Annotated in this window: 83 protein-coding genes, 5 tRNA genes and 1 pseudogene (2 of these 89 cut by a window edge); 42 read left to right on the forward strand and 47 right to left on the reverse strand. The window is 55.8% G+C overall.

Translation table 11 applies throughout. The features are described from left to right. Positions 1 to 63, forward strand: partial view of a PGPGW domain-containing protein gene (locus KFE13_RS12315; protein ID WP_260703416.1) — the 3' end only. Its footprint begins 222 nt before the window's first position; only the last 63 of its 285 coding nucleotides appear in the window; the start codon falls outside the window, past its left edge; it ends in the stop codon at positions 61 to 63. Here the strand turns inward: KFE13_RS12315 and KFE13_RS12320 are convergent. Next, positions 60 to 875, reverse strand: coding sequence for a CHAD domain-containing protein (locus KFE13_RS12320; protein ID WP_260703417.1), 816 nt, complete (start codon positions 873 to 875; stop codon positions 60 to 62). The two genes, KFE13_RS12315 and KFE13_RS12320, sit on opposite strands and share 4 nt — an antisense overlap. A gap of 160 nt (positions 876 to 1,035) precedes the next feature. Here KFE13_RS12320 and KFE13_RS12325 point away from each other — a divergent pair, with 160 nt between their 5' ends. Continuing rightward, positions 1,036 to 3,030 carry an amidohydrolase family protein gene (locus tag KFE13_RS12325; protein ID WP_260703418.1) on the forward strand — a complete coding sequence of 665 codons (1,995 nt, stop codon included), beginning with the start codon at positions 1,036 to 1,038 and terminating at the stop codon, positions 3,028 to 3,030. Positions 3,031 to 3,091: 61 nt separating this feature from the next. Further along, complete coding sequence (locus tag KFE13_RS12330) at positions 3,092 to 3,748, forward strand: hypothetical protein (protein WP_260703419.1); 657 nt, start codon at positions 3,092 to 3,094, stop codon at positions 3,746 to 3,748. A 276-nt stretch (positions 3,749 to 4,024) separates the two neighbouring features. Here KFE13_RS12330 and KFE13_RS12335 read toward each other — a convergent pair whose 3' ends face one another. The 6 genes from KFE13_RS12335 to gyrA form a co-directional block, all read right to left on the reverse strand. Next, entirely contained in the window at positions 4,025 to 4,495 is a 471-nt protein-coding gene (locus KFE13_RS12335; protein ID WP_260703420.1) for a hypothetical protein, read from the reverse strand. A 36-nt stretch (positions 4,496 to 4,531) separates the two neighbouring features. Further along, positions 4,532 to 4,909 (reverse strand): hypothetical protein, encoded by a 378-nt coding sequence (locus tag KFE13_RS12340; protein WP_260703421.1) that lies wholly within the window; start codon positions 4,907 to 4,909, stop codon positions 4,532 to 4,534. Positions 4,910 to 5,017: 108 nt separating this feature from the next. After that, positions 5,018 to 5,560, reverse strand: a complete 543-nt coding sequence (locus KFE13_RS12345) for a hypothetical protein (RefSeq protein WP_260703422.1) — start codon at positions 5,558 to 5,560, stop codon at positions 5,018 to 5,020. Continuing rightward, positions 5,508 to 5,897 carry a hypothetical protein gene (locus tag KFE13_RS12350; RefSeq protein WP_260703423.1) on the reverse strand — a complete coding sequence of 130 codons (390 nt, stop codon included), beginning with the start codon at positions 5,895 to 5,897 and terminating at the stop codon, positions 5,508 to 5,510. The genes KFE13_RS12345 and KFE13_RS12350 overlap by 53 nt, the downstream gene beginning before the upstream one ends. Next, positions 5,851 to 6,882 (reverse strand): hypothetical protein, encoded by a 1,032-nt coding sequence (locus KFE13_RS12355; RefSeq protein WP_260703424.1) that lies wholly within the window; start codon positions 6,880 to 6,882, stop codon positions 5,851 to 5,853. The genes KFE13_RS12350 and KFE13_RS12355 overlap by 47 nt, the downstream gene beginning before the upstream one ends. A gap of 95 nt (positions 6,883 to 6,977) precedes the next feature. Next, a complete protein-coding gene (gene gyrA, locus KFE13_RS12360) occupies positions 6,978 to 9,878 on the reverse strand; it encodes a DNA gyrase subunit A (RefSeq protein ID WP_260703425.1) in 2,901 nt (966 codons plus the stop codon). Positions 9,879 to 10,375: 497 nt separating this feature from the next. Between gyrA and KFE13_RS12365 the strand changes: the two genes are divergently transcribed. Then, positions 10,376 to 13,732 carry a carboxypeptidase regulatory-like domain-containing protein gene (locus tag KFE13_RS12365; RefSeq protein WP_260703426.1) on the forward strand — a complete coding sequence of 1,119 codons (3,357 nt, stop codon included), beginning with the start codon at positions 10,376 to 10,378 and terminating at the stop codon, positions 13,730 to 13,732. 92 nt (positions 13,733 to 13,824) lie between these two features. Here KFE13_RS12365 and KFE13_RS18615 read toward each other — a convergent pair whose 3' ends face one another. Beyond that, positions 13,825 to 17,478, reverse strand: a complete 3,654-nt coding sequence (locus tag KFE13_RS18615) for an Ig-like domain repeat protein (RefSeq protein ID WP_313900644.1) — start codon at positions 17,476 to 17,478, stop codon at positions 13,825 to 13,827. 524 nt (positions 17,479 to 18,002) lie between these two features. Between KFE13_RS18615 and KFE13_RS12390 the strand changes: the two genes are divergently transcribed. Next, positions 18,003 to 20,579 carry a TonB-dependent siderophore receptor gene (locus KFE13_RS12390; RefSeq protein WP_260703427.1) on the forward strand — a complete coding sequence of 859 codons (2,577 nt, stop codon included), beginning with the start codon at positions 18,003 to 18,005 and terminating at the stop codon, positions 20,577 to 20,579. 81 nt (positions 20,580 to 20,660) lie between these two features. Beyond that, entirely contained in the window at positions 20,661 to 21,341 is a 681-nt protein-coding gene (locus KFE13_RS12395) for a Fe2+-dependent dioxygenase (protein WP_260703428.1), read from the forward strand. 21 nt (positions 21,342 to 21,362) lie between these two features. Here the strand turns inward: KFE13_RS12395 and KFE13_RS12400 are convergent, their stop codons facing one another. Continuing rightward, positions 21,363 to 24,017 (reverse strand): PAS domain-containing protein, encoded by a 2,655-nt coding sequence (locus KFE13_RS12400; RefSeq protein ID WP_260703429.1) that lies wholly within the window; start codon positions 24,015 to 24,017, stop codon positions 21,363 to 21,365. 56 nt (positions 24,018 to 24,073) lie between these two features. Next, on the reverse strand, positions 24,074 to 24,775 hold the full coding sequence (locus KFE13_RS12405; RefSeq protein ID WP_260703430.1) for a YceH family protein: 702 nt from the start codon (positions 24,773 to 24,775) through the stop codon (positions 24,074 to 24,076). Positions 24,776 to 24,963: 188 nt separating this feature from the next. On the opposite strand from KFE13_RS12405, the gene KFE13_RS12410 reads away from it, so the two are divergent. From KFE13_RS12410 to KFE13_RS12430, 5 genes are all read left to right on the forward strand, one after another. After that, on the forward strand, positions 24,964 to 25,635 hold the full coding sequence (locus KFE13_RS12410; protein ID WP_260703431.1) for a DUF882 domain-containing protein: 672 nt from the start codon (positions 24,964 to 24,966) through the stop codon (positions 25,633 to 25,635). Between the two features lie 254 nt (positions 25,636 to 25,889). Then, on the forward strand, positions 25,890 to 27,608 hold the full coding sequence (locus tag KFE13_RS12415; RefSeq protein ID WP_260703432.1) for a hypothetical protein: 1,719 nt from the start codon (positions 25,890 to 25,892) through the stop codon (positions 27,606 to 27,608). Positions 27,609 to 27,680: 72 nt separating this feature from the next. After that, positions 27,681 to 28,226, forward strand: a complete 546-nt coding sequence (locus KFE13_RS12420) for a hypothetical protein (RefSeq protein WP_260703433.1) — start codon at positions 27,681 to 27,683, stop codon at positions 28,224 to 28,226. 42 nt (positions 28,227 to 28,268) lie between these two features. Beyond that, complete coding sequence (locus KFE13_RS12425) at positions 28,269 to 29,039, forward strand: hypothetical protein (RefSeq protein ID WP_260703434.1); 771 nt, start codon at positions 28,269 to 28,271, stop codon at positions 29,037 to 29,039. An 81-nt stretch (positions 29,040 to 29,120) separates the two neighbouring features. Further along, a complete protein-coding gene (locus KFE13_RS12430) occupies positions 29,121 to 29,903 on the forward strand; it encodes a dienelactone hydrolase family protein (protein ID WP_260703435.1) in 783 nt (260 codons plus the stop codon). A 58-nt stretch (positions 29,904 to 29,961) separates the two neighbouring features. Here KFE13_RS12430 and KFE13_RS12435 read toward each other — a convergent pair whose 3' ends face one another. The 3 genes from KFE13_RS12435 to KFE13_RS12445 form a co-directional block, all read right to left on the reverse strand. Continuing rightward, complete coding sequence (locus tag KFE13_RS12435; protein WP_260703436.1) at positions 29,962 to 32,055, reverse strand: radical SAM protein; 2,094 nt, start codon at positions 32,053 to 32,055, stop codon at positions 29,962 to 29,964. Positions 32,056 to 32,334: 279 nt separating this feature from the next. Then, on the reverse strand, positions 32,335 to 33,252 hold the full coding sequence (locus tag KFE13_RS12440) for a hypothetical protein (protein WP_260703437.1): 918 nt from the start codon (positions 33,250 to 33,252) through the stop codon (positions 32,335 to 32,337). Between the two features lie 49 nt (positions 33,253 to 33,301). Next, positions 33,302 to 34,111: a hypothetical protein gene (locus KFE13_RS12445; RefSeq protein ID WP_260703438.1), complete on the reverse strand. Its 810-nt coding sequence runs from the start codon at positions 34,109 to 34,111 to the stop codon at positions 33,302 to 33,304. A gap of 242 nt (positions 34,112 to 34,353) precedes the next feature. On the opposite strand from KFE13_RS12445, the gene KFE13_RS12450 reads away from it, so the two are divergent. Together KFE13_RS12450 and KFE13_RS12455 are read left to right on the forward strand one after the other, a co-directional pair. Further along, positions 34,354 to 34,599 (forward strand): hypothetical protein, encoded by a 246-nt coding sequence (locus tag KFE13_RS12450; protein ID WP_260703439.1) that lies wholly within the window; start codon positions 34,354 to 34,356, stop codon positions 34,597 to 34,599. Then, positions 34,596 to 35,390 carry a septal ring lytic transglycosylase RlpA family protein gene (locus KFE13_RS12455; RefSeq protein ID WP_260703440.1) on the forward strand — a complete coding sequence of 265 codons (795 nt, stop codon included), beginning with the start codon at positions 34,596 to 34,598 and terminating at the stop codon, positions 35,388 to 35,390. The genes KFE13_RS12450 and KFE13_RS12455 overlap by 4 nt, the downstream gene beginning before the upstream one ends. Here KFE13_RS12455 and KFE13_RS12460 read toward each other — a convergent pair whose 3' ends face one another. From KFE13_RS12460 to KFE13_RS12470, 3 genes are read right to left on the reverse strand one after another with little or no spacing between them, the layout of a single operon-like run. After that, the gene (locus KFE13_RS12460; protein ID WP_260703441.1) at positions 35,391 to 35,891 is read right to left on the reverse strand and encodes a hypothetical protein; all 501 of its coding nucleotides are present in this window, start codon (positions 35,889 to 35,891) and stop codon (positions 35,391 to 35,393) included. It lies immediately after the preceding gene. A 20-nt stretch (positions 35,892 to 35,911) separates the two neighbouring features. Continuing rightward, positions 35,912 to 37,582: a metallopeptidase TldD-related protein gene (locus tag KFE13_RS12465; protein WP_260703442.1), complete on the reverse strand. Its 1,671-nt coding sequence runs from the start codon at positions 37,580 to 37,582 to the stop codon at positions 35,912 to 35,914. Continuing rightward, a complete protein-coding gene (locus KFE13_RS12470) occupies positions 37,582 to 39,321 on the reverse strand; it encodes a TldD/PmbA family protein (protein WP_260703443.1) in 1,740 nt (579 codons plus the stop codon). The genes KFE13_RS12465 and KFE13_RS12470 overlap by 1 nt, the downstream gene beginning before the upstream one ends. Before the next feature lie 225 nt (positions 39,322 to 39,546). Here KFE13_RS12470 and KFE13_RS12475 point away from each other — a divergent pair, with 225 nt between their 5' ends. Further along, on the forward strand, positions 39,547 to 40,881 hold the full coding sequence (locus KFE13_RS12475) for a M48 family metallopeptidase (RefSeq protein ID WP_260703444.1): 1,335 nt from the start codon (positions 39,547 to 39,549) through the stop codon (positions 40,879 to 40,881). 8 nt (positions 40,882 to 40,889) lie between these two features. Further along, a complete protein-coding gene (locus KFE13_RS12480; RefSeq protein ID WP_260703445.1) occupies positions 40,890 to 41,261 on the forward strand; it encodes a histidine triad nucleotide-binding protein in 372 nt (123 codons plus the stop codon). Positions 41,262 to 41,315: 54 nt separating this feature from the next. Here KFE13_RS12480 and KFE13_RS12485 read toward each other — a convergent pair whose 3' ends face one another. Next, positions 41,316 to 42,371, reverse strand: coding sequence for a response regulator (locus KFE13_RS12485; protein ID WP_260703446.1), 1,056 nt, complete (start codon positions 42,369 to 42,371; stop codon positions 41,316 to 41,318). A 1,046-nt stretch (positions 42,372 to 43,417) separates the two neighbouring features. Here KFE13_RS12485 and KFE13_RS12490 point away from each other — a divergent pair. After that, positions 43,418 to 44,116 (forward strand): OmpH family outer membrane protein, encoded by a 699-nt coding sequence (locus KFE13_RS12490; RefSeq protein WP_260703447.1) that lies wholly within the window; start codon positions 43,418 to 43,420, stop codon positions 44,114 to 44,116. A 346-nt stretch (positions 44,117 to 44,462) separates the two neighbouring features. On the opposite strand, the gene lepA is transcribed toward KFE13_RS12490, so the two are convergent. Further along, positions 44,463 to 46,265, reverse strand: a complete 1,803-nt coding sequence (gene lepA / locus KFE13_RS12495) for a translation elongation factor 4 (protein ID WP_260703448.1) — start codon at positions 46,263 to 46,265, stop codon at positions 44,463 to 44,465. Positions 46,266 to 46,440: 175 nt separating this feature from the next. On the opposite strand from lepA, the gene KFE13_RS12500 reads away from it, so the two are divergent. Together KFE13_RS12500 and KFE13_RS12505 are read left to right on the forward strand one after the other, a co-directional pair. Beyond that, positions 46,441 to 48,378 carry a lytic transglycosylase domain-containing protein gene (locus KFE13_RS12500; protein ID WP_260703449.1) on the forward strand — a complete coding sequence of 646 codons (1,938 nt, stop codon included), beginning with the start codon at positions 46,441 to 46,443 and terminating at the stop codon, positions 48,376 to 48,378. A gap of 186 nt (positions 48,379 to 48,564) precedes the next feature. Beyond that, on the forward strand, positions 48,565 to 49,233 hold the full coding sequence (locus tag KFE13_RS12505; protein WP_260703450.1) for a hypothetical protein: 669 nt from the start codon (positions 48,565 to 48,567) through the stop codon (positions 49,231 to 49,233). Between the two features lie 91 nt (positions 49,234 to 49,324). On the opposite strand, the gene KFE13_RS12510 is transcribed toward KFE13_RS12505, so the two are convergent. From KFE13_RS12510 to KFE13_RS12535, 6 genes are all read right to left on the reverse strand, one after another. Beyond that, positions 49,325 to 49,867 (reverse strand): peroxiredoxin, encoded by a 543-nt coding sequence (locus tag KFE13_RS12510; protein WP_260703451.1) that lies wholly within the window; start codon positions 49,865 to 49,867, stop codon positions 49,325 to 49,327. Positions 49,868 to 50,005: 138 nt separating this feature from the next. Beyond that, complete coding sequence (locus KFE13_RS12515) at positions 50,006 to 50,887, reverse strand: LpxI family protein (protein ID WP_390891563.1); 882 nt, start codon at positions 50,885 to 50,887, stop codon at positions 50,006 to 50,008. 9 nt (positions 50,888 to 50,896) lie between these two features. Continuing rightward, positions 50,897 to 52,036, reverse strand: coding sequence for a Gfo/Idh/MocA family protein (locus KFE13_RS12520; protein ID WP_260703453.1), 1,140 nt, complete (start codon positions 52,034 to 52,036; stop codon positions 50,897 to 50,899). A 6-nt stretch (positions 52,037 to 52,042) separates the two neighbouring features. Beyond that, a complete protein-coding gene (gene lpxA / locus KFE13_RS12525; protein ID WP_260703454.1) occupies positions 52,043 to 52,828 on the reverse strand; it encodes an acyl-ACP--UDP-N-acetylglucosamine O-acyltransferase in 786 nt (261 codons plus the stop codon). A 6-nt stretch (positions 52,829 to 52,834) separates the two neighbouring features. After that, entirely contained in the window at positions 52,835 to 53,353 is a 519-nt protein-coding gene (gene fabZ / locus KFE13_RS12530) for a 3-hydroxyacyl-ACP dehydratase FabZ (protein ID WP_260703455.1), read from the reverse strand. A gap of 57 nt (positions 53,354 to 53,410) precedes the next feature. After that, a complete protein-coding gene (locus tag KFE13_RS12535) occupies positions 53,411 to 54,259 on the reverse strand; it encodes a hypothetical protein (RefSeq protein ID WP_260703456.1) in 849 nt (282 codons plus the stop codon). 251 nt (positions 54,260 to 54,510) lie between these two features. Between KFE13_RS12535 and KFE13_RS12540 the strand changes: the two genes are divergently transcribed. Further along, positions 54,511 to 54,891, forward strand: a complete 381-nt coding sequence (locus tag KFE13_RS12540) for a DoxX family protein (protein WP_260703457.1) — start codon at positions 54,511 to 54,513, stop codon at positions 54,889 to 54,891. A gap of 4 nt (positions 54,892 to 54,895) precedes the next feature. Here KFE13_RS12540 and KFE13_RS12545 read toward each other — a convergent pair whose 3' ends face one another. Together KFE13_RS12545 and KFE13_RS12550 are read right to left on the reverse strand one after the other, a co-directional pair. Next, positions 54,896 to 55,309 (reverse strand): MmcQ/YjbR family DNA-binding protein, encoded by a 414-nt coding sequence (locus KFE13_RS12545; protein ID WP_260703458.1) that lies wholly within the window; start codon positions 55,307 to 55,309, stop codon positions 54,896 to 54,898. A 37-nt stretch (positions 55,310 to 55,346) separates the two neighbouring features. After that, complete coding sequence (locus tag KFE13_RS12550) at positions 55,347 to 55,757, reverse strand: DUF3253 domain-containing protein (protein WP_260703459.1); 411 nt, start codon at positions 55,755 to 55,757, stop codon at positions 55,347 to 55,349. A 42-nt stretch (positions 55,758 to 55,799) separates the two neighbouring features. Between KFE13_RS12550 and tyrS the strand changes: the two genes are divergently transcribed. The 4 genes from tyrS (at position 55,800) to KFE13_RS12570 (ending at position 61,138) form a co-directional block, all read left to right on the forward strand. Then, positions 55,800 to 57,062: a tyrosine--tRNA ligase gene (gene tyrS, locus KFE13_RS12555; protein WP_260703460.1), complete on the forward strand. Its 1,263-nt coding sequence runs from the start codon at positions 55,800 to 55,802 to the stop codon at positions 57,060 to 57,062. 412 nt (positions 57,063 to 57,474) lie between these two features. Then, positions 57,475 to 58,314, forward strand: a complete 840-nt coding sequence (locus KFE13_RS12560) for a hypothetical protein (RefSeq protein ID WP_260703461.1) — start codon at positions 57,475 to 57,477, stop codon at positions 58,312 to 58,314. A gap of 31 nt (positions 58,315 to 58,345) precedes the next feature. Further along, entirely contained in the window at positions 58,346 to 61,009 is a 2,664-nt protein-coding gene (locus KFE13_RS12565) for a ribonuclease R family protein (protein WP_260703462.1), read from the forward strand. 53 nt (positions 61,010 to 61,062) lie between these two features. Beyond that, positions 61,063 to 61,138: transfer RNA gene (locus KFE13_RS12570), tRNA-Thr, on the forward strand. 20 nt (positions 61,139 to 61,158) lie between these two features. On the opposite strand, the gene KFE13_RS12575 is transcribed toward KFE13_RS12570, so the two are convergent. Beyond that, positions 61,159 to 62,199 carry a zinc-dependent alcohol dehydrogenase gene (locus tag KFE13_RS12575; protein ID WP_260703463.1) on the reverse strand — a complete coding sequence of 347 codons (1,041 nt, stop codon included), beginning with the start codon at positions 62,197 to 62,199 and terminating at the stop codon, positions 61,159 to 61,161. 195 nt (positions 62,200 to 62,394) lie between these two features. On the opposite strand from KFE13_RS12575, the gene KFE13_RS12580 reads away from it, so the two are divergent. Further along, positions 62,395 to 63,348 (forward strand): tetratricopeptide repeat protein, encoded by a 954-nt coding sequence (locus KFE13_RS12580; protein WP_260703464.1) that lies wholly within the window; start codon positions 62,395 to 62,397, stop codon positions 63,346 to 63,348. 103 nt (positions 63,349 to 63,451) lie between these two features. On the opposite strand, the gene KFE13_RS12585 is transcribed toward KFE13_RS12580, so the two are convergent. After that, positions 63,452 to 64,618, reverse strand: coding sequence for an acyl-CoA dehydrogenase (locus tag KFE13_RS12585; RefSeq protein WP_260703465.1), 1,167 nt, complete (start codon positions 64,616 to 64,618; stop codon positions 63,452 to 63,454). A gap of 127 nt (positions 64,619 to 64,745) precedes the next feature. On the opposite strand from KFE13_RS12585, the gene KFE13_RS12590 reads away from it, so the two are divergent. The 3 genes from KFE13_RS12590 to KFE13_RS12600 all read left to right on the forward strand — a co-directional run bounded on the left by KFE13_RS12590 (position 64,746) and on the right by KFE13_RS12600 (position 67,852). Next, positions 64,746 to 65,984 carry an MFS transporter gene (locus KFE13_RS12590; protein ID WP_260703466.1) on the forward strand — a complete coding sequence of 413 codons (1,239 nt, stop codon included), beginning with the start codon at positions 64,746 to 64,748 and terminating at the stop codon, positions 65,982 to 65,984. A gap of 102 nt (positions 65,985 to 66,086) precedes the next feature. Beyond that, the gene (locus KFE13_RS12595) at positions 66,087 to 67,202 is read left to right on the forward strand and encodes an NAD(P)/FAD-dependent oxidoreductase (RefSeq protein WP_390891564.1); all 1,116 of its coding nucleotides are present in this window, start codon (positions 66,087 to 66,089) and stop codon (positions 67,200 to 67,202) included. Positions 67,203 to 67,282: 80 nt separating this feature from the next. Next, positions 67,283 to 67,852 carry a YceI family protein gene (locus tag KFE13_RS12600; RefSeq protein ID WP_260703468.1) on the forward strand — a complete coding sequence of 190 codons (570 nt, stop codon included), beginning with the start codon at positions 67,283 to 67,285 and terminating at the stop codon, positions 67,850 to 67,852. A 42-nt stretch (positions 67,853 to 67,894) separates the two neighbouring features. Here the strand turns inward: KFE13_RS12600 and KFE13_RS12605 are convergent. The 5 genes from KFE13_RS12605 to KFE13_RS12625 all read right to left on the reverse strand — a co-directional run bounded on the left by KFE13_RS12605 (position 67,895) and on the right by KFE13_RS12625 (position 70,686). Beyond that, positions 67,895 to 67,971 (reverse strand) — tRNA-Arg (locus KFE13_RS12605). Positions 67,972 to 68,070: 99 nt separating this feature from the next. Next, positions 68,071 to 68,661 (reverse strand): hypothetical protein, encoded by a 591-nt coding sequence (locus KFE13_RS12610; protein ID WP_260703469.1) that lies wholly within the window; start codon positions 68,659 to 68,661, stop codon positions 68,071 to 68,073. Positions 68,662 to 68,733: 72 nt separating this feature from the next. After that, positions 68,734 to 69,777 (reverse strand): YheT family hydrolase, encoded by a 1,044-nt coding sequence (locus KFE13_RS12615; protein WP_260703470.1) that lies wholly within the window; start codon positions 69,775 to 69,777, stop codon positions 68,734 to 68,736. Further along, complete coding sequence (locus KFE13_RS12620) at positions 69,777 to 70,574, reverse strand: DUF72 domain-containing protein (protein WP_260703471.1); 798 nt, start codon at positions 70,572 to 70,574, stop codon at positions 69,777 to 69,779. The genes KFE13_RS12615 and KFE13_RS12620 overlap by 1 nt, the downstream gene beginning before the upstream one ends. Positions 70,575 to 70,611: 37 nt before the next feature. Beyond that, a tRNA-His gene (locus KFE13_RS12625) sits at positions 70,612 to 70,686 on the reverse strand. Positions 70,687 to 70,754: 68 nt separating this feature from the next. Between KFE13_RS12625 and KFE13_RS12630 the strand changes: the two genes are divergently transcribed. Together KFE13_RS12630 and KFE13_RS12635 are read left to right on the forward strand one after the other, a co-directional pair. Further along, on the forward strand, positions 70,755 to 71,294 hold the full coding sequence (locus KFE13_RS12630) for a DUF4112 domain-containing protein (protein WP_260703472.1): 540 nt from the start codon (positions 70,755 to 70,757) through the stop codon (positions 71,292 to 71,294). A gap of 27 nt (positions 71,295 to 71,321) precedes the next feature. Beyond that, a tRNA-Pro gene (locus tag KFE13_RS12635) sits at positions 71,322 to 71,398 on the forward strand. 464 nt (positions 71,399 to 71,862) lie between these two features. On the opposite strand, the gene KFE13_RS12640 is transcribed toward KFE13_RS12635, so the two are convergent. From KFE13_RS12640 to KFE13_RS12660, 5 genes and pseudogenes are all read right to left on the reverse strand, one after another. Then, positions 71,863 to 72,444, reverse strand: a complete 582-nt coding sequence (locus KFE13_RS12640) for a recombinase family protein (protein WP_313900696.1) — start codon at positions 72,442 to 72,444, stop codon at positions 71,863 to 71,865. Then, positions 72,433 to 72,819: pseudogene (locus tag KFE13_RS12645) on the reverse strand (recombinase family protein); the annotation flags it as partial. The gene KFE13_RS12640 and the pseudogene KFE13_RS12645, both read right to left, overlap by 12 nt. A gap of 525 nt (positions 72,820 to 73,344) precedes the next feature. Beyond that, on the reverse strand, positions 73,345 to 73,758 hold the full coding sequence (locus KFE13_RS12650; RefSeq protein ID WP_260703473.1) for a hypothetical protein: 414 nt from the start codon (positions 73,756 to 73,758) through the stop codon (positions 73,345 to 73,347). A gap of 9 nt (positions 73,759 to 73,767) precedes the next feature. Continuing rightward, complete coding sequence (locus KFE13_RS12655) at positions 73,768 to 78,531, reverse strand: RHS repeat domain-containing protein (RefSeq protein WP_260703474.1); 4,764 nt, start codon at positions 78,529 to 78,531, stop codon at positions 73,768 to 73,770. Then, positions 78,494 to 79,342, reverse strand: coding sequence for a LolA-like protein (locus KFE13_RS12660; protein ID WP_260703475.1), 849 nt, complete (start codon positions 79,340 to 79,342; stop codon positions 78,494 to 78,496). The genes KFE13_RS12655 and KFE13_RS12660 overlap by 38 nt, the downstream gene beginning before the upstream one ends. 710 nt (positions 79,343 to 80,052) lie before the next feature. Between KFE13_RS12660 and KFE13_RS12665 the strand changes: the two genes are divergently transcribed. Both KFE13_RS12665 and KFE13_RS12670 read left to right on the forward strand, forming a co-directional pair. Next, positions 80,053 to 87,306, forward strand: a complete 7,254-nt coding sequence (locus KFE13_RS12665) for a beta strand repeat-containing protein (protein WP_260703476.1) — start codon at positions 80,053 to 80,055, stop codon at positions 87,304 to 87,306. 11 nt (positions 87,307 to 87,317) lie between these two features. Beyond that, on the forward strand, positions 87,318 to 87,899 hold the full coding sequence (locus tag KFE13_RS12670) for a porin family protein (RefSeq protein WP_260703477.1): 582 nt from the start codon (positions 87,318 to 87,320) through the stop codon (positions 87,897 to 87,899). Between the two features lie 15 nt (positions 87,900 to 87,914). Here the strand turns inward: KFE13_RS12670 and hemG are convergent, their stop codons facing one another. The 5 genes from hemG to purS form a co-directional block, all read right to left on the reverse strand. Continuing rightward, the gene (hemG, locus tag KFE13_RS12675) at positions 87,915 to 89,330 is read right to left on the reverse strand and encodes a protoporphyrinogen oxidase (RefSeq protein ID WP_260703478.1); all 1,416 of its coding nucleotides are present in this window, start codon (positions 89,328 to 89,330) and stop codon (positions 87,915 to 87,917) included. Between the two features lie 46 nt (positions 89,331 to 89,376). Continuing rightward, complete coding sequence (gene hemH / locus KFE13_RS12680; RefSeq protein ID WP_260703479.1) at positions 89,377 to 90,390, reverse strand: ferrochelatase; 1,014 nt, start codon at positions 90,388 to 90,390, stop codon at positions 89,377 to 89,379. Continuing rightward, entirely contained in the window at positions 90,387 to 91,499 is a 1,113-nt protein-coding gene (gene hemE / locus KFE13_RS12685; protein WP_390891566.1) for a uroporphyrinogen decarboxylase, read from the reverse strand. The genes hemH and hemE overlap by 4 nt, the downstream gene beginning before the upstream one ends. Before the next feature lie 51 nt (positions 91,500 to 91,550). Continuing rightward, a complete protein-coding gene (locus KFE13_RS12690; RefSeq protein WP_260703480.1) occupies positions 91,551 to 92,189 on the reverse strand; it encodes a hypothetical protein in 639 nt (212 codons plus the stop codon). A gap of 174 nt (positions 92,190 to 92,363) precedes the next feature. Further along, positions 92,364 to 92,606 (reverse strand): phosphoribosylformylglycinamidine synthase subunit PurS, encoded by a 243-nt coding sequence (gene purS, locus KFE13_RS12695; protein WP_260703481.1) that lies wholly within the window; start codon positions 92,604 to 92,606, stop codon positions 92,364 to 92,366. Between the two features lie 126 nt (positions 92,607 to 92,732). On the opposite strand from purS, the gene KFE13_RS12700 reads away from it, so the two are divergent. From KFE13_RS12700 to KFE13_RS12720, 5 genes are all read left to right on the forward strand, one after another. Further along, positions 92,733 to 93,290: an inorganic diphosphatase gene (locus tag KFE13_RS12700; RefSeq protein ID WP_260703482.1), complete on the forward strand. Its 558-nt coding sequence runs from the start codon at positions 92,733 to 92,735 to the stop codon at positions 93,288 to 93,290. Positions 93,291 to 93,407: 117 nt separating this feature from the next. After that, positions 93,408 to 93,500, forward strand: a tRNA-Ser gene (locus KFE13_RS12705). Positions 93,501 to 94,027: 527 nt separating this feature from the next. Beyond that, positions 94,028 to 94,930, forward strand: coding sequence for a sugar phosphate isomerase/epimerase family protein (locus KFE13_RS12710; RefSeq protein WP_260703483.1), 903 nt, complete (start codon positions 94,028 to 94,030; stop codon positions 94,928 to 94,930). Between the two features lie 103 nt (positions 94,931 to 95,033). Beyond that, a complete protein-coding gene (locus tag KFE13_RS12715; RefSeq protein WP_260703484.1) occupies positions 95,034 to 96,122 on the forward strand; it encodes a c-type cytochrome in 1,089 nt (362 codons plus the stop codon). Next, positions 96,119 to 97,717 carry an acido-empty-quinoprotein group A gene (locus KFE13_RS12720; protein WP_260703485.1) on the forward strand — a complete coding sequence of 533 codons (1,599 nt, stop codon included), beginning with the start codon at positions 96,119 to 96,121 and terminating at the stop codon, positions 97,715 to 97,717. The genes KFE13_RS12715 and KFE13_RS12720 overlap by 4 nt, the downstream gene beginning before the upstream one ends. A gap of 62 nt (positions 97,718 to 97,779) precedes the next feature. Here the strand turns inward: KFE13_RS12720 and KFE13_RS12725 are convergent, their stop codons facing one another. After that, positions 97,780 to 99,141, reverse strand: coding sequence for an alkaline phosphatase family protein (locus tag KFE13_RS12725; protein WP_260703486.1), 1,362 nt, complete (start codon positions 99,139 to 99,141; stop codon positions 97,780 to 97,782). 65 nt (positions 99,142 to 99,206) lie between these two features. Continuing rightward, a complete protein-coding gene (locus KFE13_RS12730) occupies positions 99,207 to 102,596 on the reverse strand; it encodes a TonB-dependent receptor (protein WP_260703487.1) in 3,390 nt (1,129 codons plus the stop codon). Between the two features lie 380 nt (positions 102,597 to 102,976). On the opposite strand from KFE13_RS12730, the gene KFE13_RS12735 reads away from it, so the two are divergent. The 5 genes from KFE13_RS12735 to KFE13_RS12755 all read left to right on the forward strand — a co-directional run bounded on the left by KFE13_RS12735 (position 102,977) and on the right by KFE13_RS12755 (position 109,754). Next, complete coding sequence (locus tag KFE13_RS12735) at positions 102,977 to 104,323, forward strand: hypothetical protein (RefSeq protein ID WP_260703488.1); 1,347 nt, start codon at positions 102,977 to 102,979, stop codon at positions 104,321 to 104,323. 552 nt (positions 104,324 to 104,875) lie between these two features. After that, positions 104,876 to 106,237 (forward strand): TolC family protein, encoded by a 1,362-nt coding sequence (locus KFE13_RS12740; RefSeq protein WP_260703489.1) that lies wholly within the window; start codon positions 104,876 to 104,878, stop codon positions 106,235 to 106,237. Continuing rightward, entirely contained in the window at positions 106,234 to 106,491 is a 258-nt protein-coding gene (locus KFE13_RS12745; RefSeq protein WP_260703490.1) for a YtcA family lipoprotein, read from the forward strand. Before KFE13_RS12740 ends, KFE13_RS12745 begins: the two co-directional genes overlap by 4 nt. A 10-nt stretch (positions 106,492 to 106,501) precedes the next feature. Continuing rightward, on the forward strand, positions 106,502 to 107,698 hold the full coding sequence (locus KFE13_RS12750) for a biotin/lipoyl-binding protein (RefSeq protein ID WP_260703491.1): 1,197 nt from the start codon (positions 106,502 to 106,504) through the stop codon (positions 107,696 to 107,698). Between the two features lie 4 nt (positions 107,699 to 107,702). Beyond that, entirely contained in the window at positions 107,703 to 109,754 is a 2,052-nt protein-coding gene (locus tag KFE13_RS12755; protein WP_260703492.1) for an FUSC family protein, read from the forward strand. Between the two features lie 179 nt (positions 109,755 to 109,933). On the opposite strand, the gene KFE13_RS12760 is transcribed toward KFE13_RS12755, so the two are convergent. Beyond that, positions 109,934 to 113,140, reverse strand: a complete 3,207-nt coding sequence (locus KFE13_RS12760) for a TonB-dependent receptor (RefSeq protein ID WP_260703493.1) — start codon at positions 113,138 to 113,140, stop codon at positions 109,934 to 109,936. Between the two features lie 170 nt (positions 113,141 to 113,310). Further along, positions 113,311 to 114,801: a sulfatase-like hydrolase/transferase gene (locus KFE13_RS12765; protein ID WP_260703494.1), complete on the reverse strand. Its 1,491-nt coding sequence runs from the start codon at positions 114,799 to 114,801 to the stop codon at positions 113,311 to 113,313. 310 nt (positions 114,802 to 115,111) lie between these two features. On the opposite strand from KFE13_RS12765, the gene KFE13_RS12770 reads away from it, so the two are divergent. Beyond that, positions 115,112 to 115,343 carry the 5' portion of a hypothetical protein gene (locus KFE13_RS12770; RefSeq protein ID WP_260703495.1) on the forward strand. 1,100 nt of this gene lie beyond the right edge of the window, so only the first 232 of its 1,332 coding nucleotides appear in the window; its start codon is at positions 115,112 to 115,114; its stop codon lies off the right edge, out of view.

The raw sequence follows: 115,343 nt of genomic DNA on the forward strand, positions 1-115,343 counted from the left end.
CGTGCAGCTGCGACCCGCAAAATTCGTACTGGAGATGTTCGCAAGAGTGTGGAGGAGAGCTAAGCCGCAACGGCAGTGCTTAATCGGCGCCTGTATGCGGCAAGAGCTACGCGGCAACGGTCATCGAACGATTTTGCCAGTGGGGAGTTTTTTCTCAGCCTGTTGTGTGCAATCTCGGCCAGAATGAGCCAGTCGTGCCAGCGTCCTCCGGACTCCTGCAGTGCTTCGAACGACGCAGCCTGTTTGCGTGCCATTCTTGCGGCGCGCGGAGCATTCTCTGCCATGTAGCGCGCCAGCTTCGCCATCTTGCGTACAGTGTGCAGGTGCTCAACATTCTCGAGGCTGCCCTCCGGAGCATTCTTCTCGAACCAGCTATCTACAAGCGTGATGAGTTGTTCGGATCCGAGGCTAAGCGAGCTCGCCGAATCCAGCATCTCCACCAGGGCTTCCAACGCCTCGGCGGTTGCGGCACCATCCCGGCGAAGAAGTTTACGCAACTTGTACGCTGCATCCGTACGCTCCGTCTCAATGATCGTATGCAGCGTGGCTGCATCCTGCTGCAAAGCGCGCGAAGGTCGGGATGACAGTGTCTGAGCTACCAGGGCGAGCTGCACATCCCGATCGCGAACCTCGCCCGCAGCTCTACGAAGTTTTTTGATGAGCCGTTTAATCTCACTGCTTAGCCGGCCATTTTTCGGGGCGTTGGGGATCAGATCGAGCAGAGCAAGTTGCCCTTCGATGCGTCGGATCATGGTGCGTAGTCGATGCACATGCCTGGGCTTCGAGTCTCCAAGACAGACGATGATTGCTGCCTCCAGAGCAGTCGCATACTCGCGAAGCGCACGAATGGGACGAGCCAATGTAGTCGATGCCATAAGCAATCAACCCGGCACTGGGGCCGGGGGAAGGTGCTTCAAACTGATAGCAGTCATTGTAGCGAATGGAGCTGGGGCGAGTAATCCTTGAGCTATATATCTTTTGATAAAGAATGGCGGTGCCAATCGAGGTCTTTCGCTGGCATACTCAATGTCAACTATGAAGCGAAGTGGTGCCCTCAGTTTTCTCCTGGTAGCTGCATCTGCCGCGCTTTCAGCGCAAAGCGTGACAGAGCACGGCAAGTTCATTCTCCACAAGTTCGCCCGCACTAACGGAGAAGAGACCTATTCGATTGAGAGCAAGGACAACATACTTACGCTCAAGTCGGACTTCCTGTTTACGGACCGCGGCACAAAGGTCCCTCTAAAGACAGTCTTTACTGCAAGCAGTACGTTGGAGCCCTTGTCGCTCAAACTCGAAGGCCAGTCTTCGCGTATGTCCGCCTTGAACGACGTGATGGAATATCATCCGCAGCAGCAGCGCATCATGCTGACGCGCTCCGGCAAAACAGAAGAGCTGCCTGCGCCAACAGGAAGTTTTCTCGTCGATGGCTATTCGCCTGTGGCCATGCAGCAGATGCTCGTACGCTTCTGGCTGACTCACAACCGTCCTACGTCAATTTCTACGCCACCTGCGGGCAGCGTCACAATTACTCCTGCAGGCACGCTCGCGGTGACCATTGCAGGGAAGGAGACGAAGCTCGACAGTTATGTCATTGCAGGTCTGATCTGGGGGAGTGAGACGCTGTGGATGGACGAGCATCAGAACCTCGCTGCGCTTATCTCCACCGACGCTGAGTTTGACCACTTCGAAGCGGTTCGCGAGGAGTATGAGCCTGCGCTCGCAACCTTCATTCAAAGTGCAGCGAAAGAAAACCTTGCCGCGCTGGCAAAGCTGACTGCGAAATCAAAGCAGCCCGTCGCCAGATATCTCGTCATTCAAAACGTCACCCTGATCGACGGCACCGGCAAAGAGCCGATGAAGGATGCCACGGTCTTCATCGAGGATGGAAAAATCACAAATATCTCCACCGTTGCAAAGCTAGTGATTCCGGCTGAAGCAACTGTGATTGAGGGCACCGGCAAGTTCCTCATACCAGGGTTGTGGGACATGCACGCTCACTACGAACAGGTGGAGTGGGGCCCGATCTATCTGGCTGCCGGCGTGACGACGGCGCGCGACTGCGGTAACGAGTTCGACTTCATCACAACGGTGCGCGACACGGTCGCGGCCGGGCAGGGCATCGGACCGGAGATTCTGATCGCAGGCATTGTCGATGGCAGCGGCCCAATCTCTCTGGGCGCTGTAATCGCTGACACTCCGGAGCAGGCCGTCGAGATCGTTCGTAAGTACAAGGCTGCAGGAGCGCTACAGATCAAGATCTACTCAAGCCTCACGCCGCAGCTGGTTCTTGTGATCACTGCTGAGGCCCACAAACTTGGTATGACCGTTACCGGACACGTTCCCGAAGGCATGACGATCGAGCAGGCGGTGATGGCGGGATACGATCAGATCAACCACATTCAGTATCCGACGCGCGATCTGCTGCATATGGAGCGCGGGAAGCCGGTTCCTCCGGCGGACTTTTCGACGGCGGATGCGAAGCGTCAGATCGCGCTCTTCAAGCAGCACAATACGGTCTTCGACGATACGGTTGCGCTTTACGAGGATTTCTTTCATCCGGCTTCAGTACCGTATGCGACGTTGGAACCGGGTGTGCTGAAGGTGGCTCCGCAGCTAGTTGAAGCGCTCAGTTCGCCGGGAGTTTCCGGGGATCAGGCGGTGAAGGCCAAAGCGACTCTTGACGCGATGATGGCGACGATTCATGAGCTGCACAAGGACGGGCTGACGTTTGTTGCGGGGACGGATCAGACGATTCCTGGGTATTCGCTGCATCGTGAGCTGGAGCTGTATGTTCAGGCGGGTTTTACTCCGATGGAAGCGCTGGAGGCCGCGTCGAGCGTTCCGGCGCGCGTGATGGGACTGGAAAAGACAGTTGGGACGATTGAAAAGGGGAAGCGGGCAGATTTGGTCCTGCTCGATGCTGATCCGCTCGCGGACATCCACAATACGCGCAGGATCGTCAAAACGATATCGGCTGGTGCAATCTATGATCCTGCTCCGCTTTGGGAGTCGGTTGGATTTAAGCCTTGAGCTGTTGCTGTTCTTTCTTGTTTGCTGCCTCGAGATTGAAGCTTTAGGAGTGTGAAGGTTGATGAAGAACCGCAGCGTTTTTTGCTCCGTTGTATTGTGTGGAATTTTTGCAGGGCAGCTGCTGCTGGCGCAGACGACAGCGCATAAATCCTCGAAATCGGCGTCGAAGACCAGCTCGACGGCTTCGGCGTGGACGCCGGATGTCCAGCAGTATTTGGGGGTTTCTCAGGGCAGCTTTTCGATGGTGGGTTTGAACAAGCTGTCGAAGGCGCAGCTCGACGCGCTGGTGAATGCGGCGAAGAGCGGAGTCGCGGGCGATCCGCGAAAGCATCTTTTGACGTGCGGTGCGTCGACTCCAGCGCAGCCGGGGCGCGTTCGTTTGTGGGTGATGGTTGCGGGTGACGATCCGCAGGGTTTGCGGCTGGCTGAGATTCGGACGGCGCTGCGCGGGTTGAGCGGCGTCGATCTGGTGGATTCGGCGGCGAATGCGGATCGCTCGCTGCATGTTGTGATTCAGGAGCAGACGCTGGGAAAAAGAACGATCGGTTATACGGCTTCGTATATGACTGGAACGCCTTGCAAGGATGAGTGGAAGAAGGAAGATGCGGAGCTAAAAGGGCAGCTTGGAACGTACACCGATCCGAAGGGCGCGGATCTGGCTCGCGATCTGGCGGGAATGATGGATCAGGATCTGCAGGCGGCGAGGGCAGGGCGGTAGGCGGACCCCCTCCCCCCTCCTGTGTTTGGCTAAATCGCTTGTTTTGTTTAGTTTATGCGATTTGCACAGGGTAAAATACTGATTCTACGGCAGTTAAGCCTAAAAATATTGAATCGATTGGAGTTATGGGTGAGCTCAAGTGCAGGTCCGGGGACCTGTCCTTGAGCTTGTTTTAAGTATAGCGAGTGGAGAGAAACTCATCGGCAACTTTTTCGACGTCGATGTCTCCTGTTATGTGTGACTTGCGAAAACGGGGGGCTTGACAGAATTCCGGCGCTATTTCGCGGCTTCGGGAGCCTCGGTGCCGACCTGCCGGACGGCCTGGTCGACGACGGCGAAGAGGAGCTGGTCGTGGTCGGCTTTAGTCTTGGCCTTGATGATCTCACCTGCCTTCCTGCCAGCGGCTTCGTCTTCAGGCAGGGTGAGGTTGCGGTTTTTGGCGGAGATGACGGCGAGGTCTTGAACGATGTCGAAGAAGGTATCCTCGCTCTTTCCGGCGAGCTGCCAGCACTGGGAGACGGTGCAGGTGAGGATCTGCTGCGTGGTCCAGGGGTGCTTCTCCGGCGCCTCGCCGGGGGCCGGGGTGATGGAGACGGGTGAGGTGGCCGCGGTGGCGGGTGCCGGTTTTGCGGCTTCCGGCGCGGGTTTGGGAGCGGTGTCGCAGCCGATGGCGATCAGAGCTGCTGCGGCGAGGGCCAGGGCTGTGAGGCGGGGGGCGATGAGCTTCCGATTCGGTTGCATGGTCATGGCGATTTCGAGGTCCCTTTCTGGGGAAGGTTTTGATTAGCGGCGATAGGGGCGGTTATAGCGGTTGTTGTCGCGCTTGCTCTGGGCAACGCCTCCGACAACTGCGCCGATGCCAGCGCCTGCGGCTCCGCCGATGATGGTTCCCTTGAGTCCGCCGCCGAAGACGGCACCGAGGACGGCTCCGCCTGCTCCGCCGATGAGGGCACCTTTGCCGGGGCCGATGCCGCCCTGATTCTGGCGATAGCGGTCGTCGTTGTAGTGGCGGTCGCGGTCGTTATAGTAGTTGCCGCCGCGGCCTCCCTGACGGACGCCGTTGTTCCAGCGGTCGTTGCGGTACTGAGCGCTGGCGGGAAGGATGGTGGTGAGGAGGAGAGGGGCGATGAGTAAGGACTTGTGAAGCCTATTCAGCATCATTGTTTGTTTGATGCGGAATTTGGGGAGGGTGGTGAGGCTCCTGCCGAAGAGGGTATGTGAATGGATTTGGCGTCTGGATGTGGCAACCCATTAAACTTCTCGCTGCATTCAATTGCGCAGTATCGTGGGAACGTAATAGTAAACAAGCAAAAATACTGCAAACGCTCCGCTGGCTTTGACGCTCGTCTTGTTGAGAAAGCTATTCTCTTTAATCGCTCCTTGAACCGTTAGCATTCCTGGAAGAAATGCTACAAAGCCAGCAGAGGCGAGAGCAATAATCGTACGCAGAACATTCATTTGCCATGGTGTAGGACTAGGGACGATCAAGCTTAAAACGATGATCAGGATTAGCAGTCCAAATGACACCCAAAAATATCTAAGTTCACGTGAATGTTCTCGATTTGCCACAGAATATTTTCCCTCGACTCGCGCAATTCCAATCGAATGAGCTTGAAAATAAAGGTATTCGCAAGGCTCTCGAAGGTCTATAGGTAATTTCGAAAGCTTTTCGCGCACAAATTCAAATTCAGCAGCCCCCGTTAGTGCTCTTCGGGCAACTTCGGACCGAATAGCGGCAATGCGCTCTCGAAGAGATTGCTCAATGTTCTGCAGGGGTGTGCTCCCATCGTTGATCTTCAGTATGGGGCGCAAAGAGTATCTGTATATCCGAAGGAGTTACTTCGAAGGTGTCATCAGAACGGCGGTCATAAACTTCTAAAGGAACATTGGCAATTGAGTCATAGTCGCCAATACCACCACCTCGTCGAGAATTCACTCGCACCACTCGATCGATCGTTTTTTGCTTTACGAGTTCGGAGAGAACAATCGCTAGTCGTTCCGCTGATACAGGGCGCACTCGATCTAATAGCAGCGAGAACGTGTAATAGTCGTCCTTGGCTGCTTTTCGAAAGATATTGATGACCCTTGTCGCTAGCTTAGGATCAATGCTTTCGATTCGCTTTTTTGATTTGCTCCAAAACATATTCATAATCCGCGGCGTCACATTGGCCTGTCAGCGCGAATTCATTTACCGCTCCTGCGAAGAAGGTATGTAGCTCAGTCGAAGGAAGTGAGTTCTCAACCTTTGGTTTCCAATAAATTGAAGCTTCCTCGCAATAACCATCATTCCGCTTCATATATGCTGCTGTTCCTTCTACGGCACCCTCGTCGTCGTAAAGGTCTTGCTGTTCATGTCCCGTAGAAATGGTCATTCCGCCACCTTTTCGATTCATGAATTTTCCGTTGCCGAATCGAACTCTCCCACGAAGTTCAGAGGGTTTTTTTGCGAAATACATTTTTGCAGTCAAGACGGGTACTGACTGAAGTTGAAGTTTTTGAACAAGAGGAATGCACATTTCTATCAATGTGTCCGCTTCTTGCGCATAGTCGATAACCCTTCTATGACTTTGAATGCGAACCTCTACAGACCCATCCTCCAGCACTCGCATGATGTTCACTGCCCGCTGCCGATAATTTTCGTAAACGAGCGTTTCATAGTTGCCCTCGGTTTTCCGACTCAGAAGGCGACGATAAACCCTTCCATCCACACTTTTGATGACAAGTTCGCGTTGCCGATTCCCTTTGTAAATTCGGACATCAACCAAAATCTGGCCGTTTGGTAGATCTACAATCTTCGGATTTTCAAAGAGGGCGACAAGGTCATACTTATTCAGTGCTGCCTTCACACGCTCCTCGTTCATTAGTTGCTGCGCGACATGTTGGGGAAGCTTGTAAAGGAGTATGTGCTGTTGACCATGTTCCTCGACGTTTCTTAACAACTTTACGATGTCATTACGATCCAGGTGCCCAGCTTTAAGAGCAGGTCGTATGCGATTGTTTATTAAAGCTTCCCACGATCCGGCGGAGCTAGCCAGATCGTTATACCTCAGATATTTAGAAACAACCGAGATACTTGTATTTTCTCGAAGAAGTTTTAGGGCGATGTCCAACTCTGCAGCACTGATCTTGCTCATGCGTACCGTCGCTTTGACGCACCGCATTAGGGGCGGGCGGGAATAGCAACACAATATCAGCGACTTAGCTCGGTTTCCCGACTATTTTCAATTTTTTATTGCAGCAGCGTAGGCTCTGGTTCAGCCTTTGCTTCCTCGGGTGGGATGACTACGGCGGCGGCTACCTTGTCGTCGGTGTCGAGGTCGAGGAGTTTGACTCCTGAGGTGGAGCGGCCTGCGGCGCGGATGGACTTGGTGTCGATGCGGATGATCTTGCCGAACTGGCTGATGACCATCAGCTCGCTGGTCTCGTCGACGAGGTTGATGCTGGAGACCTTGCCGATCTTGGGCGTGGTCTTCATGTTGATGACGCCGGAGCCGCCGCGGTTGGTGAGGCGGTACTCCTCGACGTTGGTGCGCTTGCCGAATCCGTTCTCGGAGACGGAGAGGATGAGGCAGGGGCTGAGGCCGAGTTTTTCGTCGAGCTGGTCGCGGCTCTCGTAGGCGTCGTCGCGCTTGGTGCGGGCGGCCTTGACCTTGTCGGTCTCCTCGCCGTTGGCGGCTTCGCGGGCCTTCTGGAGGGCGTCGGAGGTGGAGGCGATTTCGGCGCGGACTTTGGCGAGCTCTTTGGTGAGGTTCTTTTCGGCGGCGAGCTCGTCGCGGCGCTTGTCGCGGTACTCGGCGGAGGGAGTGACGGCGGCGCCGATGACGTAGTCGTCCTTCTTGAGGGTGATGCCCTTGTTGCCGGCGGCGTTGCGGCCCATGGGGCGGAGTCCGCCGGGCTTGTCGGAGTTTGCGTCGTAGAACTCGGAGAAGCGGACGGCCATGCCCTCGCGGGTGGCGAGGAGGACGACGTCGTCTCCGCCGGTGACGCGGGCGGCGATGAGCTCGTCGTCTTTGTCGATGTTGATGGCGATGATGCCGCGAGCCATGACGTTGGAGAAGTCGGGCAGCGGGGTCTTCTTAACGGTGCCGTTGCGGGTGGCGAAGAAGATGTACTTGCCTTCTTCGGTGAGGTCGCGGATGCCGAGGATGGTGACGACTTTTTCGCCGGGCTGGAGGGCGATGAGCGAGGCCATGGCCTTGCCCTTGCCGGCGGCGCCGACGTCGGGGATCTCGTAGATTTTGAGCCAGTAGACGCGGCCGGTGTTGGTGAAGCAGAGCAGGTAGGCGTGGGTGGAGTCGACGATGAGCTGGGCGACGAAGTCCTCTTCGCGGGTCTTCATGCCGAGGCGGCCGGTTCCTCCGCGACGCTGCTGGCGGTAGGTGGAGATAGGCGTGCGCTTGAGATAGCCGGTGTTGGAGATGGTGACGGCGACCTGCTCGTCGGCGATGAGGTCTTCGAGCTGGATCTCGGTGGTTTCGTCGATGATCTGGGTGCGGCGTGCGTCGCCGTACTTGTCGCGGACTTCTTCGAGCTCCTTGACGATGACGCGGCGGAGCTTCTTCTCGGAGGCGAGGATGGACTCGAGCTCGGCGATGTTGTCGCGGACCTGCTTGAGCTCGTTGACGAGCTCGTCGATGGAGAGCTGGGTGAGGCGGTAGAGCTGCAGCTCGAGGATAGCGTCGACCTGGCGGTAGCTGAGGATGAGTGTGCCGGTCTGCGAGAAGGTCATGTCGACCGAATATTTGGAAGGGTCGAGTTTGACGCCAGCCAGTTCGGTGCCGCGGAGGTTGATGCGCTTATTGGAGAAGTAGCTGAAGAGGTTTTCGCGGGCTTCGGCGCGCGAGCTCGACTGACGAATGATCTTGATGACGTTGTCGAGGTGGTCAAGCGCGATCTGGTAGCCGAGCAGGATGTGTTCGCGATCGCGGGCCTTGCCGAGGAGGAAGGCGGTGCGGCGGCGAACGACTTCGATGCGGTGCTCGATGAAGGCGCGAATAGCGTGGTCGAGCGGGAGGACCTTGGGCTGGCCGTTGTGTACGGCGAGGAAGATCATGGAGAAGCTCTCCTGCATCGGCGTGTGCTTGAAGAGCTGGTTGAGGACGATCTGGGATTCGGCGCCGCGCTTGAGCTCGATGACGATGCGCATGCCGTCGCGGTCAGATTCGTCGCGGACGTCGGAGATGTCGTCGATGACCTTTTCGTTGGCGAGCTCGGCGATGCGCTTGATGAGGTTCGACTTGTTGACCTGGTAGGGGATCTCGGTGACGACGATGGCCTGGCGTCCGCCGGAGATGTTCTCAGTGCCGACCTTGGCGCGCATGATGAAACGTCCGCGGCCGGTGTTGTAGGTCTGGGCGATGCCGGCGCGCCCGTAGAGGTAGCCGCCGGTGGGGAAGTCGGGACCCTTTACGTGCTCGAGGACGAGCTGGATGTCGGGGCGGATGTCGGACTTCTCCTTGTTAATCAAAGAGATGGTGGCGTTGATGACCTCGGTGAGGTTGTGCGGCGGGATGTTGGTCGCCATGCCGACGGCGATTCCGCCACCACCATTAATGATGAGGTTGGGAATGCGTGCGGGGAGAACGGTGGGCTCGAGGGTCGATTCGTCGTAGTTGGGGGTGAAGTCGACGGTGTCGGAGTCGATGTCGGCGAGCATCTCACCGGCGATGCGGGTGAGGCGCGACTCGGTGTAACGCATGGCGGCCGGTGGGTCGCCGTCGATGGAGCCGAAGTTGCCCTGGCCGTCTACGAGGGTGTAGCGGAGGGAGAAGTCCTGCGCTAGGCGGACCATGGTGTCGTAGATAGCGGAGTCGCCGTGGGGGTGATAGTTGCCCATGACGTGGCCGACGACCTTGGCGGACTTGGTGTACTTCTTGTTGTACTGGAGGCCCATCTCCTGCATGCCGTAGAGGATGCGGCGATGCACGGGCTTGAGTCCGTCGCGGACGTCGGGCAGGGCGCGACCGATGATGACGGACATGGAGTAGTCGAGATACGACCGTCGCATCTCGTCTTCAATATTGATAGGGAGCAGGAATGCCGCGCCGGGGCCCTTAACCGTGCTGTCTGAGCCATTTGGGTTGTCTGCGTTAGGACCGAGCGGGAGCTGAGGGTTCTGATCGTCTGCCATGAGTTTACTTCTCTATTATAGAGGGTTTTGCAGGCTCAGGCGGAGAGCGTTTCTGCCTGGCGGGTTCCTTAGATGAGTCTCGGATAGCAGGCTCGCGTCAGGTAGAAGATCTGAATTCAGGAGCCCAAGACCAGACCGGATTCCAATAAAGGTGATGTAAGAAATAGCTGTGATAGAAAATTTGGAAACGAGCGCAACTATTTTTTGAATTACGGGTATAAAGCCACCCAAGCATATGAATAGAAATGAGTTACACGGGATGGTACGGTTTTTGGTAGAAGGAGTTCCGTAAAAAATAGAAAAAGCCATAGATCGCCTGGAAACTCAGCTGCCCCAAAAGTTGTAACTAACACGTAACAAATGTCCTTTTTATAAATGTGACGAATTGCAGTATTTGGCATGTTAAATGCAATTAGTCGAGGTGAACCGCTAATCAGTGACGAAGCGGACTTCTTGACCACATTGTGGCGCTTCATTCTGCGGGCACGGGAGCTTTGATGAAAAAGATATTTGGATTGCTATTGGTGCTGCTGTCAGTCTCAGGGCTTACTCTGGCACAGACGAACATCTCTGGAGATGTTGCGGGAACGGTCACGGACGCAACGGGTGCTGTGGTTTCAGGAGCAACAGTTACAGTAACCAGTATTGAAAAGGGATCCGTCAATACGGTGACCACGAATGCGGGTGGCCAGTATCGTGTGTCACTGCTTTCGCCAGGCAAATATACAGTTGACGTGACAGCGCCAAACTTTACCAAGGTGCAGCAGAAGATAACGGTTTCGGCAGGCACGGTCTCGGCGGTTGACGTCAAGCTTACCCTGGGCAGCCAGACCACGACTGTCGAAGTGACTGCAGATGCGCAGTTGTTGCATACGGAAGATGCGCAGCTGACGACGAACTTTTCGTACGAGCAGGTGCAGAGCCTTCCTAATCCAGGCAACGATTTAACCTTTGTGGCTCAGACGGCCCCCGGTTCGACGATGAACACACAGGGCGGCTACGGCAATTTTTCGAGCTTTGGTCTTCCTGCGACGTCGAACACCTTTACAGTGAACGGCGGTTATGAGAACGATCCGTTTTTGAATACTAACAACTCTGGCGCGACCAACCTGCTGTTGGGCAACAACAATATTGAAACGGTAACAGTGGTTTCGCCAGCCTTTGACGCAAGCTTCGGTGGCCTTGCTGGTGCTCAGGTAGCCGAGATTTCACGCTCAGGTTCGAATGCGGTTCATGGCAATCTGATGTACCAGTGGAACGGCAGCGTTATGAATGCGAACGACTGGTTCAACAACAACACCGGCACCAAGAAGCCGCGCAGCAATGCCAACGCGTGGGCGGCAGCGATTGGTGGCCCCATCAAGCGTGACAAAGCATTTTGGTTTATCGATACGGAAGGACTACGGGTCATTATCCCAGTTCGCGCAACGATCGTGGCTCCCAGCGCAGCATGGCAAAATTTTATTCTCTCGGCAACGCCTCAGACAGATACTTGCTTGGATCCTGTAAATGACATTGGCAATGCGACGATGCCATGCTTTGGGCAATATGGCAATCTGGCTGCAAACGGTAATCTCAGCCAAGCTTCGTTGTATAAGACGATCTTCGGCTACTACAACAATGCGCCTGGCGCATCGAACTCCGTCGCTCTCAAGGATCCTCGTTTTGTGCAGTTCAATGGACAGAGTACGAATTTCGCGCAGGAGTGGATTCTTGCTGCACGTGTAGATCTGAATCTCACGAGCAAGGACAAACTTTTCGTCCATTACAAGCAGGACAAGGGTGTTCAGCCTACGAACACGAACCTGCTTAGCCCGCTCTTCAACGCCAACAGCCCACAGCCTTCCTATGAAGGACAAGCTAACTGGACACGCAGCATCTCGCCGACTATCAGTAATCAGTTCGTTCTGGTGGGTAGCTACTATCGTGCGATCTTTACGAATACCAATCAGACCCAGGCGTCAGCCAGTGTCCCGTTTGTTCTGGCGCCCGCAGGCACGGGTTGGGGCGCCAATACGTTGGGTACTACCAACGTTGGAGGCTTAAACTATGACTGGCCGCAGGGTCGTAATGTCACGGGTTATCAGGTTATTGATAATCTCTCCATAACGAAGGGCAAGCATGCGATCTCTCTGGGATACTCTCTGCGCCGCGATCTGGTGACGGACTATACACCCTCGATTCGTCAGGTAGGTGAGTCGTTTATCTATGACAACGGCGATTTTGCTGCAGGTTACACCGATCTTTGGTCGCAGCGTTTCCCGCAGCGGAAGACGCAACCATTGGCTGTATACGCGATGGGCGCTTATCTGCAGGACCAGTGGAAGCCTCTGAGTAACCTAACACTTACGGCAGGTATTCGTCTGGAGCACAACTCCAATCCGATCTGCCATACCAACTGCTTCTCGACACTGTCGTCGGCGTTCTCGGCGCTGCCGACCTCGACTTCAACACCGTATAACCAACTCTTTGCGAGTGGACGTTATCGCGCTTTCTTAAAACAGCAGAACGTTGGTGTCAATCCTCGCTTTGGTTTTGCGTATCTGCCTAACCCGAAGACGACGATCCGTGGCGGCTTCGGTATGTTCACGGAGGCCTTCCCAGCCCAGATCGCCAGCGATATCGATACGAACGCTCCCAGTGTGGCGCGGTTCACGATCTATGGTGCGGCATATGGCAATCCATACACCCTAAGTCCTTCGGATCCTGCGAGTGCTGGAGTTGCAGCTGCGACGTCAGCCAAAGCTTTCCAGTCGGCGTATGCATCAGGTGGAAGCTATAAGACGATCCTTGCGGCGACTGGTGGCACCTTCACACGTCCTGCTTTCCAGTCCACGCAGCCAAAGGTCTACCTGCCCACGGTTGAGGAGTGGAGTCTAGCAGTGGAGCGCCAGATCGATTCGAAGACGGTAGTTTCAGCTACCTATGTTGGCAACCATGGCTACCATGGAGCAGTCCTAAACGGTGGTTTGAATGCGTTTGCTGCAGGCTTTTCAGGATTGCCGAGCGCGCGTCCGAATGGGTCGCTAGGAACAGTGACGTACTACACCAGCAACAACCAGTCGAACTATAACGGTGTCGTGCTGTCAGCAAATCGTCGCTCCGGTTGGTTGACAGTGGGGCTCAATTATCAATACAGTCACGCATTTGACTTGGTCTCCAACGGTGGTTTCGATGCGTTCGGAGTAAACCCCGTCGGTCAACAGGACCCCTACAATGTAAGTCGCAATTATGGCAGTGCGGATTACAACGTCAAGCACTACATTTCGGGCCAGTACATCGTGGATATTCCTGCGACACGCGGGCCGAAGATTCTGGTTGGTGGCTGGCAGGTTGCCGGGACGGTTTTCCATAATAGCGGACTTCCGTTCTCAGTAACCGATGGCAACACAGTTCCTAGCGGTTACAATGGAACGTTGTTTGCCAATCAGTTGGACAACAACTTTTCGCATGTCTGTGGTGGAGCATCCCACGCAGGTGTGAACGGAACTCCATGCGCCTTTGGTGCGACCGACTCAACAGGGCAGAACCTGATCCACTTTGCTTCTGCAAGCGGGTTTGGCCAGCAACGTCGGAATACGTTCGTCGGACCGGCTTACACGGATACCGACATGACCATCACTAAGAGCTTCAATGTGCCTTTCCGCGAGGCGAAGCTCAAGGTGGGAGCGCAGTTTTTCAACCTCTTCAACCACCCGAACTTTGCGCTTCCGACATTTGACGCTGCAGCAGGCGCAGGCACGACGGGTCTGATTCAGAGCACAGTGAGTACACCGACCTCGATCCTTGGATCGTTCCTTGGTGGCGATGCTTCACCGCGTCTGATTCAGCTGGTTGGAAAATTCAACTTCTAACCCTTTCCTCAAGGTTTGAGGGACGGCGGAGAGCAATTGCTCTCCGCCGTTTTGTTTTGTAGTTCTGTTCCATGGATCGGCGAAGTTCGCCGTTACTTGGTGACGGTTATCTGGATTGACGTGGAGTGGCTGAGTCCTGAAGTGGCTCCGGCGGCGGTGACCTGGATGGTGTAGATGCCGGGAGCGGTGGAGGCAGGGTAGAGTCCGTCGCAGCCGGTGAGGGATAAGGTGGCTGCGACGATGGCTCCGATCAGCAGGAGAAGGTGTGGGAGGGGTCGGCGGCGTCGGGAGAGGAGGGGCAGGGCGAGGAATCCTGTGGGCAGCAGGAAGCCGAAGGCAATGGGGTTGAGCGGGTGAGCTCCTGGGCGTGGTTGCGGAGATAGGCTGGAGCGGAAGCCGTGGACGTCGTCGGTATCGACGATGAGGTTCGCGGTGGCTGTGCCGTTGGGCAGAAGCTGCAGGCTGGCTGGGTCGAAGGTGCAGGAGGCGTGCGGTGGGAGGTTGGCGCAGGCGAGGGAGATTTTGTCGGCGAAGGCTCCGATGCTGGTGAGCGTGACGCGCGTGGCGAGATGGTGCTCCGTCTGGATGGTCATGGTGGGGTTGGAGACGGCGAGGGCGAAGTCCTGCGGGGTGACGGTGACGGTGACCGGGGCTGAGACAGAGGGCAGGAAGTTGGAGTTTCCTGCAAAGGCTGCAGTGATGATATGGGTGCCGGCGGTGAGCGTATTCGTGCTGGCGGTGACCGTAGCGGTGTTACTCAAGGGCTTTGTGTTTAGAGGCGCAGTGCTAAGCAAAGCCGTGCCATCGTAGAAGTTTATGATGTTGCCGATGAGGTCAGCGCTGGCCGGTGCGGCGATGACGGCTGTCAGAGTGAGGGTCTTGTTTTGGACCACTGGATTCGGCGACGCTGTGAGGCTGGTCGTGGTGGCGGCTGGAACGACAATCTGCTGGACTGGTGCCGAATTGCTGGGCGCAAATACTGTGCTGCCGTTGAATGAGGCGGTGAAGGTGTACGTCCCTACCGGCAAGACAAACGGGTAGGTCGCGAGGCCATTGTTGACAGGCACGGTAACGACGGAAGGAAGGTTTGCCGGAAGGGCGTTCGCGGTAAATGTAACGGTGCAGTTGCACCCCGGAGCGTTGGAGGGGCTGCTCGAAAGCGGCGAGACCTGCGCCGTCATGGTGAAGATCTGGAACGCGACTGATGGAGTGGGGGAGATCGTGAGAGCTGTCGTGGAGGGGAGAAAGCGGATGGTTTCGGAGACGTTGAACGAGGTGCTGGAGGCGAATGTGGTGTCGCCGTTGTAGACGGCATGGAGAAGGTGGTTGCCTCCGGCAAGCGAGGACGTGGTGTAGGTGGCGTGGCCTGCGCTGTCGACCGGAGCGGAAGAGAGAGCGGTGCTGCCGTCATAAAAAGTGACGCTGCCGGTAAACGCAGGTGTGGTGACGGCGGAGGAGACGGTGGCGTTCAGGGTAACGGGTTGCAGTGCGTCTGTTGGGTTGGGTGAGGCGGCGAGCGCTGTGGTGGTGGGTACCCCGAGGATGACCTGGTTGAGCGTGGCCGTCGATGCGTAGGCGTTGGCGCTGCTGAGCACCGCGCTGATGTTGTGTGTACCGATCGCCAGGGTGCTGGTCGTAAAGGTCGCAGTCGCAGTGGAATTGGGTTGTGCGGTGATGGCCTGCGATCCGAGCAGGGTTGTGCCGTTGTTGTCGTAGAAGGTGATGGTTCCGGGAGCGGAGGTTGTCGCGCTGCCGTTGAAGGTGACGGTGTCGGTGAAGGTGACGGACTGGCCGATGGTGGCGGGATTCAGCGAAGAGGTGAGGGTGCTGGGAGTGGTGTAGCCGTTGGCGATCACCTGATTGAGAAAAGCATTCGCGGCGGCGTGCGCTGTGTCTCCGGCATAGCTGGCGTTGAGGTAGTGGGTTCCAAGCGTGAAGGCGCTCGTCGTGAACGTTGCGACTCCATTGCTGTTGGGCGTCAGTGTCGTCAGTGTTGTCTGGCCGTCCGTCAGAGTGATCGGGGACAGGACAATATTGTCGGGCGATGTCGCCGTGATGGTGAGAGTAACGGGCTGGTTGAGCAGGGCTGGATTGGCGGATGAAGTGAGTTTGAGTGTTGGAATGTACTTGTCGATCAGGACGTAGAACTTGACCGAGACTGCGGCGGTAAAGCTGCTCTCCCCTGCGTAGGTTGCAAGAAAGGCATGGGCACCTGGTACGAGTCCTTGCACAGCAAAGGTGACTGTTCCAGTTGTGTCGATGAGGCCAGCGCCAATCCGTGTGTCATCTTCAAAGAAAGTGACTGGACCGGTGGGTGTTCCATTGGCAGAGGTGAGCTTTGCGGTGAGCGTAAGAGAACCACCACCGTAGGTTTCATAGGTGGATGGTGTGAGCGTGAGAAGCGTTGGGTTCGCGTTCTGCTGGCCTGCGAATTCGTATGCTCCCATGTCGACGATGGGATAGCCCTTTCCTGTGGAATCCGCGAGACGAGGATTTTTGTCGAAGTCTTTCGAGGGTAGAAGGGGCGAGCTGTTGTTGCCGGCGTCGATGGTTGGCGAGCCCTGAAGGACGTGGTAATCGCCAGATGCTGGGCTAGCGAAGAGTGGAGCGGCGGAGATATTGCCGTAGCTGCCCGACTGGTCGGGGCAGGCTCCGCCATAAGCTGGACCTTGCGAGTTGTAGATGTCGTTGTGGTCGAAGACGAGTGGAGTGAGGCTGAGATAGTTGTAAGCAGTACCGCAGACCATGGCAGGTCCGGAGTTGGCTCCATTGATGATGTTGTTGACGACCACATATTGCGCTAGATTGCCTTCGAGATAAACCTGCGAAACGGTCGCGCTCGGGGAGCTCTGCGATGAGAAGTTCCCTGTAATGGTGTTGTTAACAATGAAGGCGAGAAAGGGGCCAAGACTTTGCCCTGGGGGCAGGAGCTTGATTCCTGCACCACCCTGCAATGCAGGAGCGGCTGAAGAGTTACCGTAAATCAGGTTCTCGATGATTGAGACGGCGTCTGAGTTATATAGAGTGATACCGCCTGATTCGTAGTTGGAAACGTTGTTGTTGTTGCGGATGATATTGCCTTGGATCGTCGTGTTATCGGCGGCCCAGATCTCAATTCCGCCGCCGACGCGATTGGACTCGATGGTGTTTCCGATCACTACAGGGTAGAGGTTGGGTTGTATGAAGTAGCGTCCGCCAAGCAAAACCCCTACGACTCCGACCACACCACAGCTTTGTCCTGGCAAGTTGCCGCTTGTTGTGTTGCTGATCACGTTGCCCTGAATCAGAGGAGCGGCGAATTCGACGTCGATGCCGCTGCAGACGTTCGATGTGATGATGTTGTTGAGAACTGTTGGCGCAGAGCTTCCGATGAGAACTCCTGCCGTGCTGCCGGCCCCCACAGAGAAGCTGCCGTTACGCAGGGTGAAGTTCGAGATGATGCTGGAGCGAAGCTCTTTATTCGTGAACTTAACCACAGAGCCGCCATTGCTGCCATCAATGATGGTCTTCGCTGCTCCATCGGAGCTGGTGACGGTGATGGCTTTGCCTTTGAAGTCGATGTTCTCGTAATAGGTCCCGGGTGCAACGAGGACGGTGTCGCCGTTCGAGGCGACGTCGATGCCGGCCTGAATCGTCGGCTGGTCGGCGGGTACCCGGATCGTGGTGGCGCGCGCGTAGCCTATGGTGAGAAAGAGAACGAGGCAGAGGAGCTTAATGGCAGAGGAGCAGAGCTTAGAGGATTGCATGCGTACTCGTTGAGGGGGATTCGGTGCTCACCTTATCACGAGGTGTCGCTCGGAAGCGATGATCTTTTTGGGGCATGTCGCCGTGGGGCGAGGATGGATGATTAGTCGAAAAGCGGAATTTTGTTCGGATATCGATCTAAGACTGATTCTGTCGCATATTTTGGTTGATATCGGACTGAACCTGTCTTATATTCAAAACATCGCGATTTTGCAGTGTTTTCGTCAGAGGTGAAAGCACACTGATGGGAACGGGTGAAGTGGAGTAGAAGGCAGATCCCCGCGGGTAATCTCTTGGCGGAGACCGCGAGGATCTGAGGTCTACAGTCTTAGGACGGTAGATTTACTGCGATTATAGGAGCGTGGTTGTGCTGTCTTCAACCGTGCGCTTCCCGCCTTCTCCATTTCTTCAATCGATGTAATTTTCACTGCCTGTGCGGCTTTTCGTGCAGACGGTGTCGAGCAGTTATTGCCTTCGTGCGCCCTTTTTCAAGAGTGCGAAGGCGTTAGCCGAATGGAGATGGACGATGAAGCGAGACGCAAGAAGCAATGAGTTGAGGCGCAGGTTTACCGGTTCTCGCAGCTGGCTGGCGGTGGGAACACTGGCTGCGTATGCGGTGATGGGCTCGACCAGACAGGCGTTGGCGGCGATCAAGAGTGAGGGTGCGCCGGGTGCGGGCGAGCCTCCTGCGGCAAATCTGCCAGTGAAGAAGTTCAACATTGCAGCTGGTGGTCTGGATGACGGCATTAAAGCATATGAGCAGCAGACGGGCATGCATGTGAAGGTTGTGATTCCGCATGAAACGTTGGCTGGGTTCCAGACAAAAGGGGTCACGGGGCTGTTTCCTGAAGAAGAGGGCATGCGCCAGTTGCTGGATGGGACAGGGTTGAGCTATCGCGTGCAGAATGCATCGACACTGATTGTGGGGCTGCAGGCTAAGGAGTCGGTGGATGTGTCGACGTCGGCGAATTCGATTGGACTGGCGCAGTTTACCGAACCGTTGCTGGATACACCGCAGACGGTGAATGTGGTTCCACAGTTCATCATGCAGGAGCAGGCGGCGACGACGCTGCGCGATGGGCTGCGGAATGTGCCGGGTATTTCGGTTGCTGCGGGTGAGGCGGGAGCGCAGGGCGACAACCTGACGATTCGCGGATTTTCGGCACGCAACGATATGTTCATCGATGGCATTCGCGACTTTGGTTCGTACTACCGCGACGCGTTCAACTACGAGTCGATTCAAGTGTTGCAGGGTCCGGCGAGTGTAGAGTTCGGACGCGGATCGACGGGCGGGGTGGTGAATCAGGAGTCGAAGTTTCCGCAGGATCAGGAGTTTGTGCGCGGCGGTCTGCAACTGGGAACAAACGCGATGCGGCGGCTGACGGCGGATGTGAATGAGCCGCTGAACGACTTTATTCCAGGGGCGGCGTTCCGCATGAACCTGATGGGTGAGCAGACGAACGTTGCGGAGAGAGACTACGCGCAGACGCAGCGGTTCGGCGTGGCTCCGGTGATTTCGTTTGGCATGCGTGGAGCGACGCGTGGTTCGATTGCGTATCTGCATGAGGGCGAGAACAGCACGCCGGATTATGGTCTGCCGTACTTTGGCGCGCAAACGGCGAAGGTCAGCCGGCGGAATTTTTATGGCTATGCATCGGATAGCTATCTGAAGACGACTCCGGACGTTGTGACGGGGAAGATCGAGCATGATTTTGCGAACGGGTTATTGGTGCGCTCGACGCTGCGGTGGGGAAACTATCCGCGCGACATACGGATTGTCGAGCCGCAAATCAACACGACGCCGACACTGGCAGTGGCGAATGGTGTTGGTGTGGCGACGTGCTCCCCGATTGCAGGCACGCCGTGCTTCAACGTCAATACGCCGCTTAGCGGTGTATCGGTGAGACGTGCCATTATCGCGCGCAATTCGACGGAAGACATTCTGTGGGAGCAGACGCAGGCGATCGGGCATTTGAAGATTGGAAAGATCGATAACAACTTTGTGGTGACGGTAGAGGGTGGACGCGAGCGTTCGCGTCCGCAATCGATCACGTATGCGACGAATATTTATGCTTCGGCGCTGAATCCGAATGCGCGAGATATTCTGCCGGCACCTCAGTCGGTGGGTGCGCGTACCTATGTGACGTCGAACGCGTATGGCGTTTCGGGAATGGATACGCTGAAGCTGACGCAGTGGCTGCAGCTTTCGGGAGGCATTCGGTTCGACTACTTCTCTACGTCTGTGGATGCGGGGGCCTCGCAGCTGATCAAACAGCCGACGTATCGCGGTGCGGTTGTGGTGAAGCCTGCGCACAACGGCAGCATTTATTTCGATTACGGCACGTCGTTCAATCCATCTGCTGAATCGCTCTCGCTGAGTGCCAACAATGCGCTGCAGGCTCCACAGGAAAACGAGACATACGAGGCGGGTACAAAGTGGGATCTGTTCCACGACAGGCTCAACCTGAATGGCGCCTATTTCCGTACGAACAAGTCAAACGTGTATGAGACAGACCCGAACAACACGCTCAACGTTTTGAATGTTGGCAACCAACGGGTGCAGGGGTTTCAGGTAGGCGTGCTAGGACACATGGCTGGGCATTTCGACCTGATCATGGGCTATGCGTACCTGAACGGTATTGTGACGAATAGCGTGCTGAATGCTTCTCCGTTCGGCGCGCTGTATAAACCGAATGATCCGGTGTTTAGTCTGTATCCCTACTTTATTTCGCCGAATAATTTTCCGCTGGCGAATGTGCCGAGGAACTCGGGAAATCTGTGGGTGACGCATAATCTGCCGTGGCGATTTGTCGGCGGATTCGGCGGTAACTTTGTTGGGCCTCGCCGCGCCAGCTCGACGGCAATGATTGCGGTGCCTCAGGGAAACGTGATGCCGGTTTCGCAGATACCACTGGCGTTCAAGTCGATCAATGGATACTGGACGTTCAACATGATGCTGCGGAGGCCGATCAGCGACAGGCTGGAGTTTCAGGCAAACCTGATCAACCTGACGAACAAGTTTTATATCGACCAGCCACATCCGAATCACCTGATTCCTGGAGAGGGCTTCAACGCGCAGTTTGGAATCAACGCGCATTTTTAGTGGGTGGACGAGAGCGGCAGCGTAGAGATTTTCTCGCGCTGCCGCTTGTTTTCGTTGAACAATAAACAACTGAGGTTCTTTATGCTGATCACGATTGCGAATGTATTAAGTGTTGACGATGCGGCGCAGATGCGAGCAAAGCTGGATGCTGCTGCATGGGTTGATGGGAAGACGACGGCGGGTTATCAAGCGCAGCGTGTGAAGGACAATCAGCAGTTACAGGAGGGTTCTCCTCTGGCGGTGGAGCTGGGCGACATTGTGTTGAAGGGGCTGGCTCGTTCGCCTGTGTTCATGTCGGCGGCGTTGCCGCTGCGCGTGTTCCCGCCGATGTTCAATCGCTACACGGGCGGCGGACACTTTGGCACCCATGTGGATACGGCGATCCGACAGGTTGTGACAACCGCACAGCGAATTCGTACCGATGTGTCGGCGACACTATTTCTGACTCCTCCGGAGGAGTATGACGGCGGCGAGCTGATTGTCGAGGATACGTATGGTGAGCATAGTGTGAAGCTGCCTGCCGGGCACATGGTGCTGTATCCGGCGACGAGCCTGCATCGCGTGGAGCCGGTGACGCGCGGCGCGAGGGTATCTAGCTTTTTCTGGATTCAGAGCATGATTCGCAGCGACGGCGATCGCACGATGCTCTTCGACATGGACCAGGCGATCCAGAAGCTTGCCGTTGAGCTGCCGGGAAGCCCGATTGGCGTGCAGCTAACAGGGGTGTATCACAATCTGCTGCGTCGCTGGGCCGAGATGTAGTCTGGCTGTTCTCGCCGGGGATCAGGCGATATCGGCATGCTCATCCTTCTGCACGGCATCGAGGCAGGGAAGGAAGAGTGAGAAGACGGTGCCGTGATGCACGGTGTGTTGTGAGCTGCGGAGTGTCAGGCGGCCATGGTGGCGTTCGACGATGCCGGAAGAGATCCAGAGGCCGAGGCCGGTTCCATTGAGCTCCTTTGTTGTGTAGAAGGGCTCGAAGATGCGAGCGCGGACTTCGGGTGACATGCCGTGTCCTGTGTCAGCGATGGTGATGCGGATGCCGATGCGCTGCCCCTCGCCTTCAATGAGATCGAAGGCATCGTGCGCACGCACGACGAGGCGGCCGCCCTGGCGCATGGCGTCGATGGCGTTGGCGATGAGGTTATTCAGTACCTGGCGAATGTCATTTTCAAGGCAAAGGATGCGGCGCGTAGTGGAGAAGCCGGTTTCCACGCGGATGCCGGAGTTGGCCAGGCGGCCCTGGTAGAGATTCAGGACAGCTTCGACAAGATCCTGGGCGGTGACATAGGTTGCGTTGACGGCCTGGCGATGGAAGCGCAGTGTCTGCGTAGCAATCTGGCAGACGCGTGATAGCTCGCTCTGTGCGATATGAACGTAATCGGCGACATCGTGCGGCAGATTATCGGAGTTGGCAATGAGATAGAGCAGATTGGTGATGGCTTCGAGCGGATTGTTGATCTCATGCGAGATGGAGCTTGCGAGGCGACCTACGGCAGCGAGCTTTTCGCTTTGCACGAGAGCGAGTTCGGCTCGCTTTTCATGCGTGATCTCCTGCACGACGGCGGCGATGGTTTCGACCTGGCCATCTGAGTTGCGGATTGGTGAATAGTTGCAGTTCCAGTAGCGGTGTTCTCCGGGGCGTGCGGGCAGCTCGCCTTCGAAGATGTGATTGCGAATCGAATTACCGGCGGCGACCTGGCGGAAGACGTCGGTGATGCCGGGCAGAGGAATAAGGTCTGTGATGCGGCGTCCGAGGATTTTTTCGCGAGGGATGCCGATGGTTTCGACCTGTCGATCGTTGACACGGAGGTAGCGGAACTCGATGGGGTCGAAGAGTGCGAGGCCGATGGGCGCGGTGCGGTAGATTGTTTCGAGCTCGGCGCGCTGCCGCTCGGTTTCCTCCTGCCGTTGTTGCAGTTTTTCGGCGAAGGTTTTGCGATCGTCGATGTCGATATTGACGCCAAGCCAGTTGATGATCTTTCCTGACTCGTCGCGCAGCGGCTGTGCGCGAACCCACCACCAGCGGGCGCGGCCATCGTAGGCGCGAATGAGGCGAGCCTCGAGATCGTAGTCGGTGCCGGTGGCGATAGCGTGCTTCCAGGCTGCGAGCACGCGCTGGCGATCGTCGGGATGAAAGGCGCGAAGCCATTTTTCGCCCTGGAAATCGTCTTCGGTGAAGCCGAGATAATCGAGCAAGATCTGGTTGGCATAGGTGAGAGAGCCATCGGCGGCTCCCATCCATATGGCCTGCGGATTGAGGTCGGCGAGGATGCGGTATCGCTCTTCGTTGCGCTTGCGGTTGGTGATGTCGATGGAGAGCCCGCGCAGGCGGACAGCGACGCCATCGACCATCAGTGCCTGGCCACGGCACTCGATCCAGAGGATGGTGCCATCGGCAGCGCGGATGGGGAAGTCGGTCACGATCATCTCGCCGGTCTCTTTGGTTCTGGTAATCAGGTTCGCGACGATAGGAACGTACTCGGGCAGGACGAACTGGGTGAAGGCCTGCAGATCGGGCAGCTCAGAGAACGGGCGTCCGAAGACGGGATACGAGCCCTCGCCAAAGATGACCTGTCCCGTGTCCAGCTCGACGTCCCAGGTTGCGACCAGGGCCGCCTGCTGGATGGAAGAGAGGAGATCCTGCTGTTTGCGGAAGGTGAGGTCGGCCTTGCGACGCGCTGTGATATCGCGAAAGAAGACAACAATGCCTTCTTCGGATGGGCGAATCTGGAAGGAAAACCACTTGTTGAGCGGCTCCGGGTAATAGTCCTCGAATTCGCCGGGGATGCCTTCGTTCATCGCGCGGTGAAAGTAGTGGTGATATTGGCCGTGATCGCGGGCAAAGGGAAATTCTTCCCACACGTCTTTGCCGATCAGGTTGCCTTTTACGGCCAGCAGCTCGCGCGCTCGCCGGTTGAGAAAGGTAAAGGTGTTTTCGCGGTTGACGCTAACAACGGCATCTGTTGTGGCTTCGAGCACAGCCAGCAACTGGCGCGAAGCCGAATCGCGCAGCAGCTCGGCGCCTTTGTGATCGGTGATGTCGCGGAAGTACGCAGCGATGCCGCCGCGAATAGGAAAGACACGGATGTCGAGCCAGATGTCACGGAGAGGGCTGTAGTGCTCGAGATGTTCCGGTCTGCCAGTCTCCATCGCGGAGCGATAGCATCGCTCAAGCTCTGTGCCGACAAGGTGGGGAAACATCTCCCACATCGATTCTGACTCGATGTGATGCGGCTCGAGGTTGCTGATGCGCCGCGCTTCCGGATTGGCATGGGTGATGCGCCAGTTGCGATCAAGGCAGACGATGCCTTCAGGGATCAGGGAGACAAGCTCTGCCAGTTCTTCGTTGCGTATATCGTCGCGGCGCCGGCCATTGCCCTGCCGTTCCGGGAAGAACGAGGCTTGCACTGCTTGCGGGTTCGACTTAGACGACATAGGTCAGGGACTCGGATTCCGATTCTCTCCTCGGAGAACGGGGGGCACAGTTTGTTTTAAGACGGTGACTCAAGCCGCTCAACACGGGACTGCAAAGCTGCAAGCGCGGCTGTGAGTGTAGCAACCTCCTGCTCAAGCTGGGTAATGCGCGCGGTGTCGGCGGACTCGCCTGCTGAGGGTATTGCTGTTCGAGCAGGAACAGGCGACGACAGGTCGGGCGCACCGGAGAGCAGGTGCATGTAGCGCGATTCGCGCGATCCCGGCTGGCGAGGCAGCAGAACGGTCAGCGGACCGGTAGAGGTGGTATCCGATTCGGAAGCCGGCTCACGGCTGGCGAGGCGCTCAAGCGTCGCTTGTGCGGCGGCGATGTCGTCGAAGGAGTACATGCGCTCGGCACGGCCACGCAGCTCGCCTGCGGTCTGGGGGCCACGCAGCATCAGCAGGCAGAGGACGGCAGTTTCGTCGCGGCGCAGGTTCAGCACGGTGCGGATGCGGTGCTCGTACTTGGGGACACGGGAGTCGTGCAGCGTGGAGACAAGGTTTTCGTCTTCGAGCGTATGCAAGGCCTGGCGAACTTCGTCTTCGCTTAACTCCATAACGGGTTCGCGGCTTGATTTCTGGTTGCAGGCGTTGACCAGAGCGTTCAGCGAGAGTGGGTAGCTCTCCGGGGTAACGATCTCTTTTTCAATCAGCGAACCGAGAACACGTGTCTGGACGGGGTCGAGCACCATGGTGAACAGTTTATAAGGGGTGAGCATGGGGCGTCTCGAATTTGAGAGCTAAAGCACGAAAAACACGGGTATTACACGAAAGTTACATGCCAGATAGGCATTGGGGCTGCCATGCTGCATGGGCATTCGATAAACTGGTATAGCCCGAATGGCAAACACGAAATCTCATTTGTGGTTGTTGATTTGAGTGAATCAGGACTCGTGGGGATTTGGGGATGTTGAAGACATTGAGGCTCGGTCTAACGGCAATTCTGACGGTGGCGGTTTCGTGTGGTTTGAGCGGAATAGCCCGGGCTAAGGTTGGCGTACCGGAAATAAAAGGCGATGTCCCGAGCTTGGAATCGAATGCGCCATACCGCCTGCGGCTACATCACCTGCACACCGGCGAGAGCATTGACGTGGTCTACCGTGTCGGAGACACGTACCTTCCCGATGGCATCGCAAAGCTGAACTACTTTCTGCGCGACCACCGTACGCAGACAGAGAGCCACTACGACCCGAAGGAGTTCGACCTGCTGCACTCGCTGCTGGAGCGGCTTGGGCGACCTAACGGCGAGATCGATATCGTCTGTGGCTATCGCACTCCCTGGAGCAATAACCTGCTGCGTTCGCGGTCCACAAACTCAGGTGTAGCGGAACATAGCCAGCATATGCAGGCCAAGGCGATTGATATTCGCGTGCCGGGTGTTTCGACGATCGCGTTACGGGATGCGGCGCTCAGCCTGCACGAGGGCGGCGTGGGGTACTATCCCGTAAACCAGTTTGTGCACGTCGATGTAGGTCCGGTCAGAGAGTGGAGTTATGGCCGAGCCCCATCGCGTAAACGCGTGCATGGACGTGTGATCGCGCGGCGAGCGCATCGCACGAATATAACTGCCGGCGAGTAAGTGCCATGATGCTGAGCAAGGCCCCGATTTCGGGGCCTTTGTGCTTTGCGTTCCAATGACCTTAAGGCCCGCTTAAGGACGTTTCATACACAGTTCACCTAAGCCTAAGGATCTGAGATTTAGGCTCACTCAGTGAGTGCTTCCAGGTATTTCATCTGCGTGAAGTCCTGCACTCTTCGCGGCGGCATGCGTCCTGTATGTCTTAGCGGCGACGGCCATCAGTACACAATTTAGCGAATTCTTTGGAGGTTTCGATGAAGCGTACTCTCTCAGTCGCAAAAGGCCTTGCTCTTCTCTCGCTGGGCGCATTGACATTCTCGGCAAAGGCTCAAGGCCGTGATCGCGATACAGATCGTGACAAATTCTTCTTTCCTGGCAATCTCGTTATCAGTCGCAGCGTATATGACAACAATCCAAATAACGTAAAGGTTGGCACGGTGCTTCCGCCAAATTGTGCGAGCACAAAAGGAGGATGCTCGGCCTTGACGGGGGCTCCTTATGACGGGACCTATCCGTTTGTGTTCAATAACGACACGTACGATGGCAGCTTCGGAATTACCTCGAAGATCTTTCTGGATCAGGTGACGCCATTTGGATGGCCGATCAACAGCATCGAGATCCCCAACAGCTCGCAGCGTCATGTTAAGAGCTGGGACAATCAGCTGGTGACGAGCTTCAGTTCGAAGTCTGAGTTGGGATTGAACCTCTCGACGGATGGCCGGGTGCTTACGTTCATGGGCTATGTGGCTCCGATCAATGCGCTGGATGTGTCGAACTCGAATACCCCGGGGGCAGGCGATCCGACGAATCCGGTTGGATTTTCGATCTATCGTGCAGTGGCAACGATTGATCGTTGGGGAAGGCTGACCTATACGGAGACGAACGCTTATAGCGGAAACAATGGCCGCGCCGCCATTCTGAACAACAAGGACGGAGCCTACGTCTTCTATACGTCCGGCAATGCTGGCAATGGGTCCAACCCACAGCCTGCGAACATCATTCTTGGTGCGGGAGCGCAGCTGATCAATCCATCGTTGGCAAGCGAAAATGAACAGGCTCCGCAGACGCCGACTCCAGTGGGCAGCTTCTCTGTGACAGAGCTTGGGGACAAGGCCGACAAGATTGGTAAGGACGATAACTTCCGCGGTCTGACTGTCTTCAACAATGTTGTCTACTTCACGAAGGGAAGCGGCGGCAACGGTGTCAACACGGTGTACTTTATCGACACGACCGGTACAGCCTGCCCGAAGGGTGTGGGTCTTCCTTCTGCGAGTGCACAGCTTCCGATTTCGCCTGTAAGCTACGACCCAAGCACGTTGCAGACGAGTGGTCTTTCCAGCAATATGTGCATCCTTGCCGGCTTCCCGACTGCGCTGGCAAAGACGGCCAACCCGGTTGCTTATCCCTTCGGCATCTGGTTCGCGAATGCCGATACGTTGTACGTTGCCGATGAAGGCGATGGTTATGCTGGTGGTACGGATCTGTACACGCATGCCGCTGGACAGAAGACGGCTGGGTTGCAGAAGTGGGTTTTCAACTCCTCAACCGGCAGCTGGAGCCTGGCGTATACGTTGCAGACTGGTCTTGAGCTTGGAACGCCTTACACGATTGCCAGGTATCCAACGGGCAACAACGCTGCTACCAACCTTCCGTGGGCACCTGCTACAGATGGACTCCGTAATCTGACCGGTCACGTGGACCGCGATGGCTATGTGACGCTGTGGGCGGTTACATCGACTGTCAGCGGCAACGGTGACCAGGGAGCGGACCCGAACCGCGTTGTTGTAGTTCGTGACAAGTTGTCGAACACCGATGCAACCGTAGCTGCAAATGAGAAGTTCCATACACTGCGGCAGGCGGGCTTTGCCGAGGTGTTGCGTGGCGTCTCGCTGACTCCGGGAAGCGATGTTGCGCATGACCGTCATGACTATGATCATGGATACGACCATGATCATGATTACGACCATAACTAATCGGAAGGTGTTGCGTGGAGCGAAGAGCCAGTCTCTTCGCTCCATCGTGTTTAACGCCTGCGGAGTGGTTGCATGAACTCCGCCGTGCAAGCTATATCAAAAGGCCGCTGGGGATTGGATCGGGCAAGACGGACGGCTGCGGAGATTGCAGGCGACCGCGCAGCAGCAAAAAGTCTGGTCGCGGCAATGTTTGGCGATGAGCCGGAGCTGCGCAAGCGGGCCGCGGACGTTGCTCGCAGGATGACGGACACCGACATCGCTCCCTTAGTGAAATACGCGGATGTGCTGGCTGGGCTACTGGCAGAGTTGCCGCCTGAAGAGTCGCGTACACGCTGGCATTTGGGGCTGGTTGTGCCACGTGTGGCGCGCACGCGTGAGCAACGCCTGCGCGCGGCGAGGCTGATGCAGCTTCTGATCGAGGATGACAGTAACGTGGCACGCTGCTCGGCAGTGGAGGGGATTGGCTTGCTGGCTTGCGAGGAGCCGTCGCTCCGGGAGCTGGCCGAGGAGATCATCGAGCGTGCTCTGCGTGATGGGACGCCTGCGATGCAGGCCAGAGCGCATCACGCGAAGCGGCGGTTGGATCGTGTTCGAAAGCTGGCCGGAGATTTGGGATGAATGGCGGCTGAAGGCGAGGCGACTTAGGCTAGACTCGCTGCCATGCCAAAGTGGCTTCTTCCTGCGGGGCGTTCCTTCTACGCGTTCGGGCTGGCTTCGATTGGCCTGATGCACTTCTACTTCAAGATCTTTCCCTGGGTGGTCATCCCGGAATTCCCGGCGTGGATACCCCTTCGTTTGTTGTGGGTATATGCGATGGGCGCTGGGCTGGTGCTGGCGGGCGCGTGCATTCTCTTCGACATCAAGGGAAGAAAGGTTGCAGCGTGGACGGGTGTCGCGCTGCTGCTTCTAGTGGCGGTTGCACACATCCCCAGTCGCCTGAACAGTCCGTATACCTGGATTTTGGGAGCGTGGACGAATGCTCTGAAAGAGATGGCGTTGGCTGGAGGAGCATGGATCGCGGCGCTTTCGTTTGACGATGATGACAAGTTGCCGGAATGGCTGGAGCGAGTCCTGCCTGCCGGCAGGTATCTGTTTGCCATGATGCTGGTGATCTTCGGAGCAGACCACTTCCTCTATCTGAAGTTCGTGGCCTCGCTCGTTCCGGCATGGGTTGGAGCACAGATGTTCTGGACGTACTTTGCCGGGGTAGCGCTGATTGCCGGGGGCGTGGGAATCATGGTGCGACGTGTAGCGTCCGTGGCTGCTTTGCTAACAGGTGGAATGATCTTTCTGTGGCTGCTGATGCTGCATATCCCGCGGGCGATCGTCGATCCTTATACGAATGTGGGGAATGAGGTGGCAAGTGTCTTCGAGGCACTGGCATTCAGCGGGATTGCATGGATGCTGGCCGTGTTCTCGCAATCCCGGTAGCTCCAGAAAACCACCGCAAACCCTGCCGAACTTCGTACGACTAAAATAAGTCACGTCAAACCCGAAAGCTGGAGGAAGCAAGTGACTGTCGTCGATGAAATTGTGGAACTGACTACCTCATACGGCCCTATGCGCACGCACATCGTGCGTCCCGCCGCTCCCGGCCGATATCCCGGCATCATCTTCTACTCGGAGATCTTTCAGATCACCGGCCCCATTCATCGCACCGCTGCGCAGCTTGCCGGTTTTGGATATATCGTCGCCGCTCCCGAGATCTATCACGAGTTTGAAGCGCCAGGGACTGTTCTTGCATATGACCAGGCCGGGGCCGACCGCGGCAATGAGCTGAAGACGACCAAGGAACTGGCCAGTTATGATGCGGACGCTCGTGCTGTCCTCGACTATCTCAAGTCGCGGTCCGACTGCACGGGACGGCTCGGAGCGATGGGTATCTGCATCGGCGGTCACCTTGCCTTTCGCGCTGCTTTTCAACCCGATGTGCGTTCGACCGTGTGCTTCTACGCCACTGACATCCATAAGGGCAGTCTCGGCAAGGGCATGCAGGACGACTCGCTCGAACGCGCCAAAGAAATTCAGGGCGAGCTGCTCATGGTCTGGGGGCGGCAGGATCCGCATATTCCCCTCGAAGGCCGCATGAAGATCCTCAATCGTCTCAACGAGCTTGGCACGCGCCTCAACTGGCACGAGGTCAACGGAGCCCACGCCTTTCTTCGCGATGAAGGCCCACGTTACGATCCTGAGCTTGCGCGTAGCTGCTTCGGCCTCGCGCTCGACCTCTTTCACCGTAAACTCCATTTTGGCGACGAGACCGCATCAGCGGCGTCCAGCGAAAGCCGCCACTAGAAAAGAAGAAGGCCGCCATTGCTGGCGGCCTTTATTGTTGATGCAGTGAATCGGGTGACTAATCGCCTGCGACGAGGTCCTTGTCCTCTGCCTTTGCGGGGGCGGGCTTGATCTCGCCGAGGGAGATGAAGCCGGGCTGCTCCTGCTCCTTGAGGATCTCCTTGCGGTAGAGCTTGGCCATCTTCGCGTTCTCAGCGTCCTGCTTCAGCTTGGCGTCGCGAGCGCGAATCTTCTCCTCGCGGGCGTTCTTGGCGATGCCGGACTTCTCGAACGTATCGTTCGCTGCCGAGTTGACGTGCGACTCGTTCAGCACCAGGTCGTACTTGTCCTGCCGCTCGAGACCGACCTTCTTGCCGCCGGCGAAGATCTCGTGACGGCCATGCTCCTCGTACCACTTGGTGAGGGTGGCGGTCATGTGCATCTTCTCGATAATGTTGCGCCAGCCTACGCCGGTGTTGTACGCGCAGAAGCTGATTTCGCCTTCCTGCGTGGCGTAGGGGATGATGCACTGCTCGGTGCGGCGGAAGTCGTAGTTGAAGAGGTCCTGGAACCACATGCCGGCGATGAAGAGGAAGTTCCAGCGATCGGCGCGGCGCTTCTCGATGTCGGCCATGGTGCGGTCAGCGGTCACCTTGCCGTAGTTGCGGCCGGTGGCGCCGAAGCACTTGTCGAACTTCTGCAGCAGGTCGACGATCTTGAAGTGTGTAGGAGCCTTCGTGGGATCGTAGTTGCGCAGCAGCGCGAGCGAGACGCCGAGGATGGAGAGGAACTTGCCGCGGGCGGCGTCGTTGATGCGGGCGACGTCCTTGGCGAGCTGTACGGCGTCGAGGAACTGGGTGACGGGAACCGCTTCCTTGGTCTCCTTGTCGATCATCAGCGCCATACCGATTCCGCAGTTCGGGTGGCAGCCGCAGGAGAGCTGACCCCAGTCATGGTCCGGTCCGTGAACCAGGTCGGCCCAGTCGGAGAAGGTGGACATGAAGGAGATCGGGAACCAGTCGCGCGTCGATTCGCCGAGGCCGGTCTGGTTACGGATGTCGTGTGCGAGGTGCGACAGTGTGTAACGCTGTGCGGCGCGGCGCTCGTCCGAGACCTCTTCGTCGCGGCCGGTGAAGGACACAGGCTGGAACGAGAGGAAGTTGATCTTCTTCGGATTGTCGAGCGCGAACTCGATGATGCGGCCAACCTGCTCGTTGTTGATGCCGTTGACGATCGTCGTTACCGGAACGATGTCGACGCCGGCCTCATGCAGGTTGTGGATGGCCTGGAGCTTCACGTCGAATGCGTTGCCGACCTTGCGATGTGAGTTGGCGGCGTTGCCGATACCGTCGAACTGCAGGTAAGCGTAGCGCAGGCCGGCTTCAGCAGCAGCCTTGGCGAACTCCTTCGACTTCGCGAACTCGATACCGTTGGTCGCGGCCTGCACGGAGTTATAACCAACCTTGCGGGCGTAGGAGACGGCGTCGAGGAAGTAGGGCGACAGTGTGGGCTCGCCGCCGGAGAACTGAACGCTCATCTGACGACGCGGTTTGATCTGGATCGCGTTGTCGAGCATGGTCTTGATCTCGTCCCAGGTGAGTTCGTGGACGAAGCCGACCTGGTTAGCGTCCATGAAGCAGGGATCGCACATCATGTTGCAGCGGTTGGTCAGGTCGATGGTCAGAACCGAGCCACGTCCATGCGTCACGGTCGAGGTGCCGTGGTTGTGAAGCTTCTCGTCATTGTGGGCGCGGATGTCGCGACCGGGGAAGACGTCTTCGAGGTGCTTCATCATCGGCGGATCGATGGACATGACGTCCTCGAAGTGGCCGTGGATGGGGCAGTCCTTCACCATCAGGATCTTGCCGTCGCGCTCGATGATCTGTGCCTTGATCTCGCCGACCTTCTCGTTCAGCAGGATCTCGTGGGGCAGCTTGCCGTCGACGATCTGCTGGCGGATCTCAGGGATGCACTTGGGGCAGAGCGAGTCGGTGGTGCGAGGCCAGCCTAGCGGGGGCTTTTCCTTCTGATAGGACTTCAGGAGGGGCTTGTCACTCCACTTAGGGGTGAAGCTGGGGTTGGGCGAGATCGAGTTCAGCTTGTCGAACACGGCCCATGCGGCCTTTGCGCCATACGTAAGAGCCTTCTCGGCTAACTTCGCGGACTTTGCCATACGCGTTTCTGTCTCCTGATAATTCCGTCAAAATCTTGTGAGCTCTTGGAACTACACCGTACAAGTTTATCTAACCAACGGGTGATGTCGGAAGTGAGCACCCGGGTTCAATCCCCTTGTTAAATGAATGACGGACAAGGAGTTCGAGCCATGTCCAGACTACTCAGATCAGGGGACGAACCGAAGATTAAGCAAGCGAACGGTAGAAATCTGCATTGAATGGGGACTCAGGCTGGCTGAGCGGGAGGGCAAAATCGGGCCGGTAAAGGCCTGCAGACTCTATGGCATAGCGCCCGGTGCCACGGCGATGTTGTTCAGGATCTGCTGCACGAAGATGATGCGCACGTGGATGCGGCTGGCGAAGTCGGGCAGGAACTCATTGAGGAGATTGTTGACTGGGTCGAGGGCCAGGCCGGTCAGGATGCGTTCGGTGGTGGATCGGCCATCGCTGTGGATGCCAGGAACGTACAGGTTGGAGATTTCGGTAGCGATGGGGTATGTGGCAAGCGTGCCATAGTTGGGAATCGTCTTGCCGCTATCGCTGCGCGAGACGACGGTGCGTGAGATGGAGTACAGGATGCGCTTGCCGATAGGTTTGTCGGGCTGGCGAAAGTAGCGCGGGTCCTGGTGCATCAGCGAGGGTATTGCGAAAGTGCCGAAGAACTCGCCCGTCGTATTCTGCAGCAGGCCGACGCCGACGAGCTTGCCGTAGCCTTTCATTCCCGGGCCGTAGGCGGTGTGGGAGTCGACGGCGATATTGATGGCCGAAACCCCGGCGATGGTGCCTATGCCTGCGGGGTCGGTTGCAAAATGCAATGCCAGGTAGCCCTTCTGCTTCCAGTCGAGCGGCACAATCATTTTCGTATCGAGAAAGCGTTGATAGGGATAGACCAGCTCGGCGCACGGCGGAGGAGGCTCATTCATTTTGTCCGCTGGAATATGAATGATGCGAATCGCATACCAGGCGTTACAGGAGCGTGTGGGCTTTCCTGTGGCCTTCAGCGAAGCTTCGGCGACTGCGACCACATCTTCATGACGGACGGAGCCCGGGGAGTCGGGAAGCGCCGGAACGGTATCAGTCTCTGCAGATTCTACAGGCGCAGACTGGGATACAAAGGCGGTATCCGAAGCGGGCTCAGGGGTTTGTGCGGTTAGCCGCATCGAAAGCAACAATCCCAGAATGAACGCCCTTTGCATCGTCAACAACCTTCTTCGTCTTCTAAAACCCCAGGCGGGGAAGGATGACTCAATGTTTTCTGCGCTGCAGCCGACTGATAATCTCTCCGCCGAACTCGGAGGCGAGATGTCCGACGGAGCTGCCGCCAAGCGAAGTCGCCCAGGTCTGCATGACCTGCCCTGGATGGACGTTTCGTTCCGGGTAATAGGTATGGGTCAGCGCTGCCGATCCACCGGTTCCCAGGATGAAGGCATAGTTCGGAATGCTGCGGCCGCCATCGGTGCGTCCGACGATTGTTCTCGTCACTGCATAAATGGCGCGATGGGCGAAGCTGTGTCCCGGACCCATCTGGTAGTATCGCGGGTCCTGATGAAAGACAACGGAGAGCACCGAATCGGAGAAGATCTCCTTGCCCGAGTTCAGTGCTGCGGCTGCGCCAAGCCGCTGAGCGAAGGCCCTTCCATCGGAGCCATAGTTCGGCGAAGTGTTGACGAGATGCGACCAGCCCGCCGAAGCGGCCCAGCCCAGCATGCTGTACGGTGTCACAGACTCGCGCAAGCCTAGCAGGACCTTGTCGCGTGCGTGCTGTGGAGCAACAGGCTGTCCCGCATGAATCCGTTTGATGTAGGCAGGTGCTTCCGGCCTTGTCGCTGGATTCGCGGTTTGTACATCAGGATCGAGGACCAACAAGGAGTTATCCGCTGAGCTGCTGAAGCCAACGGCATGACTCCATGTGACGCTGGGCGCATCGGGTAGCGAAGAGGGTGTGACTGCTACTCCATCTTCAGCCAGGGCACGGCAGGTCAAAACAGAAGACACAAGCAGGGCGGCGATCATAAAGCGATGCGCCATCAGGAAAAGAGAGATAGATACCGTCAAAAAAGCAGCTCCATAATTTATTTACGGTCTCGCATCTCCACGGGAAGAAGCGGGTCTGACGGCCTTTGAGAATTGCCCCCTGATTGAGGGACGCATGCAGGACGCATCACGTTGTATGCATTGTGACCGATTGTTCGTAATACATCCGACGTTACCACCTCGGCACTGCAATCGGAATAGACGCTCAGAATGATTGACCCTGCTTTTTCCTCATTTCGATAATGGACGTTGGAGAAGTGTGCATGGTCAACGAGACGCCGAAGTCTGGATGGGAACAGCGCCTGCACGAGACCGGTTCGCGTTTGGAAGACGACCTCCGGCGGTTGGTTACCTACTTCAACGACGAGGTTGTGCCTGAGGTGCGCAGGAGTGGCACGGACGCTCTGCGCGCCGCGGCGCAGGAGCTGAACCGCATGGCGCAGCGCATGGATGAGCGTGCCGGACGAACGCCTCCGCCTCCTAAACCCGAGGATATGCGGAAGCCGTGAGCGGAATACGCATTGCCGGAGGCTGGGCGTGCCGTACGGCTGTAGCGTCTGCTGTCATTCTTGTGCTGATGACTTCGGGCTGCCATAAGAAGCGGGTGGTAGCACACCGTACGCCACCGCCGCCTACGCCGAATGGAACGTACTCGCGTGGCTCAGGTTCATCGAGCGCATCGGGGTCATCGACGGCAACTGCGCCAAAACCTGTTCCGCTGCCGCCCGATCTGCGCGGGAAACCGGCGTTGGTGGAGACGGGAATCGCCAGCTGGTATGGTCCTCCCTATGCAGGACGCAAGGGTGCGGATGGCACCGTGTATGACCAGAATGCGATGACGGCTGCGCACCTGACGCTTCCGCTGGGTTCGATGGCGCGCGTGACGAATTTGACGACGAATCAGTCGGCGCTGGTGAAGATTACCGATCGCGGGCCGTTTGTGCATGGCAGGATCATCGATCTCTCACTGGCCGCGGCAAAGGCAACCGGCGTCTATCACATGGGTGTGGCGCAGGTGCGCGTGGAGGCATGGACGCCGCCACCCAGCACGAGTCCGACGGCCATTCCCGGAGGCCGCTGGTGCGTGCAGGTAGGTGCATTCCAGAATGAGAAGGATGCGGTCCGCTTGAAGAATGATTTGATCCGGCGTTACGCGACGGCCAAGGTGATCGAGTTCCCCGGTCCTACAGGGCATTGGGTGAGAATCAATCCAGCGAGGCCGGACAAGACAAATGCAACGCAGGTGGCCCAGAGTATCCATGTCTCGGGCGCAGAGCCGTACCTGATTCGTACAGATTGATTAGCGGATGACCCGCTTCCCTGTGCGGCGCTCCAGCTCTTTGATGAACTCGTTGGCGCCGGCGTGATTCCAGGTGTGCGTAATGCTGACGCGGTTGGCGCCGAGCACACGCGTCATGCGTCCTGCGCCGATGGCCTGGATGCTCATCACGTCGGGATAGCTGATTGACTTGGTGCCACGCAGCCAGAAGTGTTGCGTGAGTCCGGTTGGCGTAAGAACGATCGTCCCGGGCATCTGTGCGAGGACGAAGACGGCGAGCGCGAAGATCAGCACTGGGAGCCACACGGGAATATGGTGCTCGCGCTGCCACAATGGCCACGCGAAGAGGACAAAGTAGAGCGGCAGAACCAGTGCACGTCCCCACAGAACGACGGGCTTGAGCGGGAAGGCGAGGCCCTCCGGAGTCTGGCGTGCCGAGCCTTTAACCATGCGTCCTGCGTAAAGCAGGGCAAAGAGAGCGGCGATGGCGAGTAGCTGGAGCGACTTAGGATCGAGCTGCATATCGAAATTCTTCTTTAATTTTATTTCTGCATCGGCGGCGGCGGATAGTAGGGCAACTTCTGCTGCTCTTCGTTGGCACGCTTGACGCCGATGTCGCCGAAGAGAAGGCTGGGCACGATCGTGGTCTGAGGCAGTGTGCCCAACTGATCGTTGACGTAGGGATCGTCACCCGCAGCGATGATCTCGGAGCGCAGGCTGCGATTGTCCAGCTCGTCGAAGGCGGCGCCGCGAACCAGCTGGCGCGTGCCGTCAGGGTGGACGCGATAGAGCAGACGCGGCACCTCGCCGCCCATCGTTTCGACCGCGTAGACATCACGCTTCTGCTCCTTCGCCATATCGAGGAGCTTCTGTGTCATCTGCGAAGCGGGTGTCGGATTGCCGGAGGAAACGATCAGGACGCCCGAGCGCGAATGAGCGGGCGCGCCGGGAGCTGCGCGGCCATGCCCGTTGGATGAGGGAAAGTCCTTCACCGGCGTGCGACCGATGAGGTAATTGTCGAGTCTGCCATTGGTCACAACATGAACGGATTGCGCGGGCACGCCTTCGTCATCGATCTGATAGGCGCCGAGGACGGCGTGACCAGCGAACTTCGCTTCCAGCGGGTTGTCAACAACGCTGATGAACTCGGGCAGAACGCGGGCCTTGTAGCTGGAGGTATAAATACCGGTCGTACGCGCGGCAGTGCCGAGCTCTGGGCGATCGGCTTCGATGTTCGGGACGAAGAGGCGGTTCATGACATCGGAGGCCGCGTCGCCGGAGAAGAGGACGGGCCCGTGATAGTCCTCGGCGTCGACGATGGGAGCATTGCGCAGAGCGTCGAGGCTCTTAAGGTCGTCGATGACGCGCTTGCGGAAAGCCGGCCAGCCTTCAAGCTCGGCAGCGGTGACAGCGACCGAGCCGTTGTCGCGACCGAGGCGCATGCCGTCAGGAGCCTGCGCGCCGACGCTGATGGCATTGTTGTACCCGCTGCTTGCATAGCGTGCGATGGTGCCTTCAGAGTTCACGAGGTAACGGTTCAGCGCCATACCGCGAATGTTCGCCGTGGAGTACTGGATCTGGTCAGCAAAGCTGCGAACTTCGGGTGCGGTGTTGTAGAGCCCGCTGGCATCGATAATGCGGCGTCGCCATTCGGCGCGATCGATCTCGAGCTTGCGTAGCGGCTCGATGTGGACGAAGGGCTTCTCCTGCGAGAGGTCCTTTTCTTCACGCGTTGACTGGAAGCGTTCCAGAGCCGCGCGTTTTGCAGAGTAGGCGCGCAGTGCATTCTTATAGGCGTCGTCGGTCGCAACCCAGAGAGCGTACCGAAGAGCATTCGGATCGTTGTCCTCGGGCCCAAGCTGTACAGAGCCTTCGCCGCGCCCGGAGCTGGAGTCGAGCGTGTAGTCGCCTACGCGAACACTGACGCGGACGATGCGCTGGTGCCCCTCTTCTTCGCGAGTAAGCGCACCATAGTTGGCGACAGCCTCGTAGGTGGTGAAGTCGTCGAGGCGGTACTCGATGAAGTAGGGCCGCTCCATACCAGGTAGCAGAAGCTGGCTCTTCTCGCGCTCAAGCTCAGCCTGCATGGCCTTCAGGAGGGGATCGTCGATCTTCGTCTGCGCACGCGTGATGGGTGCAGCGATAAAGAGGGAGGTCATCGCAAGTGCAATCGAAATGGTGCGCTTGTTGCGGAGCAAGGAAAGGGTATTCATTACTTGATCTCCTTTCCGGCATCGCCGACGGGCGGTGGAGGCAGGATCGGCGGACGATTATTGCCCTGCGCCTGGCGCTGTGTCTCAATTTCGCGCACGAGCATGGCAGGCGCGACGGCACTGACGGGGATGCTGCCGGACTCGGCTCCGCAGATGCCGTTGAAGATCTCCTGATGATTGTCGGTCGCGACGATGCGGTTGAGCGCAGCCTGCGGCGTACCCACGATGGAGACACCGCGCACCAGCTCATCCGGGCGGCCATCGACGTAAACGCGGTAGACGACAAGCGGAATGACCTGGAAGGCCTGCGGCGAGCGGCGCGTTGTGACCGCGAAGCCCGAGGAGATGTCCTCGAAGTAGAGACCGTAGGGCTTGCCCTGCTTCTTCGCCTCGTCAATCAGCATCTGACGCAGCTCCTTGTCGCTGACAGTCTTGGTGGAGCTGACGATGAGATTGCCCTGGCGGCCCGTGGGCATGCGTCCGGTCTCGGCGCGTCCGTGGCCGTTGGTGTTCGAGAAGCTGGCGATGGGCAGACGCGACATCAGGAAGGTCTCCAGCACACCATCCTTGATCAGGTCGACGCGGCGCGCAGGCTGGCCCTCATCGTCATAGCTGTAGTGTCCGCTGAGCGATTGACCGTCGAAATTCTTCAGTGTGGGATCATCGGTGACGCTCATGAAACTGGGAAGAATCTGCTTGCCCAGCAGCTTGGTGAAGGTCTGCCCTTCATCATCGCCGCGCTGGCGCTGGCCCTCAAGGCGGTGGCCGAGAACCTCGTGGAAGAAGACGGCAGAGGCGCGTCCGCTAAGGATGGCCGGGCCGTTGAATGGTTCGGTAATGGGTGCACTGCGCAGGGCGACAAGGTTCTTCGCCATGGCGGAGATCTTTTCGAGGACGGCCTTCTGGTCGGGAAGATGAGTGAGCGAGTCGGCCTCAAAGGTCTCGGCGCGGAAGAGGTCCATCCCATCGGCAGCGCGAGTGCGGGCGACAACGACGAGCCGCGCGACCTGATTGGGAGTCGCAACCTTTGTTCCCTCGGAAGAGACGAAATAATCCGTCTCGGTGGAAGACTGCAGGATGACCGTGTCGAAGAAGACGTCAGGATATTGGCGGAACAGCAGGGAGATCTCGCGGAGGCGCTTCTGCCAGATGGCCTTGTCAACGCTGAGTTGTGGCGCTGCAGGCAGGATGTCCGTCTTCGGTGATTCGGCAGAGAAGTCGGCCGAAGCATCTTCTTCCTTGGCGCGAACCTGCTGCTCAGTCTTCACCTTCATGTAGCTGTCGAGCGCCTTGGCGTAGCCGCGATTGGTGGCAAACCAGAGAGTGCGCTCGATCGCCTCACGGTCGTCGGTGAGCGGCAGAGGAATGGTGGTCAGCGCGCTGGCGCGGTGGTCGCCGTGCGTGTTGTCCTGCTGCGGTGTGCCGACGCGGAGCTGCACGTCGGCGATGCGGCGGTGACTCTGGTTCTCAAGCGCGATGGCTCCATACTGCGCCGTCATGCTGAACGTGTCCGCGTCCGCGACAGAGTAGCTGATGAAGTAAGGCTTCGGCTGCTTGTCGCTTCCTGTTGAGCCGAGGGATGCAACCGCGCGATTCAGCTCCGCGCTCATGGCGTCCAGCAGCGCTGTATTTGCTTGCAGCTTGGGTTCGGCGGCATGCGTAGAGGCAGCAGTAACGATAGAGAGGGCAGAAACGGAGAGACTCAGGGCAAGGCCGGTTACGGCACGGGATCGCATCATTGGAGGAAGAACTCGTTTCACCTGCGGAAAATCCTGACTAAGGGCGAGTGTATCGGAAAGACGGGCGATAGTGCTTCCTATGGGGAGGATGAAGGTGATTCTCCATTCTCTATGTGACGTGACGGTGGTATGCCCGTCCATAGAGACAGTTGCTGAGATGAGAGGAGTTGCCGGAGAACAGCTATTCGTGCAAACTGACACAACCCCATGGACCTGAAAGGCCTTATGCGCATCCGTATCTTTGCCGTCTTGCTATTTCTGTTGACTGCTATCGTTCCTCTGCTGAAGGCGCAGGCAAGCGCTGCTCAGGGCACGCAGCAAACTCCGGCGGCGCAAGAACAAAAGACAACAACGAACGATGCGGGGGCCGCCTATTCGCTCCCACCGGAAAAGCTGGCTAAAGCGATCGCCTATTCGCGCATTCGTGTCATATTGGATTTTCTGGGCAGCGGATGGGGGATTCTCCAGCTCGTTCTTTTGCTGGCATTAGGCGCTGTGGCCCGTATGCGCGATGCCGCGGTGGGACTGAGCGCGAACCGCTGGGTGCAGGGGTTTGCATTCGCATTGCTCCTGCTGCTGACGACTACGCTGCTTGGCCTGCCGCTTGATCTCTACGCCCATCATGCAGCGGTGGAGTATGGGCAGTCGGTACAGGGCTGGGCCAGCTGGGCGTTGGATGAGGCGAAGAGCTTCCTGCTGGTCTTCGTCTTTGGCGGCCTGCTGGTCATGCTGCTGTTCTGGGTGATTCGCAAATCGCCGAATCGCTGGTGGTTCTGGTTTTGGATTCCAGCGATGCTGATCGTGCTGCTCTCGGTCTTTATTGCGCCGGTGTTGATCGATCCTCTCTTCAACAAGTTCGAGCCGCTGGCGAAATCGAACCCGGCCCTGGTAGACCGCCTGGAGCAGGTCGTGACCCGCGGCGGTGTGCAGATTGCGCCAGAGCGGATGTACCTGATGAAGGCAAGTGAAAAGGTCACAACGCTGAATGCGTATGTTACGGGCTACGGAGCGTCAAAACGCGTCGTTGTGTGGGACAACACCATTGCCAAGGCAACCCCGGATGAGATCAGCTTCATCTTTGGACATGAGCTAGGACATTATGTGTTGAATCACATTCCAGCGACGCTGGCATTTCTTGGCCTGCTGTTGCTGGTGGAGTTTTACCTCGGTTATCGGGGAGTAAGGTGGCTGATTGCACGGTATGGAAAGCGTTGGGGCGTCAGTTCGCAGAACGACTGGAGTGCGCTTGCTGTGCTCCTGCTCGTGCTGGCCGTGCTCTCATTCTTTTCAGAGCCCATCATCAATGGCTACAGCCGCATGCACGAGCATGAAGCCGATGTGTATGGGCAGGAGGCGATTCACGGCATCGTCGCCGACCCGCAGGCAACGGCACAACAGGCGTTTCAATTGCTGGGCGAGATATCGCTCGTCGATCCCAACCCTAACCCGTTCGTTGAGTTCTGGACGTTCAGCCATCCCTCTGTTGCAAGTCGTGCGGCCTTTGCCGCCAGGTACAACCCATGGACGCCGGGCCAGCGTCCTAAATTTTTCAATAAGTGAAAGGGCTCATGAAAACGAACGTCGGCTCTCAGAAACTCTCTCCCGATTGTTTATTCTGCAAGATCCTGGCTGGCGAGATACCAGCGAACCGTGTGTATGAGGACGAGTTCTGCATCGGGTTCCCGGACATCAATCCACAGGCCCCCACGCATCTGTTAGTGATCCCCAAGGAACACATCGCATCGCAGGCGAAGGCGCTGGCAGAGCACAAGCCTTTATTGGGGCACCTGATGTCGGCCGTAGCCGACCTGGCTCGCATGCAAAAGCTGGATAAGGGCTATCGCGTTGTGGTGAATACAGGCGACGAAGGCGGACAGACGGTGCAGCACCTGCATCTGCATCTGCTGGGTGGACGCCCTATGACGTGGCCTCCCGGTTAAAGACGAAAGCTGGCGGATCGAAGCCCGCCAGCCGTCGTGTGTCTTCCAGATGAATTACTGGTTGTAGTTGTTGCTGTCTTCCTCATCCGAGGCGCTGTAGCGGCGCAGAAGATTCGGCAGGTTCTGCGAGAAGGCTGCACGCGGCATAACCGTATCGCAGCCAGCCTCGGTGGCCTTGGCCTTCAGGTCTCCCTGCAGATGCGAGAGGAAGCCGATGATCGAGGTGCCACGCTTCAACTTCGACTTCAGCTTCGGAATCAGTGTCAGCGGCTTGGCGCTCGCGTTGTTCAGATCGAAGACGATAAGTGATGGGCGATCATCTTCTGCGGTAAGTTGCGAGATGACGTCCTTATCGTTCTTGACGAACGCGACCTTGACGCCGAGCTTGCGTGAGGTCTCCTGAATCTTCGCTAGGAAGAAGAGATCTTCAATAAAGAAGAAGATCTTGGTCGGTGCATCCTCCGGGATCGGGATAGCACGTCCTTGCGAGTAATCGATCGGCTGCGAGTCGCTGACGTGGAAGTTGCGGCCATGACCATTGCGGCGGTTTCCATTGTTGCCTGTATCGATGGTCGAAGGCGGTGCGTCGGCAAAATTGCCGTTCACCTCGCGGTAGCTGTGGTCCATCGGGCCGACAAAGTTGCGCGGGCCACGCTGCTGCTTGCCACCGCCGCCCTTCCTCTTGTAGGAATTATTGCCGGGCTGATGCGTCTGCTGATAAGCGCCGGTGGAGTTGAAGTCGGCAGCGTTGCCTGGGTTCTGCCCCCCCCCGTTGCGTTGCCGGTCGCGGAACTTCTTTTTCCAGCGCTTGCCGCCGCTACCCTGCTGATTTCCCTGATAAGGCTGCTGGCCCTGTTGCTGAAAGCCCTGCTGGGGTTGTCCGGCTGCCTGCATCGTAGGAACCGATGCGCCCTGATCGCCAGCCGCCTGCTGCTGCGGCGCGCCCGTGTCCTTGTTCTTCCGCTTACGACGCCTGCGGCGACTGCTTTTCGACTGACCCATACCATGGGGAATGGATCCCCCGGCATACTGCGACTCCCCATCCTGAACGGGGGCCGCGGAAGAACCCTGGTACGAATCAACCTCGGGCATATTCTGTTCTGAAGTCATGCTTCCACTTCCTGTTGCGTCTAACGCAATTAGCGATTCACTCCCACGACGACAGGCTTCGGCGTGCTCGCCTTGGTGGCGAAGCTCGGACCAAACCCGTGGTGCGTCGGAGGAAACAATCTCAAGTTGTACTCAAAACGGACGTCTAATAAATGCTTTGTTGCTGCCGGCTAGTCAAAATCTGCCAGCTCAGGCAGCCGCGGATGGCCTCAATCCGGCCAATCCCTTCACCCTTCACGTTGAACATCCATCGGCAGCGTTGGCTGCGTCACTCGTATGTCCCCACGTATGCCACCAACCTGCGGAAACCCACTATGCATCACGAAACCACTCAAGATGGGTACCACCGCCGGTTAGATCAAGGCCAGAGACAGGGTACGCGCAAGCGGTCAGCTTTGCAAGTCCTTCTTCTAACGACCCTGTTTCTTAACATATCAGATCGTTGCCGATCACCCGTTCCTGAAACAGAAAGAACCTGGCAGAGAGCGAAGAGCAGCCGCATCCCCTTGTGTGGGAGCGGCTGTTTCAGCAATGGCCATCACTGGCCTCCCAAAAACGGATCCTCTTTGCAGAGAACCAGGCCCACCGCAGCGGAGCTGTACCATCATGGGTACGCTCTCTTCATACGGGAACCCACGCTACAGCCTCAACATAGGACAACCCAATGCCCAGGCTGGAAGCGATACTTGATAAGAAGCAATTGGGATACCAATCAGGCCCTCTGAAAATAGGGGCACTTACAGACGTTTTAGGCGCCGCGACGTCCAAAAACCGGAGTCCGCACAGGATCGGCTCCATATTTTGGGATACGTGAATTCACGCTGGTTTTGTTTGACCCGCACCAGTCAGAACCCTATAATCGGGGTGTTCTGGCAGCCCTCTCGCTCCCTGCCGGCCTCAAGGCCGGACGGTCGCGGCATAGGTGGTTCTCTCCTGGTTGAGGGAATCATCGAGCGGATGCAGGGCCATTGGCTCGGAAGGTCGCGATTCTGCACCTACGACCGGATGATTTCTTGAACGATCCCCGAAGGAGTACCAAACACCGCATGAATCGCACCCTTGTTCTTGTCTCCGCCCTCGGCGCGGGACTGTCGACTGCCGCTGCGATGGCGCAGACGGCAACCCCTGCTCCCGCAGCTCCAGCTGCAACGTCCGCAGCCAACACACCCCCGCCACCACCGCAGGCTGTCCCGGCCAAGATCGCCCTGATCTCCTTTGAGCAAGGTGTCTTTGCGACCAACGAAGGACAGAAGGCCGTTCAGGACGTTCAGAAGAAGTGGGAACCCAAGAGGGCGCAGATCGAGTCCCTCGGCCAGGAAGTCGATTCGCTCAAGAAGCAGCTTCAGAGCGCACCCGCCACCATGAGCGATGACGAGCGTGCCACCCGCCTGAAGAACATCGACACCAAGGAAAAGCAGCTGAACCGCGATGCAGAAGACGCGAACAACGCCTACCAGGCCGATGTTCAGGAAGCCTATGCACGGGTTGCCCGCAAGTTCTCGGCTACGGTGCAGAAGTATGTTGCCGACAATGGCTACACCCTGCTGCTCGACGTCAGCAACCAGCAGAACAGCAATGTGATGTGGGCCAGCCAGAATCCGAACACGGATATCACCCTGGCTGTGGTGAATGCCTACAACGCCTCCTCGGGTGTTGCGGCTCCTGCTCCGTCGGCTCCTTCGGCTGGCGCTCCCGGTGCCCGTCCTCGCTCGACGACGCCTGCGCGGACCACTCCCAAGCAGTAACTGATTTTGCAGTACAACCGGCGATCTTCTTCAAGAAGATCGCCGGTTACTCATTTAAGTGCGGATTAGAGCCGTTCTGTGGAAAAACCTGTGAATCGCTGGGCGACTTCGTTCTGTAAATACAACTTTGGGCTATTTTTGCTCGGAAACCGCCATAGAGTGGCCACAGCGCAAATCAATGAAAACATGGAATTTGCAGAGACCATCCGCGGAAATTCTTAATTTGTTGATGCAAAACCGACCAAAGAGCGCGATTTCAGGGGTTTCCACAGATGAAAGTTACACTGCTGTTACGGCGTCCCTGAGAAACGAATAGAAAATCAGGCCAATTACCCGCAAGGGCGACTTACTCTTCGCCCACCTTCAGCACCGCCAGGAAGGCTTCCTGCGGAATGTCGACCTTGCCGATGCGCTTCATCCGTTTCTTGCCTTCCTTCTGCTTTTCAAGAAGCTTGCGCTTACGGCTGATGTCGCCGCCATAGCACTTCGCGATCACGTTTTTGCGAATGGCCGTGACCGTAGATCGAGCGATGATCTTCGACCCGATCGCCGCCTGGATTGCGACCTCAAACATCTGGCGCGGAATGAGTTCACGCATCTTTTCGACCAGTGCTTTGCCGCGGTCATAGGCAAAGTCGCGGTGCACGATGATCGAGAGCGCGTCGACCGGCTCGCCCGAGACCAGAATGTCCATCTTCACCATTGGCGAGATCCACGTCCCGGCCAGATGGTAATCCAGCGAGGCGTAGCCACGCGAGACGGACTTCAGGCGATCGTAGAAGTCGAGCACGATCTCATTGAGCGGCAGCTCGTAGGTGATCATGACGCGCGTCTCAGAGACGTATTCGATATTCTTCTGGCGGCCGCGCTTGTCTTCGACCAGCTTCAGAATGCCGCCGAGGTACTCCTCGTTGGTCAGGATCTTGGCTTCGATAACCGGCTCTTCCACCTGCTCGATTTCACTTGGGTCAGGCCAGCGCGAGGGGTTGTCGACCGTAACGACCTTACCGTCCGTGAGCGTGATCTTGTACTGCACACCCGGAGCAGTCGTGATCAGGTCGAGGTTGTACTCGCGCTCCAGGCGCTCCTGGATGATCTCAAGGTGCAGCAGGCCGAGGAAGCCGCAGCGAAAGCCGAAGCCGAGAGCGACCGAGGATTCCGGCTCGAAGTTGAACGACGAGTCGTTGAGCCGCAGCTTCTCCAGCGCGTCGCGCAGCAGGCCGTGCTCGTGCGAATCAACCGTATAAAGACCCGCAAAGACCATGCTCTTGATATCTTCGAAGCCCGGCAGAGGCTCCGCGCAGGGCCGCTCGACATCGGTAATGGTGTCGCCCACCTTGGTATCGGCGACGTTCTTGATGGTGGCGACGAAGAAGCCGACTTCTCCGGCGGAGAGCTCATCGATTTCGACAGGCTTCGGCGTCATCACGCCCATGCTCTCGATATCGAAGACCTTGCCGTTCGACATCAGCCTGATCTTCTGTCCCTTGCGCATGCGTCCATTGATCACACGAGCCAGCACGATTACGCCGCGGTAGGGATCGAACCAGCTATCGAAGATCAACGCCTGCAAAGGAGCATCGGCATCGCCCTTCGGTGGAGGCAGTAGATGCACGACCGCTTCGAGAATCTCGTCGACGTTCTTGCCTGTCTTCGCAGAGACGGGAATCGCATCGTCGGCAGGCAGGCCGACAGACTTCTCGATCATCTCCTTCGTGCGCGGAATATCGGCGCTTGGCAGGTCGATCTTATTGATGACGGGGATGATCTCAAGCCCATTCGAAATGGCGAGATAGGCATTGGCAAGCGTCTGCGCCTCAACACCCTGGGAGGCATCGACGACCAGCAGCGCGCCCTCGCACGAAGCCAGCGAGCGCGAGACCTCATAGCTGAAGTCCACATGACCGGGCGTGTCGATCAGGTTGAGCTGATAGGTCTCACCGTCGCGCGACTTATACATCATGCGTACCGTGTGGGCCTTGATCGTGATGCCGCGTTCGCGCTCCAGATCCATCGCGTCGAGCACCTGCGCCTGCATCTCGCGCGAGGTCAAGCTACCGGTCAGCTCAAGCAAACGGTCCGACAGGGTGGACTTGCCGTGGTCAATGTGCGCGATGATCGCGAAGTTGCGAATGTGACTGGGATTCATACGGTGTGACGGGATGCCTCAATCTTCAATGATAACAGCGCATCGAGCACTTCTAACGTTAGGGATAGCGATGGCTAGTCCGCCGAATAAGAATTTTTGCGCCGACCGGCGGGAGGCCCCGGCGAAGTCGGTATACGCGCCACGCAGTAGCTACGTCATACAATGAGCAGGAACAATGCTTCGGCAAACGGAACAACATCATCTGCATCATCTGCGGCGCTGGCTGCTGACGCTGGGATGCGCGCCGCTCGTTTTACTGGCAGGCTGTCCGCAGAACAATGCGGCACAGGCCGGTGCGCCGGGCAAGCTCTCACCGCAGGCCACGGCTCCTGTTCCTGCAGGAGCGTCGCAGGCTGCCGCATTGCCAACGACGGCCCAGACCGTAGAAGACTCCGCCAGGGCGTACAAAGCGCAGCAGCTCATCAATCGCGTCGAGCAGATCTATCGCAGCGGCGTCGATAACTACCGCGCAGGACACCTCGAAGCGGCGCGCGCAGATTTCGATTCGGCCGTCGATCTGATGCTCACCAGCGGTCTCGATCTGAAGAAGGACCCGCAGCTCTCCGACGAGTTTGAGCATCTGCTCGATTCGGTCAACGCGCTCGAGATTGCGGCGCTGAAGCAGGGGAATGGACTCTCGCCCGCCATTGAAGCCGCGCCTCTCGATGCTGCAAATGAGGTGACGTTCAAATCGGACGCAGCCCTGAATGCTCAGCTCTCCGCCGAGCTGAAGACGACGCAGTCGGATTTTCCGCTTGTCGTCAACGACTACGTCGCCGGCTTCATCAATTACTTCTCCAACTCGCAGACAGGCCATGCACACCTGCTTCGCTCGCTTGAACGTGCCGGCAAGTACAAGGACATGATCCAGCGCATCCTTCGCGAAGAGGGAGTGCCGCAGGATGTCATTTATCAGGCGGTCACGGAGTCCGGTTTCCAGCCGCAGGTCGTCAACCGCTCCTCGGGTGCAGCAGGCATGTGGCAGTTCATGCCGTTCACCGGAGCCTATGGTCTCGCGCGTAACGGCTGGGTAGATGAGCGCTTCGATCCCGAGAAGTCCACGCGTGCCTATGCGCGCTACATCAAGACGCTCTATAACCAGTTTGGCGACTGGTATCTCGCCATGGCTGCTTACGACTGGGGGCCGGGCAATGTGCAGCGCGCGGTGATGAAGACCGGCTACGCCGACTTCTGGGAGCTGTATCGCCGTGGCGTGTTGCCGGGCGAGACGAAGAACTACGTTCCGGGCATCATCGCCGCCATCATCATGGCGAAGAATCCCGCGCAGTATGGGCTCGACAAACTGGTGCCAATGGCGCCCGTCATCTCCGACACCGTCACGATCGACTACACGATCGACCTGCATCTGGTGGCCGATGTGACCAACGCCTCGCTGCAGGAGATCGTAGCGCTGAATCCTAGCCTCTTGCGTATGAGCACACCGCACGACACGCCGTTCGACCTGCATATCCCCGCCGGTACGAAAGATGCCTACGTCGCCCGCATCAAGGAGATTCCCGAAGAGAAGCGATCGAGCTGGCGCTTCCATGTGGTTCGCGCCGGTGAATCGCTGGACTCGATTGCGACCGTGATGCACGCGCGCGCCAGCGAGATCGCCGAGACCAATGGCATCACAGCAGGCGAGAGTGTGGATGAAGGGGATGAGCTGATCATTCCGGTCACGGTAGCCGCGGCCGCATCACGCCCTTCGCGCTATACCGTTCGCCGCGGCGACTCCTTGATTACGGTCGCAGACCGGTTCGGAGTCTCAGTCGAAGAGCTTCGCAGGTGGAATCATCTTTCATCGAGCACGGTCTCTCCCGGTCACGTACTGCTCGTCGCCGAGCCGGTGAAGCTTGCGCCGGGAACGCGCGTTCGCGGAAAGGGTGCACACGGTAAGCGCAGCTCGACGCATGGGGCCACATCGTCGAAACATGCAGGCGGGAAGGGCTCATTGCGCGCAAGTGCGAAGTCATCGAGCGTGAAATCGTCGAGCACGAAGACGACGAAAGCTTCGTCTTCAAAGGGTGGTGCTGCGTCTTCGTCGAAGAGCAAAACCTCCTCTTCGAAGTCGTCTTCCAAATCCAAATCGAAATCGAAAGCTGCACGTTAAGTTTCCTTACAAAAAAGAGTGCTTGCTATTTTCTGGCGCATGAGGGCATTCTGTTGCTAGAATCTCGTGCCGGATACAGATTCGTATTTACGTCTGTACTGAAAACATCCGGGACGTTGATGGAAGCGAAGAGTCAGTAGAAGAGTTACAAGAGAGTCAAAAGCGCAGGCGAGGGAAAAGGCGATCATGATGTTCGACGACGAGACGATCAAGCTTCATGCAGCAGCTGCGGCAGACGATCACGACTTTGATGACGATGACCTGAACGATCGTTTCGAGGACGACGAAGAGGAAGAAGAGGTTCTTGTCTCTTCCGATGACGATGAGGATGAAGGGGCCTTCGTTCGCGAGGAAGTAGCTGTCTTCATCCGCGAGGTTCCCAGCCGCGTCGAAGAGGCCACACTCTTTACTCCGCCTCCTCCGGTTCGCGAGCCTGAGGCTCCGGCTGCTCCTGCCGTAAAGAAAGCTGCGGCGAAGAAGCCGGCTAAGAAGGCTCCCGCGAAAAAGGCGGCGGTCAAGAAGGCTCCGGCGAAGAAGGCCGCAAAGAAAGCGCCTGCGAAGAAAGCAGCCAAGAAGGCTGTGAAGAAGTCCGCAGCGAAGAAGACATTGAAATCTGCCGCGAAGAAGGCCGGTGCCCGGCGCGGCGGTAAGGTTGCCCCTAAAAAGGCAGCCAGCAAGAAGGGCACGGCAAGCAGCAAAAAATCTAGTAAGAGAGGTATAACCTTGGCAACGAAGAAAGCAGCAAAAAAGGCAACCAAGAAGGCAGTAAAGAAGGCTCCCGCGAAGAAGGCGGCCAAGAAGGCCCCGGCTAAGAAGGCAGCCAAGAAGGCAACCAAGAAGGCTGCCAAGAAGTAAGCACGATTTAACCTAAGGCAAGCAAAAAGGCCCGGTTTGCTCGAATGAGCGCCGGGCCTTTTTGCGTCTGTACGAATTTGTTACAGCCAGGTTACTGTTTGTTGGCCGCGATGGCAGCCAATACTTCTTCGCTATGCGTCTGCACATCGACCTTCGGCCAGAACTTCACAACCTTGCCGCTGGGCGAGATGAGGTAAGTCTGCCGTTGTGCGAACTTCATATCTCCATGCGACGCCACCGGAACGCCGTAGGCGTCGACGACCTTATGGTCCGGATCAGCCAGCAGCTTGAAGCTGAAGGTGTCCTTCGAGCACCATGCCTTGTGCCCCTCAACCGTATCGAGGCTGACGCCGAGCACCACGGCATTGGCTGCATCGTACTTCGCCATATCGCGTTGAAAGTTGTGCGCCTCGATGGTGCATCCAGTCGTCTGATCCTTCGGATAGAAGTACAGCACGACCCACTTGCCTTTGTAGTCGCTCAGACTGACCGGCTTGTCCTCCTGCGAGGGCAGCGTGAAGTTCGGAGCGGCCGAGCCCACAGCGATGGCGTCTGACGCGGCGTGAGCCTTGATGCCTAATCCGCATGTTGCAACGACGCCAAAAATGACTGCGATCCAAATTCCTTTGCGCATCTTCATTCCCCTTTTGTAGAGCATGCTCTCCAGACGATTCCACGAATCAACAAGACGCACGGCCTGATGACGGTGCATAAAGATTCTACGTCTCAGACACAGGATTATGACATTCCTGGGACGAATGGCCCCCATTCGCTAGTCTGCAACGATGGCAATACCTGCGGCGTCGGCTTCCGCAGCAATGGCCGCTGGATCGAACATCAGCGTCCTTCCGGCTTCAAGAGCAAGACACGTCGCACCCGCCTGGCGCATCGTGCGAATGGTCGGCACGCCCACGACCGGTACGTCGAAGCGCATGTCCTGGTTGGGCTTGGCGACCTTCACCACGGTCAGTGCGCGACGCAGCGTGGTCGCGTCGGCAGCGTTCTGGCGCACCGCATCTTCAGCATCGAGTGTGCGGAAGAGCGCCCCGGCGCGCTCGATGGTCGCGTCCGTCCCCTCCATCGCTTCCACTGCAACGCAGGCCTGCGCGGCAATCACGACGGTCTGGCCCAGGTCGTATCCCGCGATGGCCCGAGCAACGGTACGCCCATAGACAATATCCTTCTGCTCCTCGTCGTCCGGAGCGCGCTTGGTAAGCACTCCGGGCGTGGCCAGCAGCGGCTCAAGAAACTGCGTGGATGAAATCAGCTCGATCCCTTCATCGCCCAGAACCTTCGCGACGGCCCCCAACAACACATCCGTAGAGCGTGTGCGCAGATTCAACAACAGCTTCGCCAGCCTCCAGTCAGGACGGATGCTGGAAAAGATCTGCTTGTGCTTCACCTGCCCGGCCATCACAGCCCGCGTTACGCCCTCAGCTTGAAAGGTCTCGATCAGCCGCGATAACTCTCCCAGCGACAGCCAGTGCACATGCACATTAGTGTCGGCCGAGGCGCGCACGTTCATCGCCGGATCCGTCTCCTCCTTGATCGCGGCGACCACGACCGTCAGCCCATGCGCACGCGCAGCGTCGAGCAGAAGAAACGGGAAGCGTCCGTTCCCGGCGATCAGTCCAAGTTTTTCCGTTGCTGCCATCGTCATTTCTTAGTGAGCCAGTGTTACCGTGCGTCCCGTCCGCGCCGATTCGCGCGCCGCCGCAAGAATCCGCACCACCGTTACATTCGTATCGAGTGCCGTCAGGTCACCCCTGGGATCGATCTTGTGCGCAAGCACCGCCGTCAGGTAATCCAGAGAGTTATCCTGCGGCGCTGTCAGCGGCGTCGCAATTTCGACGCGCTCGTCCGTCTCGCCTGGAAGCCTTACGCGCAGCTTGTCCGCCTTCACCGTGTCCACATAGCCTTTCGCTCCATAAACCTCCATATCCTTGCGGTCGAACGGCCAGTTCCACGAACCCTGAATGATTGCCTGCGCGTGCGGATACTTCAGCAGGATCGTTGCGTCATCGTCGACCTTGGGATAGATATCCGGCTTGATCTGCAGCGTAATCGCTGTCACCGAGACAGGCGCCTCGCCATGCAGGAACCACGTGGCGAGATCGGCGCCATAGCAGCCGAAATCAAACAGCGCTCCCGCCCCGTTCTGTTTCGGATCGGTCAGCCAACCCAGGAACTCCGGTCCCACCCCGATCTCCTTCGGCCCGCGATGCCCGTCATGGATGACCAGCTTGCGAAGATCGCCGATCTTGCCCTCGCCAAGCATCTGATATGCGGCTGTGTTCGAGGCATACCAGGTCGTCTCGTAGTTGGTCAGAACAGGCACGTTGTACTGCTTCGAAAGCTTCGCAATCGCCTCCGCATCTTCCACGGTCGTAGCCAGCGGCTTCTCCACCATCACGGCAATGTGTTGAGGAACAGCCTGCTCGATGGCTTTCCGATGGTCCGCAATGGAGCTATAAACAAGAATCGCCTGTGGATGCGTCTTCGCCAGCATCTCCGTCTCGCTCGCGAAAAAGATGCTTTCCGGCAGCTTCGTCTGGGCCGCATACTTTTGCCGAAGCGCCGCGTCAGGCTCTGCAATCCCCACAAGCTCGACATTGTTGTGCGACGGCAGGCTGCGCAGAAACCCCTGCACATGCCCATGCACCAGCCCAACGATGGCGACGCGAATGTGATCCTGCGTCTGCGCTTGAAGCGCAGACGTAAGTTGAAGCGTGGAGGCAGCGATCAGCAGGCGTGAGAGGCAGCGGCGCAGATGAGCGTGAACGATGGGACACCTCCGTTGCAACGAAAGTTATTTGATAACGCCGCGCTCGCTCTTCGCGATGAACTCGGCCAGATAGGCTACGCGCTCGCCGAACTCGCCTGAGGCGATCTTCTCGCGGATGGCAGCAAGCGCTTCGGTGGTGTTCAGCTTCGATGCCTGGAGCAGCCTGTAGGCGGCACGCAGCTGCTTGATCTCCTCCGGCGTGAACCCTTTGCGCTCAAGCCCGACCTTATTGATGCCATACGCGCGATTATTGCGTTCGATGCTCGTCAGCGAGTAGGGAAGCACATCCTGCGTGATCGTCGTGCCTCCGCCGATGTAGGCATACTTGCCGATGGTGCAGAACTGATGCACTGGATTGAGAGCGCCGACCGTGGCATAGTCTTCCACCGTAACGTGTCCGGCGAGCGTGGCCGCATTGGCCAGAATGCAGCCGTCGCCGATCACGCTGTCGTGCCCGATATGCACATAGGCCATAATCAGGCAGCCGGAGCCGATGCGCGTCGTGCCGCCGCCGCCCACCGTGCCGCGCGAGATCGTGACGTATTCGCGGATGTCGTTCTTGTCGCCGATCACCAGCCGGGTCGGCTCACCCTTGTACTTCAGGTCCTGCGGCGCGATGCCGAGGCAGGTGAAGGAGAAGACGCGATTGTCGTCGCCCAGCGTCAGGTGGCCGTCCAGCACCACGTGCGAGACCAGCTCACAGCGCTCGCCCAGCACAACGTTGGCGCCTACCGTGCAGTAAGGACCCACCGTGCAGCTTGCGGGAATCTTGGCGCCTTCGTGGACAATGGCTGTGGGATGAATGCTCACCGGAGGCTATCCTTCGGCCTTCTTATTAGCGCGGGGAACGAGCGCGCACATCACCGTCGCCTCGCACACCACCTTGCCTTCGACAGTGGCCGTGCCCTGCATTCTTACGGCGCTGGTGCGCCAGTTCAGCACCTTCACCTCGATGCGTACCTGGTCACCCGGCACGACCGGCCGGCGGAACTTGGCTTCGTTGATGCCGGTAAAGACCATCAGCTTGTTGTCGCGATCGGGAATCTCGGTCAGCAGCAGCGCGCCGCCAGCCTGTGCAATCGCTTCGATCATCAGCACGCCGGGCATGATGGGATAGTCCGGAAAGTGTCCCTGGAACTGCGGCTCGTTGAAGGAGACGTTCTTGATGGCGACAATGCGCTGCTTGCGCTCAATTTCAACGACGCGGTCGATCAGCAGAAACGGATACCGGTGCGGCAGGATGGACATGATCTCATGGATGTCCAGCGTCTGCTTCGTCGCAGGTGTTTCAGGCGCCGCAACGGCGGCTGAGATGGTTTCAGTCGATTCACTCATGGCAGCCCTGAGTATAAACCGCGGCCCTGCGCGGCCTTGTAACTTTCTGGCCGCCGGTTACTTCTTCTTTAGCAGGTTATCTGGATTGAAGAGATCGTCCGACAAATCCTGGTTGTAGGTCACCTTGGTATAGAAGCGCTGGTTCACCATGTCTCCATTGTGGTAACGCGTAACGGTGTAGGCCGTCGGCAGACCCTGCACCGTGTGGTAGTCGTCGTACGTCTCCACCTCTTCGTCGAAGTCCTTGAACGTCGGGTTGCGCCACTTATAGGTTCGGCGCAGGGGAAGGTGCGTCGTCGCGTCCAGCTCCAGTGTCACAGCGTCGTTATCGGCGCTGAGTACACTCACCTTGTCCGTGATGCGCCGCTCCACCATTGAGGTGCCTTCAGCGAGAATCATCACCCCCGGAGCCTTGATCCATTGGTTGACCACGCTCTCGACCGAGTGGTTGCGGCGCCGCTGATACTCGCTGACGATATCTTTCGGCAGCGTCGTGCGGCCTTTGAAGGTAACCTCATACGCATTGTCCGCTGTATAAATCTGCACGACATCGATCTTTTTGCCGGGCATGATCATGCCGCGGTCCGTCTTGAAGCCGATCCGCTCGGCCTCAGGCTTGCCGGAGCCCGGAAAACGCCGCCAGCCCTGATACTCAACCAGGTTTCCGTTCGGCTGTCCCTGAAAGAAGGTGGCCGTGCGTCCTTCGAACACCATGTCTTTGCGGTCGAACCACGCCGGGCCGCCAAGCGCTTCGATCATCTGGTCGATCAGCTTCTTGCCAAGCTGCTCCTGCGTCATGCCACTCTGTTGCGTCGGAGCCGCACTGGGAATCTCACTGGCCTGCGCCCAGATCCGCGGCGCAGGCAATAAACCTGCAAGCAGCAGCAGCGAAAAAAAACGCTTCATCGTCACTCCAGTCATCCAATTCAAACAGCATCATCACTTACGTCTTGAAGCGTCTGGCCTCAAGTCACGAGCGGCCTCTTCCGTTGGACGTCTCCCGTCGGGTGAAGGCAGCGGATTCCTGCTTACCCGAGGAGGAATGGCCTGCCGAAAATTTTGCATGCGCCATACGCTGACGCTACCCAAATCCGCTATGATGGTGCAACTTTCCACGCTTTGCATCTTAGTTCGCCAATAAAAAGGGGGACTTGCACGTGAAGATTGCTACTCTCATCGCCCGCATCCTGCTCGGCCTGATGTTTACCATCTTCGGCCTGAACGGGTTCTTCCACTTCCTGCCCATGCAGCTGCCCCCAGGGGATGCCGGGACGCTGTTCACCATCATGTTCAAGTATGGATGGGTCACCTTCCTCAGCCTGCTCTACGTCATTGCCGGTGTGTTGTTGCTGGCAGGCCGCTATATGGGCATCGCGCTTACGATCCTCGGGCCCATCATCGTCGTCATCCTGCTCTACCACGTCACAATGGACCCGAAGGGCATCGGTATGGGCTTGTTTGCCGCTCTGCTCGAGGTCTTCCTGATCTACGCTTACTGGCACCACTTCGGGCCGGTCTGCACCAACGGCAGAGTCTGAAGAGCTATCGCTTCGCAGCACCCTGTTTTGCCAGAAGTGCTTTGCGTTGCGCGATCAGCCGTTTCCGTTCGCGTACCGGCATCGCCAGTACGTCGCGTGTGCGCTTCGGCAGCTTGGCGAAGATGAGCGCGCGGGCGGCTTCCAGCTCGCTCTGCCACTCGGCGGCGCGAAAGACGTCCCAGCGCTCAACAGCGACCCAGTGCACCCTCGCAAAGTAAGGCGCGGGACGAATGCCCTCGCGCTCGGTCAGCTCCGCGAATCGCTCCGGCCCGGCTGCGTACGAAATGACGTCTTTGCCGTCCGCCTCCAGGTTGACGACCGCGAAGATCTTCCCGCCGATGCTCTTCTCCGCAACCCAGAAGACGAGGTTCGCGCCCCACTGCATCGTCTCCGCGACGTGCGGCAGCTTCAGCAGCATTGCGCGCATCCGTTCTGCGTCCATGCGGTGAGTATAGCTAAGGCAGTTGCAGGCGGATCGGCCCTTGCGTGATGCGTGGATCGACGATCCTGTCCTTCTGTTTGACGACGATCCGGCCCTGCTTGGCCAGCCTGCGCGCCGCATCGCGTGCCGGTTCCATCAGGCTCTCCCAGTCATGACGGCTCACGTTGCCCCCGACAAGTTTTGCGGCCTCTGACGGACAGATCGTCTTTCCTGCGCCGCGTTCGGCCAGCAGGCTCAGGATTGCAGCCTCAAGCTCTGCGGTCGGTTCGTCTTTGGTGTGGCCGCTGCAGCCAGGGCTGCAATATTTCGCGATGTCCCAGTCCTGTGCGCGTCGCTCGTTCCAGCGGAAGGGCGCGCCGCAGCGTTTGCACAGCTTCTCCTTGCGTGGAGTTTCGCGTTCGGGCTTGCGGCGTTTGTCCGGCATAACGTTAATATTCTGCCGCGTCTTTATACTGAATAGACGACCATGCAGACATTTCCATCACTTGAAGACCAGCTTGACCTCATCACCAAGGGCGCCGCGGAAATCCTTCCGCTCGAGGCGCTCAAGGAGCGCATCCAGCAGTCGATTGCCTCGGGCAAACCGATGCGCATTAAAGCGGGCTTCGATCCAACCGCGCCGGACCTCCACCTCGGCCATACCGTGCTGATTCGCAAGCTCAAGCACTTCCAGCAGCTCGGCCACACGGTGATCTTTCTCATCGGCGACTCGACCGCTCTGATCGGCGATCCGACCGGGCGCAACGTGACGCGCAAGCCGCTCACGCCAGAGCAGATTGCCGCGAACGCAGAGACGTACAAAGAACAGGTCTTCAAGATTCTCGACGCCGGCAAGACCGAGGTGCGTTACAACTCCGAATGGCTCGACAAGCTTTCCTACTACGACATGGTGAAGCTGCTGGCGCAGTTTACGGTCTCGCAGATGCTCGAGCGCGAAGACTTCCACAAGCGCTTCAACGACGAGCAGCCGATTGCGCTGCACGAGATGATCTATCCGATCGCGCAGGGCTATGACTCCGTCGCGTTGGAATGCGATGTCGAGCTGGGAGGCACCGACCAGAAGTTCAACCTGATGCGCGGCCGCGACCTGCAGCGTCACTTCGGCCAGCCGCAGCAGAGCATCCTGATGATGCCCATCATCGAAGGCCTCGACGGCGTGCAGAAGATGTCGAAGTCGTTGAACAATGCCATCGGCATTCATGAGCCGCCAACGGAGATGTACGGCAAGCTGATGTCGATCTCCGACGAGCTGATGTGGCGCTACTGGACGCTCCTCACCGACCTTCGCGGCTCGGAGATTGAGGCGATGAAGGCCGAGGTCGCTTCCGGCGCGCTGCATCCCATGCAGGCGAAGAAGAACCTGGCGCACGCAATCACGCGCGACTTCCACTCGCAGGCCGAGGCCGATGCCGCGGCAGAGAGCTGGGCAAAGCAGTTTCAGCAGAAGGCAGTCGCAGAGGATGTGCCTGTGGTAAAGGTCGCAAAGTCCGCCGAAGGCCTTGCGGTTTCGAACGACGGGCAGCCGGTGACGGCTGTTCGCACGCCGAAGCTGTTGCAGCTTGCCGGGCTTGCGGCTTCGACGGGCGAGGCGACCCGGAAGCTGGGCGAGAATGCGGTGAGCATCAACGGCGAGAAGTTCGCCGAGCGTTCCGTGGAGCTGGCCGCGCTGGGTACCAGCCCGGTGCTGCGCCTTGGCAAGCGAGCGGTGCGGGTGGAGTGGGTGGATTAGGGTTATGGCGGAACAGCCTCACAGTTCCCGGGCGAAAACCTGTCAAGCCCCCTGAATCCATAACTCCTTCATTCCAGGGAGAATAGAGTCGAAAAAATCTGCCGATAAGTTTCCCTCGTTTCGCTACACTTAAAAGTAGAGCTAAAACAAAGCCCCGGCCAGAATGCCGGGGACAACTCTTTTAGAATCAATATTTTAACACTTAAACCCTTTCGATCCAATATTTTACCCTCCATCATTGTGACTAAGTCTTTTCGAATGAATATTTTGACCAAAACAGGGGGAGGGGGTGGTCGGGAGTGGCACCGGTTTAAGGTTGTGATGGATAGCCAGCAGCTTAAGGTTGTGATGGATAGCCAGCAGCGGCATATGACGATTTTCGGGGTTTGGCATCCAATGCCTTAGAGGTTTTATGAGACTGATTCTGTCGGTTTGCACGATTTTTGTCCTTTCGCTTTCCCCGGTTGTTACTCATGCCCAGCAGGGTCAGGACCCGAAGGCACAGGCGTTGGTGAGGACCTCGGTTGCGACGGAGCTCGCCGCCGACAAGGCCGACCAAACGCGCTGGCGGTATCACTCCACCGTCACCAGGCCCGAAGGAAAGTTCGTGTACGTGGTGGTGGAGACGGACCACGGTTCGGTTAAAAAGAAGATCGAGGAGAACGGCAGGCGTCTCGATGCGAATGCGTTGAATGAGGAGATGAAGAAAATCGACTCCTTCGTGCATGATCCGGCGCAGCAGGCGAAACAGCGCAAAGACAGTAAGCAGGACGATGAGCGCGCCGAGAAGATGATGCTGATGCTGCCCGATGCGTTCCTCTGGTCGATCAAGAGCGATTCGCCGACCGCGACGACCCTGGCATTTACGCCAAATCCAAACTACAGTGCGCCGTCCATGGAGGCGCGCGTATTTGCTGCAATGGCAGGTGAGATCGTGGTGACCAAGCCGGGAAATCGCATGCAGTTGCTGCGCGGACACCTGATTCACGACGTGAAGTTCGGCTACGGTCTGTTAGGAAAGATGGAGCAGGGCGGAACATTCAGCGTGGAGCGGCGGCAGATTGCGCCGACAGTGTGGCAGATCACTGATTCGCATATTCACTTCAATGGCCATGTGCTGTTCTTCAAGACAATCAGCGAGCAGGAAGATGAAGTGAAGACAGACTTCCAGCAGACGCCACCGGCGACGACGCTGGAACAGGCGGAGAATTATCTGCGGCCCGAGCCCACTTCGTTATCGGCAAAACGCTGAGTGGTGCTGAACGCGGTATGCTCAACTGCAGATGTCTGGTCATCCTTACAAGTACACCGATCGCGAGCTGATCGGACGCATTGAACGCTCGGCGGGACAGCGTGCCGGTTACAAGCAGCTGATTCGCGAGCTGGGGCTGGGTGGAGGCCGCGAACGGCGGCTGTTGCTGGAGCAGCTTGCGCGCATCACCGCGCGTGGGGCGCTGGTGAAAATCGACAACGATCATTGGAGCCTTCCTTCCGCAGTGCCGGCGAAGACAGCGCGGCCACCGCGTGCGAACGATGCTTCTGCAATGGAGCAGCATCCGACGCGCGAGCGGCTGCTGGCCGGTCGGATCGATCTCCATCGCGATGGATATGCGTTTGTGCGGCCGAATGGAAGCACAGACCGTGAGGACGATCTGTTTGTTCCTCCGAATGAGCTGAACGGCGCGATGCAGGGCGACGAGGTTCTCGTCGACGAGGCTCCGCGTGGACGCGATGGACGGCGATCAGGCCGCGTGGTGCGCGTACTGACGCGGCGCAATCCGACAGTGGTGGGCATCTTTCACTATGCGCGTTCGCAGAGGCGGAGTCCGTGGGAGGACCTGCCGCTGGCGAAGGGAAACTATGTGACGCCGTTCGACGAGCGGATGACGCAGCCGATCCTGATTGCCGAGGGCGATGAGGTCCTCGCTGAAGCTGCGTCGCCGCATCGTGTATTGGGCGAGGAGGCCGAGGTCCAGAAGCGTCACTGGATGGCTGAGGAGAGTGCGCTGACGCCGCTGGAAGGGCTGGCCGTAGATGTGGAGATCACGGGATTTCCTTCGCCGGGAAGACCGGCACGGGGACGCGTGATCGAAGTGCTGGGGCCTCCGGATGCGTTCGGCGTGGATGTGGAAGTGGTGATCCGCAAACATCATCTGCCGCATGTGTTTCCGGCGAATGTGCTGGCCGAGGCTCAGGACTCTGCACAGCAGACGGTGGAGAGGCTGGAGCCGGAAGAGAAGGCGCGGCGGCGCGACTTTCGCGGGTTGCCGATTGTGACGATCGACGGCGAGACTGCGCGCGATTTTGACGATGCGGTATACGTGGAGGCGCTGCCGAATGGCAACTGGCAGCTGCAGGTGCATATCGCAGATGTAAGTCACTATGTGCGTCCGGGGACGGCGCTGGACCTGGAGGCGCGGCTGCGCGCGACTTCGGTGTACTTTCCGGATCGTGCCATTCCGATGCTCCCGAACGAGCTTTCGAGCGGGATGTGCAGCCTGCGTCCGAATGAAGACAGGCTGGTGCAGAGCTGCCTGATGGAGATTGATGCGGCGGGCGAGATGGTCGGCTTCGAGGTGTGCGAAGGCATCATTCGCAGCGCGCGGCGCATGACGTATACGCAGGTGCAGACGATTCTTGATGGCGACCAGACAGCGCGGCTGGAGTTCAGCGATCTGGTGCCGGAGTTCGAGCGGATGCATGAGCTGGCGCTGCGGCTGAATGCGAAGCGGAAGCGCAGAGGCTCGATTGATTTCGATCTGCCGGAGCCGGTGGTGCAGTTCGATCCCGATGGCAACATGCAGGCGATTGTGCGGAGCGAGCGTGGCTGGTCGCACCGGCTGATTGAGGAGTTCATGCTGTCGGCGAACGAGTGCGTGGCGCATTGGATCGAAGCGCAGGGAATCGCTGGAATCTACCGCATTCACGAGACGCCGGACCCAAAGCGGATCGTGGATTTCGAGGAGACAGCGTCGCAATTTGGATACACGCTGGGCTTCGGCAATCTGCCGGTGAAGCGGGTGCAGACGAAGGGCGACCGTCGCGATGCGCAGCGCTCGGGCAGAAGCGCGCAGACGCATGAGATTGCGAATGCGATTCCGGTGACGCCACAGATGTATCAGCGGCTGACGGCGAAGATACAGGGCAAGCCGGAGGAGAGGATTCTCTCGTACCTGATGCTGCGGTCGCTGAAGCAGGCGCGATACAGCGAGGGGAACGTGGGGCACTTTGCGCTGGCATCGCCAAGCTATACACACTTCACGTCGCCGATACGGCGGTATCCGGATCTGATTGTGCATCGGCTGCTGCGGTCGTTGCTGCGTTCGGGGGCTGATCCGCAGGGATTTGCGATTCCGAGCAGCGAGCCGCAGCCGTGGGGTGAGAGTGCGGCGAAGGCGCTGAAGAAGCGGCCGGAGCGCGAGGGTCCTCTACCCGAGGATGAGTTGAATGCAATGGCATCGGAGTCAAGCCAGGCAGAGCGCAGGGCCGACGATGCGGAGCGTGAGCTGATCGAGTGGAAAAAAATCCGCTTCATGCAGGATCGCGTAGGCGAAGACTTCACGGGAATCATTCTCTCGTGCACGAAGTATGGGTTCTTCGTGGAGCTGAATGAGCTGTTCATCGAAGGCATGGTGCCGATTGCGAGCCTGGAGGACGATCGCTATTTCTTCCGCGATACGGATAGGACGATTGTGGGCGGCAGGAATGGGCGTGTCTTCAGGATCGGACAGCCGGTTCATGTTCTGCTGGACCGTATCGACCGGCAGGCGAAGCGGCTGCAGTTTGCGTTGATGCCGGAGGAGTATGCGAATGCAGCGGCTCCTCGGTCGCTGCGGCGGGGAAAGAAGGACGCCGCACACACGAGTCCGGACCGGTCAGGTAAGCCGAAGTCGAAGAAGGCGAAGACCAGGGTGCGGAATAAGAAGGCTAAGGGGAAGCGGCGGTGAGCGTCCGCAAAATTTGGAGGTAGCGCCGGTTTCCCGCTAAAATAGACAGGTACGCCGATGTAGCTCAGCTGGTAGAGCAACTGATTCGTAATCAGTAGGTCAGCGGTTCAAATCCGCTCATCGGCTCCACTTTTCTTTTTATCTTCCTCTCAAATTTCAATCTGTACCTTCAGGCAGTTCGACTTGTCGGCTGCGGTGTGGATGGCCTCGGTCGAGGCGCTGAAGGGGAGCACGTGGCTGATGAAGGGCTTCAGGTTGACGCGTCCGGAATGGACGAGGGCAATGGCTTCGTCGAAGACGTCGGCGTATCGCATGGAGCCGATGAAATGGATCTCGCGGTTCATGACGAGGTTTGCAGGAAGCGGGATATCGGCAGAGCCGAGTGTGCCGATCTGCACGATGGTGCCCCCGGGTGCGACGAGGTCGAATGCCTGGCGAAGTGCGGGCGGCGCGCCTGAGGCTTCGAAGATGACGTCGAAGCCGAGGCCAGTGATCTCCTGCACATGCTGGGCGAGGTTGGGTGAGGTGGGATCGAGCGTGTCGTCGACGCCAAGCTCAAGAGCCTTCTTGCGGCGCTCCTGAACAACATCGCTGACAGCGACGAGGACAGCTCCGAAGGCTCGGGCGATGACGGCGACGAGGAGTCCGATGGTCCCGGAGCCGGTGATGAGGACGCGCTTGCCGGAGACCGAGGGGGCGCGCTTGACGGCGTGAAGTGCGACGGCGAAGGGCTCGATCATGGCCCCGATGCCGTCGTCCATGGATTCAGGCAGGACGTGGCACTGGTCGGCGCGGACGAGGGTGAGCTCGGCAAAGGCTCCGTCGGTGGGCGGCGTGGTGCTAGCGCTTCCGAGCATGATGATGTTGCGGCAGAGATTGGGGTGGCCCGATTTGCAGAAGGCGCAGGCGAGGCAGGAACGCGCTGGGTTGACGGTGACGCGTTGGCCGACCTGGAGCGTAGTGACTCCGCTGCCGACGGCGGCGACGACAGCAGAGAGCTCGTGGCCGAGGATGAAGGGGCGGTCGGGAATGAAGCTGGCGCAGTAACCGTGCTCGAAATAGTGCAGATCGGAGCCGCAGACGCCAACGCGTCGGTTACGAAGGAGGACCATGCCGGGTTGCAGCTCAGGTTGCTGTCTGTCTTCAACGCGAAGGTCGCGCGCGCCGTGGAGTACCGCTGCTTTCATCATGCTGCAACTTTATCGTGCGGGATTAGTAAGGTTCAAATCGGTGCGCGACGCGGTCGAAGCGCACAGGGGATGATGCAGGAACCCGATTTGGTACAGGTTATCCACGGAAATTTAACACGAACGGCTGTAAAGGGCTTGATTGACGCGGGTTAGTCACGCATACTCCAGAAAGAATTCAGCTTTCGGCAGTGAACCATGGTTGTTTTGCGAGATACCGACGTGACCCGATATAGCCGTCAAGACGTACTTCGCATCCTGCACCTGAATACGCGTCAGATGGCGTCATGGGAGCGGGCCGGGCTGATTCTCCCCACAGAACAATATTCGTTTGAGGAGCTGGGACAGCTGCGCACGCTGCGCGATCTGCAGTCGAGCGCGTTGAAAGCGCGCAAGCGCATTTCGGCGGGTAGCATTCGCGCCTCCGTGGAGGCAATGCGTGCCGCGGGGCTGCGGAATCCTCTGCTGGAGGCGACGGCGGTGCGGAGCGGATCGCGGCTGGCGTTCCGTCATCACGGTGCTCTGATTGAGCCGCTGACGCAGCAGCTGGCATTCGACTTCGATGCGACGGCGCGTCAGCGGCTCGAAGTCGTTCGTCCTGAGGATGTGGCGCAGCAAAGTCTGCAGCAGCGGTCGGCGGAGCTGCAGGAGATGTTTCTACGCGCGGTGCAGATGGAGGAGAATCCGGCCACGGTACAGCATGCGGTGGAGCTGTATGAGGTGATCCTCGCAGCACACCCGGAACATGCGCCTTCACTGATCAATCTGGGGACGATTCACTACAACATGCGGCAATACGCGCAGGCAGAGGGGCTGTATCGCCGTGCGACGGCGGCTGACCCGGACTATGCGCTGGCATTCTTTGATTTGGGCAATGTGCTGGACGAGATGCAGCAGCTGGATGAGGCCATCATCGCGTACCAGAAGGCAATTGCTCTGGTGCCGCAGTATGCGGACGCGCACTACAACCTTGCGCTGGCGTATGAGCGCCAGGGACACAAGCGGCGCGCTCTGCGTCATTGGCTGATGTATGTGCGGCTGGACCCGGTAGGTCCGTGGGCAAATCATGCTCGCGATCAGGCGCGAAAGATCCTGAAGAGCGAGAAGCTTTCGATTGTGAGCCGACGTGGGCGGCTGGTGAAGGCTGGGTAGGTCAGAAGTATTTTGCGCAGCATGGGCAAAATGCGGTGATTCCTCGCTTCGCTCGGAATGACACCTCGAATATTCGTGGGGAACTTTTACAGCGTTCGTTTGGCTACAGCGTCAACTTGGCGATGGTTGCTAGTTGCATGAAGGATGTGCCTTCGTAGATCTTGCCGATCTTGGCGTCGCGGTAGAGTTTTTCGACGGGGTAGTCTTTGACGAAGCCTGAGCCTCCGTAGACTTCGACGGCGAGGGAGGCGGTGCGCTCGGCGACGTGCGAGGCGAAGTATTTGCACATAGCTGCTTCTTTGAGGAACTCTTGCCCGGCGTCTTTGAGGCGTGCGGCGTTGTAGACGAGCAGTCGTGCGGCTTCGATGTCGGTGGCCATCTCGGCGAGCTGGAACTGCATGGCCTGGAAGTCGGCGATGGGCTTGCCGAACTGCTTACGCTCCTTGGCCCAGCGGACAGCGTGCTGCCATGCGCCTTGTGCGAGGCCCAGCATCTGGGCTCCGATGCCGATGCGGCCCTCGTTGAGGGTTTCGATAGCGATCTTGTAACCCTTGCCGGGTTCGCCGAGCACGTTGGCGGCGGGGATGACGCAATCGCGAAAGACGAGCTCGCAGGTGGAGGAGGCGCGGATGCCGAGCTTGTCCTCTTTTTTGCCGAGGGTAAAACCGGGCATTCCTTTTTCGACGAGGAAGGCGGTGATGCCTTTGTAGCCGGCGGAGCGGTCGATGGTGGCGAAGACGATGAAGATGTCGGCTTCTTTGGCGTTGGTGATCCAGAGCTTTTGGCCGTTGAGGACGTAGGTGTCATCGACCTTGGTGGCGCGGGTTTCGAGGGCGAAAGCGTCGGAGCCGGAGCCTGCTTCGGAGAGTGCGTAGGCTCCTACGGTGTCGGCGGCGAGCCGGGTAAGGTACTTTTTTTTCTGTTCTTCGTTGGCCCAACGTTTGATGGCGTTGATGCAGAGAGTGTTCTGCACGTCGACTAGAACGCCGACGGCGGGATCAACGGCGGAAATCTCCTCGACGGCGAGGATGGCTTCGAAAAAAGTGCCGTCGGCGCCACCGTACTGCTCGGGGATTTCGATGGACATGAGGCCGAGGGAATGGAGCTGGAGCAAAATGGCGGGGTTCATCTGCTGGGACTCGTCCATCTCGCGGACATGTGGGGCGATTTCGACGGCGGCGAATTTGCGGACCGTATCGCGGAACATACGCTCGTCTTCGGTGAGGTGAGTGAGCGCGGGAGGAGTGGAGTGTGAAGCGACTGCCGGCATGAAGAAGAAGACCTCGGGAGGGAAGTCTAGCATTTGAAGAGGTGAAATGAATAATGGTTCATTTCGGTTCCTCCTGGGACAGATGTCCTAGCGAAGGCCTTACACTGGATATTCAGGCTTTAATGCGATGACGAAGAAACCGAACCCAACTCCCCGAGCGCCTCTGCCTTTTCTTGGATTGGCGTGTGCGGTGGGCGTGTCGACGATGTATTACAACCAGCCTCTGCTGGAGGAGATGGGGAGAACCTACCACGCGGACGCGGGGCATACGGGCTTTGTGGCAACGGCGACGCAGGTGGGATATGCATTGGGCCTGCTGTTCTTTGTGCCGCTGGGCGACGTGGTCGAGCGCCGCGGCCTGATGATGAAGCTGTATGCTGCGGTGGCCATCGGGCTGGTGCTGGTTTCGTTGTCTCCGACGCTGGGCTGGCTGATTTTAGGCTCGGTGGTAATTGGCGGGCTGGCGGCAGTGACCCATGTCGTGCTGCCGATTGCTCCTGACCTGGTAAGCCACGAGGAGCGAGGGCGTGCGATTGGCACGGTGATGACCGGGCTGCTGCTGGGGATTCTGCTGGCGCGGACCTTTGCCGGTTGGCTGAGTCATGTGACGGGCTGGCGAAATGTGTTTGTCGTGGCGGCGGTGATGAATGGCGTGTTCGTACCATTGTTGTGGCGGGTGATGCCGAAGCTGCCGCCTAAGCAGAAGCTGAGCTATGGCGATGCGATGCGGTCACTGTGGACATTGTTTAAGACGCAGCCGCTGCTGCGTGAGTCAGGCACGGTGGGTGGTCTGGTGTTTGCTTCATTCAGCTGCTTCTGGACGACGCTGGTATTTGTGCTGGAGAGTCACTATCACCTGGGTGCAGGTGTGGCGGGAACGTTCGGGCTGGTGGGAGCTGCGGGCGCGTTGGTGGCTCCGGTGGCGGGGAAGCTGGCGGACAAGCATGGATCTCGCTGGGTCATCTCGCTGGGGGTTGTGCTGCTCGCCTTCTCGTATGTGTGGCTATGGGCAGGGGAGTGGGTGCATGCTTCGTTAGCGATGCACATGGTTCTGCTGTCGGTCGGCATTATTGTGCTGGATGTGGGAGCGCAGTTGTGCCAGGTGGCGAATCAGACGCGGATCTTCGGGCTGGTGCCTTCGGCGCGCGGACGTTTGAACACGGTGTATATGGTGATGTATTTCACCGGTGCAGCGGCGGGGTCGGCTCTGGCAACGCGGGCGTGGGCGCACTGGCAATGGACGGGTGTCAGCGTGCTGGAGCTTGTACTGGTGGGGCTGGCGGCGCTGTGCCATGCGATGGGAAGACGCAATGCGGGCGAAGATCACTGCCATCCGACGAGAGAAGATGAGTTGATGGAGGCTTGAGAGGTGTGTAGGAATCCACGCATCCACAGCTGTTTGGTCTGATGCTCGGGAGCTTGGACGGAGAGCCATTCGCGTGTAGTCAGGGAAGGAATAACGGACCAATTGATTCGTTCATATACAGATGCGCTTATTGTCGGTGGAGGTCCTGCCGGCCTTGCTGCGGCAATCGCGCTCAGGAAAAAGGGAATTGAGTGTGTTGTCGTGGATGCGATGTCGCCATCGATCGACAAGGCATGTGGTGAGGGCCTGATGCCGGATGCGATCGAGGCTCTTCAATCGCTAGGTGTCGCCATGGCGGAAGAAGATGGTTTTGCCTTTGAGGGCGTTCGATTCGCAGACTTGAGCCACCAGGTAGATGCCGTTTTTCCTGGAGGACATGGGCTTGGAGTCCGTCGCACCCGGCTGCACGAACGACTAGCGCAGTGCGCGCATGATTCTGGTGCCTCCTTGTGCTGGAACAGCCGTATCAAGCTGTGTAATCGTCATACAGCTCTTATCAACGGCATAGAAACCTCATTTCAATGGCTGATTGGAGCAGATGGGCAAGGTTCTTCCGTGCGCCGGTGGGCTGGGCTCGATCAAACACTTAAGAAGAAGCTGCGATATGGATTTCGGCGACACTATCAGATCAAGCCGTGGAGCAAGTTTGTCGAAGTGCACTGGAGTAGTGTTGGTCAACTCTACATCACCCCGGTTTCAGCAGAATCTATATGTGTGGTCTTTGTTACTCGTGACATCAAGTACGATCGCAGAGACATGCTCGCGTCTTTTCCTGAGGTTTCGGCCAGACTTAAAGATGCGCCCCTGATTTCGGTACAGCGGGGTGCCGTATCCGCCACACGGAAACTGCGGCGAGTAATTGATGGGGCCGTCGCTTTAGTCGGTGATGCATCGGGTTCAACCGATGCGGTGACAGGGGAGGGGCTTGCGATGTCATTTCGACAGGCGCGTGCGTTAGCGGAAGCGATCGAAGCGGGATCGCTCGAACAGTACGCTATTGCGCATCGGCACATCGGCAGACTACCGCACACAATGGGTTCGCTCATGCTCATGATGGACCGCTGGCCTTCAATTGAAGGGCATGCTATGCGAGCGCTTGCGTCGTCTCCGGAGTTTTTTGGCGAGTTGCTATCTGTTCATATGGGCGCGAAGAGTCTTGCAAAGGCCGCATTCTGCTCGGCGCCTCGATTCGGCTGGAAATTGATCAGCCAAACTTAGCATCGATGAGAGGTTCGATGATGCAGCGAAAAGATGCAGGTGTACCCAGAGTCGGACTCTCTGTACTGAAGAGTCTGCTGATGCTGTTTCTTGTTGGAATAGCGAAAGGGCAAACAGCCCACCAGATCAACATTCATCTCGATCCCTCAGCGACAGCGATTCAGTGGACGCTCGGCGATGTTCTTCACACGGTCCATGGGACGTTCAAGATGAAACGTGGCGTCATCAGCTACAACCCGCTTAATGGAGGAGCCAGCGGCTTGATTGAGATTGATGCAACGAGCGGTGAGAGCGGTAGCTCGGCTCGCGATCAGAAGATGCACAAGGATGTTTTGAACAGTTCCCAATATCAGGCCATCACTTTTCGTCCCAGCCATGCTGAGGGTGCATTTGATCAGACAATGCGCGGAGATTTTATCGTTGATGGGGTCCTCAATCTTCATGGGCAGGATCATCCTATGAAGATGAAAGTGTCGGTTCAACCCAAAGGAAACCAGCTTTCCATCGAAACCCATTTTGTGATCCCTTATGTTGCATGGGGCTTAAAAGACCCGAGTACCTTTGTGTTGCGAGTGAACAAAGAAGTCTCAGTCGATGTTGCCACTATTGCAACAGCATCAAACGAGCCTGACGCTGGCACGCATCCATAATGGTGTTTTCGAAGCAGGGGGATGTCTTGGGCTGGGTGTGTGTGGTGAGCGAGGCAGGGATCGAACCTGCAACCCCGAGCTTAGAAGGCTCGTGCTCTATCCGATTGAGCTACTCGCCCACACGTGTGAAGCGGGAGTTCGCTTCTTTTCCATTGTAAATGGGAGTGGGTGGAAAGCCTCTGCAAGAGGTATGCGGATCACCAACCCCTTTTCTTTATTTATGCGGTGAAGGCGCGGCTGCGCAGGAGCGTGGCGGTTTCGTTGAGGGCTGCTCCCCAGTTTTGTTCGGCAGCGTCGGGATTGTGTCCGAGGGCTTTGAGGTAGAGGCTGATGGCGAAGCCCTCCTGCGGGCCGGAGAGATCGATAAGCGCGGGACGCAGGACGCACTCGAGCATTGCATAGGGATGGTTGAGCGGTGCGGCGAGGCGCTCTATGCGGTGCATAATCTGCTCGTGCTGGTGGAAGGAGACGAAGGTGGAGCGCTCGCGCCAGATGAGATCGATGTAGCTGGCGATGCCGGTGGGAGCGTCTTCGGGAATCAGGTTAAGTTCAAAGCGTAGAGCGGCAAGATCGTCGTTGCCGAGTGTCCATACGTCGCACTTGGCGGTGAAGACGGGGGAGCGTGGTGCGTTGAGTGCGCGGAGGGCATGGAGCAGTGCGGGGTGCTGGGATGCCTCTTCGAGCCAGTCAAGGTCGTAGGGGTTTTCGCGGAGGTCGATGAAGTGGCGGCTCGGGTCGTTGGGGTCGGACCAGGGGACTACGAGAACCGGATCGTCGGCTCCACATTCAACGGACCACTCGGAGAGCATCTTTTTATCTTACGCGGATGTGAGCTTGGGGCATGCTTGCAGGTGAGAAGAAGTTTACAGATGTTGGTGACGTCAGTTGTGTTCCAGCAGAAAACGTAGCAGCGTGTGTTCGGCCCAGTAACCGTCGTATCCGCTGGATAGATCGGGTGTGGCGAGGAAGGCGCAGTGGCCGCCGTGTTTGCTTTCGATGAAGGTGATGTTGGAATTCGTGGCGATGCGTGCGCGGGTTTCGGGAGTAAGACGTATGAAGGGGTCGTCAGCAGCGTTGAGGATGAGAGTGGGAATGGCGATGCGGTCAATGGTGCGGGCGCTGGCGGCGCGGAAGTAGTAGTCGTCGGCGCCGGTGAAGCCGGAGTAGAAAGCGGTGATTTGCTCGTCGAATTCACGGATGGAGCGGATGTTGTCAGCCCGGCTGGGATCGTAGGCGCGAGGGAAGAGGGCGACCTTACGGCGATAGCGGGCGAGCAGCGCGCGGATGAATTTCATTTCGTAGGCGCGGTTTTGTGGGGCGTGGAGAGCGTCGGCGGACGGGCCGAGGTCGATGGCAGGGGAGACTCCGACGACGGAGCGAAGTTGCTTCGGGGCGGACTGTGCCAGATCGCCAGCGAGTTTGAGGACGAGATTGCCTCCCATGGAGTAGCCGATGAGAGCGATGAACTGGAGGTTGTGCTCGGCGATGAAGTGGCGTATGACGGCGCCGACATCGGCAGAGAGGCCAGAGTGGTAGAGGGTGGGTGTCTCGGCCTCGGTGCCTCCGCAGTTGCGCATGTTCATGCGGATGATGTTGCCACCAGCATGCCAGATTTTATTGGCGTTGCCGATGACGTATTGCGATTCCGATGAGCCTTCGAGTCCATGCACGATGATTGCAGTGGGGCGGGAGGCGCGGACGCTGGCGGGCTGCCAGTGGCAGTCGCAGCGAACGCGACTTGCGATCTGGCTACTCGATGCGGGGACGACTTCGACGAGCACTATCTCGGCTGGAGGAAGTGTGTTGATACGCGGGAGGAAGTTTCCGACGATGGTCTGGAGGTGGCCGTTGGAGAGGAAGCGGCGCGGCACGAACCCTGTTACGTGAGCTGTGGAGGTGGCGATGGTTTCAAGTGCTGTTGCCATCAACGCCCCACCACTTTGGTGATCTCCGAGAGAAAGGAGACGGCGTTGAGTGCCCCCGTGGGCTCGTCTTCGTGCTTGAAATAGATGTAGACATCTCGATCGAGAGCGAGCGCGGAGAAACGTTTTGCGAAGGCGGCAATCTCGTCGGGAGTGTAAGCTCCGGTACGACGGAGACGGAAGCTGGTGTGTGTGGTTGCGGTGTGTACTTCAGGCGTTTCGAGGGAATCGCTTTCGGCGATGCAGAGTGCGGCGTTGTGTTTGCGTAAGATGGAATAGATTTCGTCGCTAAACCAGGACTCGTGGCGGAACTCGAAGGCGATGGGCAGGGTTCCGGGACCGTTGAAGGCCGGGGCAGAGAGGAAATTGCTGAGGCGTTCGGCATCGGCCTTCATATTAGGCGGCAACTGGAAGAGCAGGAGGCCGAATTTCCCGGCCTGACGCACGGGTTCGAGGATACCAGCGAGATAGGCGATGTCGGATTCGCAGTTGTTGAGCCGCTTGATATGGGTAATGCGTTGTGGGGCTTTGAAGCTGAAGCGAAAGAAAGATGGTGTTGCGGTAAGCCAGTTCTCCAGCATGGTTGCTGTGGGGAAAGCGCGGAAGGTGTAGTTCACCTCGACGGAACTGAGTTGGGTGGAGTAGAACTCGAGGAAGCGCTTCTGAGGGAGAGTTTCAGGGTAGAAGGCAGGCTTCCATGTGGGGTAGGCCCAGCCGGAAGTGCCAGCGAAGATCCGTGAAGCTGCGGCTGCCTGCGCTGTCGCTGACGAAGGAAGTGCGGCTTGGGGAGCGCGGGGCAAGCAGGATCGCCAAAGGGCTCAACGAGATGGGTAGTATTGGGGCGGCTAGTGGGGTTCGAACCCACGACATCCGCAGCCACAGTGCGGCGTTCTGCCACTGAACTATAGCCGCCGTACTGAATTAAATTGTAGCATCAGAGCGGGATTCGCGGAGCTTGTTCTCGCGGAAAAGGATAGAAGATGCAGCCTCCTGCACAGCCCGAGGTTCTTTCCCCGCGTGTCAAGCGGGCTCGCGGCCTCTTCGATGACGAGAACCTCGACATTTTGTCGCATGTGCTGGATGACTTTATTCCTATTCCCGGGACGTCGATCCGGTTCGGGCTGGACGGCATTATGGGGGTGATTCCGGGGATCGGCGACGTACTGGGCGGCATTGCCTCGTGCATCATCATCATTGCCGCGTGGGTTCGCGGCGTTCCGTATGTAACGCTGGCGCGGATGGTAACGAACGTCGTCATTGAAGTGGTGGTTGGGTCAGTCCCGATTTTGGGCGATATGTTCGACATTGCCTGGCGCGCGAATCGGCGTAACTATGCATTACTGACAGGAAGTCTGTATGAGCCACGCAAGCATACGATTCAGAGCTGGCTCTTTCTTGGTGTGCTTTGCACGGTCTTGTTTCTGCTGATGCTGCTGCCCATGTTGCTGATTGCATGGTTGGCGAATGGGTTGATGCACTCCTTATTTGGAGTGGATGTGCACTTCCATACATGGTTTTAACAGCCTAATGCGATAAACTGGAAAAGTCGGGGCGTAGCGCAGTCTGGTAGCGCATCTGCTTTGGGAGCAGAGGGTCGGGGGTTCGAATCCCTCCGCCCCGACCATTTTCCAAATTTGGCCCTTTCGAAGATCATGTCGAATGACTTTCTGTATGTAGGGGTTGCATTTAGGGCATCTACAGCGCAGTTCGAAAACAGCATTCTGAGCAATTTGGCTTTTTCGGTCACATCCTGCGAAACATACAGCAAATAGGCCTTATTTGCGAGTTCGAAAATCCTTTGTGCGTCTAAAGCTCTATCGCTGGTTTCAGCGTTTTTTAAGGCTTCCATCGCCATCTTGACCTGCTGCTCTTCCATCCGCCAATCGTTCATCTTGCGTTCCCAGAAGTCTTCCGGGATTTTGCCGTCGAGTTTGTCGGTGTAGGCATCGTCCATTCGCTTACGGGTAGCTGCTAGCCGAGTCTCCAGCCGTGAACGTTCCGCGTTTACCTTGCTGATGGATTGCTGCTGATCCTTACGTAAGGTCGTTACGATTTGAAAGACGATCTCCTCTGGCACCCGTAGGCCCTTTAGCGGCTCTCCCAGACGTTGGGCGATATCTTCCTCCCGGAAGCGTGGAAGCTGGCACTTGCCGCGATGCCCAGTGCACCGGTAATAAACGTATTTTCCTTCTGGACATCGCCGGTGACCATGCAGCCGTCATAAGCGCAGTTCATTAAGCCACGGAAGGCAATCTCGCGCTTAGAATACTTCGGCCTGTTGTGACCGGTAAGAACCGTTTGCACCTGATCGAATAGTGCAGGTTTTACGTATAGCGGATGCGTTCCCGGATACGTATTCCCCATCCATTCGAACGAACCGGTATAAAACCGGTTTTTGAGGATACGGTGTACGTTTCCGCGACTGATGGTCTTACCGGTTTCGATACGTATTTTCTTGGCTAAGGTCGTGAGGGTATGAGCACCGGTAGCGTACAGCTCGAAGATACGTTTCACCGTAATCGAATCGATTGGATCGACTTCGATGGTGCGCTCCGCTTTGTTGTTTCTGTAGCCGAACGGTGCATGGCCGGGATAGATACCTTGCGAGGCCTTCTCCCGCATACCTTTCTTCACCTCTTCGCGCAGGTTTTCTGAATAGTTCCGAGCCATCACGAGATTGATTCCCTGAATCAGCTTCGATTGCGATTTTGAGTTTTTCGAGACGGTCTGGCCTTCTTTGACGAAATGGACCTCAATATCCAAATCCTCAACCGTCACCGCGTCGCGGAAGTTCCGGTAAAGCCTATCGGTTTTTTCCACCAGCAACACCCGGCAAGACCGGTTACGTCTGAAGTACGTCATCATCTCGCCAAACTACTTGCGACCTGTCGCTTTGGCTGTCTCCACGTCTTCGAAAGCAGGCACGATCTTGAAGCCGTTCCGTTGCGCGTGCTCGCGCAATAATTTCGATTGGGCTCCGAGCGAAAAACCTTCCTGCTCCTGTTCACGGCTCGATACGCGGGTGTAGATCACAGCTTCGGTCATGCTGCCTCCGGGTGGGTATGAGGATATCAAACGTTGATCGGCTAACCAGCGAATTGCCGCGCTATCGATAATTCAAACAAGCCTTGCAACTCGCCGGAAGAAAGGCCGTTCGATTCACTCAGGCTCGTGAGGTAAGGTCCGTATTTCTTCCATGCCCAAGCGCTATTGCCATTCGTTCTCTGAGTGAAGAATGGAGCGATTGCCTGCATTCCATCCTGAGCGGCCTTGTCCCGGAGATAGTTGGCCGTGCAAAATGTTTCTGCTGAAGCTTCTCCCGAAGGGTCTTTTCCCGGAGCATGTCCACTCGAACGCGACTGCTGCTGCCTGTCGATGCAACAGCCGCCTCCATAGCCGGTAAGGTTTTCATGACAAGCTGGTAGTCAAGATAGAGCTGTGACGCGCAGATCAAGATTTCCCTAAAACACCGCTGCCAGTCCGTGGGCTTTGCGAGGGCTGAAGAAAAAATGCTATCCACAGCCTCACGGTAGCTGACTAAATCGAGTTGGAGCTTTTCGAGTTGGTTGTTCATGCTGACCAAGCTACATCGAAGTCCTTAGCAAAGACATTCAGTTCGCCACCAGGGGACACTAGCAATATGCGGAAATGATAGTAGTCGTTCAGGGGCTGGCGTTCGTTCTTTAGTTGCCCCGCTTCCAGCGACTTCTTGAGGGCAGATTCAAGCTCACATGTTGCCTCGAAGATGCTGTCAGCACAGACTCTCTTTCCATCAAGGTCTAAGTCGATCTTGGCTATCGTGCAGTTTTGGAATAAGACAACTGCACGCCGCCACGAATTGCGAGCCATTTCGAAGTCGATTGTGCATGACAGATTGTCTTGATTGAGAGCACTGTCACGAAACACCCTCAGCTCAAGCAATTTGGCGTCATGCCAAGGCAGATTCGTAAATTCCGATACCTTCTCCTTCTCCAGCAACTTCATTCACCCTCCTTAAGCTGGGCCACTATAGGGCTTATAGCAATACGGTGCCATTGGATTAACTACGCAGGGGTCGATAATCACAGGGAACGGACCCGGAATCCGGTACGGTACGATCCAACCTCCGGGTAAGCGAGGAGGCGTCTTATTCCAATCCCACGGGTGTTGATGTGGATCGCCCGCTCCATGGTTGTGACCAAAGTCAATATCTTTCCATGCCTTCCCGGCCCAATCAAAAATTCTGATCGTTACCAGCTTTCCGGCAGCATCCCGAATAAATTGGATATCAAAAGGTGATTGATTCTGGACTGGAGTACGACCTTGGAACGTATCTCCTATGCCGCCCCCACAAGCGCCGAACTCGCATCCAGGAGAATACGCCCCATCTATATCGCCGATCATGGCTGCAATGCTTGAGTAGGGATGAGGATGGAACCCTCCATGCTCATCCCATATTGTTCCTCCTGGAGAGCTATCGGGGCGAGGATGCTCACAGGCGTGGCAAGAAGGGTGGCTAAAGATATTAAAGAGCTTTTCGATTCCACTGGCGATGCAAGCGCCAAGCGCTGCATAGGCTCCGACACCTGATCCAAGTGCCACGCTTGTGACACCATCGCTAGTTGTTGCGGAAAAGCCACACCCCAAAGGAAATAATCCACTTGGATCAATTGCACTGAGTGGCCTATTCCCCACATAACCATACCGATTGAAGCTTTGGGGATCGGAAGCGTTATAGCTGCCGTCATACGGGTCAGGACTCATCCATCTGCCTTGCGTGGAGGAGTATTGTCGGAACTGAGCGTGTTCCGTGCCCGATTCGGTATCGTGATCCAGTTGGGCGAAGTGCAGATTGTCCAGAGCATTACCGGTTGGATCATTTTCGTTTGGAGCATATCCCTCACCAAACGGCAACGAAACATACGTTGAGGAGATAGAGCCGAGATGATCGGTTCGCATCCTCTCGGTTCCGATCCAATCCTGGTGATTGAAGTATGTCGACCCGTTCCATGCTCGATAGGCGATCTGTCTCCCATCCCAGTAAATACGCCCTTCGTTGCCAAAGTCATTCGGCTGTAGCCAACTGGAGATGCGGCGTCCAGCAAAATCGAAGAGATAGCCATAGGTGCTATTAGACGTTTGGGCGAAGACTCTATTGTTGAGTGCATCGTAACCATACGTCCCACCCCCGCTTACTGTAAGGACGTTCCCCTCCGCATCATAGGTATACGAATGGAGGCCATCGCTGAGCACATTTCCAGCAGCATCGTAGGAGTTGGTAAGAACATGGTTTGTCGTCTGATCGAAGCCCGGATTGCTGGCTGTGGTATTGCTCTGCCAACGATTTCCGTATTTGTCGTAGCCATAGGCGTAGTTATGAACATTGCCCGACGCCGAAGTCAACCGGTTCATATCGTCGTAGCCATAGGTGAAGCACTCGCTGATAACGGTATCGCAGGAAATGAGATTGCGTGAGCCCTTCGTCTGGCTATATTCTCCGTAGATTTGCGTGTTGTAGCAGTTGCTCCTGGTCGCCGTTCCACAGATGACCTGCTGATAGAACCGCCCCATCGAGTCATACCAGGTTTGAGCGGAAAGGCCATTTCCTAAATCGTACATCGTCGGACCAAACGGTCCATTTTGGATATTGGAGACAAGGCTCGCAGGATTTAGGCTGTTTTGATAGGAAAGATTGGTGATGGAGGTTACTTCTCCCGCCGGGGAGCGGTCATACTGAATCACCCCGCTGGCTCCATCCCCTTCCGATGTCAGGTTTCCTGCTAGATCGTAGGAAAAGGACAGCTGCTTATCATGCGCGGAAATTCCGCAGAGGGTTGGCAGGCATTCCCCCATGCCGAGAATACGCCCCATCGAATCATAGTTGTAAGCGGTTTGTGCCCAATAATTGGGATTACTCGCGTAAGCGTAGGAAAGGTGGCCTTTCAGGTTCGACTGCCCAAAGGTTGTCCATCCGGCTGATGTGTCGTAGCCATAGGTCTTTGTGGGGGTAAGACCGTCATCGTAGCTGATCGACACCACGCGACCAACTTTGTCGTACTGCGTTGTTGTGTGCGTGTATGGAGTCGAAGGGTTGGGGTTGGCCCTTGGGCGAGTGCGTACTACCTGCAATCCAGTCGAGTTGTAGGTGTAACTGTAGTTGCTCTCTCCGCGCTCCGGCTCCTTTGTGTAAATGGTTCGACCCAGAGAGTCAGTCTGGAAGATGCGTTGCTGGACGCCCTGCGTAATTGTTGTCTTGTGATTGTAGAGATCGTAGGCGTAGGTCGTCAGATACCCTGTTCCGGCAATGTCTAGTCCGCAATCCTGGGGGACATCGCCCTGGTAGTTCGTGCTCGATACCTCGCAGACTGCGGTGATTTGACCGAACGCATCGTACTGCGTGATCTTTTGAACACCGTTCACGTCGGTGACTTTTACCGCGCGGGAATTGTATTGATACGTAGTATTGCCATCAGGTGTATTGATATTGGTTATTCGGTCAAGCGCGTCGTATGAATATGTCGTCCCGTTGCCAGAGCACTGCTTCGTTGTACTCCAGCCTTGTCCCTGGTATCTCACTGGTTGGAATAAGAGACGCCCATTAGAGTCATAGCAGTAGTCAGTCTGATACCAAGGATTCTGTGCCTGGCCATCGCCTACTGCTTTTCTACTCAGTCGCCCAAATACGTCAACCTGGTCGACCTCATCGGTATGGGTGTTAGCCGTTTGAAATATCCAAGTGCTCCGGTTGTTGCTGTCGATGTAATTGAATTGAGTTTTACCCCCGTCCGGGTAATCAATTTCTGTTGCTCTTCCAGCAGTATCGTAATGGTTGAAATTGGTTGGCTGTGTATTTTCATCTATGGTGTTCAGTACTACTCCGGAATTGAAATCATATCCCGCCCCGGTGGACAACACGACTCCACTGGAGGGCGTCGGGGCAGTAGTGCTTGTGACGAATGTGTCGCTAGAATCGTGCCCGTAACTTGTGGCACCGTTGGCATCGGTTGATGACAAGAGAGTTCCTGCGTCATCGAAGACATACATCGTATACAGACCGGTACCGGCATCGGTCACTTTTTGCAGATACGGACCGCCAGCGTTCGCGCTCCCATGCTGAGCGAGACCGGATGTTGCCGTTGCAGACGATGTGTAGTCGTAGGTGGTCTGTGCAGCTTGGACACCATTGTCAAGCACGGTCACCTGATGAAGGTCGAATCCGCTATAAGCGTAGTCGGTTTCTCGTGTGGGAGTTGCTGAAGGGCTGCCAGAGTAATAATCCCACTGTTTGAGTGCCGTTAGCTTGCCTGTCCACGGCGCGTCATACTGGTACTGAGTTTGGGTGTTTTGTCCATTCGATAGAGTTGTCGTTGACAGAGATTTTGTAATGTAAGTCGAGCTATTGCCCCCGCAATCAAATGAATAACAGTTTACAGTGCTTAGGATGGGTGTTCCGCCCACAGCTCCTGTATAGGCAGCTACGCTCGTATTCCATGCGCCATTGTTAATCTTTTGCTCATAGACAGTTTCATCACCGCTCGGCTTGTGGACGGTTGTACTCTCTTTACAATTCAAGTCATTTACGCCGCACCAGGAAACAACGCTGTGATTGAATGTTGTTGACGGATCGCTCCCTACCTTCCTGCCACTTGCCCACCGGTTTTGGTTGTAGTATGAATCCTCGAAAACCTCGAATCCATAGTGAATAACGCCTCCGGTAGGCAAGGTCACACTTGCCAAGTCGCCATAATGTGGCGTTGAGTCTCCGGCGAAGACTTTCCCATCGTAGGTGAAGCTATAAGAGGTCCCGTCCGGCAGTTGAATACTCTGCACAGGATAGAGAGTTCCACTCCATTCAATGACCGCGCCACCAGAATCCTGTACTTGATTGAACCAGGTCTTCACCCCGACAGGCGCAGTCGTTACCGTATAGCGGACGCGGGTACCATTGTTATTGATTGGGCCGTTCGGAGCCAGAACATCATAGTAGGTAACGTTGCCATTCTGGGTCACAATGACCGGTGTTCTTCCCGTGTCATCGATGAGGTTGCCGTTAGCATCCGTCGACCAGTAGTTTCCGAATCGATCAATAACCTGCGGGTAAACCTCTGTTCCATCGTTATCAACGACGATGGGATTTCCGGAGCCATCATCTTTGACTTGATAGCCAGTGGCATCCGTTGCATATCCGGCATTGACGGTCTGCGTGTAGGTTCCGGTGCAATCATTTTGGTCTGAAACCAGCGTCGCGGTAAACGCGTGAGATGTTCCCGAGGGATCTGTCCACACTGGAGTATTCGTCGTTATCGTGTGCTGTCCATCGTAAGGTGGGTAGGGGCAACCATCAGTGACGCTCGATGAAACCAGGTTCCACGCCATGCTCCCTGTCTCGTTTCCTTTGATAAACCTCCAGCCACCTTGTGCGTATGGTGTATTGGGCACATTGCTAGGCCACCAATAGTAGTTGCTGTAGTGGCCAATCATCCAGATACGGCTATCGTAAACAAGCCGCTCGTTCAACTTCAGCGCGCCTCTCTGCTTATGCGTCGCAATGGAAAACTCCATGTGCAGGTTGCCGTTGCTGATATTGATGAAGCCATTTTCAATGGGGAAGTTGACGCCAAACGAAGGATTCCCGGTGGCATAGATGTAATCCTGGGCTATGCCCGCGTGACTGGTCAGAAAGCATGCGATGGCAAGCAAGAACAAACGCACAATGTTCTTCATTAAGGCTTCCCTCTTTTTAAAACTGGAAAAATGTCGCAGGTTGATTCGATCCAAGTTGCACTTCAGACAACTGAAGCGTCCATTGCTTCTGGCCGTCCAGGGTCTGGATAAACCGAAACGGCACCATCATGCCATTGATCAGGCGGTAATCCTCATAGGTGATCACTCGCAACAAGCGGTTGTTTCCTGCACCGTCGATCTGGATCGAATTGGCGCTCTTTGCGAGGAGGTGGGTTTGCGGATCAAAATAGAGGTCGGTCGCAACGGTTGTAAGCGGCCTGAACTTCGACGCAGGAGAGAAGTACCGCTCTATTGTGGTTCGATGAAGTGATGATTGATCGAACGAAACCACGCCATGATCGGTGAGCGATGAGGCCGTCTGTAAATCGGCAAGACGAAGCATTTGAAACTGGACAATTCCGGAACTTGCTGTTTCAGGGGCCAGAGGAAACGTGCGGCCATCAGCCTCCTGAACCTTTCCAACTCGCCCATCAATCCGAATACTCAGCGTTCCTTTTGCAGCTTGACCATCAAGTCGGAACTTCGAGCTACCTTGAATTGTTAGCGTCGCAGGATAGGAGGCTGTCTCATTGGCATAGGCAATCGTACCGGTGCCCTGCATCCCCGTCCACGGAGCTGCGCCTACGACTTTGAGATGCTCCAGAACTTCAGATAAAGCCGCCGTATCAAATTGACCAAGCTTGTTGGTCGCAATCGGGACAGGCTTACTCGTCGAAGGGGAGGCAGATTGCGCAATGGCTACCGGCGTTGCTCCTATGAGCAGCAAAAATACTGACGGAAGGGCAAAATGAAACGACTTCAAACCCACCCATTTTGGGTGTGGTTTACCAAAGCAGATAGGCATCGTACAGTCCTCGGAAAAGGACCTGGAAAGAGAACAGCAGTTGTTGATCGAACTCTATTTTGTGAGTGCTTTCGTAAAGTAAGCCAAATCGAGGAATGCGTCAATCCCTCTCTTTTTTAATAATTGCCCATATTACGGAGAAATCTACAAAGCATTCCTCTAGTACAGTCGAATTTCCTCGTTTTCGCGCCCTAAAGTTCGAAAATCATCCAGCAGAGCCAACCATCTAATCGCTCAATCTCCTTTAGTCCATCCATTTCTTTACGCCTCTTACGAAAATTCATGATTTCGTGCCATCGATCTATTCGATGGTTTGTGGCCATTCGTCTGCGATGAGTCGAAGTGGCGATTGTATTGCAGGTCCGGTTTCGTAAAAGCAATTGTTATTCCAACCCGGGAAGCGACGCTATCTCAACAGTAAAGGGATGATAGAGGCCATTTTATTTGTTCCTTTGTCCGGAACAAATTCATGTGGCAATCGCTAATTTTCATAGCATTTTTGCCACTACCGGCTCATGCAATCTACAACATTGCCCTAGTTCCGTTGCAACTTTTGAGTAATTATCCATGCCGCTTCGGGGCCGGTAGCTTAAGCACGCGTCATTAAATATTTCTGTCGAGCCGTGCCTTAAGGAACCTGCATGACCTCCCCGATACGTTCCCACAAGACTCGAGTTGCAAGGCTGTTTGTCTCTTGGTTGCCAGGTTTAGTGGCAATTCTTTTTGGGTTTGGCTTAGCAAATGGAGCAGCGTACGCAGTTACGGCAACTACGACGACGCTGGCTATTTCTGCGTCGAATGTGCCATACAAAACGCCGATCACCTTGACGGCAACGATTACTGCCGGGGGATCGCCAGTCAGTTCCGGACTGGTGCTGTTCTGCGACGCGACGGCGACGTACTGCGAGAATAATTCGACGCTGTTGGCTCGTGTGCAGGTAACGACTGCGGGTATGGCAGTTGTGAAGGTTGGCAGCGGCCCACTTGGTATCCACAGCTATAAGGCTGTCTATCGAGCAAATAATTCCTACGCATCCAGCACATCAAATACGGTGAGCTACACCGTGCAGGGAACCTATGCGTCGAGCACGGTGATCGCTTCTTCAGGGACGGTGGGGAATTACACGCTGGGATCGACCGTGAGCGGCGTAGGAGCCAATACATCACCTGGGCCGAGCGGTTCGGTATCGTTCATCGATACAAGCGCAGGGAACAATGTGTTGGGTACGGAGCCTTTAGGAACTCCGACACTGACAAATACTTTTAGTCAGGCACCAAATTCGCCGTTTGCTATCGGCGATGGCTTGTCGGTTCTGCGGTCTCTTGTCGTCGCGTCATCGTATTTAGATGGTGATAACAATCTCGATGCTGTGACTGGCGACGCCGATCAGGTGATCACTGTGCTATTGGGCAATGGGGATGGCACCTTCAAGCCAAAGGTGAATTATCCAGGGTGTCCATCGCTCTCTACAAATACCGATGTTGCTTTGAAGATTCTTCTTGCGGACTTCAATCGTGACGGTAATACGGATATTGCTTTGGGATGTTCGGATAAATCGAATGGTGGTGTTGGCATTCTATTGGGCAACGGCGATGGTACGTTCCAACCAGTTATCTGGAATGCCACTGGGAACCTTTCAGGCGTTGCCATGGGAGATTTTAACGGCGACGGTATTCTGGATCTTGCCGTAGCAAATAGCAGTCAACAGACAGTGCAGATACTGATTGGCAATGGAGACGGCACATTTCAAGCGCCAGTGACAGTGATTAACACGCCGAAGGCTATAGGCGATATTGTTGTGGCCGATTTCAACGGTGACGGCAAAGACGATCTGGCCTATGCAGTTGGGACTGCTGTGCCTGCTAGTACGCTATCGGATCTTTATGTGGCGCTTGGTAAAGGCAACGGCACTTTCAAGACGCCAACACGTCAGGCTTCGCAGATCGGCGAATTTCTTGCAACAGGGGATACGAACAGCGACAACATCCCAGACATTGTTTCATCGACGATAACGCTGCAGGGAGCTCCTAGCACTCGATATATCACTAACAGCATGTTTGTGCTGATCGGCAATGGTGACGGCACCCTCCAAACGCCTGTCTCCTATGTCTCCGATATTCCTTCTGATCCGCATCTTGCCGATGTGAATGGAGACGGCAAGGCTGACATTATCGCCGGTGGCAGTTACGGTGCTCTAGTGTATCTGGGCAATGGCGATGGTACGTTCCAGCCGTATAACGAGCCGGTCATCGGCAACTTTACATTGACCTACGCGGTGAATGCGGGAGATTTCAACAATGACGGCAATGCCGATCTGATCGGCACAGATGCCAATAGTCCACGTGCAGCTGTCGCATTGAGCGATGTGAAGCAGGCTTCCGATGCAAATGCGCTTACCGGAGTCGCGGTATTTCCGCTGGGCAGCGGTGTGCACGATGTCGATGCGAGCTATTCGGGCGATTCAATCTATCTCACCAGCGTGTCTCCGACGGTGCCGTTGTTGGCGGCTCCAACGCCAACTACGTTGACACTGAATGCTTCCCCTGCAGCTGAAGCCGCGGCAGGCCAACAGGTTACCCTGACCGCAACGCTTAGCCCTTATACGGTTGGTCCGCCAACAACGACAACGGACGGTGAGACGGTCAATTTCTATAGCGGCAGTACCCTGGTTGGGAACGGTACGTTGGGTAGCGGCGTTGCAACTCTTGTCACAACCTCCCTGCCCGCAGGTACGAATGCTTTAAAGGCGGTTTATCCGGGAGATACGAACTACAACACAAGCTCATCGAGCTCTGTGAGCTTCAATGTTTCAAGCGTTACGGTGACGACTAATCCGAATCCCTCGAGCTACGGCCAGGTAGTAACGCTGACTGCGACGGTCGCCTCGGGATCGACAGGCACGGTGACTTTTCAGGACGGTAGTACTGCATTAGGCACAGCGGCGATCTCCGGGACAACGGCGTCAATTACGACCTCTACACTCAGTGTTGGCTCGCATAGCATCACAGCTGTCTATAACGGCGACAGCACGCATGTCGCAGCTATTTCTTCTGCCGTGACACAAGTCGTCAACAAGCTCAATCCCACTGTTTCTGTAACCACTTTGGGGCAGAGTACTTATCTGTCCCTGGTGACAATTACGGCGACAGTTCCGAGTGATGCAACAGGTACTGTGGTGTTTGTAACCGGGACGACGACACTGGGAACGGCCACCGTCAGTGGAGGTTCGGCATCGATTACAGCGACGGCGCTACCAGTTGGCAATAATGTCATCACGGCCAACTACTCCGGAGACGGCAATTACAACGCCGGCTCGGCTTCAACGACGCGCGCCGTGACGAAGGCGAGTCCATCATCGGCGCTGACTTCGTCGGCCAATCCTTCGACTTATGGCAGCAACGTTATCTTTACCGATACGCTGCCATCGAGCGCAACTGGCACGGTTACATTCACGGCTGGCCCTACTGTTTTAGGTACAGTTGCTCTAGTGAATGGCATTGCGTCGATCAGCACTGCAAACCTTGCAATCGGCAACACAACGATTACGGCGACCTATAACGGAGACGGTAACAACAACACCTCTGTTGCCTCACTAGTTCAGGCAGTCGTAAAGGCGACGCCCAATTTGGTGCTGGCATCTTCGTCTAATCCTTCGACGGTGGGGCAGTCTGTAACCTTTACGGCCACACTGCCTGCAGCATCAACGGGCACAGTGAGCTTTATGAATGGGGCGACGGTATTGGGGACGACCACGATCTCCAATGGTGTTGCTACGGTTACGACAGGTACGCTTCCGACGGGCACGGATACGATTACGGCGCAGTATGCGGGTGATACGAACTACAACGCGGCTTCGTCAACTCTCGATCAGGTGGTCAATAAGCTGACACCCACTGTGACGGTCACAACGTCCGGACCAAGCATTTATGGTAACTCGGTCACGATTAGTGCATCTGTATCGGGTTCGGCAACGGGTACGGTCACCTTTATGAATGGCGGGACAGCGCTGGGTACGGCGACGATCTCCGGCGGAGCCGCGACGATTTCAGTTTCGACACTTTCGGTCGGTAGCGACACGATTACGGCGAACTACGGCGGCGATACGAACAATAACACCGCCAGCGGCACGGTTGTGCAGGTCGTCTCGAAGGCTACTCCAACCTCAACGTTGACCTCATCGATAAATCCATCGGTCTACGGAAGCCCGGTGACGTTTACGGATACATTGCCGACAGCTGTAACGGGTACAGTCACGTTTACCAATGGGGCGACCGTGCTTGGATCTTCAGCGGTGAATGGTGGAGTCGCAACATTGAGTACGACATCGCTTGTTGTTGGCACAAGCATTATTACCGCGACCTACAATGGGGATAGCAATTACACCGCAGCAACGTCGACACTCAATCAGATCGTTGGGAAAAACACGCCAACACTCTCCGTTTCGACGTCAGGCCCAAGTATCTATGGCGCTTCGGTGACGATTACGGCTGCGCTGCCTACAGGGGTAACGGGAACTGTCTCATTTGTAAGCGGAGTAACGTCTCTCGGCAGTGCCCCGATCAATGCGTCGGGAATCGCAACAATTACAACGACCGTGCTGCCGGTGGGTACAGATACGATCACGGCAACGTATGCTGGCGACTCCAACAACAATGGAGCGACGGGAGCGACGACGCAGATTGTCTCGAGAAGTGCGACGACGATCAGCGTGACAACTTCGGGGCCGAGCACGTATGGAAGCCTAGTGACGATTACGGCAACCGTGCCTTCAACCGGTACGGGTACCGTGGCGTTTACAAGCGGAGGAACTTCGCTGGGCACAGCTACTGTAACCAATGGCACGGCAGTCGTCACGACGACTATCCTTCCAGTAGGCACCGATACGATCACAGCAGCCTATGGCGGGGATAGCAACTACAATCCTGCCAGCGCCACGACAACCCAGGCAGTTAGCAAGGTCACACCCACTCTTAATCTCGTATCATCGCTCAACCCTGCCGCTTATGGGCAAAGCGTTACCTTTACAGCGACGCTTCCCGCGACTGTGACAGGTTCTGTAACGTTTAGCAATGGTTTGGGCACGATCGCAGTAAGCAATGGTATTGCTTCCGTCACGACATCTACGCTGCCGGCTGGCTCTACTACGATTACTGCGAATTACAGCGGGGATACTACGAACAACGCTGCGACCGGAAGCCTCGTCGAAACGATCAATCAGAACGCGACGACGGTCACGGTCACGACTTCAGGTCCAAGCATCTATGGAAATCCTGTAACCATTACTGCGACTGTTCCGTCGGCAGCTACAGGAACGATCACGTTTGCCAGTGGCGTACTTCAGCTGGGGATAGTTACCGTTTCCGGTGGAACAGCAGTCGTCACGACCTCAAATCTTCCTGTCGGCGACGATACGATTACGGCATCGTATAGCGGCGATTCGAACTACAGCGCAGGAGTCGGATCTACGATCCAGATCGTTTCAAAGATTACGCCGACTGTGACAGTGACAACCTCAGGACCCAGCACATACGGAAATCCCGTAACGATTACGACGTCCGTGCCTCCGGGGACCACAGGAACTGTAACTGTGAGCAGTGGTGGCACGGTCATTGGTGTCGTTCCAGTAAATCCATCAACTGGCACAGGTACGATTACAACCACAAATCTTCCAGTTGGTATCGATACGATCATCTCCAGTTACAGCGGAGACACGAATAACAACCCCGCGACAGGTACAACAACACAAACGGTTGGGAAGCTTACGCCTGTATTGCCGCCTCCCGGAGTTTCCAGCTCCAACCCCCCGCCCAATACACCTGTGACGATTACCGAGCAAGTCCCCAGCGGCGTTACGGGTTCGGTGACGTTCTCGAACGGGTCGACTGTTTTGGGGACAGCTCCGATTGTGGGGGGAGTAGCAACTATTACAGTGCCATCGCTTCCAGTCGGTTCGAATCCGATCACGGCTTCTGTGCCTGAGACACCTACATATAATGCGGCCACTTCTCCAGCGACTGTCGTTACGGTGTCGAAGATTACGCCGGTGGTTACGTTGATCTCGTCGATCAATCCGGCATCGACAGGCCAGTCGATTGTGTTTACTGCATCCGTTCCTTCCGGTGCTACAGGGGCGATCACCTTCATGGATGGTGGTGTATCGCTGGGAGTAGTCGGGGTGAGCAACGGTCAGGCGTCGATTACGAGTAACACACTTACCGCAGGCACACACCTAATCACAGCGGTGTACGGCGGCGATCAGAGCTACAACGATGCTACGTCCACACCTCTGGCGCAGGTTGTGGGCAAAGGTACTCCGAATCTGCCTCCGCCAGTTGTTTCAAATCCAACTCAGACTTATGGTGGGACCGAGACGATTACGGAGACAGTACCACCAGGTGTGAGCGGGCCGGTCACGTTCTATAACGGCGGCAATCCCATCGGAACGGCGCCGATTGTGAATGGTACGGCGACGATTACGGTTTCCAATCTTCCAGTTGGCTCCAATCCGATCACAGCGTCGACGCCGGGTGACGCGAACAATAATCCTGCGACCTCGCCTGCGACGATAGTAACGATTGTGAAGATAACGCCGGTTCTTCCTGCACCTGGTGTTTCGAATGCGACGCCGGGTCCGAACACGCCTGTAACGATTACGGAGCAGGTGCCAAGTGGTGTGAGCGGTCCCATTACTTTCTCAAATGGATCGACTGTCCTGGGGACGGCGACCGTTGTCAATGGTGTGGCGACGCTGACGGTTCCATCGTTGCCGCTGGGAGTCAATCCGATTACGGCCTCAGTTGCAGCGACTGCAACGAGCAATGCAGCAACCTCGCCCGCTACAAATGTGACCGTTGGACTCACCACTGCGGCTGTTGTGCTGTCCTCTTCCGCTAATCCTGCTGCCATCAATCTGGCCATTACCTTTACTGCCTCCGTACCGGCTGGAGCCACGGGAACGATAATTTTTCATGATGGTGCAACAGTTCTCGGCTCAGGCTCGATCAGCGCAGCAGGAATCGCGACGTGGACGACATCGAGCCTCGCCGTTGGAACGCACCCGATTACAGCCAGCTATAACGGCGACTCAAACTATAACCCCGCTGTCTCGGCTGTTCTATCGCAGGTTGTAGGGAAGTTGCCGACGACGATTACGCTTTCGACAAACAACGGGACAACATTACTAAACGGAGCAGTCACTTTGACTGCCGTCGTGTCGTCGACCGCGCCGACGCCGACAGGTTCGGTAACCTTCCTTGATGGAACAACTGTTTTAGGCTCGATTGCGCTCAGTACCAATGGTGGAGTCGTTGGATTCCAGCTAACAGGCAATGCGGCACTCTCGCTGAGTACGCTTACGAGTGGGTCACATACCATTACGGCAGTCTACTCGGGCGACTCGATGTTCCTTACAAGTACATCAAATCCAGTGGCCGAATTAGTACACGACTTTACGAACAAAAACACAGGAGCCGCGAGTGCGAGCCTCTTCCCGGGAGATTCAGCCAGCTATAAGTTCACTCTTGCGCCGATTGGAACGACAACCTTCCCCAACGCTGTGAATTTGACCATTAGTGGCTTGCCGGAGGGAACATCCTATACGTTCTCGCCAGCTTCTGTCGGATCCGGCAGTGGAAGCACGGACGTTACATTGAATCTGACGACCAGTAAATCGCTCAGGGCTTCAAGCCGCACCCCAACTCATCTAGATTCACACGATTCGTCGATAGCCCTTGGAATGCTTGGGATAGTCAGTCTGGGTGCTGCACGACATTATAGACGTAAGATGCCGCGCATGTTGCTGGTGCTGCTATTGCTGGCCGGGTCCCTTCTACCCGTTGCATCTCTTACTGGATGCACGGGTGGGGGCTACTTTGAACTCTCGCCAACCACGTATACGGTGACCGTCACGGGTACCGAAGGGACGATTCAACATTCAGCGACTGCGACCCTGGTTGTGCAGTAGGAGAAAGACGCATGCATCTTCATAAAGCCGTACTGTTTCTCGTTCTGCTCGCATTGTCTGCAGCTCTCTATGGCCAGGCAATGCCTACTGGAATGAACGCAACGGATATCTCAAGATTTGAGCTAGGCGGAAACTATAATTTTTTCCACGCGAATGCTCCTCCGGGGCAGTGCGGCTGCTTCAATATGAATGGCGGCAGCGGGACTTTTCTGGTGAACCTTACGACGGCGTGGAGTGCGCTGGCTGATATCGCGGTTGCTCAAGCATCGAATGTAAATGGGACGAGCCAGAATATTCTGATCATCAACTATCTCTTTGGCCCACGATATTCTTATAGAAATCACACGCGGTGGGTGCCATATGGCGAGGCTCTGCTGGGTGGCGCAAAGGAGAATGTGAATTTCCAGTTCGATATTAATCGCCAATCGTTTGGTGTGCTGGTAGGAGGCGGAGTCAGCACGAAGATTAAGCCGAAGTGGGGCATCAACGTGATTGAGGTTGACTACGTCTATACAAGAATTCCAAACGCAGTGAATGACACGCAGAACAACCTCCGTATTGCGACGGGAGTAACCTACCACTTCGGCGGCTAAAGAAAGCGATACGTTCTATTGGATGGTGTGCGCGGATTGTGCATGGGCTGCGGCTCTCGCATCGCGGATCAGGTCGGGCAATCCTACGCCACGGTATCCATTGCCGAGCAGCCATAAATTACCTAGTCGCCGGATTCTCGAGTCGAGCTCCGCCATACGCTCCAGGTGACCGACTGCATATTGAGGAAGCGATAAGGGTAGCCTGCGGACGACCGTGACTCGTGGTTTCGGCAGCGGCCCCAATATTCTAGCCAACTCGAGGCGGGCGATGGCCGCGGCTTCGTCATTGCCGCAACGCAGCAAGCGTTCGGCGGCCTGTCCTCCGAAGAATGCACGCAGGAGACGCCCTCCGGGCGGTGTGCGTCCGTTGAACTTTTGATCCATGAAGGTGCAGGCCATGAGAAGCGTGTTGGTGTTGGAGCAGGGGGGGACAAGAAACCCGAATCCTGGAGGGAGTGGGAATTGGTCCGCGCTATCAAAACCGAATGCCACAATCACGGCTGAACTGGCTTCCATCTCCATCAGCTTTGCAGCGCAGGGATCGACCGATTCCAGCAGCGCCTTAGCCGTATGTGCGGGTGCGGCCATCAGGACGGTATCAAATTGTTGTTGTTCTGGCGGCCCATGATTGGAAGCAATGGTGAGAGTCCAGCCGTTCTCATCATGTTGAAGGTCGTTGACCTTGGTGTTGAGTTGTATCCAGCCAGGTGGAATGGAGGCCACCATGCGATCGATAAGAATGGCTAATCCGCTCCTAAGCGTCGTGAAGATAGCACTCTTTTTCCGATCCGAATTGTGAGCTTGCAGCGCAGTGATTAGACTTCCATGTTCGCGTTCCATTGCGACAAAGGGCGCCATTACTGCACGAACACTTAGTTTGCTGACGTCACCGCCGAAGACTCCGCTGAGCAACGGTGCACCGATCTTTGTTAAAACCTCGTCGCCAAAATGGCGCCGTACAAAAGCTGCGACACTCTCATCGTGTGCGGGTGAGGTGGCCATCAATTCGCTTGCACGTGATGGCTCTTCGCAAAAAGATTGTTTTGCTGATGGGCTAAACAGGTCCGATGCAGAGAGTGCGTCAAGATCGCTAGGGACCATCATGCGCATGCCATCAGGCATTACTCTTAGTTGGTCCTCAACGAGGACGTATGTCTTTCGGCCTTGGTCGTTGGATGGGATGAGATCGTCTTCAAGACCAAGCTCGATAGCCAGTTCACGAGCCCAGGGTTTTTCGCTGACCCAGCCATCGGGGCCGCCTTCGATAACGAAACCTCCCTCATATATGGTTTCTACTGTGCCGCCTAGGCGCGGAGATGACTCGTAAAGAGCAACCTGTAGTGCCTGCGTGCCGCTACTAGCAAACTTCGCCAGCTCGTAGGCGGCAGTAATTCCAGCAATGCCACCACCTACAATGGCTATGCGTTTCATTGCAGCACCCGGCGAGTGTGTATGTGCGTTGCTGGGAACTGCAATGTCATGCAATCCTCATTACAGCTGAGTCGTCAAGACTTATTGCATCTGTATTGGATGCGAGGTCCGCCAGAGCGCGAGTCAGTAAAGGAGAATCATTCAGGCTTTCGGCGCGCCAGAGCTTCAGGCCGATCTCGTCTGCGATCTCGCGGAAGGCGATATCAATGTCGTAAAGGATCTCTACGTGATCGCAGAGGAAACCAACCGGCTGCATTACGACACCTCTGTGGCCCTCGTCCTTCAGAGACTTTAGTGTTTCTTCGACGGTGGGGCCTATCCAGGGGCCGCCACTCACTCCCTGACTCTGAAATGCGAAATACCAATTCTTTTCCTTGAACCCGACAACTGCGAGACGTTCAGCGACCATCGCGGCTGTACGTTTTGCCTCCACAGGGTATGGGTCAGGAGTATTTTGGACTGAAGTACCAGGGCGTGCACCTGCGATGGAGGCTTCGCCGGTCATGATGGTGCGGCAGGGAACACTGTGTGCCGTGAAGAGCACGGGCACGCGGTAACCTGCTTGCGCACAGGCTTCGGCCCATACGGGCCATAATTTTTCGGCGAAGGCTTGTGCCAACAACGGATGGTCCGCCCAACCCGAAATAAATTCGACCGCAATTTCTGAGGCTGCTGTCATCAGAGCTCGACGATACAGGCCAACACTTGTACGCGAGTTTTGCGGAGCCAGACAGATGGCACGTATATGAGTTACCCCGTCTGCACGCATCTTGGCGACGACATCAGCAATATATGGATGCCAGTTGCGCATAGCCACATATACCGGAGTGCCAGACAAGGCTTGCTCCAGCAATTGTCCCTGCTTGATGGTCCACTTTGTCAGAGGAGGGGGTTCTGTACCGGGAGTTTCTCCGAGACCGATCTGAGCATAACGATGCTTCAGTTCTTCGACGACTGCGTCCGGGAGGGTTCTGCCCCCAGTCACTTTGCCCAGATACTCGGCCATCTCTCCCAGAACATCAGGGGTTCCGTGGGCCAGTAGAAGGACAGCTTTGCTCATCGTGCGCTGAACTCCTTTACCCATTCTACGGTTTTGACGACATTGTCTACAGGAGTGCCGGGAACAATGCCGTGTCCCAAGTTAAAGATATGGCCCGGGCGCCCTGCAGCTTGTTGGAGAATCTCGCGTATACGCGATTGCAGAACCTCTTCAGAAGCAAAGAGCGTAATTGGGTCGAGATTACCTTGCACCGCGCAGCCTTCACCAAGAGCCTTCCATCCTTCGGCGAGAGGAACACGCCAGTCCAGGCCGATAACATCTGCTCCGGTCTCACGCATTGTCGAAAGGAGAGAAGCTGTGTCGACGCCGAAATAGATAACCGGAACGCCAAGCGCCTGCACGCGCTGTACTAGTTCGGTAGTTGGCTTGAGGCAGTACTCTTTGTAGTCGGTTACGCTCAGGGAACCTACCCAGCTGTCGAATATCTGGATGACATCTGCTCCTGCTTCGACCTGTTGCGCAGCGAAGCCTACAAGTACCTCGACCAGTTTCTGCATCAGCAATGGCCATGCAGCACTGTTGCTATACATCATGCGCTTGGTCTCGATGTAGTTGCGCGAGGAGCCACCCTCGATCATATAGCTGGCGAGTGTAAAAGGAGCTCCACAGAAGCCGATGATACCGAGTGCGTCACCATCGGTGCGCGGAGAAGAGAAGTGGTGCGCGACTTTCTGAATGGCTTTGGCGACGTAACTTAGTTCAGCGATGCGGTCAGTGCGTAGGGCCTGTACCTGTTCGAGTGTACGAACTGGCGAATGAACGACAGGGCCCTCACCAGCGAGGAACTCGAAGTCAACTCCCATTGGGGTGAAGGGGAGAAGAAGGTCTGCAAAGATAATGGCTGCATCCACGCCAAGCCGTTCAGCGGCAGTAATCGTTACTTCGGCTGCAATATCAGGGGTGCGACATATATCGAGCAAAGAATGGTGCTTTCGCACTGCCATGTATTCAGGCATATATCTGCCAGCCTGCCGCAGAAGCCACACTGGGGTGCGGTCAACATGTTGACGCAGACAGGCACGAACAAATCGACTCGCACCGAAGATTTGTTCGTTGCCGGCGATTTCAAAGTGGTTTGCCGCTGGGGTATTGCTCAAAAGACTCTCCATCTATTCTTTTGAGCCTAGCACCAGCGGCCTAGGGGCTTCCACAATGACCGTTTATCGGTTGAACGACCGGAATGGAATTCTGTACACCACACCGACACTCCACGCATAAGGAGTGAGATAAATAGGCGTGTATTTATCGAGATGCCATTTTTCGAACTGCATATCTCCGCGCAGGGCAAAACGTGGAGTGAGGTCATAATCCAATCCACCGCCAAAGCTTTTCGTTATCGTGGCATCGTCGATATACGGTTTACCGTTCGGCAGGATGGCTGGAGTTTGCAAGTGATAATTGATGGTGCCAGCGCTAAGCAGAAAATCGGCGTAAGGATGCCAATGGTTGATTGGCTTTTCCACGCGAATGCCACCACCCCAGGACTTTTCATCGACGGTCGTGCCATTGGCAATCTTCGCGCGGAATTCGATTGAGGGATTGACCCACCAGCGTGTATAGCGCGTGTAATCTATGCCGAATGTGATTCCGTTATTTTTTTGTGGACCATAATCGGGGGTCAGCCTGGAATACAGCCCAAAGGCGGATAAATCCGCCTTTTTTACACCTGCTGGATTAGCCTGTGCAGTGAGTGTTTTGGGAATTGCGAGGGCAAAGAGAGAAACGATTACGACCCAAGCTGAAAAGTTCGGGTTTGCTCGAGAGAAAAGCGATTGCCTGAACAAGGCGATTGTCCGCATCCGTTGGGCCTCCACAGGGTTGTGCGCTCGATATAGGCAGCGACTAAGAGTGTCGACGCACTGCGTTTTTCGCACTACGCCAATCCTGCGTGACTATTTGGATGCAACTTTATGCACACCGTTTGCTCAGTGGCATTATGAAAAACTCTTTAATAGCGATAAATAATTTTGTTTTCAGTCCTCTAGGCGGAAACTGAAGTCCTCGATCACGGGATTGGTCAGGACCTCACGGGCAATGCGCGCTACTTCTGCTTCGGCGGCAGTTTTCTCTAAACCATCATCGATAGTGAGCACGAAATACTTCCCCTGGCGCACATCGGCGACCCCTTGATACATGCGCCGTAGAGCATCTGCAATCGTCTGCCCCTGGGCATCCAGTACCGTTCGTTTCAGCGTGACATAGACATAGGCCTTCATCTTGCTTGATTATAGACGTGGTGTTGTTTTCTGTAATCGATGTAGAGGAAGAACCTCGGTCATCGCTATCTTTGCTATCTTTTGGCTAAATCATATTCTTATTGAGAAGAGAACCTCATTTTTACTATGCCGAACTATCTTGAGCTCCCCGTGGGCGCGAACTCGCCCGAAGTGATCAACGCCGTTATCGAGATTCCTCTTGAGGCGATTAATAAGTACGAATACGACAAGGAACTCCATGTCTTTCGTCTTGATCGAAACCTCTACTCGCCGGTGCACTATCCGGGAGATTATGGTTTTATTCCATCGACTCTCGGCGATGATGGCGATCCACTCGATGTTCTGGTGTTGGTCGATGCACCCAGCTTTCCTGGCTGCGTGATGGAAGTGCGCCCAATTGGCCTGCTGGAGATGAAGGACCAAGGGCTTGGTGATGAGAAGGTGCTTGCGGTCGGAAAAGGAAACCCCCGCTACAAAGACGTGTGGAACTTCTCGGAGATCTACCCGCATATTCTCAAGGAGATTACTCATTTCTTTTCCATCTATAAGGATCTCGAAGGAAAGCGCGTAGAGGTGAAGGGCTGGCGGGATGCCTCCTTTGCCCGTGCCAAAGTGATTGAGGCCCAGCAGCGCTTTTTGGATAAACAGGTTGAGTCCGGGGTGAAAGAGGCAACAGCGAAATAATTTCTGTGTGTAGGATAGAGGTTCTGGATGTCGGTCCAAACTGGGGATCCAAAAGGAATCGAGCACAGATTCTGCCACCCACGCTATAATCACAATAACCCCGTGAAAACGGATCCCGGAGAGTTGGCCGAGTGGCTGAAGGCGGCGGTTTGCTAAACCGTTATAGGGTCAAAAGCTCTATCGGGGGTTCGAATCCCCCACTCTCCGCCAGTGTCCTCTAATTAACGAACTTATATTTTGTGGTTGGCCGAATTTCGGCGAAATCTGCGATCATCCTTCTCCAGAATCCCTCTCAGATGGAAAGACACTGAGAATACAAAACTAAAATTTGGCGCGCCGATTCTCTGCCCATTGTTGATCCGAAACAATCCTCTGCAACATGGCGGAAGCAAGAGTTTTGCACGCTTAACGCGCATTAGGGCCTCATCTCAAAAATTGACAACCAATAAGGATGAAGGCCTGCAATCGTCATTATCTGCCGAGATGCCAGCGGAAATATGTCTGCTCTACGATCCCCGCTTCCTTGCGTGCCTGCGCCGCTATCCCCACTTCGATATGTCGAAGCAGGTTCAACCACTGCTCTCTGCCGGGTAATGCTTACCTCGTCTAATCTTGCTCTCCCTGTTCCTGTTAGTCTCTCGTTCACTGGTACAAAGACGCATATCCACTCCCGTATTGTTGCAAATGAATTCTGATTGCCTACGCTGTCAGCAAAATGCGAATATCAGAGCCAACCCATGATGAATCGTCGAAGCTTTCTGCAGACTGCCACCGCACTGACCGTAATGTCCGCTGTGTCCGCCCGAGCCAGCACCCGGCTACCCATTCGCATGGCGGTTGAGTACAACATGTTGCCCGAAAACATGTCTATCCTGCAGCGTTTTCAGCTTGCGAAGGATTGTGGCTATGAGCAGATCGAGTGTCCCACTACATCGGATCAAGCCGATGCAGAGGCAATGAAGACCGCTTCGGAGAAGGTTGGTCTGCCAATTCACTCCGTCATGAATATGGATCATTGGAAGTACCCATTTTCCTCCATCGATCCGGCTGTAGTGGAGAAGAGCCTTGAGGGGGCACGCACCTCCATTCGAAATGCACACCTCTGGGGGGCCTCTACGGTACTGCTGGTACCGGGAGTGGTGAATGCCCAGGCATCCTATAAGGATGCGTATACGCGTTCGCAGATCGCCATTCGCAAACTGATTCCTTTAGCTGAGGAGCTAAATGTATCGCTTGCGCTGGAAGAAGTCTGGAACAAGTTCCTACTCAGCCCGCTGGAGTTTGCACGCTATATCGACGAATACAACTCCCCTCATATACGCGCCTATTTCGATGTGGGCAACGTCGTACTCTACGGCTATCCGCAGGATTGGATTCGTACGCTGGGCAAGCGCATTACGAAGCTGCACATCAAGGATTTTTCATTCCGACGCGATAAGGCCCGCGGCGAGATGGTGGCTCGCTGGGTATCTCCGGGTGATGGCGATATCGACTGGACTGCGATCTATACAGCGCTGGAAGAGATTGGCTATCAGGGAACGGCGACGCTCGAACTCAGTTCCGGCGACGCGGACTATCTGAAGGAAATGCGTCGCCGCTTTGCTCTAATTCTGTCCGGCGAGTTACGACCTAAGGCTTAACCGGAAGTTTCGCTCTGCTAGGTGGAATCACACGCGGTCACGCACAGCACACGTAACTTCGAATATTCGCCCATTTGCGTCTACTGCAAGTATGATTCACCTCATGCGATTGACTAGTCTCTGTCTTCTGCTGACAGCTAGCCTGATGCCTCTAGTTGCTCTGGGGCAAGCACCCGGCTCTCAGCTGCCGGAAGGTGCGCACCGTGAAACCGTCCAACGCGCCTGCTCAGGTTGCCATACCGTACAGATGTTTACTGGACGCAGAATGACCCGGCAGCAGTGGGGTACTACCGTTTCGAGCATGATCGGCCGCGGTGCAAAGATTACCGATGACGAGTTCGATCAGATCGTCGGCTATCTCACAACAACCTTTCCTCTCAATGAAGAAGCCAGCTCAGGCACAGCTCCTTCTAAGGAAGGCAAGCCTCCTCGCAGGCCTGGGCTGATGGATCAAGTTGGCTCCAGTGACAAGCAAGTTGTCGATCCAGATGCCGCTGCCCTTGGCAAGACAATCTATATTGCGCAGTGCATTACCTGTCACGGAACGCATGCACGCGGTGGCAGCCGCGGAACCGACCTAGTGCGCTCGGTGCTGGTTCTTCACGATCGCTACGGTAGTACGGTTGGGCCGTATCTTACGCAGGGACATCCCAAGGCGAATCCCGTGACTCTGACCAAAGAGCAGGTAGTGAACTTGTCTCACTTTTTGCATCAGCAGATTGGCGATACGCTGCGTTCGGGCCCCTATAATCACCCCTTGAATATCCTGGTGGGCGACGCTAAGGCAGGGAAGCTCTACTTTGAAGGCGCTGGAGGTTGCACGCGGTGCCACTCAGCGACCGGCGACATGGCACACATTGCCAGCAAATACGAACCAGCCGCACTGCAGCAGAGGGTCGTATTCCCGGAGAACCGCGCAATCACTAAGCAGGGCACCGCTTCGCGACAACATAGTGTGACGACCGTTACCGTTACAACGTCCTCCGGAGCAACAGTGACTGGCGAACCATCGAATATCGATGATTTCAATATCTCCCTGCGAGATGCCACTGGCCAATATTTCAGCTTCACCCGCAGCCCCGACCTCAAGGTAGAGAAGAACAATCCTTATGCCGGCCATCAGGCACTTCTCGATACATACACCGACAAGGATATTCACGACGTTGTGGCCTACCTGGAGACCCTGCAATGAAGCTTCTTTCGATTCTCTCTGTAGCCCTGTTTACTCTTGCGTCCATGCATGCCGCAGGCCAGCAACAGCCGACAGGTACAGGCCTTGATCCAGCGGCGCTACTTCATCCAATGCCAGATTCCTGGCCGACTTACAATGGAGACTATTCCGGCAGACGTTTCAGTACGCTGACTCAAATCAACGACAAGAATGTGAAAGCTCTTAGCCTTGCATGGCTCTATCAGTTGCCCAATGTGGGTGAAGGTGTGGTTCGGCGGCTTGCAGGCACGCCGATTGTCGTGAACGGTGTCATCTACATCACTGTGCCAGACCATGTGTGGGCGATTGACGCACGCTCGAGCCAGACCTTGTGGCACTATGGGTGGACCTCCAAAGGAGGCATTCACCTTGGCAATCGTGGAGTTGGTATCTCCGGTAATTCTTTGTACTTCGAAACTCCGGACTGCAATCTAGTCGCGCTGAATATCGCGGATGGCAAAAAGCTTTGGAGCCAGTCCATCTGCGACCTGGACCAGATGTATTACGCCTCAGTGGCTCCCTTGGTAGTGAAAAACCATGTCATTACTGGCGTCAGCGGCGATGATCTGGACCGCCCTGGATTTCTTGAGGCTCATGATCCGGAAACTGGCGCATTGCAGTGGCGCTGGTCGGTTGTGCCAAAGCCGGGTGAGTTTGGTTCTGAGACCTGGCCTAATGCCGATGCGATGGCGCATGGAGGCGGCATGACCTGGATCTCACCCACCTACGATCCGGAGCTGAATCTTCTCTACATCGGTACGGGAAATCCGCAGCCGGTGCTCGCCGCAAGTAAACGCGAGGGCGCCAATCTCTATACAGAGTCCATCGTGGCTCTTCATGCTGACACAGGAGAGATGGCATGGTATTTTCAACCATCGCCACATGACACCCACGATTGGGACGCGGTCCAGACTCCCGTTCTGTTCGACGGAGAAATGGAAGGCAAATCGCGCAAACTGCTGGCACAAGCAAGTCGCAATGGCTGGTTTTTTGTGTTGGATCGCGAGACAGGAAAGAACTATGTCAGTTCCGAGTTTGTAAAGACAAACTGGACCAAGGGGCTGGACGCCAAGGGGCAGCCGATTCCCAACCCTTCCAAAGAACCACAGATTCCCGGCGTGTTGGTTACACCAGATGCTTCAGGCGGAGTGAACTGGGAACCGCCAACATTCAGTCCGGCAACAGGGCTGTTTTATGTCAACGCAACGCACTCGTATTCGATGTTCTACATCTATGACGACAGCGACAAACCAGAAGGTTGGGGCGGTCAACAAAACGGTCATTGGTCTCAGTCAATGCTGCAAGCGATGGATTATCGCACTGGCAAAATCAAGTGGAGCCACACGTGGGAGACGCCGGGGAACAAGGGCGGCCTACTCAGCACAGCCGGTAATCTTGTGTTTGCGGGCGATCCGAACAACAATCTTGTCGCACTCGACGCAACCACCGGCAAGTTATTGTGGCATGCCAACCTAAGTACGGGCATGTCTAATGGCCCTATTACCTATGAAGTAGACGGTCGCCAGTATCTGCTCGTTGGCGCAGGTGATAAGTTATTTTCCTTCGTCATGAATTAAGCAGCCATGCAAGAACGGTGAACGTGAGCGGTTTATTCAGTTGTAAAGGTTTTATCGCACTCCTATTTGGAAATTGGGAGTGGAGTTGCGTTGTTTTGAGGTAAGTCGACTCCAAGCTCTTTCGCAGCAGTTACTGCAATCTGCCGCATATCGATAACTCCTAGATTTTTCCCTTGAGCCACTGAGGGGCCCATGATGAAGAAGGAAGACTGCAGTTCCGGATGTGTTGGCAAAAATCCGTGAGTGCCCTTCTGTAAGGCACTAGTGATAAGTGGCGTGGTTAAGCCTCGGCCAATATAGTAACCGGGTAAGCAATCGATAAGGAATGCCGTTTCCGGCGCGCCTCCAAACGCCTTTGCTTCCTCGCTCGATAATACTCGAGCGATACCATTGGCAGGGTTTTTCTGAAGATCTTCCAGAATCCTCTTTACGTTCGCTTTGGTTATTTCGTCGTTGGGATCATGCAGCATCACAACTGCGCTTCCTCCACCTGTCCAGGAGAATGCCTTCCACGAATCAATATGCTCCGCAGGATTTTGCGATATGGTCAATATCCCCCGGCGCGCGAATTCCGAATTGAGATTGATGACGTGGCTTACGGGAAAGAATCCATGATCAGAAACGATCATGATATCGGCATTGGGATATGCTGCAAGCTCAGTATCTACAATCTGCTTGAGTTGACTGTCGATCCTTTTGAGTGCGGCATAAGCTTCCGGGGAATCGGGTCCACTATGGTGTTGTGCTTCATCTAAACCACTAAGGTGGACGGTCATGAATACCGGCTTCTCACGACGAATGATCGCAACAGCCGCGCGCATAGCAAATTCGTCTTCATCCTCCTCGGGAGAGTACATTCCGATCTCATTTTCCAGATCGGCAAGAAACCCATCCGGTCGTGATACGGCCTCCAAAAGATAGTGATCTGCGGGAGTATGCCCAGTACTGATCGAGGGAATGTTGTAGTCGATGCCACGAGCCCCGAGGCTGACCGGCCATAAAACACTGGCGGTTTTCAAGCCTTTCATGTGAGCAGCTTCCCACAGCGTGGGAACGCGGATTGCGTTTCCGTACTCCATCTGTGCAGCTTTGGAGTTCGAAATTGGATCCTGTAGCATATTGTTAAAAATTCCGTGCTGCTCAGGGTGCGTCCCAGTCACGAGAGTTACATGGTTCGGATTCGTGATTGTCGGCACCATATTGATCACACTTTCCGCATAAGCACTCCTCCTAAGCAGACTTTGCAGAAACGGCGTTTCGCTAGCATGGTCTTCTGCGTGCAGAACATAGTGCGGGTTCATTGCATCCACCGAAATCATCAGGACAGGCTTGGCCTCATCGGCTGTCTGTGCCCAAAGACTGCTGGAGAACGCAACGATAACAGCATAGAAAGAACGCGTTACGACATTTGAGCCGAAAAGCACTGAGATACCCCTCGAGAAATTTAGGAAGCATTCTCGGATTTGGGTCCGTAACCCGAGAGTGCTGATTAGAAGAGAAACTTTGCTGCCAGCTGAATAACACGGGGTAGATTAGATTGGTCAGATACGCCCGCAATTTTGCCAAAATTAGCGTTTGTCGCATCTGTTACAGGGCCGTTGTACCACTGCGGCGTGTTGGTTAGATTTAGGAAATCGGCGCGCAGCGTAAAGGTGAGACCTTCACGAATCGGTGTTTCCTGCATAATGCTCGCATCCAGATTTCGGATCGGAGGGTTACGCACATAGCTAAGTCTTGTGCTCCAGGTCTGAAGGGTGTCTGAAGCGCGTGTCACCCAGACAGGGGTCTCTCCTGGTTGACAGTTCTGCAATGTTCCCGTGCTCAATTGAGTGCAAGTGTTAAACCAGCGAGTCAGGCTCGAATTCACAAGCTTTGCGCTTGCACCTGTCGGCGTTACTCCGGTTGGCGTTGTCAGCGGCATACCCGACTGAATCCGTGCGAGAGCACTGATGCGCCAACCACTGATTATGCCGCGAGGGACCGTGGGCACCCCAGCTCCCCAACGTTGTCCGCGTCCAAACGGCAGATCGTAGACGCCATTGATCTGGATGCTATGAGCTACATCCCACGCCGCGACGACTTTCTCTGGATTAGTATCTTGCGGATTCGCAAACGAGGTTCGACCAAGCGTCTTGGAATAGGTATATGCGAGGCTGGCGCTCGCCCCTCGATTCATACGCTTCTGTAAGAGAGCATGCATGGCGTTATAGTTTGAGCTACCCACTGAATTCGCTATCTCGGTGATTGAAAGGAATTGTGGATAAGGACGCAGCAGCTGACGTCGCTGCACAGTTGCTGCGTTGAGTGAGGTCCCCGGCAAAAGCCCCGCGAATGGGTTGCTTACATTGGTAGACAAATAGGGCGTCCCAAGTGCAAGGCTGCTAGCCGATATCTCGTTGATCGATTGTGTGAGACCAAGACTCGTAGTCCTGCTGCCAACATAACTGAGGGAAAACAGTGCCTGAAGAGGAAGCTCTCGTTGCAATTCGACAGAGTATTGTTGCGTCCACGGAAGCTTTCGTTGCGGAGTCGCAAAGGTTAGGGCCTGTCCTAGATTGGCAGACAACCCCAGGGCTGCACCGGTTGGTTTCTGAATTCCTGCTGGAAATGGATTATCTAGCAGATTTGACGGAATTCCAGTGACCACCGACGTTACCATCGCCGTTTGCTGACTGAAGCCTGGTGCATTGCCAGGGTCATCGAAGGTTTGCGAATAGACCAGGCCATAGCCTCCACGCAAAACCGTCTTTTCGTTAACTCGATATGCAGCTCCGATGCGAGGACCGAAATTATTCCAGTCGGTGTCGTAGATACCACGCGGCGTCCCGTTTACGCCTGCGTAGATCAGACCGCCCTTAAGGTTCATTCCTGGAACAGCCAGGGGACTGGTTGCGTTGAAATCAAAGCCTCGTGCTACCGCGTTGTGCCGATCCGTCATTGAGGTCTGCACATCCCAGCGCACGCCTGCGTTCACTGTGAGTCGGTCTGACACATGGATGTCATCTTGGATGAAGATCGAGTTCAGCATTTGTTGCCGGGCCTCAGTCGTATTGACGTCTACATAGCCGGACTGAGCCGTGCCCAGCAGGAACGATGCGATCGAACTGCCTGAGAAAGAATTTGCCGTATTAGGATCGCTGCCTGTAAAGATCGTATTGAAGGTGAAATTGCCAGAGCTATATCCCGGATTAATGATGTACACACGATTAAGATAGACTTCGCCTCCCATACGCAACGTGTGACGCCCTGCCTGCATGTATAAAAGTCCTTGAAAAGCATTTCCCTGCGAGATCGGGCTTATACCCTGCGGCTGCGCGCCGGCACCTCCATACCCGGCCATATTCATCACCGGAATGTTATTCGGCACCTCCCCGGCAAATGTTCCGTTGAAGCCTAGTTTGTCGAGGCCATAGTTGAGCCCCTGAAAGGCGCCGTTGCGTAGCAGAAAACGTTCAAAACCCGTGCGCAGATCTAACGTCATCTTTGCATTCAGCACATGAGTAAACTGCACCGTGGCATTGTGGTTCTCGCGGTTGTACTGCGAGTTCTTGGTTGTGTCGAAAGGATTGATGCTGCCGGTTGTCGAATAAATGAACCCACGCGATTCAGTAAGTTTATTGCGTGAGTAGCGCCCAAACATCCGTGTGGAAGGAGAAAGCGTATAGTCAACACGCGTAACCCAGTTATCGAACAGATCCGTAAATTTTCGTGCTCCGGGCCCGTTCACGAGATTATTCAGATGGGTCAAAGAATTACCAGCGACATTGCCCTGCGGGAGACCGGCCAGGACATTCTGAGCTACCTGGCTCATCATCGATTTTGGAATAATATTGCCCGGGAACGGATCGCGAACATACTTCTTCGCAACCGGATCATACCGGGTACTGTACGGGTTGTAGATTGTCTTCAACAGCTTGTTGCCGTTTGCATCGACACCATAGAATGTCTGCGAGAAGTCACCGTTTCTCTCTGCAGTAGTGGGCACCGAAGTCGTAAAGGGATCAGGAATAAACTGACGCAGCTCCTCGTAGGCAAAGAAGCCAAAGAGGCGGTTCTTCAGGATGGGGCCGCCGATGGAACCGCCGAACGTGTTGATGTGCGAATTCCCTCGCGGCTGTCCTGTGTAATTTGAGTTGTATGTATTCGCATTCAGAACCGTATTCTGAAACAGTTCATATGCTGATCCATGAAAGCGGTTCGTCCCAGATTTAGTCACGACGTTTACCACGCCGCCACTCGTCCAGCCGTATTGAGCATCATATACAGACGTCTGTACGCGAAACTCATCGGTTGCCGACACCGGAGGCACATATGCCACGGTGCTCGACTGCGACAGCGCCGAAGTGCCATCCACCAGAACTTCATTTCCACCGGGCTGCCCTCCATTAATTGACATGCCGGTCGATCCACCCACATCAAACGGACGCAGTCTTTGCGCACCTGATGTAACTGCAACTCCGGGTGCGGACCACGCTTGAGCAAAGATATTCTGCCCCTGAAGCGGCATGTTCTCCACGCGCGCATGATCGATGGTCATCCCTCGATCGGCTGACTGCACATCGATGAGGCCGGTCGACGCTGACACCACGATCTCCTGCGTCACGCCTGCAGGGGATAGCGCCAGATTTACCTCTGTGTTTTGCGCCAGCAAGACCTCAACATTGATCGCTTTGGCAATGTTGAATCCTGCTTTCGTCGCGATGACATCATATGTTCCAGGATTGAGGAACGGGACACGATAAATTCCCTCGGCGTCTGTCTTGACCGCCTGATCGGTTCCATTCTGGGACGAGTGGATCGAAACACTAACATCTGGTACCGCATACCCGCTCGGGTCCAGAATTTTTCCAGAGATCGTGCCTCGAAATTCCTGGGCCATAAGAGAAAAGGCGGACGCTACAAGATAAGTGACAAGAAGTGTAAATCGTCGAATGGATCGATCAAGCATGGCGTACCTTTGCGGTTATCTGTGAAAAGCTTCACGGGCAACCCGTTCATCGCGCGATACCGACGTTTTGCAAGCAAACGCGAGCGAACGAGACAAAAATGAATGGGCTTGTCGTCGGTTAGGAATAAAGTAGATCGCGTTTTAGTCATGCTTCCAGCAAATTCACAGAAACACGACATGTCATCAATCAATTCAGCGAGATGCGCGATGTTAAATGCAGCGATAATCATCTGCCATTCACATGTTGCAGTCTGTTCACAAAAAGTTCGTACGATAACTTCAAGCCGAAACAATAAAAGAAAGAGGGGATTTTGTTATCCAACGAGGCAGTCTCTGCGGCAGAAAAGCGAGCGCTGATAGGGCGTATCGTCGCCTCTCCCCAATTCAACAAGTCCGAACGTCTTTCGAGCTTTCTGTTACATATCTGTGAACTGTCCATCGAGGGGCGCATCGCAGAACTTAGCGAGAAGGAAATAGGTCACGCGGTCTTCCAGCTGCCCGTCGACTACGATCCGAGTATCGATGGAATCGTACGCTCTCATGCCAGTCGTCTTCGTCGCAAGCTTGAGATGTACTACCTGCGCGAAGGAAGAAATGAATCCGTCCGAATCTTCATTCCACGCGGAGGTTATCAACCGCGCTTCGAATCTGCCATCATCCAGGCGACGGCATCGCCCGGTAGATATGATTCCAAGGATTCTCCGAATCCAACCCCTGCGGCCCCAATTACCTTAGGCGAAAATCTCAACACAGCCAGGTGGAGTGATCCAACCGCGCAACTCAAAGGCCAGAAAGATGGTTACTGGCGCGCTTTTCTTCCTTGGTTCCATCCTATACAGGCAATAATTGGCGTGGTTTTGCTTGTAAGCGCATTCACACTTGTCTCTATATATAGAATCCGCACACATCCCATCTCCCTATGGAATGAAATGTTTGCCAAGCAGCATCCTACCATCGTCGTCCCAGGAGACAGCGGTGTCGTCATGTGGCAGGATCTGCAGCAAAAAAATCTTAGCCTTGCCGACTATCTCTCATCTTCCTTTTGGAAATCTCAGGCAAATCTTGCCGACAATAAACAACAACTTGCTCTTGCGATGATAGGCCGTCGCTACACTTCAATGGTCGACCTTGATATTGCTCAAAAAATCTCTCATATCGCATATCTGCATAACTCTGAAGCTTTATTGCGCTATGCGCGTGATGTAAGACCGAATGACCTTAAGCACAACAATGTTGTTCTGATTGGCAGCAGCGAAACCAATCCATGGAACCAGATGTTCCAGGGCCAGATGAATTTCATCCTGCACAAAGACCAAGACAAGACCATATACGCAATCGAGAACCGGCAGCCCCGCCTAGGAGAGCCCTCTCAATGGCTCTCTGATCCCACGGCACAGCTATATACCGTTTATTGCAAGGCGTCGTATCTCGCTAACCCAAGTGGAGAAGGCAATATTCTTCTCCTGGAAGGAACCTCTATGGCCGGAACCGAATGCGCTTGGGAATTCTCGGCTGACCAACGCCGAGTGATGCAATTTCTCCGGCAGGCTAACTGGTCCGCAGGTTACATTCCTCACTTCGAGATCCTTCTCAAAACCAAAAACTTGGGTGGAGATTCTGCCGAAAGCTCCATTGTTGCCTGGCGCATCATTCGATAGGGGAAAACGGGACTCAAATTGAAGGTTTCAGGCTGAGAGCCTCATCGTTGGCGTATATATCCTTATGCGCGTTGCGAATGGATGGCTAGCTTTTGCCATCGATTTGGCTTATGTGGAGCGGATTAAAGACCCCGATTCGCATAGGCAGCTTCGCATGTGGAGTTATTGATCTGATGCTAGTAGTTCATGTTGAAAGATGCCATACAGGACTGAGCCGATTATTCCGTGTGCATGGGCCGCAAAGTTTGCCCCAAAACTGACGTGAAGAGCCCGCACAGCGCGTTATTTCGCGCTGTACGGCCGGAACAGTAGTTCTGGAGAATCCGGGTTGGGTATGATGCAGTCATCGCAGGATTTTGGAAGCACTTTGTTTCCAGGGGTGAAGGATTGTCTACTGCCGCAGGCTCACGGAGTGTCTGGTGGGGGCGAGCGTGCCGATTGGCATTGCTGGCTACAGTATGCTTCGTGGGAAGAAGCCGTGGTTTGGCGCAATGCTCAGGCATTGCCTCAACTCCAGATAAGGCGGCGGAATGTGCTGCGCATGCGGTTCCGATGACGACACTGAAGACGATCGATTCTGCGCGACTTTACGGGCTGGCCGAACTGGTCGACATAGCGGAACAGAATAATCCTCAAACACGGATTGTGTGGGAGCGAGCCAAACAGCGTGCCGATGAACTGGGAGTGGCAAGGAGCGCATATTACCCGGTATTGGTTGGAGTAGCAGCGTTTGCGGATCAAAGAATCATCAATCCGTTTCCGATTCCTCTGGCTCCGCGAGGGTATGTCATGGTAGAGATTCCGGCAATAGTACCGGAGATCACGCTTGATTATCTGCTTTTTGACTTCGGCAAGAGAGGGGCGCGAGTTGACTCTGCAACTGCTGCAAAGCTAGCGGCGGGTGCGAACTTTATCCAAACAAACCAGCAGGTGGCATTTCAAGTGGCGACCACATATTACAAGCTGGTTGCGCAGCAGGAGCGATTAGAGGCGGCACATCAGACGCTGAAGACAGCGCAAACGACACAGGACGCAGCGGAGGCACAGTTGGCGAATGGACGATCCACCATTCCGGATGTTCTGAATGCGAGGGCGGAGACAGCGCAGGCAGCATTCGATATGGAATCAGCCGATGGGGATGAAAAAATTGCGCGTGTAGCGCTGACTCAGACGTTGGGTGTTGAGCCGTCTCCGAATATCACGATCGATGCGGCGAGGGATGCTCCATTGCCCGAGTCGCTAACGTTGTCTATTGACGAGCTGATTGACAGAGCAATGAAAGACAGGCCTGACCTTGCAGCGCAGGCGCTAGAGATTCGCCGCGCAGACGATACGATCAAAGCTGCACGATCAGAGTATTGGCCACAAGCGGTATTGCAGGGGAATGCAGCCTACACGTCGATCTGGCCTACTGCGGACTATGGGAAGTTGGGTTCTACGGGGCAGGCGACCTGGGCAGCGACGCTCGCGATTGAATGGAAACTGTTTGACGGCGGAGCAAGAAAGAACGAGCTGGCTAAAGCGCAATCAGAGAAACGCACGGCGGCGGAGGAACTGCGGGAAAAGAAAGACAATGCAACGCGTGAAGTCTGGACTGCATATATAGCATTTCATACCGCCCTGAGGAAGGAGCGCGCGGCTCAGGCGTTGCTTGAGAGCGCCAATGCTTCATACTCCTCATCGCTCGATGCATATAAGTATGGAGTGAAGAATCTGATCGACGTCGTGACGGCTGAAAAGCAGCTCGCGTTGGCGCGTTATTCAAGTGTTGCTGCAAGGTCAGAACTCTTTCTCGAAGCAGTGGATCTGGAATTCGTAACAGGCAACCTGCTGCGGACGCAGCAAAAGGCGACGAAAGCAGGCACGGGGGCAAGCGTGACAGGGAATCCTACGGCAGGTGATAAAACGCAATGATGCGACGAACGATGTTGCTGGCGGTGACGTGTTTGTTATGTGCGGGATGCGGAAGAGCACCGGCGTTCGATATTATCGGCTCATTTTTCCCGGCTTGGATCGTGTGTCTAACTGTTGCGATAGTACTGGCATCTGTGTTGCGGGTGCTGCTGCTGCGATGGCAATTTGAGCAGGAGGTGGGGCCAGTTGCGCTGTTTTATCCAAGCGTGGTGGTGCTCCTGAGCTGTACGTTGTGGCTGATTTTTTTCCGGTAAGGGGCTGGCAATGGACGAAACAGAACTACAGAAACGCAGGAAACTGGGCAGACGAATTCTGATCGGCGTGGTGGTCGGGGCAGTTGTCATGCTGCTGCGGGCAGTCTTCGAAACGAATGCAAATCCGCGCACGGATGATGCAAGCGTGTGGGCAAACTACATTGAGATTGCTCCTGAGGTGGCCGGAAGGGTTGTCCAGCTTCCTGTAAAGGATAATCAGTTTGTAAAGAAAGGCGATCTTTTGTACGAGATCGATCCCAGGCCATATGAATATGCTCTGCAACAAGCGTTAGCCGACCAGGAGCTGCTGGAGCAGCAAATCATTGACTACAAGAGAAGAATTGTGGCCCAGAATCATGCGGTAACTGCTGCGGGCGCTGCCGTTCATGTTTCGAAGACAGGAGTCCAGACGGCAAGCACCAGCATCGAGCTTGCAAAGGCTGTGGTGACTCGGGCTAAAGCAGCAGTCACTGCCGCAGAAGCAAAGCTGAAGTACGCAACCAACGATAGAGACCGCATTCAGCCGCTGCTGGTGAAGCAATATGTAACGGTTGACCAGGTGGACCAGGCGAACACAGCAGTGCGTGTGGCGCAGGGAAACTATGATGAGGCGCAAGCTGCGTTGCTGCAGGCGCAAGTCTCTTTGGATCAGTCAATGCTGCAGCATGAGCAGGCGCAGAAGACGGAGGTGGAGTCGCAGGCAAAGCTGGGGCAAGCGGAATATACGGTTGACCGCGTGGAAACCCTGCTGGCACAGCGGCCGGTCAAAGCAGCAAAAGTCGACGACGCACGATTGAACTTGAAGTGGACGCATGTGGTAGCTCCGTTCGATGCATATGTAACGGCTCTTAATATCTCGGAAGGAGCGTACGCGCACGTCGGGACACCGCTATTCACTCTGATCGATACCCGGAACTGGTATGTGATTGCGAATTACAGAGAATCCAAACTGAAAAATATTAAAATAGGCGCCCCCGTGGACGTTTATCTGATGGGGCATCCAGATCGCAGGTTCAAAGGAAAAGTGGATAGCATCGGGTTCGGTGTGTTTCCAGAAGACGGTAAAGTCGCGGCTGGGCTCCCGCAGATTGAACGCACGCTGAATTGGGTACACCTATCATCGCGCTTCCCGGTAAGAGTTCAAGTGGAGGATCCAGATCCGGAACTGTTTCGTGTGGGGTCTACAGCGGTGACCGTCGTGAGGTAAGTGAATGACCGATACCTTGACAGTGTGGGCAGATCGTTTTTGGGAAGATCTGCAGCCTACACCAGGAAGACTCAATAGTTCACTGCGAATTGTGCTATCCACAGTGCTGGCGCTGGTGCTGATCATGGCCCTGAGAATGCCACAGGCAGCATTAGGACTCTATTTTATTTTTTTGATCGGTAGAGATTCTCCTTCAATTTCGGTTCGATCTGGGTTCTTTTCTTTGTTGGCATTGATAGCAAGTGTGACAACTGTGCTGGCTGTAGTGTCGCTGACAGATAACGATCCCGCAGTGCGTTTACTGAGCGTGTCCATTGTATCGTTTCTGGCAGGCATGCTGATGCTGTCGACCACGGTGACCGTGCTGGCATCTACATGGGGTTTCATCTACTGCTTGCTGATTACATTCTGGGAGACACAAGCCTCCCCAGATTTCATTGTGAAGCAGAGCCTGTATGTGGTTGGAACTGTTGCCATCGGAATTGGGTGCGCAGTGGCCGTGGAGTATGTATTTGGGAACAAGCATCCTGCAGAGGAACTGCAGAAACAAAGGCTCATGCGGTACGAGGCATTGGAGCGTATGTTCCGCTTATATGCGCAGGGAGCTCCCAAAGAGCAGATTGGCCCCGCTGTTATTGCCGTTTCACGGCTAGCAGCCGCTGGGCAAAACGGAATGATGCATCTGTACAACATCATTGTAGATAGAGCCATCGATCCGGGGTCCCTGCCGATTGGAACACGTGTTCGTATCACTATGCTTGCCCAATTGATGGACGTCGCTGCAGCCTTTGGAATGCAAAACCCGGCTATTGAAGATGAAGAAATCCGCAGACGGTGTGAGCATATCGCTACTCTCACGGAAGATTTAACGCGCGGCATCATGCCTGCGGATGAACTGAGATTTCGAGAGCCGCAGGCCGGTACGGGACTTCTGGATCGCGTAGATCAGAATCTTCATGCAATCCTAACGATGCCTTTGGAGCCTGTTGAGAAAGATAAAGAGCTCGCAGCACTCCCTTCGAGCAAAGTCTCGATCTTTATCCCAGGCGCGTTTTGGCGGAAAGAGACGGTGACGTTTGCTCTAAAGATCAGCTTGTGCGCGACTATCTGCTACATTATCGTGCGGGCGGTAGCGTGGCCAGGCATCTCAACGGCAGTGATTACGGTGTTAATTTCAGGGCTGAGCACCAGTGGCGCAATCAAACAAAAGCTCATCTTCCGGTTGGCAGGGTCGGCGATCGGCGGTTTGATATTAGGACTCGGCGCAACCATATTCTTATTCCCGCACATGGATTCCATCACTGCTTTAGTACTGCTCGTGGGAGGCGTGGCCATGTTGGCGGCATGGTGGGCCGCCGGGCGACAGTTCGGTTATGTCGGGTTACAGATTGCCTTTTCATTTTATCTGGTTGCCTTCGAGGGATTCAGCGCATCGACTGAGCTCGCTCCTGCGCGGGACAGATTTATCGGGATTCTGCTTGCTCTGGTTGTAATGGCATTTGTCTTTGATCTTCTATGGCCGGTACGAACGGTGACAGCAATGCGAGCAGCGCTCGCTTCCATGCTACAGAGTGAGGCCAAGTTCCTGCGTCTAAGCACAACAGGAGCGCGTTCGGATGAACTCCTGAAGCAGGCTAATACACTCCGCGATCAGATAGGCAAAACGATGGCATCTATCCGAACTCTGAATGATACGGTGGAATATGAGTTTGGTGTAGATATCGCTCAACATAAGAGAAGTGGCGAGGCAATACTAGGCGCTGCACTTACTTCTGTAGCATTTTTCTGGAACCAATTTGCTGTACTGCATCGTTCCGAAGATCACGACTTCGTCGCACAGCCGCAACTGATAGCAATGCGTGCACGAATGGCCGAAGGCCTGGAGAAGATGTCCATCTCTGTTGCACAGAAGAAAAACTTTGAAGAAGAATTTCCTTCGGACGTTTTAGATCCAGACATATTAGGTAGTTCGCGCTATGGCGAATACGCGCGGAATTCAATAGGGCGCTACGAAGAGTTGGAGCGCATTGTGGAGACATTGCGAGTCCTCATCTGAAACAATAGAGGGCGCGCCAGTTGGCACGCCCTCTATGCCTCCTACCAAGTTTCACCTCAGCTATTGAGTAAAGCAGATGGGTAGAATTTTTAGGGATTAATATTATGAGGAGACCTTGAACAGGTCTCCTCATAATAGTTGTTCTGAATACTCGTCGCCAGACGGCTTCGCTCTAATTTTTAGAAAGTCAGGCGGGCGGCGATCTGCATTTGTCTAGGAGCGCCTGCCGACGAAATTACTCCGTAAAGAGAATTGCCGATAGTGCTTCCAGGAGCATTGAACTGTGGATGATTCAGAAGATTAAATCCTTCAAGCCGTAGGTTGAGATTCCCTTCATGAAGTATCGGAAGGGGGAAGTTCCTCTGCAGGCTGAGATTCAACTGATTACGGCCTGGAGCACGCAGGATATTTCGTCCTGCATTGCCAAATGTATATTGGGCAGTATTGATATAGCAGGCGGTGTTGAACCATTGTTGTCTGGTGCCAGGTCCGCCAATATTTCCATTGCATATCTGTGTAGGACGGGTAATCGTTCCTGCATTGGCTGCGTCATAGCTCATTGTTGGCGTGAAAGGGAGTCCAGTCTGATATTGATAGACAGGCGATATAGCCCATCCACCAATAATTGCTGAAGCTACCTCGCTTCGATTCAGGAACATTTTCCCTTTGCCAAAGGGCAGCTCCGCGATTCCCGTAAGAACGTAACGGAATCGAACGTCGTTATCGCCAGAGGCATAATTGGCGCGGACGTTGTAGTTATCTTGTATTGTGTCGCCTCCGCCGCATGTATCGCACAGATCAAGCGCTGGGTTCTGCAAATCAAACGCATGACCATAGGTAAAGGCATTCAGAAAGGAATAGCCATGGTCGAATCGCTTTTCAAACTTTGCTGAAAGACCTTCATACTGACTCGAATTCCAGTTCCCGATCGTCTTCACGGGAGTGATGGTGTAAGTTGCCAAGGGCCTTCTGGAATTGACTGTCGTAGCGTTCAGAATTGTGGGCTGATTGCCTTGTCCGAGCCCTAGCAGCTGCGATCCGTGATTGCCCACATAATTAACTTCGATCAATACGCCCCAGGGAAGCTGTTTCTGAACGCTAAGGCTCCACTGTTGAACGTATGCAGTCTGGAAGTGTTCACGCCAACTCACCAGCGCCGCAGTTGCGCTTGGTATGAGCTTGTAGGACGAGACCGGGATAGGCGAGGGTCGTGGGATCGACGCCGACGACGAGAGAACAAACCCAGTTGCCGGATTCAGCTGATCGCTGGAAATCGTCGTTGAGCCATAGCCAAAGAACGGAGGATTGCTGGTCATACGGTTTGTTACACCAGTGCCCTCATCCTGCGCATAGAAAATACCATACGAACCGCGTACCGTCATGTCTTTCGCTCCGGGGATTCTGTAGGCGAAGCCAAGACGGGGCGCAATATTGTTGCGATCTGGATAAATTAATCCTCGAGGAAGGCGTGAGTCGCCTGAGAAGACAATCTGACCGTAGAGGGGGCCTGGATCGAGGATGAAGTTCCCCATGCGATTCTGGGTTTCGATGAAGGGGGATCCATATTCATAACGAATCCCGTAATTCACCGTAAGATTCGGAGTTACCTGCCATTGGTCGGCAACATAGATACCGTAGGCGATACCGCGTTCTTCATTTTCAGCAACGGTTCCGGTTGTTAAGGAGTTCGCATCTCCCAGTAGCAGATCGGCAATTGGGTTGCCTGAATTTGTTCGCGCTTTCGGATTCTGTGTGAAGACACCTGTGAAACCAAACGACGAGCGGCCGTTAGATGTTGCAAAGGTGCGTGGGCGAATCCAAAGAAATTCACCTCCGGCTTTGTATTGATGCTTACCGTGTAACCAGGAAAGGTTATCCGCGAAATCAAAGACGCCGGACGTTTTGTTGAGTGGACTATTACCGCAGCATGGGCCCTGATTCCCGAGGGCTGTGATATTGGACACGTTAAAGGTAGGAGTTCCGGTCGTAACGCGAAGGTCCAGGGCCCCAGGGATGATCTCGTTTCTGGGCGATACGCCACCGGAATTGATACCCATCGTTGCCCATGAAAAGCGGAACTCGTTCAGCAATGAGTTGGTAATGATCCTTGTATAGCCCATTCCAATTCCTTGCGATGTAACGGTAGAAACACCCGGGTTGGATGCGGGGCTTGGTAGGGCAGCCTCATTCGCGGTAGCGGAATTCGTCTGCGCATAACGCACGAAAACGGAGTCCTTCTGTGAAAGCTGAACGTCGCCGCGAGCAATTCCATTCTTGCTATCGATACGATCTGGCGCGTTGCGGCTATAGGCATTTGGGCCGAGGGAGGGATTATTCGGCAAGGGATAGTACTGTGTGAGTGCAGATCCGATGGAGTTCAACCGGCTCATCGGAATGATGTTGCCTGCAAATTGAGTCCGTGTTGCATTGGCTCCCGTCCCAGTTGTTGTAGATGGATCGAAAATTGGGACCACGGTGCCTGCGGTACTTAGCGATTTAGAGAAATCCCCAACTCTCTCCAATGCGGTCGGCACCGTCGCCGTTGAGGGGGATTCATCCCGCTGATGAACGCCTTCGTAAGCGGCAAAGAAAAATGCTTTGTCGTGAAGAATAGGCCCGCCGAACGAACCACCATATTGATTACGCACAAGCAAAGGTTTTGATGTTGCAAAATAGTTTTGTGCATCAAGATTGTCATTCCGAAGAAAATCATAGGCAGAACCATGAAACTGGTTCGTTCCGCTCTTCGTGATTGCGTTGACAACTCCTCCTGCAGCCGCGCCGAATTCAGCGGAGAAATTACTCGTCTGTACCGTAAACTCGCGTAACGCGTCGAGTGGTGGTCGAACCATATCTCGGGTCTGGTTGTCGAGGCCACGTAAATAGTTAACGTTGCGTGCTCCGTCTAGCAGAAAGGCATTCTGCAAGCCGGTATTGCCATATGCGGAGAAGGTATTATCGCGGCCGGAAGAGGTGGGGATGGCGCCTGGAACATAATTAGCTGCGTCGAGATAATTGCGGCCATTCAAAGGCAGGTCCGTCACCTGCTTGCCGCTGATAACCTGCGCGATTGTCGCCGATTGGTCCTCCACAAGCGGAGCATCGCCTGTAACTGTAACGACTTGTGACGATTCGCCCAACTCCAGTACCACATCAAGAGAGAGTGCGGAGCCAACGGAGACAGAGATGCCATTCCGGTCAACCGTCTTGAAGCCCACCGCCACAATATGCGTGTTGTAGCGTCCCGGCTGAAGCAGGGGGACCCGGGCAATGCCCTGATCGTTCGATTTCAGGACACGAACGACAACTCCGGTATCCGTTCCGCTGATGGTGACTTCAGCATCCTTTATCACCGCGCCCGATGCGTCGGTGATATTGATGCTCATTTCTCCGGTAGCTGCCTGCGACAGCACGACAGATCGGGCAGAGAGTAGAAACACAATAAGAACAAGTCCCTTATATAGACGATTCATCAATTTTGTGACGGCTGCGCCGCTCCTCCAAATGGTCTTGCAGATGTTGAAAGGATGGGATTGCTATCTCAAGCCCAAATGCGTTATGACACACCGGCAGGTGCCTTAGCTGGATGATCGATATCCATCGGATCGCCCAGTTCCTTCTGTTTCTGCTTGAGTTTTGCAATCAGTTCTCGCTTGATGCCTGCGTACGCTGGATCATCTACGAGGTCATGCATCTCCCAGGGATCTTTTTCAAGGTCGAAGACCTGGTAGCGATTAAGGTGTGCATAGAAGATCAACTTGTGCTGCTTCGTGCGGATGGAGCGCTGCAAAATGTTCAGCCATCCGAACATGGCATCATTGACAGGTTGTGGGCTCTCTGAGCGAAGCATCGGGGCAAGCGATGGAAATTCAACATGCTCAGGAACCGTGACTCCTGCCAGATCGCATGTGGTGGCGTACATGGAGTGCTGGTAAACCATCTCGTCCACGCGCTTGCCAGCCTTGACACTAGGGCCAGCCATGATGAGAGGCATACGCATGGAGCACTCATACTGATTCTGTTTGCCCATCAAACCGTGCTCACCCACTGCCAGGCCATGATCGGCCGTCACGATCACGTATGTGTTGTCTGCCTTGCCCGAGGCCTTCAACGCATCGAAGATGCGCCCGATCTGAGCATCCATGTGCGTGATGATGGCGTAGTACTCGCGACGATGAACCCGAACGTCATACTCAGTGCGGGGGAAAGGTGCCAGCAACTCATCGCGGGTCTTATGCTCACCCTGGTCAAAAGGGTGTTCTGGAAGAAAGTTTGGAGGAATTGCAATCTTGTCCACCGGATACATGTCGAGATACTCCTGTGGTGCCTGCCGAGGATCATGAGGAGCATTGAAGCCGATATACATGAAGAAGGGGTTCGTCTTTTTGGGTACGACTTTAGTCAGATGATCGATTGCAGCATCCGCATACAATTCGCTCGAGTGTTGAATGGTCTGATCGCCGCGATGATTCAACCACAACCCCTTTTTGAGCCAGTGCCCGAGGAGAGACTTGTTGGCGGGGTTCCAGTTATTTCCGGAGGCAGGTCGGTCGTACATGTCCTGTGTCGAAGGTAGGTAACCTGGAGCAACTGGCCCCATCTCGCTGAATGAGCGCTGCAGACTCACGGCATCCAGATGCCATTTCCCGGTGATATAGGTGTCGTATCCGGCTTCACGCAGAGTCTGTCCCCAGACTGGCTTGTCGGTTGCCTGATTCGAGGAGTCCTGCCGGTTAGCACGAAAGGCTGAAAGACCAGTATTCAGCATGGTCCGGCTCGCCACGCAGACTGCGCCCGTCCACGATCCCTGATGGAAACAATGGGTAAAGTGGCAGCCTGAACGGACAAGTTTGTCCAGATTTGGTGTTTTTACCTCTGGATTATTAATGGAGTTGATCGTACGGAACATCAGATCGTCCGCAATGATGAAGAGGAAGTTGGGGCGCTTCTCGGCTACAACTGATCCTAGCGACATAGCCGGACGCGATTGCACTCCAGCAAGGGCGGCGAACGATGAGGTAAGTCCAATAAATTTACGTCGATTCAAGGTTGTGCTCGTTTCTTTGCCGGAGGTAGTATCGTGCTCTTCCACGGCAGGGAGGCAAAGCCCTGTCTCTGGAAACAGTGAGAGATCAAGCGCAGACACGCCTGACGCACATTGTCGAAGCAGAAGAAAATGTAAGGATTAGGGTCTACAGATGTAACGGGAAGCGAGGGGTTTCACGGTGTATGACACGGTGAAATTCGCTGATGGGAGAGGGGTTAACATCTTAAAATCAGATTAGCGACGTCAGCCGGTTTTGTCCATTCTCTACAGAAATCTCAAGAGTGATGAAACCATAAATGAAGGAAGCACGATGGAAATCAAGCCCGTAATGGAAAGCCCGGGTTCTGCAGAACCCGAGGAGCTTCGCAATCTGCTAAAGCACATTATCGGCAGTCGGACCTTCAATAAATCTCCCCGATTGTGTTCGTTGCTTGAGTTCATTACCGAAAATTCGCTCTCGGGTAATCTGGAAAATCTCACGGAGCAACAGATCGGTATTCAGGTATTCAAGCGCTCGCCGGGATATAACTCCGGTGAAGATA

The sequence above is a fragment of the Edaphobacter flagellatus genome (assembly GCF_025264665.1).
In the GTDB taxonomy this organism is placed as follows: Bacteria; Acidobacteriota; Terriglobia; order Terriglobales; family Acidobacteriaceae; genus Edaphobacter; species Edaphobacter flagellatus.

What these genes read in the sequence shown, in the direction of transcription:
- KFE13_RS12320 (WP_260703417.1), bottom strand. Translation starts at nt 875, where the DNA reads ATGGCATCGACTACATTGGCTCGTCCCATTCGTGCGCTTCGCGAGTAT.
- KFE13_RS12325 (WP_260703418.1), top strand. Translation starts at nt 1,036, where the DNA reads ATGAAGCGAAGTGGTGCCCTCAGTTTTCTCCTGGTAGCTGCATCTGCC.
- KFE13_RS12330 (WP_260703419.1), top strand. Translation starts at nt 3,092, where the DNA reads ATGAAGAACCGCAGCGTTTTTTGCTCCGTTGTATTGTGTGGAATTTTT.
- KFE13_RS12335 (WP_260703420.1), bottom strand. Translation starts at nt 4,495, where the DNA reads ATGACCATGCAACCGAATCGGAAGCTCATCGCCCCCCGCCTCACAGCC.
- KFE13_RS12340 (WP_260703421.1), bottom strand. Translation starts at nt 4,909, where the DNA reads ATGATGCTGAATAGGCTTCACAAGTCCTTACTCATCGCCCCTCTCCTC.
- KFE13_RS12350 (WP_260703423.1), bottom strand. Translation starts at nt 5,897, where the DNA reads ATGAATATGTTTTGGAGCAAATCAAAAAAGCGAATCGAAAGCATTGAT.
- KFE13_RS12355 (WP_260703424.1), bottom strand. Translation starts at nt 6,882, where the DNA reads ATGAGCAAGATCAGTGCTGCAGAGTTGGACATCGCCCTAAAACTTCTT.
- gyrA (WP_260703425.1), bottom strand. Translation starts at nt 9,878, where the DNA reads ATGGCAGACGATCAGAACCCTCAGCTCCCGCTCGGTCCTAACGCAGAC.
- KFE13_RS12365 (WP_260703426.1), top strand. Translation starts at nt 10,376, where the DNA reads ATGAAAAAGATATTTGGATTGCTATTGGTGCTGCTGTCAGTCTCAGGG.
- KFE13_RS18615 (WP_313900644.1), bottom strand. Translation starts at nt 17,478, where the DNA reads ATGCAATCCTCTAAGCTCTGCTCCTCTGCCATTAAGCTCCTCTGCCTC.
- KFE13_RS12390 (WP_260703427.1), top strand. Translation starts at nt 18,003, where the DNA reads ATGAAGCGAGACGCAAGAAGCAATGAGTTGAGGCGCAGGTTTACCGGT.
- KFE13_RS12395 (WP_260703428.1), top strand. Translation starts at nt 20,661, where the DNA reads ATGCTGATCACGATTGCGAATGTATTAAGTGTTGACGATGCGGCGCAG.
- KFE13_RS12400 (WP_260703429.1), bottom strand. Translation starts at nt 24,017, where the DNA reads ATGTCGTCTAAGTCGAACCCGCAAGCAGTGCAAGCCTCGTTCTTCCCG.
- KFE13_RS12405 (WP_260703430.1), bottom strand. Translation starts at nt 24,775, where the DNA reads ATGCTCACCCCTTATAAACTGTTCACCATGGTGCTCGACCCCGTCCAG.
- KFE13_RS12410 (WP_260703431.1), top strand. Translation starts at nt 24,964, where the DNA reads ATGTTGAAGACATTGAGGCTCGGTCTAACGGCAATTCTGACGGTGGCG.
- KFE13_RS12415 (WP_260703432.1), top strand. Translation starts at nt 25,890, where the DNA reads ATGAAGCGTACTCTCTCAGTCGCAAAAGGCCTTGCTCTTCTCTCGCTG.
- KFE13_RS12420 (WP_260703433.1), top strand. Translation starts at nt 27,681, where the DNA reads ATGAACTCCGCCGTGCAAGCTATATCAAAAGGCCGCTGGGGATTGGAT.
- KFE13_RS12425 (WP_260703434.1), top strand. Translation starts at nt 28,269, where the DNA reads ATGCCAAAGTGGCTTCTTCCTGCGGGGCGTTCCTTCTACGCGTTCGGG.
- KFE13_RS12435 (WP_260703436.1), bottom strand. Translation starts at nt 32,055, where the DNA reads ATGGCAAAGTCCGCGAAGTTAGCCGAGAAGGCTCTTACGTATGGCGCA.
- KFE13_RS12440 (WP_260703437.1), bottom strand. Translation starts at nt 33,252, where the DNA reads ATGCAAAGGGCGTTCATTCTGGGATTGTTGCTTTCGATGCGGCTAACC.
- KFE13_RS12450 (WP_260703439.1), top strand. Translation starts at nt 34,354, where the DNA reads ATGGTCAACGAGACGCCGAAGTCTGGATGGGAACAGCGCCTGCACGAG.
- KFE13_RS12460 (WP_260703441.1), bottom strand. Translation starts at nt 35,891, where the DNA reads ATGCAGCTCGATCCTAAGTCGCTCCAGCTACTCGCCATCGCCGCTCTC.
- KFE13_RS12465 (WP_260703442.1), bottom strand. Translation starts at nt 37,582, where the DNA reads ATGAATACCCTTTCCTTGCTCCGCAACAAGCGCACCATTTCGATTGCA.
- KFE13_RS12470 (WP_260703443.1), bottom strand. Translation starts at nt 39,321, where the DNA reads ATGATGCGATCCCGTGCCGTAACCGGCCTTGCCCTGAGTCTCTCCGTT.
- KFE13_RS12475 (WP_260703444.1), top strand. Translation starts at nt 39,547, where the DNA reads ATGCGCATCCGTATCTTTGCCGTCTTGCTATTTCTGTTGACTGCTATC.
- KFE13_RS12480 (WP_260703445.1), top strand. Translation starts at nt 40,890, where the DNA reads ATGAAAACGAACGTCGGCTCTCAGAAACTCTCTCCCGATTGTTTATTC.
- KFE13_RS12485 (WP_260703446.1), bottom strand. Translation starts at nt 42,371, where the DNA reads ATGACTTCAGAACAGAATATGCCCGAGGTTGATTCGTACCAGGGTTCT.
- KFE13_RS12490 (WP_260703447.1), top strand. Translation starts at nt 43,418, where the DNA reads ATGAATCGCACCCTTGTTCTTGTCTCCGCCCTCGGCGCGGGACTGTCG.
- lepA (WP_260703448.1), bottom strand. Translation starts at nt 46,265, where the DNA reads ATGAATCCCAGTCACATTCGCAACTTCGCGATCATCGCGCACATTGAC.
- KFE13_RS12500 (WP_260703449.1), top strand. Translation starts at nt 46,441, where the DNA reads ATGCTTCGGCAAACGGAACAACATCATCTGCATCATCTGCGGCGCTGG.
- KFE13_RS12505 (WP_260703450.1), top strand. Translation starts at nt 48,565, where the DNA reads ATGATGTTCGACGACGAGACGATCAAGCTTCATGCAGCAGCTGCGGCA.
- KFE13_RS12510 (WP_260703451.1), bottom strand. Translation starts at nt 49,867, where the DNA reads ATGCGCAAAGGAATTTGGATCGCAGTCATTTTTGGCGTCGTTGCAACA.
- KFE13_RS12515 (WP_390891563.1), bottom strand. Translation starts at nt 50,887, where the DNA reads ATGGCAGCAACGGAAAAACTTGGACTGATCGCCGGGAACGGACGCTTC.
- fabZ (WP_260703455.1), bottom strand. Translation starts at nt 53,353, where the DNA reads ATGAGTGAATCGACTGAAACCATCTCAGCCGCCGTTGCGGCGCCTGAA.
- KFE13_RS12535 (WP_260703456.1), bottom strand. Translation starts at nt 54,259, where the DNA reads ATGAAGCGTTTTTTTTCGCTGCTGCTGCTTGCAGGTTTATTGCCTGCG.
- KFE13_RS12545 (WP_260703458.1), bottom strand. Translation starts at nt 55,309, where the DNA reads ATGCTGCTGAAGCTGCCGCACGTCGCGGAGACGATGCAGTGGGGCGCG.
- KFE13_RS12550 (WP_260703459.1), bottom strand. Translation starts at nt 55,757, where the DNA reads ATGCCGGACAAACGCCGCAAGCCCGAACGCGAAACTCCACGCAAGGAG.
- tyrS (WP_260703460.1), top strand. Translation starts at nt 55,800, where the DNA reads ATGCAGACATTTCCATCACTTGAAGACCAGCTTGACCTCATCACCAAG.
- KFE13_RS12560 (WP_260703461.1), top strand. Translation starts at nt 57,475, where the DNA reads ATGAGACTGATTCTGTCGGTTTGCACGATTTTTGTCCTTTCGCTTTCC.
- KFE13_RS12565 (WP_260703462.1), top strand. Translation starts at nt 58,346, where the DNA reads ATGTCTGGTCATCCTTACAAGTACACCGATCGCGAGCTGATCGGACGC.
- KFE13_RS12575 (WP_260703463.1), bottom strand. Translation starts at nt 62,199, where the DNA reads ATGATGAAAGCAGCGGTACTCCACGGCGCGCGCGACCTTCGCGTTGAA.
- KFE13_RS12580 (WP_260703464.1), top strand. Translation starts at nt 62,395, where the DNA reads ATGGTTGTTTTGCGAGATACCGACGTGACCCGATATAGCCGTCAAGAC.
- KFE13_RS12585 (WP_260703465.1), bottom strand. Translation starts at nt 64,618, where the DNA reads ATGCCGGCAGTCGCTTCACACTCCACTCCTCCCGCGCTCACTCACCTC.
- KFE13_RS12590 (WP_260703466.1), top strand. Translation starts at nt 64,746, where the DNA reads ATGACGAAGAAACCGAACCCAACTCCCCGAGCGCCTCTGCCTTTTCTT.
- KFE13_RS12600 (WP_260703468.1), top strand. Translation starts at nt 67,283, where the DNA reads ATGCTGTTTCTTGTTGGAATAGCGAAAGGGCAAACAGCCCACCAGATC.
- KFE13_RS12610 (WP_260703469.1), bottom strand. Translation starts at nt 68,661, where the DNA reads ATGCTCTCCGAGTGGTCCGTTGAATGTGGAGCCGACGATCCGGTTCTC.
- KFE13_RS12615 (WP_260703470.1), bottom strand. Translation starts at nt 69,777, where the DNA reads ATGGCAACAGCACTTGAAACCATCGCCACCTCCACAGCTCACGTAACA.
- KFE13_RS12630 (WP_260703472.1), top strand. Translation starts at nt 70,755, where the DNA reads ATGCAGCCTCCTGCACAGCCCGAGGTTCTTTCCCCGCGTGTCAAGCGG.
- KFE13_RS12640 (WP_313900696.1), bottom strand. Translation starts at nt 72,444, where the DNA reads ATGGCTCGGAACTATTCAGAAAACCTGCGCGAAGAGGTGAAGAAAGGT.
- KFE13_RS12650 (WP_260703473.1), bottom strand. Translation starts at nt 73,758, where the DNA reads ATGAAGTTGCTGGAGAAGGAGAAGGTATCGGAATTTACGAATCTGCCT.
- KFE13_RS12660 (WP_260703475.1), bottom strand. Translation starts at nt 79,342, where the DNA reads ATGCCTATCTGCTTTGGTAAACCACACCCAAAATGGGTGGGTTTGAAG.
- KFE13_RS12670 (WP_260703477.1), top strand. Translation starts at nt 87,318, where the DNA reads ATGCATCTTCATAAAGCCGTACTGTTTCTCGTTCTGCTCGCATTGTCT.
- hemG (WP_260703478.1), bottom strand. Translation starts at nt 89,330, where the DNA reads ATGAAACGCATAGCCATTGTAGGTGGTGGCATTGCTGGAATTACTGCC.
- hemH (WP_260703479.1), bottom strand. Translation starts at nt 90,390, where the DNA reads ATGAGCAAAGCTGTCCTTCTACTGGCCCACGGAACCCCTGATGTTCTG.
- hemE (WP_390891566.1), bottom strand. Translation starts at nt 91,499, where the DNA reads ATGGAGAGTCTTTTGAGCAATACCCCAGCGGCAAACCACTTTGAAATC.
- KFE13_RS12690 (WP_260703480.1), bottom strand. Translation starts at nt 92,189, where the DNA reads ATGCGGACAATCGCCTTGTTCAGGCAATCGCTTTTCTCTCGAGCAAAC.
- purS (WP_260703481.1), bottom strand. Translation starts at nt 92,606, where the DNA reads ATGAAGGCCTATGTCTATGTCACGCTGAAACGAACGGTACTGGATGCC.
- KFE13_RS12700 (WP_260703482.1), top strand. Translation starts at nt 92,733, where the DNA reads ATGCCGAACTATCTTGAGCTCCCCGTGGGCGCGAACTCGCCCGAAGTG.
- KFE13_RS12710 (WP_260703483.1), top strand. Translation starts at nt 94,028, where the DNA reads ATGATGAATCGTCGAAGCTTTCTGCAGACTGCCACCGCACTGACCGTA.
- KFE13_RS12715 (WP_260703484.1), top strand. Translation starts at nt 95,034, where the DNA reads ATGCGATTGACTAGTCTCTGTCTTCTGCTGACAGCTAGCCTGATGCCT.
- KFE13_RS12720 (WP_260703485.1), top strand. Translation starts at nt 96,119, where the DNA reads ATGAAGCTTCTTTCGATTCTCTCTGTAGCCCTGTTTACTCTTGCGTCC.
- KFE13_RS12730 (WP_260703487.1), bottom strand. Translation starts at nt 102,596, where the DNA reads ATGGCCCAGGAATTTCGAGGCACGATCTCTGGAAAAATTCTGGACCCG.
- KFE13_RS12740 (WP_260703489.1), top strand. Translation starts at nt 104,876, where the DNA reads ATGACGACACTGAAGACGATCGATTCTGCGCGACTTTACGGGCTGGCC.
- KFE13_RS12745 (WP_260703490.1), top strand. Translation starts at nt 106,234, where the DNA reads ATGATGCGACGAACGATGTTGCTGGCGGTGACGTGTTTGTTATGTGCG.
- KFE13_RS12750 (WP_260703491.1), top strand. Translation starts at nt 106,502, where the DNA reads ATGGACGAAACAGAACTACAGAAACGCAGGAAACTGGGCAGACGAATT.
- KFE13_RS12755 (WP_260703492.1), top strand. Translation starts at nt 107,703, where the DNA reads ATGACCGATACCTTGACAGTGTGGGCAGATCGTTTTTGGGAAGATCTG.
- KFE13_RS12760 (WP_260703493.1), bottom strand. Translation starts at nt 113,140, where the DNA reads ATGAGCATCAATATCACCGACGCATCGGGCGCGGTGATAAAGGATGCT.